This is a genomic window from Paenibacillus sp. J2L1-98, assembly GCF_056269405.1.
Genome location: NZ_JBWDNW010000005.1, coordinates 1 through 115343 on the forward strand (window position 1 = coordinate 1; position 115343 = coordinate 115343).

119 protein-coding genes and 1 tRNA gene are annotated in these 115343 nt (G+C 46.1%); 84 read left to right on the plus strand and 36 right to left on the minus strand.

Annotation, left to right across the window (positions count from 1 at the left end; translation table 11 throughout):
• Positions 1 to 226, plus strand: a 226-nt coding sequence (locus tag AC0YNZ_RS11860; protein ID WP_475826803.1) for a hypothetical protein, incomplete at its 5' end; no start/stop codon positions are given.
• A gap of 189 nt (positions 227 to 415) precedes the next feature.
• Here the strand turns inward: AC0YNZ_RS11860 and AC0YNZ_RS11865 are convergent.
• Both AC0YNZ_RS11865 and gyrA read right to left on the minus strand, forming a co-directional pair.
• The gene (locus AC0YNZ_RS11865; protein WP_475826804.1) at positions 416 to 1489 is read right to left on the minus strand and encodes an HD-GYP domain-containing protein; all 1074 of its coding nucleotides are present in this window, start codon (positions 1487 to 1489) and stop codon (positions 416 to 418) included.
• Between the two features lie 105 nt (positions 1490 to 1594).
• A complete protein-coding gene (gyrA, locus tag AC0YNZ_RS11870) occupies positions 1595 to 4078 on the minus strand; it encodes a DNA gyrase subunit A (RefSeq protein WP_475826805.1) in 2484 nt (827 codons plus the stop codon).
• 267 nt (positions 4079 to 4345) lie between these two features.
• Between gyrA and AC0YNZ_RS11875 the strand changes: the two genes are divergently transcribed.
• Positions 4346 to 5137: a YheC/YheD family protein gene (locus AC0YNZ_RS11875; protein WP_475826806.1), complete on the plus strand. Its 792-nt coding sequence runs from the start codon at positions 4346 to 4348 to the stop codon at positions 5135 to 5137.
• Between the two features lie 31 nt (positions 5138 to 5168).
• On the opposite strand, the gene gyrB is transcribed toward AC0YNZ_RS11875, so the two are convergent.
• The 6 genes from gyrB to dnaA all read right to left on the minus strand — a co-directional run bounded on the left by gyrB (position 5169) and on the right by dnaA (position 11525).
• Positions 5169 to 7079, minus strand: a complete 1911-nt coding sequence (gene gyrB / locus AC0YNZ_RS11880; protein ID WP_475826807.1) for a DNA topoisomerase (ATP-hydrolyzing) subunit B — start codon at positions 7077 to 7079, stop codon at positions 5169 to 5171.
• A 46-nt stretch (positions 7080 to 7125) separates the two neighbouring features.
• Positions 7126 to 7377, minus strand: coding sequence for an extracellular matrix regulator RemB (gene remB, locus AC0YNZ_RS11885; RefSeq protein WP_012772007.1), 252 nt, complete (start codon positions 7375 to 7377; stop codon positions 7126 to 7128).
• Positions 7378 to 7407: 30 nt separating this feature from the next.
• Positions 7408 to 8517, minus strand: coding sequence for a DNA replication/repair protein RecF (gene recF / locus AC0YNZ_RS11890; protein ID WP_475826808.1), 1110 nt, complete (start codon positions 8515 to 8517; stop codon positions 7408 to 7410).
• 27 nt (positions 8518 to 8544) lie between these two features.
• Positions 8545 to 8760: a S4 domain-containing protein YaaA gene (yaaA, locus tag AC0YNZ_RS11895; protein ID WP_056637852.1), complete on the minus strand. Its 216-nt coding sequence runs from the start codon at positions 8758 to 8760 to the stop codon at positions 8545 to 8547.
• A gap of 37 nt (positions 8761 to 8797) precedes the next feature.
• Positions 8798 to 9940 (minus strand): DNA polymerase III subunit beta, encoded by a 1143-nt coding sequence (gene dnaN / locus AC0YNZ_RS11900; RefSeq protein WP_475826809.1) that lies wholly within the window; start codon positions 9938 to 9940, stop codon positions 8798 to 8800.
• Between the two features lie 229 nt (positions 9941 to 10169).
• Entirely contained in the window at positions 10170 to 11525 is a 1356-nt protein-coding gene (gene dnaA, locus AC0YNZ_RS11905) for a chromosomal replication initiator protein DnaA (RefSeq protein ID WP_475826810.1), read from the minus strand.
• A 602-nt stretch (positions 11526 to 12127) separates the two neighbouring features.
• Here dnaA and rpmH point away from each other — a divergent pair.
• The 12 genes from rpmH to AC0YNZ_RS11965 all read left to right on the plus strand — a co-directional run bounded on the left by rpmH (position 12128) and on the right by AC0YNZ_RS11965 (position 23969).
• A complete protein-coding gene (rpmH, locus tag AC0YNZ_RS11910; protein WP_054025773.1) occupies positions 12128 to 12262 on the plus strand; it encodes a 50S ribosomal protein L34 in 135 nt (44 codons plus the stop codon).
• Between the two features lie 130 nt (positions 12263 to 12392).
• Complete coding sequence (gene rnpA / locus AC0YNZ_RS11915) at positions 12393 to 12764, plus strand: ribonuclease P protein component (protein ID WP_475826811.1); 372 nt, start codon at positions 12393 to 12395, stop codon at positions 12762 to 12764.
• A gap of 340 nt (positions 12765 to 13104) precedes the next feature.
• Positions 13105 to 13902: a YidC/Oxa1 family membrane protein insertase gene (locus AC0YNZ_RS11920; RefSeq protein ID WP_475826812.1), complete on the plus strand. Its 798-nt coding sequence runs from the start codon at positions 13105 to 13107 to the stop codon at positions 13900 to 13902.
• Entirely contained in the window at positions 13899 to 14522 is a 624-nt protein-coding gene (gene jag, locus AC0YNZ_RS11925) for an RNA-binding cell elongation regulator Jag/EloR (RefSeq protein ID WP_475826813.1), read from the plus strand. The genes AC0YNZ_RS11920 and jag overlap by 4 nt, the downstream gene beginning before the upstream one ends.
• 96 nt (positions 14523 to 14618) lie before the next feature.
• Positions 14619 to 15998, plus strand: a complete 1380-nt coding sequence (gene mnmE, locus AC0YNZ_RS11930) for a tRNA uridine-5-carboxymethylaminomethyl(34) synthesis GTPase MnmE (RefSeq protein ID WP_475826814.1) — start codon at positions 14619 to 14621, stop codon at positions 15996 to 15998.
• Positions 15999 to 16308: 310 nt separating this feature from the next.
• Positions 16309 to 18198 (plus strand): tRNA uridine-5-carboxymethylaminomethyl(34) synthesis enzyme MnmG, encoded by a 1890-nt coding sequence (gene mnmG, locus AC0YNZ_RS11935; RefSeq protein WP_475826815.1) that lies wholly within the window; start codon positions 16309 to 16311, stop codon positions 18196 to 18198.
• Between the two features lies 1 nt (position 18199).
• Positions 18200 to 18922 (plus strand): 16S rRNA (guanine(527)-N(7))-methyltransferase RsmG, encoded by a 723-nt coding sequence (rsmG, locus tag AC0YNZ_RS11940; protein WP_475826816.1) that lies wholly within the window; start codon positions 18200 to 18202, stop codon positions 18920 to 18922.
• Positions 18923 to 19511: 589 nt separating this feature from the next.
• Positions 19512 to 20330, plus strand: a complete 819-nt coding sequence (gene noc / locus AC0YNZ_RS11945) for a nucleoid occlusion protein (RefSeq protein ID WP_475826817.1) — start codon at positions 19512 to 19514, stop codon at positions 20328 to 20330.
• 247 nt (positions 20331 to 20577) lie between these two features.
• Complete coding sequence (locus AC0YNZ_RS11950; RefSeq protein WP_475826818.1) at positions 20578 to 21351, plus strand: ParA family protein; 774 nt, start codon at positions 20578 to 20580, stop codon at positions 21349 to 21351.
• Complete coding sequence (locus AC0YNZ_RS11955) at positions 21332 to 22183, plus strand: ParB/RepB/Spo0J family partition protein (protein ID WP_475826819.1); 852 nt, start codon at positions 21332 to 21334, stop codon at positions 22181 to 22183. The genes AC0YNZ_RS11950 and AC0YNZ_RS11955 overlap by 20 nt, the downstream gene beginning before the upstream one ends.
• A 94-nt stretch (positions 22184 to 22277) precedes the next feature.
• Entirely contained in the window at positions 22278 to 23459 is a 1182-nt protein-coding gene (locus AC0YNZ_RS11960; protein ID WP_475826820.1) for an aminotransferase class V-fold PLP-dependent enzyme, read from the plus strand.
• Between the two features lie 27 nt (positions 23460 to 23486).
• Positions 23487 to 23969, plus strand: a complete 483-nt coding sequence (locus AC0YNZ_RS11965) for a DUF4446 family protein (RefSeq protein WP_475826821.1) — start codon at positions 23487 to 23489, stop codon at positions 23967 to 23969.
• 18 nt (positions 23970 to 23987) lie between these two features.
• Here AC0YNZ_RS11965 and yyaC read toward each other — a convergent pair whose 3' ends face one another.
• Entirely contained in the window at positions 23988 to 24596 is a 609-nt protein-coding gene (gene yyaC, locus AC0YNZ_RS11970; protein WP_110769971.1) for a spore protease YyaC, read from the minus strand.
• 79 nt (positions 24597 to 24675) lie between these two features.
• Here yyaC and AC0YNZ_RS11975 point away from each other — a divergent pair, with 79 nt between their 5' ends.
• The 5 genes from AC0YNZ_RS11975 to AC0YNZ_RS11995 all read left to right on the plus strand — a co-directional run bounded on the left by AC0YNZ_RS11975 (position 24676) and on the right by AC0YNZ_RS11995 (position 26802).
• The gene (locus tag AC0YNZ_RS11975; protein WP_475826822.1) at positions 24676 to 24969 is read left to right on the plus strand and encodes a putative Se/S carrier protein; all 294 of its coding nucleotides are present in this window, start codon (positions 24676 to 24678) and stop codon (positions 24967 to 24969) included.
• Positions 24970 to 25001: 32 nt separating this feature from the next.
• Positions 25002 to 25868 carry a mechanosensitive ion channel family protein gene (locus AC0YNZ_RS11980; RefSeq protein WP_475826823.1) on the plus strand — a complete coding sequence of 289 codons (867 nt, stop codon included), beginning with the start codon at positions 25002 to 25004 and terminating at the stop codon, positions 25866 to 25868.
• On the plus strand, positions 25868 to 26086 hold the full coding sequence (locus AC0YNZ_RS11985) for a DUF951 domain-containing protein (protein WP_110769973.1): 219 nt from the start codon (positions 25868 to 25870) through the stop codon (positions 26084 to 26086). Before AC0YNZ_RS11980 ends, AC0YNZ_RS11985 begins: the two co-directional genes overlap by 1 nt.
• Before the next feature lie 84 nt (positions 26087 to 26170).
• A tRNA-Ser gene (locus tag AC0YNZ_RS11990) sits at positions 26171 to 26261 on the plus strand.
• 76 nt (positions 26262 to 26337) lie between these two features.
• Positions 26338 to 26802 (plus strand): helix-hairpin-helix domain-containing protein, encoded by a 465-nt coding sequence (locus AC0YNZ_RS11995; RefSeq protein WP_475826824.1) that lies wholly within the window; start codon positions 26338 to 26340, stop codon positions 26800 to 26802.
• A 411-nt stretch (positions 26803 to 27213) separates the two neighbouring features.
• On the opposite strand, the gene AC0YNZ_RS12000 is transcribed toward AC0YNZ_RS11995, so the two are convergent.
• On the minus strand, positions 27214 to 27396 hold the full coding sequence (locus tag AC0YNZ_RS12000) for a YjzC family protein (RefSeq protein WP_110769975.1): 183 nt from the start codon (positions 27394 to 27396) through the stop codon (positions 27214 to 27216).
• A gap of 271 nt (positions 27397 to 27667) precedes the next feature.
• Between AC0YNZ_RS12000 and rpsF the strand changes: the two genes are divergently transcribed.
• The 4 genes from rpsF to AC0YNZ_RS12020 all read left to right on the plus strand — a co-directional run bounded on the left by rpsF (position 27668) and on the right by AC0YNZ_RS12020 (position 30212).
• Positions 27668 to 27952 carry a 30S ribosomal protein S6 gene (gene rpsF, locus AC0YNZ_RS12005; RefSeq protein WP_056637901.1) on the plus strand — a complete coding sequence of 95 codons (285 nt, stop codon included), beginning with the start codon at positions 27668 to 27670 and terminating at the stop codon, positions 27950 to 27952.
• 36 nt (positions 27953 to 27988) lie between these two features.
• Positions 27989 to 28510: a single-stranded DNA-binding protein gene (gene ssb, locus AC0YNZ_RS12010; RefSeq protein WP_110769976.1), complete on the plus strand. Its 522-nt coding sequence runs from the start codon at positions 27989 to 27991 to the stop codon at positions 28508 to 28510.
• 111 nt (positions 28511 to 28621) lie between these two features.
• Positions 28622 to 28906, plus strand: a complete 285-nt coding sequence (rpsR, locus tag AC0YNZ_RS12015; protein ID WP_056637907.1) for a 30S ribosomal protein S18 — start codon at positions 28622 to 28624, stop codon at positions 28904 to 28906.
• A 136-nt stretch (positions 28907 to 29042) separates the two neighbouring features.
• Complete coding sequence (locus AC0YNZ_RS12020; protein ID WP_475826825.1) at positions 29043 to 30212, plus strand: cation:proton antiporter; 1170 nt, start codon at positions 29043 to 29045, stop codon at positions 30210 to 30212.
• Between the two features lie 144 nt (positions 30213 to 30356).
• Here AC0YNZ_RS12020 and AC0YNZ_RS12025 read toward each other — a convergent pair whose 3' ends face one another.
• The 6 genes from AC0YNZ_RS12025 to AC0YNZ_RS12050 form a co-directional block, all read right to left on the minus strand.
• On the minus strand, positions 30357 to 31094 hold the full coding sequence (locus AC0YNZ_RS12025) for a DUF4247 domain-containing protein (protein WP_475826826.1): 738 nt from the start codon (positions 31092 to 31094) through the stop codon (positions 30357 to 30359).
• A gap of 9 nt (positions 31095 to 31103) precedes the next feature.
• Entirely contained in the window at positions 31104 to 31610 is a 507-nt protein-coding gene (locus AC0YNZ_RS12030) for a DUF4178 domain-containing protein (protein ID WP_475826827.1), read from the minus strand.
• Between the two features lie 22 nt (positions 31611 to 31632).
• Positions 31633 to 32034, minus strand: coding sequence for a DUF350 domain-containing protein (locus AC0YNZ_RS12035; RefSeq protein WP_110769980.1), 402 nt, complete (start codon positions 32032 to 32034; stop codon positions 31633 to 31635).
• Between the two features lie 117 nt (positions 32035 to 32151).
• Positions 32152 to 32820, minus strand: a complete 669-nt coding sequence (locus AC0YNZ_RS12040) for a PspA/IM30 family protein (RefSeq protein ID WP_475826828.1) — start codon at positions 32818 to 32820, stop codon at positions 32152 to 32154.
• Positions 32821 to 32988: 168 nt separating this feature from the next.
• A complete protein-coding gene (locus tag AC0YNZ_RS12045; protein WP_475826829.1) occupies positions 32989 to 33450 on the minus strand; it encodes a CBO0543 family protein in 462 nt (153 codons plus the stop codon).
• Between the two features lie 200 nt (positions 33451 to 33650).
• Positions 33651 to 34007 carry a DUF4870 domain-containing protein gene (locus tag AC0YNZ_RS12050; RefSeq protein ID WP_475826830.1) on the minus strand — a complete coding sequence of 119 codons (357 nt, stop codon included), beginning with the start codon at positions 34005 to 34007 and terminating at the stop codon, positions 33651 to 33653.
• A gap of 204 nt (positions 34008 to 34211) precedes the next feature.
• On the opposite strand from AC0YNZ_RS12050, the gene AC0YNZ_RS12055 reads away from it, so the two are divergent.
• The 14 genes from AC0YNZ_RS12055 to AC0YNZ_RS12120 all read left to right on the plus strand — a co-directional run bounded on the left by AC0YNZ_RS12055 (position 34212) and on the right by AC0YNZ_RS12120 (position 50752).
• The gene (locus AC0YNZ_RS12055) at positions 34212 to 35264 is read left to right on the plus strand and encodes an LCP family protein (protein WP_475826831.1); all 1053 of its coding nucleotides are present in this window, start codon (positions 34212 to 34214) and stop codon (positions 35262 to 35264) included.
• A gap of 79 nt (positions 35265 to 35343) precedes the next feature.
• On the plus strand, positions 35344 to 35772 hold the full coding sequence (locus AC0YNZ_RS12060; RefSeq protein WP_056628352.1) for a CBS domain-containing protein: 429 nt from the start codon (positions 35344 to 35346) through the stop codon (positions 35770 to 35772).
• Positions 35773 to 36016: 244 nt separating this feature from the next.
• A complete protein-coding gene (locus AC0YNZ_RS12065) occupies positions 36017 to 36925 on the plus strand; it encodes a DUF2232 domain-containing protein (protein ID WP_475826832.1) in 909 nt (302 codons plus the stop codon).
• A gap of 18 nt (positions 36926 to 36943) precedes the next feature.
• Positions 36944 to 38905 carry a DHH family phosphoesterase gene (locus tag AC0YNZ_RS12070; protein ID WP_475826833.1) on the plus strand — a complete coding sequence of 654 codons (1962 nt, stop codon included), beginning with the start codon at positions 36944 to 36946 and terminating at the stop codon, positions 38903 to 38905.
• Positions 38902 to 39345: a 50S ribosomal protein L9 gene (rplI, locus tag AC0YNZ_RS12075; protein WP_110769987.1), complete on the plus strand. Its 444-nt coding sequence runs from the start codon at positions 38902 to 38904 to the stop codon at positions 39343 to 39345. The genes AC0YNZ_RS12070 and rplI overlap by 4 nt, the downstream gene beginning before the upstream one ends.
• 54 nt (positions 39346 to 39399) lie before the next feature.
• Positions 39400 to 40761, plus strand: coding sequence for a replicative DNA helicase (dnaB, locus tag AC0YNZ_RS12080; protein ID WP_110769988.1), 1362 nt, complete (start codon positions 39400 to 39402; stop codon positions 40759 to 40761).
• Between the two features lie 189 nt (positions 40762 to 40950).
• On the plus strand, positions 40951 to 42237 hold the full coding sequence (locus AC0YNZ_RS12085; RefSeq protein ID WP_475826834.1) for an adenylosuccinate synthase: 1287 nt from the start codon (positions 40951 to 40953) through the stop codon (positions 42235 to 42237).
• 257 nt (positions 42238 to 42494) lie between these two features.
• Positions 42495 to 43163 (plus strand): hypothetical protein, encoded by a 669-nt coding sequence (locus tag AC0YNZ_RS12090; RefSeq protein WP_475826835.1) that lies wholly within the window; start codon positions 42495 to 42497, stop codon positions 43161 to 43163.
• 142 nt (positions 43164 to 43305) lie between these two features.
• Positions 43306 to 44880, plus strand: a complete 1575-nt coding sequence (locus tag AC0YNZ_RS12095) for a peptidoglycan DD-metalloendopeptidase family protein (protein WP_475826836.1) — start codon at positions 43306 to 43308, stop codon at positions 44878 to 44880.
• A gap of 190 nt (positions 44881 to 45070) precedes the next feature.
• Positions 45071 to 45826 carry a response regulator YycF gene (yycF, locus tag AC0YNZ_RS12100; protein ID WP_110769992.1) on the plus strand — a complete coding sequence of 252 codons (756 nt, stop codon included), beginning with the start codon at positions 45071 to 45073 and terminating at the stop codon, positions 45824 to 45826.
• Positions 45823 to 47670: a cell wall metabolism sensor histidine kinase WalK gene (walK, locus tag AC0YNZ_RS12105; protein ID WP_475826837.1), complete on the plus strand. Its 1848-nt coding sequence runs from the start codon at positions 45823 to 45825 to the stop codon at positions 47668 to 47670. Before yycF ends, walK begins: the two co-directional genes overlap by 4 nt.
• On the plus strand, positions 47670 to 49121 hold the full coding sequence (locus tag AC0YNZ_RS12110; protein ID WP_475826838.1) for a YycH family regulatory protein: 1452 nt from the start codon (positions 47670 to 47672) through the stop codon (positions 49119 to 49121). Before walK ends, AC0YNZ_RS12110 begins: the two co-directional genes overlap by 1 nt.
• A 35-nt stretch (positions 49122 to 49156) precedes the next feature.
• Positions 49157 to 49912 (plus strand): two-component system regulatory protein YycI, encoded by a 756-nt coding sequence (gene yycI / locus AC0YNZ_RS12115; protein ID WP_475826839.1) that lies wholly within the window; start codon positions 49157 to 49159, stop codon positions 49910 to 49912.
• A gap of 33 nt (positions 49913 to 49945) precedes the next feature.
• Positions 49946 to 50752: an MBL fold metallo-hydrolase gene (locus tag AC0YNZ_RS12120; RefSeq protein WP_475826840.1), complete on the plus strand. Its 807-nt coding sequence runs from the start codon at positions 49946 to 49948 to the stop codon at positions 50750 to 50752.
• Here AC0YNZ_RS12120 and AC0YNZ_RS12125 read toward each other — a convergent pair.
• Entirely contained in the window at positions 50721 to 50942 is a 222-nt protein-coding gene (locus tag AC0YNZ_RS12125) for a hypothetical protein (RefSeq protein ID WP_475826841.1), read from the minus strand. The genes AC0YNZ_RS12120 and AC0YNZ_RS12125 overlap by 32 nt on opposite strands.
• 160 nt (positions 50943 to 51102) lie before the next feature.
• On the opposite strand from AC0YNZ_RS12125, the gene AC0YNZ_RS12130 reads away from it, so the two are divergent.
• The 6 genes from AC0YNZ_RS12130 (at position 51103) to AC0YNZ_RS12155 (ending at position 55372) form a co-directional block, all read left to right on the plus strand.
• The gene (locus AC0YNZ_RS12130; protein WP_475826842.1) at positions 51103 to 52479 is read left to right on the plus strand and encodes a S1C family serine protease; all 1377 of its coding nucleotides are present in this window, start codon (positions 51103 to 51105) and stop codon (positions 52477 to 52479) included.
• 285 nt (positions 52480 to 52764) lie between these two features.
• A complete protein-coding gene (locus tag AC0YNZ_RS12135; protein WP_063845975.1) occupies positions 52765 to 52932 on the plus strand; it encodes a CxxH/CxxC protein in 168 nt (55 codons plus the stop codon).
• Positions 52933 to 53191: 259 nt separating this feature from the next.
• The gene (gene rlmH, locus AC0YNZ_RS12140) at positions 53192 to 53671 is read left to right on the plus strand and encodes a 23S rRNA (pseudouridine(1915)-N(3))-methyltransferase RlmH (protein WP_056628395.1); all 480 of its coding nucleotides are present in this window, start codon (positions 53192 to 53194) and stop codon (positions 53669 to 53671) included.
• A 159-nt stretch (positions 53672 to 53830) separates the two neighbouring features.
• Positions 53831 to 54004 (plus strand): hypothetical protein, encoded by a 174-nt coding sequence (locus AC0YNZ_RS12145; RefSeq protein WP_475826843.1) that lies wholly within the window; start codon positions 53831 to 53833, stop codon positions 54002 to 54004.
• Positions 54005 to 54118: 114 nt separating this feature from the next.
• Positions 54119 to 54721 carry a class I SAM-dependent methyltransferase gene (locus tag AC0YNZ_RS12150; RefSeq protein ID WP_475826844.1) on the plus strand — a complete coding sequence of 201 codons (603 nt, stop codon included), beginning with the start codon at positions 54119 to 54121 and terminating at the stop codon, positions 54719 to 54721.
• A 186-nt stretch (positions 54722 to 54907) separates the two neighbouring features.
• Positions 54908 to 55372, plus strand: a complete 465-nt coding sequence (locus AC0YNZ_RS12155; protein ID WP_475826845.1) for a phage tail protein — start codon at positions 54908 to 54910, stop codon at positions 55370 to 55372.
• A gap of 202 nt (positions 55373 to 55574) precedes the next feature.
• On the opposite strand, the gene AC0YNZ_RS12160 is transcribed toward AC0YNZ_RS12155, so the two are convergent.
• A complete protein-coding gene (locus AC0YNZ_RS12160) occupies positions 55575 to 56126 on the minus strand; it encodes a helix-turn-helix domain-containing protein (RefSeq protein WP_475826846.1) in 552 nt (183 codons plus the stop codon).
• 149 nt (positions 56127 to 56275) lie between these two features.
• Here AC0YNZ_RS12160 and AC0YNZ_RS12165 point away from each other — a divergent pair, with 149 nt between their 5' ends.
• From AC0YNZ_RS12165 to AC0YNZ_RS12210, 10 genes are all read left to right on the plus strand, one after another.
• Complete coding sequence (locus AC0YNZ_RS12165) at positions 56276 to 56680, plus strand: DoxX family protein (protein WP_475826847.1); 405 nt, start codon at positions 56276 to 56278, stop codon at positions 56678 to 56680.
• A gap of 20 nt (positions 56681 to 56700) precedes the next feature.
• Entirely contained in the window at positions 56701 to 57360 is a 660-nt protein-coding gene (locus AC0YNZ_RS12170) for an alpha/beta hydrolase (protein WP_475826848.1), read from the plus strand.
• 8 nt (positions 57361 to 57368) lie between these two features.
• Entirely contained in the window at positions 57369 to 58139 is a 771-nt protein-coding gene (locus AC0YNZ_RS12175) for a DODA-type extradiol aromatic ring-opening family dioxygenase (protein WP_475826849.1), read from the plus strand.
• Positions 58136 to 59530, plus strand: coding sequence for a hypothetical protein (locus AC0YNZ_RS12180; protein ID WP_475826850.1), 1395 nt, complete (start codon positions 58136 to 58138; stop codon positions 59528 to 59530). Before AC0YNZ_RS12175 ends, AC0YNZ_RS12180 begins: the two co-directional genes overlap by 4 nt.
• A 151-nt stretch (positions 59531 to 59681) precedes the next feature.
• Positions 59682 to 59969, plus strand: coding sequence for an alpha/beta-type small acid-soluble spore protein (locus tag AC0YNZ_RS12185; protein ID WP_475826851.1), 288 nt, complete (start codon positions 59682 to 59684; stop codon positions 59967 to 59969).
• 206 nt (positions 59970 to 60175) lie between these two features.
• On the plus strand, positions 60176 to 60991 hold the full coding sequence (locus AC0YNZ_RS12190; protein ID WP_475826852.1) for a DUF6492 family protein: 816 nt from the start codon (positions 60176 to 60178) through the stop codon (positions 60989 to 60991).
• A gap of 2 nt (positions 60992 to 60993) precedes the next feature.
• A complete protein-coding gene (locus AC0YNZ_RS12195) occupies positions 60994 to 62112 on the plus strand; it encodes a glycosyltransferase (RefSeq protein ID WP_475826853.1) in 1119 nt (372 codons plus the stop codon).
• Positions 62113 to 62161: 49 nt separating this feature from the next.
• Entirely contained in the window at positions 62162 to 63532 is a 1371-nt protein-coding gene (locus AC0YNZ_RS12200; protein ID WP_475827096.1) for a sugar phosphate nucleotidyltransferase, read from the plus strand.
• Positions 63533 to 63738: 206 nt separating this feature from the next.
• Complete coding sequence (locus tag AC0YNZ_RS12205) at positions 63739 to 64641, plus strand: aldo/keto reductase (RefSeq protein ID WP_475826854.1); 903 nt, start codon at positions 63739 to 63741, stop codon at positions 64639 to 64641.
• 133 nt (positions 64642 to 64774) lie between these two features.
• Entirely contained in the window at positions 64775 to 65236 is a 462-nt protein-coding gene (locus AC0YNZ_RS12210) for an SRPBCC family protein (protein ID WP_475826855.1), read from the plus strand.
• A gap of 87 nt (positions 65237 to 65323) precedes the next feature.
• Here the strand turns inward: AC0YNZ_RS12210 and AC0YNZ_RS12215 are convergent, their stop codons facing one another.
• The 5 genes from AC0YNZ_RS12215 to AC0YNZ_RS12235 form a co-directional block, all read right to left on the minus strand.
• Positions 65324 to 65608 (minus strand): hypothetical protein, encoded by a 285-nt coding sequence (locus AC0YNZ_RS12215; RefSeq protein WP_475826856.1) that lies wholly within the window; start codon positions 65606 to 65608, stop codon positions 65324 to 65326.
• 54 nt (positions 65609 to 65662) lie between these two features.
• Positions 65663 to 65944: a hypothetical protein gene (locus tag AC0YNZ_RS12220; protein WP_475826857.1), complete on the minus strand. Its 282-nt coding sequence runs from the start codon at positions 65942 to 65944 to the stop codon at positions 65663 to 65665.
• A 425-nt stretch (positions 65945 to 66369) separates the two neighbouring features.
• Complete coding sequence (locus tag AC0YNZ_RS12225; RefSeq protein WP_475826858.1) at positions 66370 to 67287, minus strand: aldo/keto reductase; 918 nt, start codon at positions 67285 to 67287, stop codon at positions 66370 to 66372.
• Between the two features lie 183 nt (positions 67288 to 67470).
• Positions 67471 to 67626, minus strand: a complete 156-nt coding sequence (locus AC0YNZ_RS12230; RefSeq protein WP_475826859.1) for a GyrI-like domain-containing protein — start codon at positions 67624 to 67626, stop codon at positions 67471 to 67473.
• The gene (locus AC0YNZ_RS12235) at positions 67565 to 68143 is read right to left on the minus strand and encodes a helix-turn-helix domain-containing protein (RefSeq protein ID WP_475826860.1); all 579 of its coding nucleotides are present in this window, start codon (positions 68141 to 68143) and stop codon (positions 67565 to 67567) included. Before AC0YNZ_RS12235 ends, AC0YNZ_RS12230 begins: the two co-directional genes overlap by 62 nt.
• Positions 68144 to 68390: 247 nt before the next feature.
• Between AC0YNZ_RS12235 and AC0YNZ_RS12240 the strand changes: the two genes are divergently transcribed.
• Positions 68391 to 68831 (plus strand): DUF6526 family protein, encoded by a 441-nt coding sequence (locus AC0YNZ_RS12240; protein WP_475826861.1) that lies wholly within the window; start codon positions 68391 to 68393, stop codon positions 68829 to 68831.
• A 208-nt stretch (positions 68832 to 69039) separates the two neighbouring features.
• Positions 69040 to 69897: a class II fructose-bisphosphate aldolase gene (locus AC0YNZ_RS12245; protein WP_475826862.1), complete on the plus strand. Its 858-nt coding sequence runs from the start codon at positions 69040 to 69042 to the stop codon at positions 69895 to 69897.
• A gap of 80 nt (positions 69898 to 69977) precedes the next feature.
• On the opposite strand, the gene AC0YNZ_RS12250 is transcribed toward AC0YNZ_RS12245, so the two are convergent.
• Positions 69978 to 70787: an ABC transporter permease subunit gene (locus AC0YNZ_RS12250; protein WP_475826863.1), complete on the minus strand. Its 810-nt coding sequence runs from the start codon at positions 70785 to 70787 to the stop codon at positions 69978 to 69980.
• Positions 70784 to 71671 carry an ABC transporter ATP-binding protein gene (locus tag AC0YNZ_RS12255; protein ID WP_475826864.1) on the minus strand — a complete coding sequence of 296 codons (888 nt, stop codon included), beginning with the start codon at positions 71669 to 71671 and terminating at the stop codon, positions 70784 to 70786. Before AC0YNZ_RS12255 ends, AC0YNZ_RS12250 begins: the two co-directional genes overlap by 4 nt.
• 161 nt (positions 71672 to 71832) lie before the next feature.
• Between AC0YNZ_RS12255 and AC0YNZ_RS12260 the strand changes: the two genes are divergently transcribed.
• The 12 genes from AC0YNZ_RS12260 to AC0YNZ_RS12315 all read left to right on the plus strand — a co-directional run bounded on the left by AC0YNZ_RS12260 (position 71833) and on the right by AC0YNZ_RS12315 (position 86241).
• Positions 71833 to 72426 carry a TetR/AcrR family transcriptional regulator gene (locus AC0YNZ_RS12260; RefSeq protein WP_475826865.1) on the plus strand — a complete coding sequence of 198 codons (594 nt, stop codon included), beginning with the start codon at positions 71833 to 71835 and terminating at the stop codon, positions 72424 to 72426.
• Positions 72427 to 72569: 143 nt separating this feature from the next.
• Complete coding sequence (locus AC0YNZ_RS12265) at positions 72570 to 74231, plus strand: GMC oxidoreductase (RefSeq protein WP_475826866.1); 1662 nt, start codon at positions 72570 to 72572, stop codon at positions 74229 to 74231.
• Positions 74232 to 74310: 79 nt separating this feature from the next.
• Positions 74311 to 75303 carry a LacI family DNA-binding transcriptional regulator gene (locus AC0YNZ_RS12270; RefSeq protein ID WP_475826867.1) on the plus strand — a complete coding sequence of 331 codons (993 nt, stop codon included), beginning with the start codon at positions 74311 to 74313 and terminating at the stop codon, positions 75301 to 75303.
• Between the two features lie 510 nt (positions 75304 to 75813).
• Positions 75814 to 77121, plus strand: coding sequence for an ABC transporter substrate-binding protein (locus AC0YNZ_RS12275; RefSeq protein WP_475826868.1), 1308 nt, complete (start codon positions 75814 to 75816; stop codon positions 77119 to 77121).
• 93 nt (positions 77122 to 77214) lie between these two features.
• Positions 77215 to 78093, plus strand: a complete 879-nt coding sequence (locus AC0YNZ_RS12280) for a carbohydrate ABC transporter permease (RefSeq protein WP_475826869.1) — start codon at positions 77215 to 77217, stop codon at positions 78091 to 78093.
• On the plus strand, positions 78093 to 78929 hold the full coding sequence (locus AC0YNZ_RS12285) for a carbohydrate ABC transporter permease (RefSeq protein ID WP_475826870.1): 837 nt from the start codon (positions 78093 to 78095) through the stop codon (positions 78927 to 78929). Before AC0YNZ_RS12280 ends, AC0YNZ_RS12285 begins: the two co-directional genes overlap by 1 nt.
• Before the next feature lie 14 nt (positions 78930 to 78943).
• Positions 78944 to 79081 (plus strand): alpha-amylase family glycosyl hydrolase, encoded by a 138-nt coding sequence (locus AC0YNZ_RS12290; protein WP_475827097.1) that lies wholly within the window; start codon positions 78944 to 78946, stop codon positions 79079 to 79081.
• A 50-nt stretch (positions 79082 to 79131) separates the two neighbouring features.
• The gene (locus AC0YNZ_RS12295) at positions 79132 to 80643 is read left to right on the plus strand and encodes a glycoside hydrolase family 32 protein (protein WP_475826871.1); all 1512 of its coding nucleotides are present in this window, start codon (positions 79132 to 79134) and stop codon (positions 80641 to 80643) included.
• 21 nt (positions 80644 to 80664) lie between these two features.
• Positions 80665 to 82191, plus strand: coding sequence for a glycoside hydrolase family 32 protein (locus AC0YNZ_RS12300; protein ID WP_475826872.1), 1527 nt, complete (start codon positions 80665 to 80667; stop codon positions 82189 to 82191).
• Positions 82192 to 82289: 98 nt separating this feature from the next.
• The gene (locus AC0YNZ_RS12305) at positions 82290 to 83909 is read left to right on the plus strand and encodes a glycoside hydrolase family 13 protein (RefSeq protein ID WP_475827098.1); all 1620 of its coding nucleotides are present in this window, start codon (positions 82290 to 82292) and stop codon (positions 83907 to 83909) included.
• A gap of 118 nt (positions 83910 to 84027) precedes the next feature.
• A complete protein-coding gene (locus AC0YNZ_RS12310) occupies positions 84028 to 84828 on the plus strand; it encodes a lipase family protein (RefSeq protein WP_475826873.1) in 801 nt (266 codons plus the stop codon).
• A gap of 228 nt (positions 84829 to 85056) precedes the next feature.
• On the plus strand, positions 85057 to 86241 hold the full coding sequence (locus AC0YNZ_RS12315) for an MFS transporter (RefSeq protein WP_475826874.1): 1185 nt from the start codon (positions 85057 to 85059) through the stop codon (positions 86239 to 86241).
• Positions 86242 to 86356: 115 nt separating this feature from the next.
• On the opposite strand, the gene pepT is transcribed toward AC0YNZ_RS12315, so the two are convergent.
• The 4 genes from pepT to AC0YNZ_RS12335 all read right to left on the minus strand — a co-directional run bounded on the left by pepT (position 86357) and on the right by AC0YNZ_RS12335 (position 90102).
• A complete protein-coding gene (gene pepT, locus AC0YNZ_RS12320; RefSeq protein WP_475827099.1) occupies positions 86357 to 87589 on the minus strand; it encodes a peptidase T in 1233 nt (410 codons plus the stop codon).
• 125 nt (positions 87590 to 87714) lie between these two features.
• A complete protein-coding gene (locus AC0YNZ_RS12325; protein WP_475826875.1) occupies positions 87715 to 88431 on the minus strand; it encodes a ThuA domain-containing protein in 717 nt (238 codons plus the stop codon).
• Between the two features lie 177 nt (positions 88432 to 88608).
• On the minus strand, positions 88609 to 89673 hold the full coding sequence (locus AC0YNZ_RS12330; protein WP_475826876.1) for a phosphatidylglycerol lysyltransferase domain-containing protein: 1065 nt from the start codon (positions 89671 to 89673) through the stop codon (positions 88609 to 88611).
• Positions 89674 to 89772: 99 nt separating this feature from the next.
• Positions 89773 to 90102 (minus strand): hypothetical protein, encoded by a 330-nt coding sequence (locus AC0YNZ_RS12335; RefSeq protein WP_475826877.1) that lies wholly within the window; start codon positions 90100 to 90102, stop codon positions 89773 to 89775.
• Between the two features lie 105 nt (positions 90103 to 90207).
• On the opposite strand from AC0YNZ_RS12335, the gene AC0YNZ_RS12340 reads away from it, so the two are divergent.
• Both AC0YNZ_RS12340 and AC0YNZ_RS12345 read left to right on the plus strand, forming a co-directional pair.
• On the plus strand, positions 90208 to 90627 hold the full coding sequence (locus tag AC0YNZ_RS12340) for a gluconate 2-dehydrogenase subunit 3 family protein (protein ID WP_475826878.1): 420 nt from the start codon (positions 90208 to 90210) through the stop codon (positions 90625 to 90627).
• Entirely contained in the window at positions 90611 to 92293 is a 1683-nt protein-coding gene (locus tag AC0YNZ_RS12345) for a GMC family oxidoreductase (RefSeq protein WP_475826879.1), read from the plus strand. The genes AC0YNZ_RS12340 and AC0YNZ_RS12345 overlap by 17 nt, the downstream gene beginning before the upstream one ends.
• Before the next feature lie 103 nt (positions 92294 to 92396).
• Here AC0YNZ_RS12345 and AC0YNZ_RS12350 read toward each other — a convergent pair whose 3' ends face one another.
• On the minus strand, positions 92397 to 92912 hold the full coding sequence (locus AC0YNZ_RS12350) for a hypothetical protein (RefSeq protein WP_475826880.1): 516 nt from the start codon (positions 92910 to 92912) through the stop codon (positions 92397 to 92399).
• A gap of 300 nt (positions 92913 to 93212) precedes the next feature.
• Between AC0YNZ_RS12350 and AC0YNZ_RS12355 the strand changes: the two genes are divergently transcribed.
• Positions 93213 to 93794, plus strand: a complete 582-nt coding sequence (locus AC0YNZ_RS12355) for an NAD(P)H-dependent oxidoreductase (protein ID WP_475826881.1) — start codon at positions 93213 to 93215, stop codon at positions 93792 to 93794.
• A 103-nt stretch (positions 93795 to 93897) separates the two neighbouring features.
• Here AC0YNZ_RS12355 and AC0YNZ_RS12360 read toward each other — a convergent pair whose 3' ends face one another.
• Positions 93898 to 94530, minus strand: coding sequence for a nitroreductase family protein (locus AC0YNZ_RS12360; protein WP_475826882.1), 633 nt, complete (start codon positions 94528 to 94530; stop codon positions 93898 to 93900).
• A 296-nt stretch (positions 94531 to 94826) separates the two neighbouring features.
• Here AC0YNZ_RS12360 and AC0YNZ_RS12365 point away from each other — a divergent pair, with 296 nt between their 5' ends.
• The 8 genes from AC0YNZ_RS12365 to AC0YNZ_RS12400 all read left to right on the plus strand — a co-directional run bounded on the left by AC0YNZ_RS12365 (position 94827) and on the right by AC0YNZ_RS12400 (position 103515).
• Positions 94827 to 96335 (plus strand): alpha-N-arabinofuranosidase, encoded by a 1509-nt coding sequence (locus AC0YNZ_RS12365; RefSeq protein ID WP_475826883.1) that lies wholly within the window; start codon positions 94827 to 94829, stop codon positions 96333 to 96335.
• A 157-nt stretch (positions 96336 to 96492) separates the two neighbouring features.
• On the plus strand, positions 96493 to 97569 hold the full coding sequence (gene rlmN / locus AC0YNZ_RS12370; protein WP_475826884.1) for a dual-specificity RNA methyltransferase RlmN: 1077 nt from the start codon (positions 96493 to 96495) through the stop codon (positions 97567 to 97569).
• Between the two features lie 232 nt (positions 97570 to 97801).
• The gene (locus tag AC0YNZ_RS12375; RefSeq protein ID WP_475826885.1) at positions 97802 to 98587 is read left to right on the plus strand and encodes a ThuA domain-containing protein; all 786 of its coding nucleotides are present in this window, start codon (positions 97802 to 97804) and stop codon (positions 98585 to 98587) included.
• A gap of 39 nt (positions 98588 to 98626) precedes the next feature.
• Positions 98627 to 99106, plus strand: a complete 480-nt coding sequence (gene greA, locus AC0YNZ_RS12380) for a transcription elongation factor GreA (RefSeq protein WP_475826886.1) — start codon at positions 98627 to 98629, stop codon at positions 99104 to 99106.
• Between the two features lie 201 nt (positions 99107 to 99307).
• Complete coding sequence (locus AC0YNZ_RS12385; RefSeq protein ID WP_475826887.1) at positions 99308 to 100846, plus strand: GNAT family N-acetyltransferase; 1539 nt, start codon at positions 99308 to 99310, stop codon at positions 100844 to 100846.
• A gap of 90 nt (positions 100847 to 100936) precedes the next feature.
• A complete protein-coding gene (locus tag AC0YNZ_RS12390) occupies positions 100937 to 101593 on the plus strand; it encodes a glycosyltransferase (protein WP_475826888.1) in 657 nt (218 codons plus the stop codon).
• Positions 101594 to 101869: 276 nt separating this feature from the next.
• Positions 101870 to 103066 carry a ParM/StbA family protein gene (locus AC0YNZ_RS12395; protein WP_475826889.1) on the plus strand — a complete coding sequence of 399 codons (1197 nt, stop codon included), beginning with the start codon at positions 101870 to 101872 and terminating at the stop codon, positions 103064 to 103066.
• Between the two features lie 53 nt (positions 103067 to 103119).
• Positions 103120 to 103515 (plus strand): hypothetical protein, encoded by a 396-nt coding sequence (locus AC0YNZ_RS12400; protein WP_475826890.1) that lies wholly within the window; start codon positions 103120 to 103122, stop codon positions 103513 to 103515.
• A gap of 300 nt (positions 103516 to 103815) precedes the next feature.
• On the opposite strand, the gene AC0YNZ_RS12405 is transcribed toward AC0YNZ_RS12400, so the two are convergent.
• Entirely contained in the window at positions 103816 to 104997 is a 1182-nt protein-coding gene (locus AC0YNZ_RS12405) for an NAD(P)/FAD-dependent oxidoreductase (protein WP_475826891.1), read from the minus strand.
• 36 nt (positions 104998 to 105033) lie between these two features.
• Positions 105034 to 105474, minus strand: coding sequence for a DUF1641 domain-containing protein (locus AC0YNZ_RS12410; RefSeq protein WP_475826892.1), 441 nt, complete (start codon positions 105472 to 105474; stop codon positions 105034 to 105036).
• Between the two features lie 485 nt (positions 105475 to 105959).
• Here AC0YNZ_RS12410 and AC0YNZ_RS12415 point away from each other — a divergent pair, with 485 nt between their 5' ends.
• A complete protein-coding gene (locus AC0YNZ_RS12415) occupies positions 105960 to 106283 on the plus strand; it encodes an MGMT family protein (RefSeq protein WP_475826893.1) in 324 nt (107 codons plus the stop codon).
• Between the two features lie 87 nt (positions 106284 to 106370).
• On the opposite strand, the gene AC0YNZ_RS12420 is transcribed toward AC0YNZ_RS12415, so the two are convergent.
• Together AC0YNZ_RS12420 and AC0YNZ_RS12425 are read right to left on the minus strand one after the other, a co-directional pair.
• Positions 106371 to 107669 carry an ABC transporter permease gene (locus AC0YNZ_RS12420; RefSeq protein WP_475826894.1) on the minus strand — a complete coding sequence of 433 codons (1299 nt, stop codon included), beginning with the start codon at positions 107667 to 107669 and terminating at the stop codon, positions 106371 to 106373.
• A 15-nt stretch (positions 107670 to 107684) separates the two neighbouring features.
• Positions 107685 to 108362: an ABC transporter ATP-binding protein gene (locus tag AC0YNZ_RS12425; protein WP_475826895.1), complete on the minus strand. Its 678-nt coding sequence runs from the start codon at positions 108360 to 108362 to the stop codon at positions 107685 to 107687.
• A gap of 165 nt (positions 108363 to 108527) precedes the next feature.
• On the opposite strand from AC0YNZ_RS12425, the gene AC0YNZ_RS12430 reads away from it, so the two are divergent.
• Together AC0YNZ_RS12430 and AC0YNZ_RS12435 are read left to right on the plus strand one after the other, a co-directional pair.
• Complete coding sequence (locus tag AC0YNZ_RS12430) at positions 108528 to 109265, plus strand: MerR family transcriptional regulator (RefSeq protein ID WP_475826896.1); 738 nt, start codon at positions 108528 to 108530, stop codon at positions 109263 to 109265.
• 140 nt (positions 109266 to 109405) lie between these two features.
• Positions 109406 to 109864, plus strand: a complete 459-nt coding sequence (locus tag AC0YNZ_RS12435; protein WP_475826897.1) for a hypothetical protein — start codon at positions 109406 to 109408, stop codon at positions 109862 to 109864.
• Positions 109865 to 109944: 80 nt separating this feature from the next.
• On the opposite strand, the gene AC0YNZ_RS12440 is transcribed toward AC0YNZ_RS12435, so the two are convergent.
• Positions 109945 to 112179, minus strand: a complete 2235-nt coding sequence (locus AC0YNZ_RS12440) for a GDYXXLXY domain-containing protein (protein ID WP_475826898.1) — start codon at positions 112177 to 112179, stop codon at positions 109945 to 109947.
• A gap of 197 nt (positions 112180 to 112376) precedes the next feature.
• On the opposite strand from AC0YNZ_RS12440, the gene AC0YNZ_RS12445 reads away from it, so the two are divergent.
• From AC0YNZ_RS12445 to AC0YNZ_RS12455, 3 genes are all read left to right on the plus strand, one after another.
• On the plus strand, positions 112377 to 113825 hold the full coding sequence (locus AC0YNZ_RS12445; protein WP_475826899.1) for a DEAD/DEAH box helicase: 1449 nt from the start codon (positions 112377 to 112379) through the stop codon (positions 113823 to 113825).
• 267 nt (positions 113826 to 114092) lie between these two features.
• Positions 114093 to 114701, plus strand: coding sequence for a class I SAM-dependent methyltransferase (locus tag AC0YNZ_RS12450; protein WP_475826900.1), 609 nt, complete (start codon positions 114093 to 114095; stop codon positions 114699 to 114701).
• A 41-nt stretch (positions 114702 to 114742) separates the two neighbouring features.
• On the plus strand, positions 114743 to 115084 hold the full coding sequence (locus AC0YNZ_RS12455; protein ID WP_475826901.1) for a zinc ribbon domain-containing protein YjdM: 342 nt from the start codon (positions 114743 to 114745) through the stop codon (positions 115082 to 115084).
• Positions 115085 to 115343 lie beyond the last annotated feature (259 nt).

The window sequence follows — 115343 nt, forward strand, 5'->3', positions numbered from 1 at the left end:
CGCCGCCAGCGTTCGTCCTGAGCCAGGATCAAACTCTCCAAATTGGTGTTTGACTTGCTCATTACTTGTTATCGCTTTTTCGCTTATCCCGAAGGATTTGCGAGGCAGTTATTACTCGTTGTTCAGTTTTCAAAGAACAATCTTTTCTTTCGTGTCAGCCGTGTATCTCGTTGGCGACTTAGATAATATATCACAGACGCCCAAGTTAATGCAAGTGTTTTTTTAAAACTTTTTAAAATAAGTTTTTAGCATTTAATCCCGTTATCTTTGTTATCGTTTCTCACAATATTCCGTTCCTCTAAAGTTATTCTAATCCTACAATAAAAAACAGCAAGTACGATGATTCGCCAAGAAAGCTTAAACCAGCTTTACCGCGATACACACATACTTACTGTTTATTTTTGAAGAAGCTCCCTTATCTGAGCACTTCTTTTATATAAAGATTTCGATCAACGATTAGGTTTACGATTGTTCCTTCAATTGATACCCACGGTCTAGTCGGATAATTCCGATCCGAGAATACAATTTCCCCCATACGTTCATCACTAAGCTTTACGATAGTTCCATTATGGAACTGGGTAGCCTTCTCAATAAATGTACGAACATAAGCCGGATCCAGCTTGCCAAAAGCATCACTTTGAATTTGTTCCAGGACAAGATAAGGAGAAGCAGCCTTCCTATACGCCTTGTTCAAAGTCATTGCATGAAAAATATCAGCAATAGCTACGATTTTGGCATAAGGATGGATCTTCGTCGCATCTATACCGAGCGGATATCCCGTTCCGTCAACCTTCTCATGATGCTGCAGCGCAGCCATCTTCACGCCTTCATTTAGTGCGGGTACATTTTTGAGCAGTTGATAACCGAGAACCGTGTGGCGCATCATTTCTTCTTTCTCTTCTACCGATAACGTATTGGGCTTCGTCAAAATGGCTTTGTCGATTCGTACGTTGCCGATATCATGCAATAAGCCAGCAAATGCGATTTGCATCCAATCCTTTTGAGGAAAGCCGGTCCATTGCGCAATTTGGTAGGAAGTTAACGCGGATGTGATGCTGTTATGGAGCAGATAATCCTTCTCCATAAATTGACGCGGTATAAAGGTCAACAAGTTGTAGCTCTTAATATGCTCCAGCATCTTCTCAAGCTGCTTTCGAATATCCATAACCGGCATAGCTTGACCAGCTACAAAAGAGTTAAATACTTTGCGTAACACATTAACCATTTTGTCATACTCTTCATGAAGGGGAGACGCGGCTATTACTGGGTTCGCTTCCTGTCCCGTATCATCATCTGCATCCTCGCGTGTTTTGCTTGATGCTTGGTTTGATTCGACTTCAACATTCGTGATAAGGAATGCTTGTAATATTTCTATTTCTTTAGTTGTAATGACCCTTCCCTTTTGAAAAAGAATACTGCCAAGCGGGGTGAGGACATCTTCACTGATTTTTTCGCCTAGCTTAAGCTGTGATAACGTTACCGCTGCCACGAGACTCCGCTCCCCTTGTGCCTGATTAGTATATCTGGCATACATATATCTCTGCGATACACAAGCTGAGCCGCCGTATGACGGCATCAGCCGTGTCCGCTATCTTTATTCTATTGGTGTTTCGCCGTTGTCTTGTTCTTCATTCTCATCCAACACTTCATTATCTTCGTTACGGGCAACGCGGGTAACAGTCGCTACCGTATCATCCTCACGCGTGTTAATGAGTCTTACACCTTGCGTATTCCGGCCCATCGTAGATATGCCTTCCATACTTGTGCGGATCATCGTTCCGGACGCAGTCATTATCATAAGGTCCTCATCGTTCTCAACGACTTTGAGCGATACGATCGGCCCGTTCTTATCGGTTACGTTAAGCGTCTTAATCCCTTTACCGCCACGGTTTTGAATACGGTAATCGGCGACTGGAGTCCGTTTGCCGTAGCCTTTCGAGGTAACGATAAGAATATCTTTATCAGGTACGATTACGTCCATATCAATAACCGTATCATCATCATCGAGTTGGATACCTTTCACGCCGGTAGCCGAACGTCCCATCGAGCGAACATCCTGCTCTGAGTAACGAATAGACATCCCTTGCGCTGTCCCCATGATGATTTCCTGATTGCCGTCGGTCAGCTTCACGCCAATTAAATCATCGTCCTCACGGAGCGAGATCGCGATTAATCCGACTTTCCGGATGTTGACATAGTCATCAAGTGGAGTCTTCTTCACAACCCCTTGTCTTGTAGCAAAGAACAAGAAGTGCTCCGAATCGAATTCTTGCACCGGTATAACCGCGTTAATCGTCTCACCTTGTTCGATTTGAATCAGGTTAATGATCGGCGTTCCGCGAGCGGTACGGTTGAGATCGGGAATTTCATAGGCTTTGAGCTTGTATACCTTACCTTTGTTCGTAAAGAACAGCAGATAGTGATGCGTATTGGATACAAACAAATGCTCGACAAAGTCATCATCCTTAGTTCCCATGCCGACTACGCCTTTACCGCCGCGCTTCTGGCTGCGATACGTACCAACCGGCAAACGCTTGATATAGCCAGAGTGAGTAATCGAGATAATAACATCCTCACGAGGAATAAGATCCTCGTCCAGAATCTCTTCATCGCTCGCCATCAGCTCTGTCCGGCGCTCATCACCGAAACGGTCTTTCAATTCAGCAAGCTCCGTGCTAATGATATCAAGCACAAGCTGCTCATCGGCTAAAATCGCCTTATATTCAGCAATTTTACGCATAAGCTCTGCGTATTCTGCTTCAATTTTGTCTCTTTCCAAACCAGTCAGACGTTGCAAGCGCATATCCAAAATCGCCTGCGCCTGCTCATGGCTGAGCGAGAATCTTGTAATCAAGCCTTCGCGGGCTTGATCGGCTGTCTGGGAACCGCGAATTAATGCGATTACCTCGTCCAAATGGTCAAGCGCAATTCGCAAACCTTCCAGAATGTGCGCCCTAGCCTCTGCTTTCTTCAAATCGAATTCGGTACGACGACGAATAACCTCGATTTGATGCTGCAAGTAATGATAAAGCATATCGCGTATGTTAAGCGTCTTAGGCTCGCCATTTACGAGTGCGAGCATGTTAATGCCAAAGTTAGATTGCAGCTGTGTATGCTTGTACAAATTGTTCAGCACTATGCTTGGATTAACGTCTCGGCGAAGCTCTATAACAACACGCATACCGTTACGGTCGGATTCATCACGTAAATCGGTAATGCCTTCGATCTTCTTCTCACGAACGAGCTCGGCAATTTTCTCAACTAAACGCGCCTTAATAACTTGATAAGGCAACTCATGCACAATGATACGTGCTTTTCCGTTATTCTCCTCGATAGTCGCCCGTGCCCGCATCGTTACCGAACCGCGGCCTGTCAAATAAGCTTGCCTGATGCCTTGACGGCCCATTACAAAACCGGCTGTCGGGAAATCGGGACCTTTTATATATTCCATTAACTCAACTGGCGTTATATCCGGGTTAACAATTAGAGCCTGAACCCCATCAATAACCTCGTTCAAGTTATGAGGAGGAATATTCGTAGCCATACCGACGGCAATCCCTGTAACCCCGTTTACGAGCAGGTTAGGATAACGCGCTGGCAATACAACCGGCTCCGATTCTTCACCGTCGTAGTTGGGCGCAAAATCAATCGTTTCCTTGTTGATATCGCGTAACAATTCCATTGCTATCTTCGAAAGACGCGCTTCCGTATAACGCATTGCAGCTGCAAAGTCACCATCGATCGAACCAAAGTTCCCATGTCCATCAACGAGCATATAACGCATGGAGAAATCCTGCGCCATCCGTACCATCGACTCATATACAGCTGAATCACCATGCGGATGGTACTTACCGATTACTTCCCCTACTATTCTCGCCGACTTCTTATGGGGCTTGTCAGGTGACATGCCCAGCTCAGACATCGCATACAAAATGCGTCGATGTACCGGCTTAAGACCATCCCTTACATCGGGAAGAGCACGGCTTACAATGATACTCATAGCGTAATCCATAAAGGAATCCCGCATCTCCGTACCAATATCCCGATCTCTTATAGATATACGTTGTTCTTCCGCCATGATTTACCTCCCTAACGCCATCTATAGCTTCTTGAATCATCATAACTCTTATATTACTTTCTCAAAAAGCGAGCATATAAACCTTTTTCGCTCATGCTTTTGGAATTCCCGTGAATATGACATAATTCGTCATAAAAAATAGGTGAATTACCGCTCTCCATATACGTAAAACTGCCATAAAATAAACAAACCCAACTTTCATTATACCACTCAATTCTAAGTCTGTCTCCTGCATCGTTTGAAATCGTTTATACGCAAAGAGGCTTTGTGAGAGGAGAAAAATCGTTGAGCATTCAACGCGTTCAGAGTAAATGGGCTAAAACTAACATCATGCTTAAATCTGATTATTTACGACAGTATATGCCTCTAACAAAGCTATTTAGCCGCAGCAGCCTTCAATCAATGCTAAGTGATTATGGCATGGTTTATGTTAAGCCGATAAACGGTTCGTTTGGAAATGGCGTCATTCGTGTAGAAAGAACGACTGTTCCGGCTCTCGGCTACCGATTCCAGCTGGATACAAAGGCCACATTCTGCCCCACATTCGATCAGCTCTTTATGAAGCTCGTTAAGCAAAAGAGGAAGCGCAGCTACATTGTACAAAGAGGAATCCACTTGCTTCGCCATCAGAAGCGCCGCTTCGATATACGAGTCATGGTTCAAAAAAACTTGCGCAATGAATGGGAAGTGACCGGCATTATCGGACGGCTTGCCCATCCGGCAAAAATCGTCACAAACTACCATAGCGGAGGTACGCCTATGGCCATCGAGCGGCTTATGAGCGATCATGCTAACTCCTCCGAGCTCGCTGCATTTCAAAACCGGCTAAGAAGGCTGTGCATTTCCATTGCGAACGTGCTGCAAGCAGAGTATCCGAATCTCAAAGAACTAGGCGTCGATATTGCGATCGATGCAAATCTGCATCCTTGGATTCTGGAAGTGAATACATCTCCCGATCCTTTTATTTTCCGGAAGCTGCCCGATAAAAGTGTCTTTCAAAAAGTATACCGTTATGCTAAAGCATACGGACGTTTCAAAAAAAGAAGAAGCCGCCCGTGATGGTCGGCTTCTTCTTTGCAGATCTTTATGATTAAAAATCGAGATTCGTTACATATCTCGCATATTTTTGAATAAAATCACGGCGTGGTTCGACATTATCACCCATGAGTGTATCGAACACGACATCGGCTTCAATGGCATCCTCAATCGTTACCTGCAGCATCGTACGGCTTTCCGGATCCATCGTAGTCTCCCATAGCTGAGTAGCATTCATCTCGCCAAGTCCTTTATAGCGCTGAACGTTTACTTTGACGCCTTCACCGAATTCAGCAATGATTCTATCGCGTTCCTTTTCGGTTTGCGCGTAGCGAATAACCTTATTGCGTTCAATTTTGAATAGCGGAGGCTGCGCGATATAAATATAGCCCGCCTCTAAAATTTGACGCATGTAGCGATAGAAGAATGTCAGCATGAGCGTGCGAATATGAGCACCATCGACGTCAGCATCGGTCATAATAATGATTTTGTGATAACGCGCCTTAGACAGATCAAATTCATCGCTAATGCCGGTACCGAGCGCCGTAATGATCGCCCGAATTTCCGCATTGCCAAGAATTCGATCTAGGCGTGCCTTCTCCACATTCAAAATCTTACCGCGCAGCGGCAAAATCGCTTGGAAATGGCGATCGCGACCTTGCTTCGCTGATCCGCCTGCAGAGTCACCTTCTACGATATACAGCTCACTGATCGATGCGTCCTTAGAGGAGCAATCCGCAAGCTTACCAGGCAGAGAGCCCACTTCAAGCGCGCTTTTGCGACGAGTCAGCTCACGCGCTTTGCGCGCTGCTTCCCGTGCACGAGCGGCCTGCAAGCCCTTCTCTACGATTTTACGAGATACCGACGGGTTTTCCTCAAGAAATTCCTGCAGCTTCTCGGCAAAGAAAGATTCTACGATTCCGCGCACTTCACTGTTGCCCAGCTTCGTCTTTGTTTGCCCCTCGAATTGCGGCTCTGGAATTTTGACGGAGATAATCGCGGTCAATCCTTCCCGCACATCGTCGCCGGAGAAGTTCGAATCATTGTCCTTGATTAAATTCGTTTTACGGGCATAGTCGTTAATAATTCGCGTCAGGGCGCTCTTAAAGCCGGATTCATGCGTACCGCCCTCATGCGTATTGATATTGTTCGCAAACGAATAAATGTTTTCAGTGTAGCTGTCGTTATATTGCAAAGCGACCTCTACATGGATATGATCCTTCGCCCCTTCAACATAGATCGGCTGTTCATGAAGGGCCTCGCGATTACGGTTCAAGTATTTGACAAACTCGATAATACCGCCCTCGTACTTAAACGAATTCGATACACCCGTACGCTCATCGGAAAGAACAATCTCAATTCCTTTATTCAAAAACGCGAGCTCGCGAATACGCGACTGCAGCGTCTCATAGTCATATACAGTTGTTTCAGTGAAAATTTCGCTATCCGGCGTAAACGTAACCTGAGTGCCCGTCTCCGTCGTATCGCCAATTATTTTGATATCATACTGCGGAGCGCCCTTGCGGTACTCTTGCTGATAAATATGGCCTTCGCGTTTTACTTGAACAATGACGAGTTCGGACAGCGCGTTTACGACTGATACGCCGACCCCGTGCAAGCCGCCGGATACTTTATAGCCCTCTCCGCCAAACTTACCACCCGCATGCAAGACAGTCATAACGACTTCTAGCGTCGATTTTTTCAGTTTCGCATTCTCGCCTACGGGAATACCGCGTCCATTATCGATAACGGTTATGCTGTTATTCTCATGCACAATAACTTGAATTCTCGTGCAATAACCGGCCAAAGCCTCGTCAATACTGTTATCGACAACCTCCCATACGAGATGGTGGAGACCTTTGCCACTAGTGGAGCCAATATACATCCCCGGACGTTTGCGTACCGCTTCTAATCCTTCCAGGACCTGTATCTGACTCTCGTCATACGTATGCTGTTCCAAAGACATGCAACTTCACTGCTCCTCTCAACTGCTCTTCCTGTTCGCCTTAGCTCTAGCCGTTTGCTGCAAAATGATGGGCCCGTTTTTTCAACGTAGAGGATGAAATAGGCGAATAATATATTTTCTGCTTCGTAACAACGATCGATTTCGGCTCTTCCTCGCCTATCGTTTCAACGTCTTTACGCTTCCGTGCTCCCGCAACGAATTGTTTGGATAGTTTAGAGGATTGCTCGATCGAAATATCAAAAATGGCTACCAGCTCCGCAGCCCGGATTATTTTCTCGCCGCCCAAATGGATGTACATATCCTCTTCATCACCTCTCCTATCCGCAGCTTAACGTGTCACTCGGCCGTCGTGTACATGGTAGATGCCGGCATCCTGAAGCCTGCTCACATTCACGCTCTCAAGGCCGGTCGTTGTAATAAAGGTTTGTACTTTACTCTGAAATGTCTCAATAAGCTGCGTCTGACGATTCTGATCGAGCTCCGACAGCACATCATCAAGCAGCAAAAGCGGATATTCTCCGATTTCCTCGTTAATGAGCTCAATTTCTGCCAATTTCAAAGATAGGGCCGTCGTTCGCTGCTGCCCTTGGGAGCCGAATATTTGCGCCTCTTTGCCGTTAATAAAAAACGCCAGATCATCGCGATGTGGCCCGACGAGCGTAACGCCTCTGCGAATCTCCTGATCTTTCACCTGTGTTAACTTTATCATAAATTGATCAAATAAAACAGTTTCATCTTGCAGGGCATCCGTGTCAAAAGATGGACGGTACTGGATGGTGAGCTGCTCGGTGCCGTTCGTAATGCCCGCATGAATTTGTTCAGCAAACGTTTGTAATTTATGTATAAAGTGTTTCCTTTTTTTCATGATTTTAACACCATGCTCTGCCAGCTGCATATTCCACACGTCCAGCATAGTCTGATTAGCTCCTCCAGGGTAAGAAGCCTTCAAAAAGTTATTCCGCTGCTGAAGCACTTTCCCATACTGCTGCAGCGTATACAAATAGCCGGGCTGCACTTGTCCGATTTCCATATCGAGAAACCGTCTTCGTACACCCGGCGTTCCTTTCACGATTTCAAGATCCTCCGGCGCAAACATCACGACATTGAGAGAACCGATAAAATCACTCAGCTTACGCTGCTCGAGCCCGTTAATTTTCGCTTTCTTGCCTTGCGCGGAAAATAGGAGATCCAGCTTGATCGACCCGTATTTCTTGTCGACTTCTCCCGCAATACGGGCAGAATCGGCCTGCCAGCCAATAAGCTCCTTATCCTTCGATGTGCGATGCGACTTGGTTAGAGCAAGTACGAATATCGCTTCGAGCAAGTTGGTTTTGCCCTGTGCATTCGGCCCAAGAAATACGTTGACCTTATTAGGAGTCTGTAGGTCGAGTTCACTATAGTTCCGGTAATTTTGCAGCTGTATGCTCGTTAAAAACACGTTTCGACCTCCCGGTCCGTTGGTGCGTTACGCTTTACCTACCGTAAAGACGCCGCAGCCTTCAACCTCTACTTTATCTCCAGCATACAATTTTCTTCCTCTGCGGTTATCCGCTTCCCCGTTAATGATCACGGTGTTCTCTTGAAGAAAGAACTTAGCATGCCCGCCGGTTGAAATGCAATCGGATAGCTTTAAAAATTGGCCAAGCGTTATATATTCCGTTTTGATGCCGATTTCCTTCATCGAAATAAGTCATTCCTTTCTTCGCTTAAGTTCTCTGTTAGCCCGTTGTTCTATAAGGCAAGATGACGTACATGCTGTACGCATGATCCATTGGACGAATAATAATCGGGCTCATTGCGCCTGTAAAGCCGATAAACAATTGCTCACTGTCGATTACTTTAAGCACATCAAGCATATATTTCGAGTTAAATGCGATGCGAAGCGGTTCGCCGTTAAATTCCGTCGGTTCGAGCTGCTCCGTTACGCGGCCAAGCTCAGTCGAGCTGGACGATATTTCGATAGTTCCGTCTTCAAGCGTCATGAGGCGAACGATATTCGTTTTTTCCTCGCGAGACATGAGGTAAGCACGGTCTATGGCGTCCATTACTTTTTTTGTATCGAGAACGAGTTCTGTTTTAAAGGTTTGCGGAATAATCTTAGAAGTATCGGGATAAGTTCCATCGAGAATACGCGTATAGAACAATACGTTTCCAAGCTTAAATAGAACTTGATTGTCTGCTACCACGATATCTATGAGCGCGTTTTGCTCCGGAACGAGCTTCGACAGCTCAATTAGCGTTTTGGCTGAAATAACAACGTTACTGAACTTGAACTGTGAGTCGGTATCTACCTGAGCGCTGCGGCTGGCTAGACGATGGCGGTCGGTTGCTACAAATTTCAGCTCGCCTTCAAGCAAGTTCCATAGTACACCTGTCAAAATTGGCGTTTGTTCGCTTGCCGAAGCTGCTAGTACGGTCTGACGAATCATCGCTCTTAATAAATCGCCTGGCATTTGCAGCAATTCGTTCTGTTCGATGGAAGGGAGAACCGGAAATTCTTCAGGATCGAGTCCTACCATTTGGATTTCCGTTGATCCGGAACGAATGATTGTCTGGTAAGTATTGCTCACTTCGATAACGACTTGCTCGGATGGAAGCTTCTTTACGATTTCGACAAAAAATTTGGCAGGTAAAACGACGCTTCCGGGTTTATCCACATGTGCAATAACGAATTGATCTCTTTCCACAGGGATAAAGCTTTGAATGGATATATCGGTATCGCTGGCGGTAAGCGTTACGCCCAAGTGGGTAACCTCGATTTTAATACCGCCGAGTATTGGTATGGCAGGCCTTGATGATGCTGCTTTCGCTACTTGTTGTATCGCATCGTTTAATTCATTTTTTGAGATTGATAATTTCATGTTTTCACTCCTAGCGTTCTTATAGATTCATCCGAGTATGGGTTCGCACAAAACGAGCTTTTGCCGCCAAAGGAAGGCAATCGCCGTTTAGCGTTTTTGATGATGTTTTTTTAAAGATTTTTAGTAGTCGTAGTAGTAGGGGCACTGAATATGTGGATAACCCCGTGGAAGACCGATAAAGCAAGCCTATCCACATGTGCATAGCGTGTGTATAGGCTTGCTTAGTTGTTCACATATGATTTTTGATCTTTTCTGTCAGGTTTTGAATGATTTTGTACAGGTCCTGATCTATTTTAAGCTGCTGCGAAATTTTTTCGTGAGCATGGATGACTGTCGTGTGATCACGGCCTCCAAATGCTTCGCCGATCTTAGGAAGCGAGAAGTCGGTCAGCTCCCGCGATAAATACATGGCGATTTGCCTTGGATAGGCGACAGCCTTCGTTCTTTTCCGCGCTTTGAATTCCTCCAGACGCAGTCCGTAGAACTCCCCGACTTTTGTCTGAATATCATGCATTGTGATCATTCTTGGCCGACTGGAAGGAATGATGTCCTTTAGCGCTTCGGCTGCCAAATGCGATGAAATATCAGCGTTTATTAAGGATGAATAGGCGACTACCCTAATAAGGGCGCCCTCCAATTCACGAATGTTCGTATCGATCTGGTTAGCGATATAGATCATCGCTTCGTTAGGAATATCTAAATTTTCGGCCCGGGCCTTTTTGCGCAAAATGGCGATACGTGTCTCCAGGTCCGGCGGCTGAATGTCGGTAATGAGCCCCCACTCAAACCGGGAACGCAGCCGTTCTTCCAGCGTTGGAATTTCTTTTGGCGGCCGGTCACTTGAGATGACGATTTGCTTACGTTCCTCGTGCAGCGCGTTAAAGGTATGGAAAAACTCCTCCTGCGTCTGCTCTTTACCCGCTAGAAATTGAATATCGTCAATAAGAAGGACGTCGATATTTCGATATTTCGTGCGGAAGCTCTCGCCACGGTTATCACGAATGGCGTTAATGAATTCATTCGTAAATTTCTCGGACGAAATATAGAGCACTTTCGTATTCGGGTTGTGATCCATGATGTAATGGCCGATCGCGTGCATTAAATGGGTTTTGCCAAGCCCGACGCCACCGTACAAAAACAAAGGATTATAGGCTTTGGCCGGCGCTTCCGCGACTGCAAGCGAAGCAGCATGCGCAAAACGGTTGTTAGCCCCTATTACGAATGTATCAAACGTATATTTCGGGTTAAGCAAATGAGTAGGCGCTGCTTCTTCATTTAAGACTGGGGAATTCACTGTTTTCGGCGGAATCATATAAGCCGGTTCTGCGCTCTTCGGTTCTTCAATGGAGAAGCGAACATCGACCTGCCTGCCCAAAAACTCGAATAGCGTCGTTCTTATTAGTTTTGTATAACGGCCCTCCAGCCATTCGGCCGCAAATGTTGTCGGCGCTGTTACTTCAAGCATGGAATCATCGACAAAAGAAGCCTTCGTTGCTTTGAACCAGGTGTCAAAGCTAGGCTTGCTTAGTTTAGTCTGGATGATCGACAACACTTGCTGCCATAAATCATAGGTATGGCTGTCCACAGACTGTCACTCCTTATCCAAATCGCCTTGGTTGGCGCAGTTACAAGAAAAATTGTCGAAAATCAGGGTATTATAACGAATGCATCCACATTATAAAGAAGAATAAGTGAATGAGTTATAAATAGGGGATGAGTTTGTTCACAATGTTATCCACAGGCTGTTGATAAAACTGAGGCAATAACGATCTAATCCACAATGAAAACATATTTATCATAGCAAAAGATGCCTTATATTTCAACGGATTCGCATATTTTATCCACATTCTCAACTGCTTGTGCATAAAAGTTATCTACACCACTACATATTGTTTATATCTTGTTAAGATTTCGACAAAGTTCGTTCGGCGCTCCTGTGGATTGTGCACATGTTATTAGTTTTTGATAAACGGAGCCGTTTCATGCGTTTATCCACAGCCGTATATCAAAAACTTTTATCAACAAGATGAAGTATGAACAGGACATTGACTTTTGGCGGCCAACGTGGTTTAATAAAAAAAGCGTTTTTTTAAATATAAGGCTGCGAAACGATGCTGCTCCGTCAAATAAGGCGGCGAGAGCCGTTTACGCTTGATTGGAAACACGCAGTATAGGAGGTGCAGAACGATGAGACCTACATTTAGACCTAATGTAAGCAAACGCGCGAAAGTGCATGGATTCCGCAAACGGATGAGCACGAAGAACGGACGTAAAGTTTTGGCAGCGCGTCGTCAAAGAGGAAGAAAAGTACTGAGCGCATAAGCAGAAGACCACGTCCGGTGGTCTTTTTTTTTTGCTTATGAGGGTGAGGAGCAGGGAGCAGGCTGCTTAAGCTGCTCCATTGCTGGCGATACTTAGTAGAAGATCTACGAAAGAACGGTGGCCATCAGTCGTGCATAGAAAATTGCGTCTTCGCAACCGTGAAGACTTTAGCCGAATTTATCGAGGCGGTAAATCGTTTGCGAATGGACAGTTTGTCGTCTATTGGTCTAAGCAGCCATCGGCGGAGCCGTTTCGCCTCGGTGTGTCCGCGAGTAAGAAAATAGGAAATGCGGTTATACGCAACCGCATGCGCCGAATGATTAAGGAAATCGTTCGTCATCAAGCAGATCGGATCGTTCCAAAAACCGACTTCATACTAATAGTAAGAAAACCGGCTACGATGATGAAGATGAAGGAAATGGAGAAGAGCGTTCTTCATGTATTGAAGAAGGCCGGCTTGCTGAAGAGCTCGGGCCAAGTGAAGGAGAAGCAGGCAGATTAACGTTATTCTGCAGGCTTTCTTTGCGTACCTGAAAATCGATATGCATCAAGAGTGAAGAAAGCGGATGCAGGTACAGTCTCGTTGTTTCTTTGTCCCATAAAATATGGTATAGTCTAGAATGGAAATATAATAATGTATAAGATATACAAAACCTATATTTCAAGCCCGAAACATATGCTGCGCCGCAAGTGTATGGCCATAGCCGTTTACGTTTGGAATATAAGCAGGTATAAGCTTAACTTCTATACATAACTTATATTTCATCGCGGGACAAGCTTTCGCCGCAAGGACGGCACCGGCCGTTTACGCTTGATGTAATGGCTCTCAGAGAGGAGTTTTAATGTTGTTGTTCTGGACTAAAAACAAGAAATGGATTTTAGTGCTTGGTCTTGTTCTGTTGATGGGTGTGCTTGCAGGCTGTGGCGCTCCAACAACCAAGACGACGGAGACTGCTGATTTATTGCACGGAAACTTCTGGGAGAAAAACGTCGTCTATTATTTTGCAATTACGCTTGATACGTTCGCAGGCTGGTTTGGCGATTCCTACGGACTTGCTATATTGCTTCTGACGATCATTGTAAGAACCTTGATTTTACCGTTAACGCTTAAGCAATACCGCAGTTCTAAGGCCATGCAGGCTTTGCAGCCGCAAATGGCTGAGATCAAGAAGAAATACAAGGATAACCCGCAGAAGCAGCAAGAGGAAACGATGAAGCTGTTCCAGACGAATAAAGTAAATCCGATGGCGGGCTGCTTGCCGCTTGTTGTTCAAATGCCGGTATTTATCGCGCTTTACAACTCGATTTACATGAACCCGGATATTCGTGAGCATACGTTCCTTTGGTTTGAACTTGGTAAAAGTGCTAACGATGGGGGCTGGACCTATTATTTCCTCCCGCTCCTGGCTGCCGCAACGACTTTCATACAGTCTAAGATGATGCAGAAGCAGCAAACGCAAACAATGCCGGGCATGGGTATGATGTTGGCGATTTTCCCAGTGCTTATTTTTGTTATGGCGATCTCGTTCCCAGCAGCGCTTCCGCTTTACTGGGTTTACAGCAACATTTACACAATTGTCCAAAACTACTTCCTGTACGTTCGTTCATCTGACAAGGGTAAGGAGGCCCCTGCGAAATGAAGAAAATCGTTGCATCGGGGAAGACGGTAGAAGATGCTGTACGTAACGGACTAACACAATTGCAAGTAACTGAAGACCGCGTTAAACAAATTGTGCTGGAGCAGCCCACTAAAGGTTTTTTTGGACTGTTTGGCGCAAAGGAAGCGAAAGTCGAGCTTGAGCTTATTCCCGATCCTATGCTGGAAGCGGAGAAATTTCTCCGTGAAGTAGCTGGTACGATGGGCCTGCAAGTGAATATCGATCGAAAGCAAACAAGAGAAGGAACTCACCTGGCCGTTTCTGGCAGCGGGGACCTTGGTATGCTGATTGGACGTCGCGGACAAACGTTGGATGCATTGCAGTACTTGGTTAATATTGTGGCTAATCGTTACTCAGACAGTCATTTGCGTATCGTACTTGATGCAGAGGATTTTCGGGAGCGCCGCCGCAAGACGTTAGCGGATTTATCCGATCGTTTGGCGGGACGTGTCATTCGCACGAGGAAAGAAGTTGTACTCGAGCCAATGTCACCGCATGAGCGCAAAGTGATTCATTCGCAGCTGCAGAACCATCCTAAGGTGAAGACGTTCAGTAAGGGCGACGAGCCGAACCGGCGAGTTGTCATTGCGCTGAGACAATAAGGTGTGCCACATAAAAGTATACGAATCTATACGCTATCCACAGCAATGGCTCATAATGGTCATTGCTGTTTTTCCATTTGAGAGGTGCTGACAGCAATGGTACATGATACGATAGCAGCCATTTCGACAGCGGTCGGAGAAGGCGGCATCGCCATTATTAGAGTAAGCGGACCGGAGGCTATTTCCGGAATCGCAACGATTTTTCGTTCGAAAATAAATCTGAAGGATGCAGAAACACATACGCTGCATTATGGACATATCGTTGACCCTTCGTCAGGCGAAGAGGTAGAGGAAGTGCTGGTAACGCTAATGCGCGGGCCTCGCTCCTTTACAGCAGAGGATGTCGTTGAGATCAATGCGCATGGCGGCGTCATCGCCGTCAAGAAGGTGCTTGATGTCGTCTTGCAGTTGAATGGCTACCGTACGGCGGAGCCTGGAGAGTTCACGAAGCGGGCTTTCCTGAACGGCCGGATAGACCTGATGCAGGCGGAGGCCGTCATCGATTTGATCCGGTCCAAATCGGATCGTGCTTTTTCCGTAGCACGAAAGCAAGCGGAGGGTGTTCTGTCGAAAAGAATTAAGGCGTTAAGGCAGACAGTTATTGAGCTGCTTGCACATATTGAAGTAAATATCGATTATCCGGAGCATGACGTTGAGGAAATGACGAGTTCGTTCATTCGTGACCAATGCGATTCTGCTATTGATGAAATAGATCGTCTGCTAAAAACGGCGAATGAAGGCAAAATATTACGAGAAGGCATCGTGACGGCAATTGTCGGACGCCCCAATGTCGGCAAATCATCTCTTATGAATGTGCTGACACAGGAGAATAAAGCGATCGTCACGGATATCCCGGGAACGACCAGGGATGTCATTGAGCAGTTTGTTGCATTGAACGGAATTCCGCTTCGGCTGCTCGATACTGCCGGCATTCGCGAAACATCGGATGTGGTTGAGCGAATTGGCGTCGAACGTTCGCGAAATGCGCTGGAAGAAGCGGATCTGATTTTGTTCGTGCTTAACAATAATGAGCCATTGCAAGCAGAGGATCGTGAGCTGCTGCAGCAATTGAAGGATCGACCCGTGATTGCGATCGTAAATAAGACTGACTTGCCGCGTCAATTAGAAATTGAGGTGGTGGAGGAGTCGATTTCTGCTGATTCGATCGTTAGAATGTCGGTTCTTGAGGAAAATGGCCTCGATCGATTAGAGAAGACAATAAGTGAGATGTTTTTTGAGGGTCAGCTCGAATCAGGCGATTTGACTTATGTCAGCAACGTTCGACATATTGCATTGTTGAAACGTGCGCGGCAATCGCTGGTTGATGCAATAGAGGCGTCGGATGCGGGTATTCCGATTGATCTTATTCAAATCGATGCGCGTTCGGCATGGGAGTCGCTTGGTGAAATTCTCGGTGATGAAGCCGGCGATTCATTGATCGACCAAATTTTCTCGCAGTTTTGCTTAGGGAAATAGATGGAAGTAGGCTTTCTGGCCAAACTTGGATTATGCTTATAAGAGTATGTTGTATGAGATAGGCCATGTTGAATGATTGAATATCGGTTTGCAATGAAGCCAAGCTAAGTTTTTATTACTTTGACGGTTTTCTATGAAAACCTTAGATAATGGTTACGAAGTAAATTTTCTGCAAAAACCGAGCAATTGCTCAACTTGCAGCATTTCTACAAAATTCGAGCATTTGCTCAAGATGCCGGATTTCTACAAAAACCGAGTTTTTGTTAGGTTGTAGGTTTTCTGAGAAAACCTTTAAGGAGGGTATAGAACAATGGGATATGTAGCTGGAGAATATGACGTTATCGTCATTGGAGCGGGACATGCGGGCTGTGAGGCTGCACTTGCTGCCGCGCGTATGGGCTGTGAGACGCTGCTGCTTACGATAAACTTAGACATGGTTGCTTTTATGCCATGTAATCCATCGATCGGAGGTCCGGCCAAAGGTCATGTCGTGCGTGAGATTGATGCACTGGGCGGCGAGATGGGACATAATATCGATAAAACGTTTATTCAAATGAGGATGCTCAATACGGGTAAAGGGCCAGCAGTGCATGCGCTGCGCGCACAGGCCGACAAATTTGATTATCAGCATCTAATGAAGAAGACGATTGAGGAAACCCCTCATTTGACGCTGCGCCAAGGTATGGCGGAGGAGCTCATCGTTGAGGATGGCAAATGCTTAGGAATTGTAACAAAAACAGGTGCAGAATATCGTGCACGCACGACCGTTGTTACGACAGGCACCTATTTGCGCGGCAAAATCATTATGGGCGAGCTGATGTACGAGAGCGGTCCGAACAACCAACAGCCTTCAGTCAGACTATCCGCAAGCTTGAAGGAAAATGGTTTGGAGCTTGTACGTTTCAAGACAGGTACGCCGCCGCGCGTGCACAAGGATACGATTGACTTCTCCAAAACAGAAATTCAACCTGGAGACGACATACCTAAATTTTTCTCGCATGAAACGGAGTCGTCCTCCAATGAGCAGCTTCCTTGCTGGTTAACGTATACGTCAGAAGCGACGCATAAGATTATCAATGATAACCTGCATCGCGCTCCGATGTTCTCGGGTGCCATTGAGGGAACGGGACCGCGTTATTGCCCATCCATTGAAGATAAAATTGTTCGTTTCGCAGATAAGCCAAAGCACCAAATCTTTTTAGAGCCTGAAGGTAAAAATACATCCGAATACTACGTGCAAGGACTCTCGACAAGCATGCCTGAGGATGTACAGCTAGGCATTTTACGTTCCATCCCAGGTTTGGAAAAAGTTGAGATGATGCGCAACGGTTATGCCATTGAGTATGACGCTGTAGTGCCAACACAGCTGTGGCCATCCTTGGAGACAAAGGTGATCGATAGTTTGTTCACTGCTGGACAAATTAATGGAACATCCGGCTATGAAGAAGCTGCAGGGCAAGGCGTAATGGCTGGCATTAACGCTGCACGCAAGGTACAAGGAAAAGAACCGATTATTATTGGACGCTCAGAAGGCTATATCGGGGTCATGATCGATGATCTCGTTACAAAAGGCACAAACGATCCTTACCGCTTACTCACTTCAAGAGCGGAATATCGGTTGCTTCTCCGTCACGACAACGCGGATTTGCGTTTAACGCCAACCGGCTATGAGATTGGTCTTATTTCGGAAGAACGTTACAATAAATTTTTGCGTAAAAAAGAGCTTGTTGAAATTGACATCGAGCGTTTGCGCGCAACAAAAGTAAAGCCGGATCAAGTTAATGAAATGCTGACTGCTGCCGGTACGGCCGCTATGGAGCATGGAACAGATGCCTTATCCTTGCTTCGCCGTCCTGAAGTGACTTATGCAATGCTCGAAACCGTCGTTCCTTCCGTTCCGGAAATGACTGAAGAGATGAAGGAACAGGTTGAAATTCAAATCAAGTATGCGGGTTACATTGAGAAGCAGCTGGTTCAGGTTGAGCGGTTGAAAAAAATGGAGAAAAAGCGGATTCCGGATGACATCGATTATAACGATGTACGCAGTCTAGCTTCAGAAGCGAAGCAAAAGCTTTCTCTTATCCGTCCGCTTTCTATCGGTCAGGCATCCCGTATTGCCGGAGTAACGCCTGCCGACATTTCAATTCTTCTTGTTTACCTTGAGCACTATAACCGTGTCACGGCAGCGAGGGGTTCGTAATATGGACGATACATTGCAATGGTTTACGAAACGAATGGAGGAGAGCGGAATTCCGCTCTCAACCGTTCAGCTTGATCAGTTCGAACTCTATTACCGGTTGCTTGTCGAGTGGAATGAAAAAATGAATTTAACCGGCATTACGGAAAGAGATGCCGTGTATGAAAAGCATTTTTATGATTCTGTATCTCTTTCCTTCTACGCTAATATGAGCAGTGTGCGAAAACTTGCTGACATTGGATCGGGAGCAGGGTTCCCCAGCATTCCATTGAAAATTTGTTTCCCTCACTTGCAGGTGATGATTGTCGATTCTTTAAACAAAAGAATTCAGTTTCTAACGCATTTGAAGGAGCAGCTTGGTTTAGATCAGGTTTTATGTCTTCATGGCCGAGCTGAAGATATTGCGCAAATGCCAGAACACCGCGATAGCTATGATTTAGTAACAGCAAGGGCGGTTGCACGTTTGAATGTGTTGAATGAATTTTGTTTGCCGTTCGTGAGGAAAGGCGGATTGTTTGCCGCGATGAAAGGCTCGCAATCTGATGAAGAAGTGCGGGAAGCATCTTTTAGCCTAAGAGAGCTAAAGGGGAAAATCAAATCGCAGCATCAGTTATCCCTTCCAAACGAGCAATCCGAACGCCATATTATTTTAATAGAGAAGAAAGAAGCTACTCCTCGCAAATACCCTAGAAAAGCAGGAACTCCACTTAAGCAGCCGCTAATCTAGTTGTTAAGGAATGTTCCACGTGAAACATTTAAACGGATATGATTATTACAATCGAATAATCGCCATAATCATAGAACAATTATTCATTATAAAGAAGTGTCAAGCAGGAGAACGTTTAGCCATAGTCGAATTATATAGTTAGATGAAGAGACTGGACGATACCGGTAGGCGAGCGAATACAATTACTGCTGCCATGTGACAGCTGTTAAATTGTAAGGTGCATAATATATGCACTGAATAGTGGTCTTTCACTATACATGGCTATATTTTAGAAGAAGCCTCTCCTATCATTACCGAATCAATTTGGTTATGGATGTTAGCCGTGCAGTTGACGATTATTACCTGAGAGAGGTTCTTGTGACCTAAAATAATCCAATTGGCAATGAACCAACCTTACTGCTGAAGCGTATTTATTGCAAAAACCTTGTAATTGCTTTTTAATAGAATGATTGCATGTTAGGTATTGATCTATTAAGCATGCTAGCATTTTATATGAAACGCATGGTTTCTGTTGTGAGATGGAAATAATGGTTTCATTTGAAGCGGTTAAAAGCAAGGTTTATCTCATGACCGGGTGGTAATTATCGATATGAAAGAACAATTTTCTCGATTGTTCGGCCTGTCCGAGCAGCGCATACCGCAAGATGAAGTTCGGCAAATACCGATTCATGAAATCGATGCGAGCCCTTTTCAGCCGCGCACGATTTTTGATGACGACCGAATTGAAGAGTTATGTCAGACGATCAAAACGCATGGTGTCATTCAGCCTATCGTTGTTCGTATGCGTAACGGAAGATATGAGATTATTGCAGGGGAACGCCGTTGGCGTGCCGTTACTAAACTGGGGTATGATACGATTCCCGGCATTGTTCGTGAGTTTAACGACTCGCAAACGGCATCGATTGCTTTAATCGAAAATCTTCAGAGGGAAAACCTGTCGGCTATTGAAGAAGCGATTGCTTATCAAAAATTGATAGAGCTTCATCAGTTAACACAAGAAAGCTTGGCTCAGCGTCTCGGCAAAAGTCAATCGACTATTGCCAACAAATTACGGTTGTTAATGCTAAATGATACGATTAAAGCGGCTTTGATGGAGCGTAAAATTACGGAGCGGCATGCAAGAGCGCTATTGTCGTTAGATAATGAAGAATTACAGCTTAAAGTTTTAGAAGAAATTATAACTAAAGATTTAAACGTTAAGCAAACAGAAGTTAGAATAGCCTTCTTAAAAGAATCGTCCAAATTGAAAAAGGCAAAGCGCATTTCTTTTACAAAGGACGTACGATTGGCGCTAAACACAATTAGACAATCAATTGAAATGGTATCTGGTTCTGGTTTGCAAATTAAAACGAACGAAAAGGATCATGATGATCATTATGAAATCGTCATTCAGATCCCTAAACGATAGAAGTAGAATAACCAAATTGCAATAATTCCATACTTATTTAGTGCCGTCCTCACTGAGGGCGGCGATGCCATTTGTAGCTTAATTTTTATATTCGTACAAGCATCAAGCGTAAACGCCCAACGCCTTTTTTGGGCTGCAAATCTCGTTTCGCGATGAATTGTAAGCGCCGTATACTGTTCATGTGTATACATGCTTATATTTCAAGAAAATAGCACATAAAAGTTGTACACATAGAGGTGAGCCGGTTTTGTCGAAAATTATTGCAATAGCTAATCAGAAGGGCGGTGTCGGAAAAACGACAACGTCTGTCAATCTAGCAGCCTGCCTAGCATCACTTGGTAAAAAAGTGTTGTTAGTTGATATTGATCCACAAGGGAATACAACCAGCGGACTTGGTATCAACAAGGGTGATGTAACCAATTGTATTTATGATGTTCTTATTAATGATGTCCATCCGAAAGATGCGATGTTTGACACAGGCGTTCAGGGTTTGAAAATCATTCCGGCTACGATTCAACTGGCTGGTGCGGAAATTGAGTTGGTACCTACGATATCACGTGAGCTCCGTTTGAAAAAATCTTTGCAAATGGTTAAGGATGAATTTGATTATGTTCTAATTGATTGCCCTCCTTCGCTCGGTATATTGACTATCAACTCGTTAACCGCAGCTGATTCGGTTCTAATTCCTATACAATGTGAATATTATGCGCTTGAAGGATTGAGTCAACTTTTAAATACGGTTCGACTCGTTCAGAAGCATTTGAATACATCTCTTCAAATCGAAGGCGTTCTTTTGACGATGCTTGATGCAAGAACAAATCTTGGCATTCAAGTTATTGAAGAGGTCAAAAAATATTTTCAACAGAAAGTTTATCAAACCATTATTCCGCGCAATGTTCGTTTGAGTGAGGCGCCGTCACACGGCCAAGCTATTATCACATACGATCCGCGATCTAAAGGTGCGGAAGTTTATCTTGAACTCGCAAAGGAAGTGATTATGTATGAGCAAGCGGCTAGGTAGAGGGCTGGATGCGCTTATCCCATCGCTTTCTGTGAATGATGATGATAAAGTGATTGAAATTTCATTATCTCAATTGAGACCCAATCCGTATCAGCCAAGAAAAACGTTCGACGAGGATTCCATTAAAGAGCTAGCTGAATCCATTAAACAGCATGGCATCATTCAACCGATTATCGTTCGTACAGTTCTGAAAGGTTACGAAATTATTGCGGGTGAAAGACGGTTCCGTGCTTCTCAATTTTGCGGGAATGCTACAATACCTGCAGTAGTAAGATCATTTACTGATCAACAGGTCATGGAAATTGCATTAATTGAAAATCTTCAGCGTGAGGATTTGAATGCTATAGAGGTTGCAGTTGCTTACCAAGCTTTAATCGACAAGTTCAAGCTTACGCAAGAGGAGTTGTCAATGAAGGTTGGCAAGTCTCGCTCGCACATCGCTAACTTTGTTCGTTTGCTTTCACTGCCTGCCGAAATTAAGGATAATGTTTCACGTGGAACAATTTCCATGGGACATGCAAGAGCTTTGGTTGGTATTAAGGATGAAAAGTCTCAGAAGGAATTAGCCGATCTAACCGTTTCCTTGGAGTGGAGTGTGCGTGATCTCGAAGAGGCCATTCAGAAGCTGGATACGAAGCAGTCTGAAGATAAAACAAAGCCGAATCAGAAAAAACGCGATCCATATATTGATCATCTTGAAGAGTCGTTGCGCGAACGGTTTAAGACGACAGTTAAAATTAAACAGCAAAAAGATAAAGGTAAAATTGAGCTTCAATACTACAGCAAACAAGATTTGGAACGATTGCTAGAGTTGCTCCAGTACATGGCGTAAGCTATACCAAACAATGGCATACCTAAGTTGTAATCTTGCTTTTGAAAGATTAAACTAAGGTATGCCATTGTTGTGAATATGGAGTAGGAAAGGTGTGGAATTCGTGATTAATAATGAGCAGTCGGTTATTTATTTGGATCATGCGGCAACCTCTTGGCCTAAGCCGCCGGCAGTAACGGAGGCCGTTGTAAATGCAATGTTAAATGATGCAGCTAATCCGGGAAGAGGCAGCCATGCTATGGCTGTGCGGGCAAGTCGTATAATGTTTGATACGCGTAAGCAGCTGGCCAAGTTGTTTAACATAAAAAATCCAAATGATATTGCATTTACCTCCAATACGACAATGTCACTCAATATGGCAATCAAAGGATGGCTTAAACCGGGAGACCATGTCATTGCGACTTCCGTTGAGCATAATTCGGTAAGACGGCCGCTTTATTTTTTGGAGCAAACAATTGGCATCGAAGTAACCTACGTAGAATCCGATGAACGTGGAAATCTAAATATAGATGACGTTGCTGAAGCGATTCAGCCTAATACAACATTGGTTATTGTCAATCATAGCTCAAACCTATTAGGAACAATTATGCCGGTGGCAGATATTGCGGAGCTCACAAGAAAGCATGGCATTAAGCTTCTTGTTGATGCTGCTCAAAGTGCAGGGATTATTCCTGTAGATGTGAGATCGATGGGGATTCATATGCTCGCTTTCCCTGGACATAAGGGCTTGCTTGGCCCACAGGGGACAGGAGGGCTGTACATCGATCCTGAAATGGATTTGCTGCCATTGTTGCATGGAGGGACTGGGAGTCAATCAGAGGCGCGTGAGCAACCTCTAGTTAGGCCGGATAGATACGAGGCAGGTACGCAAAATACACCTGGCTTGGCAGGCCTTAAAACTGGCGTTCAGCATGTATTGAATGAGACGGTACAGAACATCCATACTAAGGAATGGGCTTTGACGCAAAGGCTTATTGAGGGACTGATGCCTGTGAATGGCGTAAAGCTAATCGGACCGGAACTCGGGGAACAACGAACAGGAATTGTGGCTTTTAATCTTGAAGGTGTTGATCCGTCTGAGCTGTCTTTTATTTTGGACCAGCATTACCGGATCGCCGTGCGAGCAGGCTTTCATTGTACACCGCTCGCACATGCATGCGCAGGAACATCGGCAACAGGAGCTATTCGTGCTAGTGTTGGCATTTATACGACGGATGCGGAAATCGATGCTTTGACGAATGCCATAAAGGAAATAGCACAGCAATATGGGGTTTAGCAATGAACTGGGGGCGGAACAACAACAATGGAAGATTGGACATCAAATCCGATGAATGCTGTTACAGTAGTCTTAGCTTTATTTGTCATCATTTTATTCATTTGGATAGCGATCATTGGCGGGCGGCTGAAAAAGCTGCGAAAGCAATATACAGCGGTCATGGGGAACACAGGTGTGACGAATTTGGAAGACATCATCATTGAATTGAAGGAAGAGCTAGCTGAGCAGCAGCATGCGAATAAACAACTGAAGGCACAGGTGAAAGAGGTTCAAATGTCGTTGCCTCAGCAAAAAGGGAAAATTGGCATCATTCGATATAATGCTTTTGCCGAACATGGCAGCGATCTCAGCTTCTCCATAGCTATTGTAAATGAAGAGAAGGATGGTGCAGTCTTTACTGGTATTCATAACCGGGAAAATACGTACGTGTACGCAAAGCCGCTTGAAAAAGGAGATTCACCGTATCAGTTAACGCCAGAAGAGCGTAAAGCCATTGTAGAAGCCAAATAAGAATGAGTAGCTAGAAGCTTAGTTGTTGTCAGCGGCAGCTGTTTGCTCGCGAACGCTTGAGTTGAGAAGCGCATTGTTCGCTATTGCTGTAAATAAGCTGAGTGAAATAATGTCGGACATTTTCATTACAAGGTGAAGCCGAGTGTTTTGGAGCACAAAATACTCCATAAAGCCGCCGACGTTTACAATTCCGGTAATATGAATGTCGCCAACAGGGGGGAGATCCTTGTTGACGCCGGCGCCAGGACGTACGGGGCCAACTCCAACTTGAATGCTGCCAACGCTGGATACTTGACCTAGGCAAGCATCAATTCCGATAACAAAAGGTTTATGGAACCGGCGGTTGATTTCAATCAGAGTATCATCCAGGTTCATAGCGTGAACGGGGTTCTCTAAAGTACCGAATAAAGAAAAGTGTGAGCTGCGGTACTTGGATAAAGAGGTTCCAATTAGCGGCCCTAATGCATCGCCTGTGGAACGGTCCGTTCCAACACAGACGACTACGATGGGGCGGTTATCGGCCATTTCTTCCAGCATGGCGGTAAGGCGGTTAACCAGCATGCCGATTACGTTAACGGTAGTATAGGGTACCTTCAAAGGCGTCTCTTTAATAAATGGAAGCTTCATAGAATCCCTCCGATAATGCCGATATGTTACTAGTATATGGATGGGACAACCATTTTATACGTCAGATAGTTTGATATTTATGAATAAGCTTACGAAGGCGATTTGTCATACAAACAAGTGGGGGGTCTTGCCCGTGTTAATTGCATTTGATTCAACTCAGCAGGCATTACGCGCCGAGATGCTGCTCGAGTACGCAGAGATTGAAATTGACATCTGTCCCACGCCGAAGGAAATAACAGCCGGCTGCGCGTTGTCGATTCATTTTCCGGAAGACGATTTAAGGGTAGTGAAGGAAGTCATTGAGCAAGAAAACGTGGAAATTAGGGGTATATTTAAAGCGGTGCAGGCTGGCTACGAGCAAATAGAAGTGTAGACAGAAACCAGGATAGTAAGGGAGGAATAGCGGTGTCAATCAATGAACGATATAATAAAGTTATTGAGTGGTTGACAGATAACGAACTATGGCTAGCCTTTGGAAGTTCAGTATTACGCGTAGCTTTATTTTTAATTATTGGTCGTTTAGTCGTATGGATCATACATAAAACCATTGATCGGGTCATCTTAGAGCGCGAGAGCAAACGATTGCCAACTCATACCCGGAGAATGACAACATTAGGGAAGCTGATGAAAAATGTAGCTTCGTATGTTGTTTACTTTATTACGGTGATGCTCATCTTGTCTGAATTCGGCATTAATCTTGGCCCGTTGCTTGCAGGAGCAGGAGTGCTGGGGTTAGCAATCGGATTTGGCGCTCAAAGCTTAGTGAAGGATATTATTACAGGTTTTTTTATTGTGCTGGAGGATCAATTCGCTGTTGGGGATGTCATTCAGACAGGGCAATTTAAAGGGACGGTAGATATGATCGGTCTTCGTACGACTCGCGTACAAAGCTGGACAGGAGAGGTTCATATTATCCCAAATGGGATGATCAACGAGGTCACGAATTTCTCAGTTAATAATACCATAGCCGTAGTGGATATTTCGATTGCGTTTGAGGAAGAAGTCGATCGGGCTCTTGATGTTATCCGCCATACGATGATCACGCTGCGGGATGAGAATTTAATTAATGCGCCGGAGGTGCTTGGCATACAAGCGATTGCACCGACAGGGGTGACTATTCGTGTCATTGCGGAATGTAGGCCGAATACGCATTCGATCGTTTCTCGTACGCTGAATATGGAGATTAAGAAGGCATTAGATGCTAGCGGAATTGAAATTCCATATCCTCGAATGGTAACTTACCATCGCAATGAAAAGGGAGGCGGAATTTGATGGAGCGAAAGCAGTTTGAGCTGGGCGATGTCGTTCAAATGAAAAAACAGCATCCATGCGGTTCTAATGAGATGGAGATCATTCGAATGGGGATGGATATCCGCATCAAGTGTGTCGGTTGCAAGCATAGTGTTCTTATTCCAAGAGCGAAATTTGAAAAAAACATGAAGAAGGTGCTCCGGTCAAAAGCATCTGAAGACGGCATAGCTGAAGCCTAACCGCAGCGTTTGAAAATAATTTCGGACAAGTACTTGCGTGATTACAGGCTCTGTGATATTATATTTTTTGTGTCAACAACACGCGGAGAGGTACCCAAGAGGCCCAAGGGGGCTGACTCGAAATCAGCTAGGCGGGTCAAACCGTGCGTGGGTTCGAATCCCACCTTCTCCGCCATAAACATTAACAGACAAACGATTCGATCACCGAATCGTTTTTTTTATTTATATAGTTCAATAAGGAGGCGATCTAATTGAGCACACCCAAGCTTCCATTAACGGATGATGAACGTAAACGGTTAAGACAAGCAAGGATTAAGCTTGCAGATGTGGCGGGATACACACCGGAGGAATTAAGCATTAGCATAAATGTGCCGTCAGGAAGAGCGAACCTGTTAGCTGCACTTGCGAAGTTTCAAGCGGTGCCTTCGATTGGCCCAAGACTTGCTGAAAATTTAGTCGAGCTGGGCTTTTATTCATTAGAGCAGATTAAAACCGGGGGAGAGAGTGGAGCACAGCTTGTAGAGCGCCTGGAGAGGCTGCACGGGGTTTGGATGGATCCTTGCGTCGAAGACGTTATGCGGCTTGCTGTCCATCATGCGAATGTACCCGGAAGCGACAAGCAATGGTGGGACTTTACAGCGGAACGGAAAGCATACCGAAAGAAGCACGGTTATCCGGCTGATCGTCCAAGCAAGGCATGGCATGAACAGCAATGAGAAAAAGAGGGCTCTTGCGAGCCCTCTTTTTTGACGGTGGTTGATGGTAAAGTCTGATTATTTCTCACTACAAGCATTTGAAACCTTGGAGCTTTCATTCGTCAATCGGAGCAATTCGGCAAAAGCTTCCTTGATTCCTTTTGAGCACAATGATACGTATCCGCTTATACGGTTTCCGTATGGATGCTCGAATGCGCGTGTGTTACAGACGAGTGTCTTTGGCACAACCCTCCGCTTCTATACTGCGTGAACGAAATCCTCTTTATGCGAAATGAAAGCTGATCCGTCTGATGACGGGTACAGCTGATTTCGCCTGACTAGAATGGTTCAAGGGAACCACACCTCTCTTACACCGTCGATAATATGATGACCAAAGCAGCGCCCTGATATTCATGATGCCGACAAAAAAAATTAATGACCCATTCGTTTCCACTTACGCTCATGGTTGGTCGTTTCCGGAAAGCGCTCACCTTTGCTGAGCTGCACCTTTTTCGGGTTTTGAATACCCATATGAAACGAGTTTACCCCATCTTCGATGTATGTTCCATTATTCGGTGCTTTATCTCCCGGCGAAAACAACGTACCTTCACCCATCATGATCATCCTCCAGCTTATAATTTAAGCGGACAGATAAGAATGTCTTATCCATCCATTGCCGTAGTATTTGCAGCGAATGGGAATTGCATAAGTAGCAGATAACGGCTATAAATCTTGGTATCGTATTCATTTTTTTATGCTCCATCATTAAGCATCTGTCAATTTCTCTTGTCATAGGCGATTAGATTTGATATAGTATAGAGATGCGAGCAGAGCTCGTTCCTTGCTCCATTTATGGGGCCGTTAGTCCAAGAGGAGGTGAAACAATATGCGCAAATATGAAGTAATGTACATCGTTCGTCCAGACGTTGAGCAAGAAGCCTTGCAAGCGATCGTTGACAAATTCCATGGCATTATCTCCAACGGCGGAGAGGTCACAAAGCAAGATGTGAGCGGAAAACGTCGTCTTGCGTATGAGATCAATAAGCTTCGTGATGGTTACTTTGTTCTGGTACATTTCAACGCAACAACTGAAATTGTGAATGAACTTGACCGTATCATGAAGATTACGGATGAAGTTATCCGTTCGTTGATCGTCAGAGACGTCGCTTAATCCACGCTGGATTGTTCGATTGGGAGGTCAGAAACGATGTTGAATCGTGTTATACTAATTGGTAGATTGACGAGAGACCCAGAGCTTCGCTATACGCCTGCAGGCGTTGCAGTTACACAGTTTACGTTAGCGGTAGATCGTCCGTTTACGAGCGGCGGTCAAGGTGAACGTGAAGCGGATTTCATTCCGGTTGTAACGTGGCGTCAACTGGCCGAGACTTGCGCCAACTACTTGCGCAAAGGCCGCTTAACAGCGGTTGAAGGACGCATTCAGGTGCGGAATTACGAGAATAACGAAGGCAAACGCGTCTACGTGACGGAAGTTATTGCAGATAACGTTCGGTTCTTGGAATCCAATCGTGAGGGCGGAGGCTCGCGTGAAGAAGGCGGAAGCAGCTACAGCGGCGGTACAAGCAGCGGCGGAGGATCTTTCGGCGGCAACGCTTCCCAAAGCGGCGGTAACCGGCCAGCTGGTAATAACTCACGTAACGACAGCCGTGATCCGTTCCAGGATGACGGACGCCCGATTGATATATCAGAGGATGATTTGCCATTTTGATATCGGAGTAGCTTCTACTTTGTGTATCAATGGAGCGGTTATGCAGCCTTTATTGCGAGATAAAGCCGCCTGCGTAATTGTATAATTTTCAACGATAAGGAGGATACTATCATGGCTTTCAAGCAAAGAGATAACGGCGGCGACGAGCGTCCAGAGCGTAAGTTCAGCGGACGTAAAGGCGGACGCAACAAACGTCGTAAAGTTTGTTTCTTCACTGTAAACAAAATTTCTAAAATTGACTATAAAGATGTAGATTTGCTGAAAAAGTTTATCAGCGAGCGCGGCAAAATTTTGCCACGTCGTGTGACTGGAACAAGTGCGAAATACCAACGCTTGCTTACAATCGCAGTTAAACGTTCACGTCAAATCGCATTGCTTCCTTACACGACTGAATAGGTCGTTAAGTGAATATGCAAGAAACGGAGGAGCCTGTCACCAAGGGCTCTTTTTGTTTTTTACTAAGAGCCCGTATGCATACGGGCTCTTTTTTGTTGCATGCTAACTCAATCGGTGAAGAAAGGGGTGCGTACGGATGCAGTTTATTTTTTATTTAGCACTCATTATCGTATCGACGAAAGCAGCCGGACATGTATCTGTACGGCTGGGGCAGCCTGCGGTATTAGGAAAGCTGCTTGCGGGTATTATCCTTGGCCCTGCATTATTAGGCTGGGTTCAGCCTGACGATTTCATTGGTCATTTTGCAGAAATAGGCGTACTTTTACTTATGTTTATAGCAGGCTTGGAAACGGACTTGGATCAGCTCCGCCAAAACTGGAAGGCTTCTTTCGCTGTTGCGATAGGCGGAATTATCCTGCCATTTGCAGGCGGTTATGCGATAGCTGCTGGTCTGGGCTTATCGAATACGGAGGCGCTGTTCTTAGGCTTACTGCTGTGCGCAACTTCAGTCAGCATTTCCGTCCAAACGCTCAAGGAGATGAATCAACTTAATTCTAAAGAAGGTACTACGGTACTTGGGGCTGCGGTAGTGGATGACGTTGTCGTAGTAGTGCTGCTAGCGGTTATGATGAGCTTGCTCGGAGTAGCGGACAATGTTTCAATTCCAGTATTAATTGGGAAAAAGGTATTGTTCTTTATTATAGTTATCGCGGTCAGCATAGGGGTTATACCGCATGTGATGAAACTGTTCGCTCGCTTTAAAATTACGGAAGCTGCTATGAGCGCGGCCTTAGTCATTTGCTTTGCATTTTCTTACTTTGCCGAGTTTATGGGAGTAGCCGGCATTATTGGAGCCTTCGCAGCCGGAATTGCGATTTCACAAACGAAGTTTAAGCATGATGTGGAGTCGAAAGTCGAGCCGATTGCCTATACGCTATTTGTACCGGTCTTCTTCGTAAGTATCGGACTAAACATTACATTTGAGGGTTTGAGCAGCCAGCTTGTCTTTATGATATGGCTATCTCTAGTTGCCATCGTTACGAAGCTGCTTGGCGGGGGATTAGGCGCTAGGCTGACCGGATTCAATAACCGTTCATCACTTGCGATAGGTGCAGGAATGGTATCCAGAGGAGAGGTAGCGCTCATTATTGCGGCATCCGGCTTAGAGTCAGGGCTTTTGCTGCCTCAATATTTCACCTCGGTCGTAATGGTCGTTATCGTGACAACGCTTGTCACTCCGCCTATGCTGAAGCTAATATTCCCAAATTTAACTAACTCTAAGCAACAATCAAATTCACATGGTTGACCATCTGGAAGCTGACAATAAAACCTTTGGTTATAAAATTGGGTTTAAGTGACAAACGGAAGGAAACATAGCTGCGAGCCTGCAGTACAAAGAAAAGAGCAGCATCCTTCATTAGGATGCTGCTCTGGTTTTGAAAGGTGAGGCTTAACGCCGCCTGGTTATTCTGCTTTTGCCGACCTTGACGGAAGGCCTTGAGGTTCGCGGCTTTGTGTATACGCTGCTTGATTTGCTATTTTGGCCGTTATTTTTTATGATTTTTCCTTTAGATGAAGGCTTAGTCGTTATCGAGTTTTTATTCGAATCAGCCGTTGCATTGGCATCCTTTGAGCGTTTGAACACGGTGCCGCTGCGGTTAACCGTTACGGGCGGAGCCAGCTTCTTATCTTCCACTGTAGGTACTCGGTACGTTGTGTTAGGCTTGTATTTATCCTTCGATGAGTAGCCTCGGTATTTGCCGCTGCCGTACTTGCCCATATCGAATAGATCGTCAAGCACACTAGCTAATAAGTAACCTTCCAGAAACCCCGAGCTGTAATTTTGTCGTACATATTCGGTTGAGTCGATTTCGATAAGGGTATCTGCCGGCTTGTCGGGAGCCTGCTGCAAATGGATGATTTCATCAGAATAAACGAGAAACATCCGCTCTGTACTCACGTCGCTCTGCTGCTTAGGATCACGCTGCTTGATTAAATCGGCAGCGACATCCGGAACGGAACGGCTCTCAGCACGATACACATATGAAGTTTGGTTGCCTGAGCCATTTACCGATTCTAGCGGATATTGATCCTTAACCGTATCCGAAACCGCGCAAGCTGTGAGAAGAGGGACGATAAAACTCAGCAGAAGCAGGTATTTTATAAATTGATGCCACCATTTATTCATCTCTTCCTCCTATCCGCCACGCAGCACGCGAACATCGGCAGGCAGAACGCTTTCTCCTTCATAAAGCATGAAGCGTCCGTTTTGCCATTCAATACGAAGAAGCTTCATATCGTCAGATTGATACTGCCAGACATGCTGTTCGCCTCCCTGCATGTAAGGCGTTTTGCCGATCGCTGTAATTAATCCCGAAAATTGCTCCTCCATATGATAAGTCCGGTCATCCAGCTCCAAAATAGTCGGTACCTCTTCAACGGAGTCCAGCCGGCCGTCAATCGGGTCATAGAGTGCATACACGGTTCTTTCTCGTTCCTCTATAGTCAAATAGCGAATGGATATGCCGTCTTGCAGTGTGAGTACGATCGCATTGCGAGCACGGTTATGCGTTCTGCCGGTCACGTTATACGTAACTAAGGAGACCTCGCATATGTCGCCAGGCGAGAGCGTCATTACGCTTTTCTCTACAATAGGCGGCTCCACGGGAGTAATCAGATTTTTAATCCTTTTGAACAAGCTCATCTTATATGCTCCTTCTATAAAGTTAAATAGAACCGATAATTAATGCCCCTGCTACATGGAGTGAGCCTGCAAACAATGCGTATCCGATCTTGCCTTCATGTATACCTTGCTCCAGCTTCATTCCGCTAACGGCAACGACGATTTTCTCAACAATCCACTCCAGTAAGAGCAAGAGGACGAAGGAGATGAGAGAAACGACAAGAGCCTCCAGCATTTCGCTCGATTTGCTAATCGATTGCGCCAAAATATACGCTTGGGCAAACAGCTTCAGCACGAAGCGTGTAGTGACTGCCGTATTTCCGTTTTTAATTTCCTGCAAATCGTTGTACTTCGTGAAGCGAGAATCCAGAAACATGATGATGACTAATAAAATAGCTCCTGCACCTGTCCATACCGGAATTCGAATAAGATCAATCCAAGACATCGTGAGTTCCTCCAAAGTTTCCAATTTATAAAAATGACCGCCTTTAGTTAAAACCGGAAGTCCGATTCATAACGCTAGCGGTCATACTATACAATATTTGCTGGTTAAATGGAACAATTATTGTTTCTCGTATTGTTTCATAAGGGCGGCAAGCTCATCTTCAACCGCTTTGTCCTTGCCGAGCTTCTCAAATTCATCATCGAGCGATTTACCTTTAGAGCTCATCTCGTTGCTCGCTTCAGCTTGAGCCTCCATTTGCAGCATTTTCTCTTCCATGCGCTTCATGCCTGCTGCAGCCGAATCCGTGCCGAACCCCGACATTGCTTTATTGATTTCCGTTTGCGCTTTGGCAGCGTTGTATCTAGCTACAAGCGTTTCGCGCTTATTTTTTAGGCCGGTAAGCTGCTTGCGCATCTCATCTAGCTTGCCGCGAAGGTTGTCAGCCAGCAATTTATTTTGGTCAAAGCCGGCCTTGTACTCGGCAACCTTCTGTTCGGCCGATTTCTTCTCTTCCAGGGCGCGGCGCGCCAGTTCGATGTTCTGAGCCTGTGCCGCAAGATGGGCTTGCTCGCTGCGCTTCTCCACGAGCTCCGCTTGTTCTTCATAAAGCTGCTTGAACTTTTTCTCGATAGCAATTTGTGCCGCAACAGCCTTCTCTGCATCTGCTAAGTCTTCTTGCATGTCACGTATATATTGATCGGTTAACTTAACAGGATCTTCCGCTTTCTCAATAAGAGAGTAAACATTCGATAAAGTAAGGTCACGCAGCCGTTTAAAAATAGACAATTAAATCCCTCCCAGGAATGTAGATCGCATAAACAATGATACGTGAGTCTGATCGAAAAAGTTGCAAGCAAATAGTAGGAGAATTTCTATGGCGGCTTTGGACCGGATTGCTGCTATTCAAGAAGCCGCTCATCCCATAAACAAAAGATGGAGAGCGGCTAACCGTCTTTATAAGATGCGTAATCGCTCAAGGAACCGAAAGTATATATACACGCAGCTGAAAGCAAGTAAGTAGGATAGGGAGGTATAGCCGATATTCCAGCCGCTCCCGTACGTTACTTTGCCGACCAGAGTTCCAATATACTCAAGTATCGTCGTACAAAGAACGAATAAGAATATTATGAGCGCTGTTTTTTTTCGATGCAAAAGAATCGTCCAAATCATGTAGCTTCCAAGCACAGGGTAAAGGCCGATATTAAGAGGCAATGCCGATACGTTTTGATCATCCGGTATAAGCGGCGTAAAGTCCCAAAACTTTAATTGAAAGCCGAATGCGTTTATGACAAACGATAGGACAGCGACGATAGGAGAGATCAGCAGCAATACTTTAGGGCTTTTCCGGGCAAGGTACAACGCGATGATCCAAGGAATTATGAAACCGAAAATGACATTAATTAGCATCTCAGACATCTCAGATCCCTTTCTTATTCATTTTTTTATTAGGGTTCCCGTTGTTGTAAGCAGCATACGCTTTTTCAAAATAAAGCCAGGACGTTGTGCGCATACGCCGTCCTGGCTCTTTTTTAAGAAAAAAAGAACGGCAACAGGCCGTCCATTTTTTGGGATATAAGAATGTGAATAACTGAACCGTTACACTGGAGTATAGAACTTTAAAACTTGTTTGCTTGGTGCTCCGACCAATCGCCGATAATAGGCAGCTTGGTCAGCTTGCCTTGCAGCGTAAGCAGCATAAGTCCAATCCACAAAATGAAGCTGACTGGAGCAAGCAGCAAACCGAGCAGCCAGCCGATGAGAGGGATAAAGCCAAACAAAATATTAAGTACGATGAGCGTTACACATACGACGATCGATTGAACGGCGTGCAGTTTAACGAAGCGGCTTTTTTTCTCTAAAATAAGGAATATAATGCCAGTTACAAAGCCTCCCAAGTAACAAAGCAAGCCAGCTACTTTGGGATCTAGGCCGGTCGACGAGCCGTCCGGCTGCAAGGATGGAGGTTGTATCACAAGTTTCACCCTTTCTAATTAACATATGCTTGGAATGATTGTATTCGTCATCTGTACGAGGTAGACCTTTTTCATTTATAAAATAATATCAAAAATTGGTATGAATACTTTGTAAAAGATTTGTAACCTGTTTCGACAAATTATCGTCTAGTATATATAGGTGTCATGATATAAGAATCGAAAGATAGGAGAAGTTATCATATTATGAATAAACGTAAATGGTTATATGCGGCATCGGCCTTAGCGGTTGTTCTTATCGTTACCGTTTTTTTTAACCGCGGGGCATTGGCCATGTTAGGATTTGATTGGTTCCTCGAAGGTCATGTAGAGAAGCGATTGGAGCAAACTTATAAGCCTATCGATGGACGGGAGCCCGTTCCGATTAGTACAATAGATAAGAAGCAGGATCCGTTCTCCGTGCTGCTTCTTGGCGTTGACCAGAGAGGTAAAGAAATTGGACGCTCGGACACGATGATTTATACGGTCGTTCGTCCAAAAGACGGCGATCTTCTGATGGTCTCGATTCCGCGTGATACGTACGTTGAGATCGTCGGGAAGGACAAAGAGGATAAGATTACGCATGCTTACGCATTCGGCGGAGCGGGTATGGCCATGGATACCGTCGAGAAGTTATTGGACGCGCCAATTCATTACTACGCTTCTATTAACTTCGAAGGCTTCCGCAAAGTAATTGATACGCTCGGCGGGATCTCGCTGCCTATTGATGAGGATATGGTTAATGACGACCCCGATCACGAGAAGTTCGTCATCAAGGCCGGTCAGGACAATTATAACGGTCAGGATACTCTTAACTATGTTCGTTACCGAGAGGATGCAGGCGGAGACATGAACCGCACGGAGCGTCATCAAATTTTCTTGAATCTGCTGATGGAGAAAGCAAAGCAAATGAATCAATGGTCCAAGGTACCAGAGCTTATGGATATTATGGGCGATAATTTTAGCACGGATATGCGTCCGCAGCAGCTTGTCGACTTAGCTCAAAGCATGCTGCAGGCGAAGGAGCGGAATATTTACAGCCACTCGCTGCTTGGCAATGGACACCGCTTGAAGAGCGGCGGCGCGTGGTACTATTTTGCCGATGAAGAGGATTTGGCTAAGGTGCAGACGATGATAAAAAGCTGGTTGAATGCGGACACGCCTGCATCCAGCCTTATATTGCCGGAAAAGTACACAGTAAACAAGGCGAAAGAAGTAGGGACGCTTTCGAGCAGCGAGAGAGTGTCCAAGCAGCCGTAAGCTGCGCGCTCCGGTCCGTCTGCTGCCTTCGGCCAATAGGGAATGGAAAGAGCAAATGGAACGGAGTTGTTGGGGAAAAATGAATGTCGCGTTTTTTTTATTGCCGAAGCAGGATGTCATCTGTTTAACCCAGGATGCAACATTAAGACAGACGCTTGAACGAATGGAATATCATCGTTATACGGCAGTGCCTATCATAAATGATGATGGCGGATATGCAGGTACCGTTACGGAAGGTGATTTGCTATGGTACATCAAAAATCATACCGACCTTACGCTTGAGCAGACCAATAAAGTGAAGCTCGCCGATGTGCCGCTTCGAATGAATAATAAGACGGTGCAAATCGATGCCAATATGGATGATCTGATCTCGCTGGCGAAGGTACAAAATTTCGTGCCCGTTGTCGACGATATGAACCGGTTTATCGGGATCGTGCGCAGAAGCGAAATTATCGATTACTGCCAGAAAATCATAACAGAGCAATATAATGTGCTGCAGGATAAATAACGAACGGCGGCGATACCGCTCGGGTTGTGGTATTATTTTCAAAGTGAGTGGGGCAACATAATTAGAAACGAAGGCGGAATGAGCTTGCTGTTCCGTCTTTTTGTTTGTTGTATAAGCGGTGAAGCGGGTGTTGCATCCTTATAGGAAGCCAATGGGAATGTGCGTGATATATGCAGCTTTTATGCTATAATGAGTTGTAAAAGTTTCGTAAGAAACGAGATTAAATAATCAAGAGGTGAACGGTTTGAAAACCGGCTTGAAACCAGTGCTGTGGAGCTGTACGGCACTTCTTTTATTATTGTCCCTTCTAGTGCCGCTATTCAACGTCATTACCATGCTGCTGATTATGGTGCCGTATGTCGTACTGTATGCGACCTTGCCGCCAAAATCGTTTGTGCTGCATCTGCTTCCTGTATGGGTGCTGGCGTTCATTATCGGCGGGCCGGCCACGCTCATTATTGGGTTGTTTTTCCTAATACCTTCTATTGTGATGGGCCACTTGTACATGAAGCAAGCAACCGCCTCGAGGGTTATTCGGACGGTCGGCGTTGTGGTTCTCGCTCAATTGATGCTTGAGCTGCTTATATTCGAGGTGTTCTTGGATATTTCGCTCATTAGAGAATTGAGTACATTTGTACGGTCAACGGTCGAGGAATTGATGGCACAGAGCTATCTTCCTGCGGAATGGGACTCGGGGTTAACGGATATCGTCATTCACACCATGGTTAACTCAATCCCCGTTACCTTTATTTTGATTGCGTTTGGGCTTACGGTTATTACGCAATTCATAGCCCGCAGAGCCGTTATGTGGAGCGGGGGGCCGGATGTGCCTAGGTTTACCCGTGCAAGGGAATGGCGTCTGCCTCGTTTGCTCGTTATTTTGTACTTGATTTCTTATGTCATTGAGCTGTTTTCGTCGACAGCAACGAGCGATTCTTATTTTGCAGTGGCGTTAATGAACTTGGTTCCTCTGCTTAGCTTTGTTTTTGCGTTTCAGGCTGTCGGATTTTTCTACTTCCTTGCCCATCAGCGAGGGTGGAACAAAGCGGTGCCGGTTCTGATTGCGATTCCGGTGCTTTTGATCCCGCCGCTAAGCTTAATTGGCGTGCTGGATACCGCTTTCCCAATCCGCAAGTCGTTTACGAAACCATAGCACAGGAGCGGATCTGAAATGCCGAAGTTTTTGGTTACACGTTGGCACGGAATGCATCAGATATGGTCATTCGTATTGATGGTGCTCATGTCGGTGGCGCTTGCCTGGTTCGAGTGGCTGCTCGGGCTGCTCGGGCTGCTGCTGACCGGTGGCGTATTGTTTTACATGGTAATAGCGGAAAGAGCGTTCCGCAAAGACCTCAAATCGTATTTGGGCACGTTGTCCTATCGGGTCAAAAAGGTTGGCAACGATGTCATCAGCGAGCTTCCATTTGGAATTATTCTATATAATGAAGATCGAATAGTGGAATGGCATAATCCTTATATTGCAGGCGTGGTGGAGCGGGAAACGGCCATCGGAGTGCCGCTTGCGGAGCTTTTTCCGTCTTTGCAGCAGGTAAAGGAACGGGAGGGTACCATCGAAGCGACGGTTGGTTCCCAAGTGTACCAGCTGATCTTCAAGCCGAAGGAACGGATTCTGTACGTCAAAAATATTACCGATCTCTGGCAGCTTGGCCGCAAATACGATGATGAGAAACTCGTCCTTGGCGTCGTCATGATCGATAACCTTGAGGAAGTGACGCAAGGCTTGGACGATCACCAGCGCAGCTCGATGCTGGCGAAGGTCACGACGGAGATTACCGAATGGGCGCAAAAATTTCATCTTTATTTGAAGAGACTCACGTCTGACCGCTTTCTGCTGGTGACCGACCAGCGAACGCTGAAGCAGCTTGAGCAGTCCCGCTTTGTTGTGCTCGACGAAGTAAGGGAGATTACCGGCGATCACAAAATTCCGGTCACGCTCAGCATCGGCTTCGCAGCAGGGGCCGAGAACATTATCGAGCTTGGCCAGTGGGCGCATACGAGCCTTGATATTGCGCTCGGACGGGGCGGTGATCAGGCATCCGTTAAAGTTGGCAGCCGGCAGTCGTTCTACGGAGGCAAGTCGAATGCGGTGGAGAAGCGGACCCGCGTCCGTGCACGAGTGGTCGCTCATGCGCTGAGAGATCTGATACGCGAGAGCCACAATGTTGTTATTATGGGACACAAAATGCCCGACATGGATGCAATCGGGGCAGCTATCGGCGTGATGAAGGCAGCGCAGCTGTTTGGCAAAGAGGCCTATATCGTGCTCGAGGGCGTCAACCCGGCGATCCAGAAAATGATGGAGCTCATCAGGGAAGACGAGAGGCTGTCTAAGCGTTTTGTATCGCCGGAGCAAGCTTTTGCGCTAATAACGCCTCAGACGCTTGCCGTGGTCGTCGACACGCATAAGGTATCCATGGTGAAGGAGCCGAAGCTGCTTTCACTAACGGATCGTATCGTCGTTGTCGATCATCATCGCCGCAGCGAGGAATTTATCGCAAATGCAATATTGGTGTATATGGAGCCTTACGCCTCATCGACATGCGAGCTGGTAACCGAGCTGCTTCAATACATTCATGACCGCGTCGTTCTTGATGTAAGGGAATCAACAGCATTGCTTGCCGGCATCACAGTAGATACGAAGAGCTTCTCGCTTCGTACTGGAGCGCGGACGTTTGAGGCCGCTTCATTCCTCCGCCGCAACGGCGCAGATTCGATGATGATTCAGCGGATGCTGAAGGAGGATCTGGAGGAGTACGTGCGCAAGGCGGAAATTATTAAGCATGCCGAGGTGCTCTATGAGCATGTGGCTATTGCAGTAACCGAGAGCGGTCGTAAATATTCGCAGCTGCTCATCGCGCAGTCGGCGGATACGCTGCTGAATATGACGGATATACTCGCTTCCTTCGTTATCGGGGAGCGGCCTGACGGACTTATCGGCATAAGCGCTCGTTCGCTGGGCCATATGAATGTACAGGTAGTGATGGAACGTATGGGCGGAGGCGGACATTTGACGAATGCTGCCGCTCAGCTTGAAGGATCAGTAGTGGAAGTGGCTGAACGTCTGAAGCGGGTTTTGGACGAAATTGAAACGGAAGAGGGGTTATTTGAATGAAAGTAATCTTTTTGAAGGATGTTAAAGGACAAGGAAAGAAAGGTCAAGTGAAGGATCTTTCTGAAGGATATGTACGTAATTTTCTACTGCCGCAAGGGCTGGCGAAGCTGGCATCGGACGGCAACCTGAAGACGCTTGAGGTTCAGAATGCGTCCGAGCAGAAGCGCAAGGAGCAGGAAAAGGTAGATGCGCAGGAGCTTGGCAAGAAGCTGGAAGAGTTGACTGTCGTTATCAAGACAAAAGCGGGCGAAGGCGGAAGGCTGTTCGGCGCAATTACGAGCAAGCAAATCGGCGAGGCGCTGGCAGCGCAAGGCATTAAGATCGACAAACGCAAAATCGAGCTTGAAGATCCCATTCGCACGCTAGGTGTTACGCAGGTTGTCGTGAAGCTTCACCCTGAAGTAAAAGCGAAGCTGAGTGTACAAGCGGCTGAAGAATAGAAGATAGTTTTATGCTTACGAAGCAGATTTTTGAAAACCTTTAAGGAGGGACCCATGAGTACAGAGCTGATGTTTGACCGTGTTCCACCGCAAAACTTAGAAGCTGAACAGGCTGTCATCGGAGCGATATTGCTGCAAGCGGAAGCGCTTATTACAGCGATGGAGCGGGTGCGCAGCGAAGACTTCTATAGCGGCCCTCACAGATTAATTTACGAGGCGATGGTCGAGATCGCCGAGAACAACCAGCCGGTTGACCTCGTAACCTTGACAGCTCATTTGCAGGATCAGCAATTGCTTGAAGAAATAGGCGGCGTCAGTTATTTGGCGAAGCTGGCCAATTCGGTGCCGACTGCGGCAAACGTTGATTATTACGCGCAAATCGTTGAAGAGAAATCGATGCTGCGGCGCCTTATCCGAACCGCAACCAACATCGTATCCGATGGCTATGCGAATTCGGAGGATGTGGGCGTCCTGCTCGGCGATGCGGAGAAAAAAATTCTCGAAATATCGAATCGCCGCTCAGGCAGCGGATTTATATCCATTCGGGACGTATTGATGGAGGTATTCGAGAAGGTCGAGCAGCTGTATGCGGACAAGGGAGGCACGACGGGTATTCCGTCCGGCTTTACGGATCTGGACCGGATGACAGCCGGCTTCCAGCGGAGTGACCTTATCATCGTCGCGGCTCGTCCATCGGTAGGTAAAACGGCGTTCGCGCTCAATATCGCACAAAATGTCGGCGTTCGCGCCCGCGAGACCGTCGCCATCTTCAGTCTGGAGATGTCAGCGGCGCAGCTGGTACAGCGTATGATCTGCGCAGAAGCTAACGTAGATGCGCAGCGCATGCGGACAGGCCATCTGGAGGGCGACGACTGGGAGAAGCTGACGATGGCGATTGGTTCGTTGTCGGAAGCGCAAATTTTCATAGATGATACGCCGGGTATTACAGTGGCTGAGATTCGTGCCAAATGCCGTCGATTGAAAAAGGAAAAAGGCCTCGGCATGATTCTGATTGACTATTTGCAGCTGATTTCCGGCCGCGGCAAAGCAGGCGAGAACCGGCAGCAAGAGGTATCCGAAATTTCGCGGACTTTGAAGCAAATTGCGCGTGAGCTTGAGGTTCCGGTAATCGCTCTCTCGCAGCTCAGCCGGGGTGTTGAGCAGCGGCAGGACAAGCGGCCGATGATGTCTGACCTTAGGGAATCAGGCTCGATCGAGCAAGATGCCGATATCGTCTCGTTCTTGTACCGGGACGATTACTATGATAAAGAATCAGAGAAGAAAGACATTATCGAGATCATAATCGCCAAGCAGCGGAACGGACCGGTAGGTACGGTAGAGCTGGTCTTTCTGAAAAAATATAATAAATTCGTAAGTATTGACCGCACTCATCAGGATCCGATGCAGGCGTCATGAATTCCCGAACAATTGCATGGGGAGCTATGCAATTGTTCGTTTTTAGTTTGACTTCTCGGGGATGGACTGATACACTATTAATGCTGTCTTTTGACTTGCATCACGAGGCCTCTAAATGAAGGTAATGTCGTGCCGCAGCATTCAGACGGTAATTTTCGGTGCTTATAAACACCGGACGGGGGTATAATTATGTCTACGGTTGTTGTTGTTGGTACACAGTGGGGAGACGAAGGTAAAGGCAAAATCACTGATTACTTGGCAGAGGGAGCCGACGTCGTCGCTCGTTACCAAGGGGGAAACAATGCCGGACACACGATCCTTATTGATAACAAAAAATACAAATTAACGATGATTCCATCGGGTATTTTCAATCATAATAAAACATGCGTCATCGGCAACGGAATGGTTATTAATCCGGAAGCGCTGATCGAGGAAATTAACTATATTCATGATAACGGCTTCTCGACTGCTAATTTGAAAATTAGCGATCGCGCGCACGTTATTATGCCGTATCACCTTGTGCTTGACGGTCTTGAGGAAGATCGTAAAGGCGATAACAAAATCGGTACAACACGCAAAGGGATCGGCCCTTGCTACATGGACAAAGCGGCACGCAACGGTATCCGCATCGCCGACCTGATGGATGCAGAGGGATTTGAAGCAAGAGTCCGCAGCATTATCGTCGAGAAAAACCAACTGATCGAGCAAGTATACGGCGGAGAGCAGCTTGATGCTGACAAAATCGTCCGTGATTATCTTGGCTATGCAGAAACGCTTCGTCCGTACGTAACCGATACGTCGGTTGTACTGAACGATGCAATCGATGCTGGTCAGAAAGTATTGTTCGAAGGCGCTCAAGGCGTTATGCTGGATATCGACCAAGGCACTTACCCGTATGTTACGTCCTCCAACCCGTCGGCTGGCGGCGTATGTATCGGCTCGGGCGTTGGCCCTTCAAAAATCAAACAGGTTATCGGTGTTGCTAAAGCGTACACGACTCGCGTAGGCGATGGTCCGTTCCCAACAGAGCAAGATAACGAAATTGGCCAATTGATCCGTGATAAAGGCCATGAGTACGGTACGGTAACAGGCCGTCCGCGCCGCGTCGGCTGGTTCGATACGGTTGTTGTCCGTCATGCGCGCCGCGTCAGCGGTATTACAGGTCTATCCCTTAACTCGCTCGACGTACTGACAGGCATTGAAACGGTGAAGATTTGTACGGGCTACAAATTGCGCGGCGAGATTATCGAAACTTACCCGGCAAGCTTGAAATTGGTATCCGAGTGCGAAGCGGTATACGAGGAGCTTCCAGGCTGGTCGGAGGATATCTCCGGTGCAAAAACGCTTGAGGATCTTCCAGTAAACACGCTTAACTACTTGAACCGCGTATCCGAGCTTACAGGCATTCCAATTGCGATTTTCTCGGTAGGCCGCAACCGCGAGCAAACGAATCCGGTTCGTCCTATCTACGAATAAAATATTTCTTTAAGAAGGGTGGCCCCAGGCCATCCTTTTTTTGCGTTATATCCGGTTCAGCTAACTGGTCTCGCCCTTAATCCCTAACGGGCAGCTAGCGCAGAGTAGGCCCAAAACATGCGGATATTGGGAATTTAATGCAAATAAGAGAATGTCCGCCCTTAATGTTGACCATAATGATATGTAATAGAAGATGGAAACAGCAGCTAATAGATAGAGTAGTCTTTCAGCTGCTGTACGAAGGGATTGGTGCGATCATGTTTAAAAAGATCGGGTGGCTGGCAAAGCTGGTTGCGGCAGGGCTGATTTTAAGCTTTTTATCGATATGGACGACGGGGTATATTGTGACCAGTTATGTCGAGACTCTATTAAAACAGTTCAATTTGCCGCTTGAAGTACCGCCGATGGCGATGTCTGGCGTGTGGGGGAAGCTCTGGGGAGCTGATCCGCTGGTAACGACGGATACGGCAGGGAAAGAAGGGACGGGGGTCACAAGCGAGGAAGCGCCGGAGAACCATTCGGGCGAGAGCAGCCAGGGCGAGCCTCCAGTATCGGTAGATGCCTTTAGTCAGGTAACCGACCCTCCGCTTACGGATATTGGAATCGGCGGCGGCACGCAGGCGAGCGGCGGCGCTGCTCAGCAAGGCGGAGAGGTGCAGGAGGGAACGGCTGGCGCGGATAAAACCGAAACGGCGATGACGACAGAGGATTTGACCGAAGTAAAGGAGCAAATGAGTGACAAGGACAAGGATGCGCTGTTCGGTCTCTTAATGACCAAATTGCCCCAGGAATCATGGCAAACCATCTCTCAATATGTAGAAAACGGTCTGACGGAGCAAGAGCTGACAGCGATTCAACAAATCATGGCACAGCATCTCGACAAGACCGAATACGGGCAAATGATGGATATTCTGAAAAAATATTAATATAGTGAATCTATTGTAAAGGTTGCTCCTATTGTTGGGCATATGTTAAAGTATTAGGCGAGTGATCCGACAGGATCATTCGCCTTTTTTCTGTATCGGAAGTAGGAAAAAATAGTTGCATAAGCGCGAAAAGGAGACAATCATGACCGTTTTCAGGGAAAAAGGTCGGATTAAGAAGGTATGGAATCAAGCGATTCAGTACTTTCGACAAAGCCGATCGCAACACTTGAATGGCAAGACACAGCAACAATCCGCAAGCGGCAAGGCAAACACGCCATTTTGGCGGAAGAAGCCGGTTCAGCTAGCGGGCGGGGCGCTCGTACTCCTCACAGTAGCCGGATTTAGCGGAATCCAATATGTCCAAGCAAACACAGTCGAATTTTATAACGTATATATGAATGGAACAGCAGTTGGTACCGTAAGTAATCCAGAAGAAGTAGAGCAGCTTGTTCTGTTAAAGACAGAAGAAGTTCAACAAGCAAACCCGGGAATTAATATGGTGCTAGATACGGGAACGATTACATACGAAGCCGATGCGGCTTTCAATGGTACGCCTGAAACGGATGTTACATTGGACAAGCTTGAAGGGATGTTTACCTCCCATGCGGTTGGCGTAGAAGTAAAAGTTGATGGAAAAGTAATCGGCATCGTGAAAGACCAGAAGACGGCAGACGCTGTATTATTGCGCGTACAAAGCAAGTTTGCTCCTAAGCTTGCCGCTGCAAAGAAGGATTCAAAAGAAGTAAAGTCGCTTTCATTCGATGCAAGCGAGGCGGCTGCGCCGGAGCAAAAGCCTAAGGCGGCATCCAAGACGCCTGGGCGTGAGGTGACGGAGGTTGAGTTCATCGAGGCCGTCATGACGGAAAATATTGATACCGATCCGCAGCAGATCATGGAAGCGGAAGCTATTTACAAAATGCTCGTTCAAGGCAGCATTCAACCGACGAAATATACGGTAAAAGAAGGCGATTGCGTCGGCTGTATCGCACAGAAATTTGATATTTCTCCTCAAGTTATCTATGAGAACAACAGGTGGATTGAAGACGATAAGCTCACAATAGGTGATGTGCTTGATTTAACGGTGCGCCAGCCGGAGCTGACGGTGAAGACGGTTGAGAACTTAGTTGAGGTCGAATCGATTGAGCCTCCGGTTGAAGTGAAGAAAAATGCGGACATGCGTGTCGGCGAGTCGAAGACGATCTCGGAAGGAGCGGCAGGCTCTAAGCGTTTGACTTACCGCATCGTGAAGCAGAACGGCTACGTTGTTTCCGAAGAGCTCGTGATGAAAGAAGTCATCAAGGAAGCTTCTCCAAAAATCGTTGTGCGGGGCACAAAGGTCGTTTTGGGCGAAGGATCAGGCAACTTTGCCATGCCGGTTGCGGGTGCCAGATTAACCAGTAAGTTCGGACAGCGCTGGGGACGTATGCACAACGGCGTCGATTTAGTCGGGAACAAGAACATTCATGCAGCCGATACTGGCGTAGTTGAGTTCGTCGGCACGAAGCCGGGTCTTGGCAACGCGATTGTTATTAACCATAAGAACGGTTATACCACAGTCTATGGTCACCTCAGTTCTTTCGAAACAAGAGTAGGCGACATTGTAGAGAAGGGCGACACAATCGGCATTATGGGCAGCACAGGCAACTCTACCGGCGTTCATCTGCATTTTGAAGTGCACAAAAACGGCGTACTGCAAAATCCGTTAAAGTACTTATAACTTATACCCAAATTAGTTCAAGGAGAACCACTCTCGCTTCGGCGGATCGGTCCTCCTTTTTTATTTGCCGTATAGCTGAACGATACAGGAAAAACCTTGCTAACATGAAGGAAGTTTCATTGTGAAGTAGGGGATAACGTGTGTTAAAATAGAAGTTATTACAAAGGACAAGCGACGGGCGGGTGTAACGATGCACGGAAAAATATTAGTGGTCGATGACGAACAGCCGATAGCGGATATTATAAAGTTTAACTTGGAGAAGGAAGGGCATCAGGTTATTTGCGCCTTCGACGGCGGCGAAGCGGTACGGCTGGCTTTCGAGGAGCAGCCGGATCTCATTTTGCTGGACTTGATGCTGCCCGTAAAAGATGGTATGGACGTTTGCCGCGAGGTGCGAACAAGGCTGCAGATGCCGATCATCATGCTTACGGCCAAGGATACCGAAATCGATAAAGTGCTTGGGCTGGAGCTTGGCGCCGATGATTATGTGACGAAGCCGTTCAGCACGCGGGAGCTGCTGGCACGGGTGAAGGCGCATTTGCGGAGGCAGCAGAAGCCCGCAGAAGCTAGCGGCGGCGACAATGCCGGTGCTATAGACGGACCGGCCGAGCAGGAGCAGCAGGGCTTAAAGCTGTTCAACCTATTTATTGATACGGATATGTACGTGGTATACAAGGATGGCGAGCCGCTTGATCTGACGCACCGCGAATATGAGCTCGTCTATTATATGGCACGCAATAGCGGCAAGGTAATGACGCGCGAGCATTTGCTGCAGGCGGTTTGGGGATTCGAATATTTCGGCGATGTGCGGACGGTCGATGTGACGATTCGCAGGCTGCGTGAGAAGATCGAGGATGATCCAAGCCGTCCCGAGTACATTATGACCCGGCGGGGACTCGGCTACATGATGCGCAACTCTAAATCCGGGGGCTTAGGCCTAGGATGAAGGGCAAAAGCTTCTTTCGTACGATCCAGGTCAAGCTGGTCATTATTTATTTGCTGCTCATATTGGTGGCGATGCAGTTAATCGGCGTTTATTTTATAAGCACCGTCAAGAACTCGTTAATCGATAGCTTCACGAACAATTTGAAGGAGCAAGCCGATATTTTGTCCAAGTTTGCCGCTCCCAGCTTGGCAGCTAAACCCGATCCCGAAGGGGATTCCGCGGAGAGCACGACGGAGGATCTTAGTCTGGTCGTTCGCAACCTGTTCAGTATTAGCGGCGCCGAGGTACAGGTGCTGGATTCGAACGGCAAGGTGGTAGCGACCTCCGTTCAGGGCAATCAGTCATATATCGGGAAGAAGAACAAATCGCTTGCGGTAAGCAGGGCGCTTCAGAACATTACCGATAATGAACAAGAAATTATAGATGAAGACAATACGCGCAAAAAAATGATTGCACAGCCGGTGACGATTAACGACAACAAGGTTGTCGGGGTTGTGTATGTCGTAGCGTCTATGAACGAGCTGTACGAGACGGTGAACCGGGTCAATCAGATCTTTTTCTCCGGTACGTTAATTGCGCTGGGTCTTACCGGTGTGCTAGGCATATTGCTCGCTCATACGATCACAAACCCGATACAGGGACTGACGAAGCAGGCAGAGGCGGTTGCGCAAGGAAAGTTTGATCTTCAGGTGCCGGTGCTTGGCGATGATGAGATTGGCAGCTTGAGCATGGCTTTCAACGATATGACGATCCGGCTCAAGGAAGCGTTATCGGTTAATGAGGAAGAGAATGAGAAGCTCGCTTCGATTCTCTCTAATATGAGCGACGGCGTAGTTGCGGCAGACGAGAACGGAAAGGTAATCGTATGGAACAGAAGGGCGCTTGAGCTGCTTGACGTACGCACTTGCGAAGGCTTTGTCTTGTCCGAGCTATTCGATTTATCGGAGCAGCGTTTGGACGAGCTGCAGCAAGGACGCGGGCAGACGCTGCTTATTGAGCGCAATTTCGACGAGAATGAGATCAGCGATAGCAACGAAGGCCTCTTGCGGGCAACCTTTACGCCGATTCATCGCCGCGATAAGGGGATTACCGGCACGATTGCGGTGCTGCAGGATGTAACGGAGCAGGAGAAGCTGGAGCAATCGCGGCGTCAGTTCGTCGCGAATGTTTCGCATGAGCTGCGGACGCCGCTTACGACAATTAAGAGCTATGCCGAAGCGCTCAATGACGGCGCGCTCGAGGAACGGGAGCTGTCGGAGCGGTTCGTTGGCGTCATACGCAATGAAACCGAGCGGATGATTAGGCTCGTCACCGATCTGCTGCATTTGTCGCGTCTGGATTCGAATCAAGCGCCGCTGCGGCGGCGGCAGACCAACGTGCACGATATGCTGGACGAAGTGGCCGACCGGTTTTCGTTCCAGCTTAGACAGAAGTCGATCAAGGCTTCGGTACGGGTTGAGCACGGGCTTCAATCGGCTTGGCTCGACCGCGATCAAATAGATCAAGTGCTTGATAATTTATTTTCTAATGCAATCAAATATACGCTCGACGGCGGTAAGATTGAATTAACGGCGAGGAAGCCGGCGGATTCGGCATTGCTGGCGATCAGCGTAAAGGATACCGGTATCGGTATTCCGAAGAAGGATCTTAATCGTATTTTTGACCGCTTCTATCGGGTGGATAAGGCCCGCTCGCGCAATATGGGGGGCACGGGACTTGGACTTTCGATTGCCCGGGAAATTGTTAAGGCGCATGGCGGCACGATTTCGCTGCATTCGGAGCTCAATGAGGGAACGACTGTTACATTCACTCTCCCGTTGCTGGAAGAGGGGGTTGAGCTGTGATGAAGGAAAAAATAAAAACGACAGCGCTTATCGTGCTTGTGGTGCTCAGCCTTCTGCAAAGCTATTTGCTTGCCTACAGCATGCCTGGCCTTGGCGCAACGGTAAGAAGCGATCAGGACTATGTCAATGCAGAGCCGATGGGGCCGGCGACAAGCGTGGAGAGCGTTATTTTTCCGGAGGAGCTCATCATTCATATGGGCGGCAACAAGCATACCGTTATTTATCCGGGTACGCAGTTCTATGAAATGATACTGAATCAGCGCATTCAGGGCAGAGAGTTTAAAGGTTTCCAGCGGAGCCCGGCAGGTGTGCTGAATTGGAAGGAGATCCGGGAGAACGACATCGGGATCGAGCTTCGGTTCGAGAACGGCATTCCGGTGGAGCTGCTGCAAAAGCTGCTTAAGCTGGAAGGCGATCTGCTGTTTCTGAATGAGACGATTGACCGGATTTGGATATTTAAAACGTCGGGAACGGAGGAAATCCGAACCTTCTTCTTTAGTGCGGACGGTCAAATGGTGTATGAGTCGGTTCGCGCGGATTTAACGGTTCGCGACGTGCAGGATTATGTAGATTTCGGCCAATTCCAGCCTGTATATACGATGACGGATGACGGTCTGTATGTTCCGGCTGCACCGCTTCAATCGACGGAAATGTTGTACTCTTATGAGACCTATTCGCCTGATTTGATGCAGCGTAGCTTGTTCTTCGATCCGAGCACGACAAGGGCATTTGAGGATCGGAGCGGCTCGCAAATTTTTACCGATGGCAAGCGGGGACTGCAGGTGGAGCAAAACGGCAAGTGGATCAGCTATACCGATCCGAGCGCGCCGCAGATTACGGAAAACCTGCTTAGCGATAACGTGTACGCCTCGGTGGACTTTGTGAATCAGCATGGCGGCTGGGACGGTGTGCATCGGTTTGTGAACGACTTGCCGGGAGGCGAGGGCAAGTATTTAAGGTTTAAACAATACCTGGGGCAGTATCCCGTTATTGAGACACCGCCGTTCAGGTACGGGTATATGAAGCTGACGCTGCAGCAAGGTGTCGTAACCGAATATTCAAGATCGCTTATTACGCTTGGTCAAAAGTCGGAATCACGTCGCGTAAGGTGGTTGACCGGCGGCGAGGCGCTGCAGAAAAGCCTCGAAAATTATGTAAGACGCAGCGAGGTGAAGGCTTTGTTCCCAGCGCTGCAAGCAGCGCCGGTGGATGATAAGCAGCTGCGCTTCACTCCGGTATGGGCTGTCCGTCTGAAGGACGGCACGGAAGAAATGCTGGCAGGGGCTTATCCTAGCGGATACGAGCCGCCCGAGCAGCAGACGAATGCTGCGGAGCAAGGAGCGGTTGACGGCAATGAGAAGAAGCCGGATGCAACAGCGGCAGTCGGAGCGGGGGAAGCCAGCTTGTCTGCTGGCGGCACGAATCAGCTGCGTACAGGCAATGGCCGGTAATATGCGATAGTATAGACGGTTGGAGGTGAAGGCGAGTGGATTGGGGAAGGGCGAAAAACGTACTTATTGTTTCGTTTTTGCTGCTTAATATTTTGCTGGGGTATCAGCTATGGCTGGATATTAGGGAGCAGTTGAACATTAACGTGAATACGGCAGAGCTGCCGCAGGATAAGCTGCAGCTTATGCAGCAGAAGCGTATTTCGTTAGAAGCCAATCTGCCGCTTGAAACGCCGGAGTTAGGGGACTTAACGTATTTGCTTCACTCCGACAGCCGTAAAAATGCGGAGCCGGTGACGCTCGATAAACCGGTGGACAGTACAATCATTTATTCAAAAGCGCAATTAGTAAAGACACTCGGGAGCCGAATTCCCGAGCTTGATCAATATGAATTCGATCTGCTGAACAGCAGCGTGGACAAGTTCGTCCTGCACCGTGTGGTAGAAGGTCGTCCCATGTTCGATGTGAAGCTGACGCTGTATATTAGCAATCAAAAAATAACTTCCTTTCTGCAGGACCGGGTAGAGCTGCTCGGTTCGGGCGAAGCGAAGCAGGTGCTGCCGGCTGCGAAAGTAGTGGCGAGCTTGATTGAGACCTATTTGCCGGATGGAGCCGTCATCTCCGATATTCAGCTTGGCTACAAAGGTCAGATTTTCGATTCGGAGAAGCAGGTGTCGGCGCCGTCATGGCGGGTCATGCTGGAAAATGGCCAACTGTTTTATGTGCATGCGATAAGCGGCGAGGTTGCAACGGATGAAGAGCAAGGGGAAGCGGCAGCGAACGGTTTACGTTAACGGGAGCGGGAGAAGGGACAGGAAAGAACTATTATGGGACTGCGATTTACAGTATTGGGAAGCGGCTCGACCGGCAATGCGACGATTGTGCAGGGAAACGAGAAAACGGTAATTGTCGACGCTGGAATGAGTGCAAAGAAGCTGGACGAGCTCATGCGCGAGCGGGGAGTGTCGGGACATGAATTGGACGCGCTGTTCGTCACGCATGAGCATTCCGATCATATTAAAGGTTTGGGCGCTTTCGCCCGCAAATATGATTTGCCTATTTATGCGAATGAGGCAACATGGGCCGCAATGGAAAGACATGTCGGCACGATTGCAGCAGAGAAGCGAGTGTTTATGGAAACAGGTGAAGAGGTCGCTTTCGGGTCAATGGTCGTACAATCGTACCCGATCTCGCACGATGCGGCGGAGCCGGTAGGCTACTGCTTCGTAGAGAATGGCGAGAAGCTGAGTCTGGCTACAGATCTTGGGTATGTAAGCGAGAAGGTCAAGCGTCAGATCATCGATTCGGATGTGCTCGTGCTGGAAGCCAATCACGATACCGAGATGCTGCGCATGGGTCGATATCCGTGGAATACGAAGCGACGTATTCTGAGCGATGTCGGCCATTTATCGAATGTGGCAGCGGGCGAAGCGTTGATTGAGCTTATGACAGACCGAACGAAACGTGTCTATTTGGCTCATTTGAGCCTTGATCATAATCTTATGGATCTAGCGATGCTGACCGTAAACAATATATTAGAGGATCACGGGATATTTTATAAGAAAGAGGAACATCCGCTGCGTGCAACGTACCACGATAAGCCTACGCCATGGGATGAAGTGAAGCGGAAATAAGCGATTCCATCTGGGCATCGAGTTCATCGGCTTTGGCGCTTAGCTCTTCTCTCGTTATTATGCCTTTGTCTATTAATATTTCTAGCATGGCGCTTAAGGTAAGAACGGTACGGTAGTGGTCATCCTTCAAATCTGCCAGCTTAGCGGCAAGCTGTACATGCTCCCAAGCGGCGGGCGTTTTGGCTTTCATAGCAGCATCTCTCCTTTGGCGGGACGGCACATGAAATTAAATGTTCATATTTCGTGTGCGCATCATCCGAATCTATTATTATTTTAGTCATTTCTTCCGAAAACATTCCTAGATTGAAAAAATAGTCTTGATGTCCATGGCATCGAGAGGAGCGACCGTAATGAGCCTATTCGACGACGATTTTTATTCGACCAAAGTATCCAAGCGCGCTGCTCGCGAGAGTAGAAAAGAAAAATATGCTTTTCCAAATCGAAGCGGCGGACGAAAGTGGTCCAGCGTCCGCATCGCATTCGTATCCTCTATTACGAGCGCGGTTGCCGCAACGCTGTTGTTTGGCGTTGTTTTTGGCGTAGGCAGCGGCGTAGGGGGCGGAGGAGGAGGAGCCATTGCGACGGCAGGCGGAGTTCAGGCGGTTGACCCGCTCGAGCGTCCTATACAAGCTTCCGCGAAAGTGAGGCCGGCTGTCGTAAGCGTCATTAATCAGCAGATGTTTTCACCAGGCATCGGCGGCGGCAGCGAAGAAGCGCTGCCGGAGGATGCGGAAGAAAAGGGGACGCTGCGTGAAGCCGGCGTCGGATCAGGCGTCATTATTAGCAAGAAGGACGGCAAAGCCATTATTGTCACGAATTTTCATGTGATCGATCAGGCGCAAGCGGTGAAGGTCGTTCTGATGAACGGCGAGACGCGCGACGCCAGCATAGTCGGTAAGGATCAAATTACAGATCTTGCCGTGCTGGAGATCGATGCCAAGGGTATTGATGTCGTCGCGGAAATTGGCGATTCGTCAATGCTTCGCCCTGCTGAATATATTATTGCGATCGGCAATCCGTTAGGGCTTGGGGAATCCGTTACAACGGGAAGCGTGAGCAAAACAAAACAAATCGTGCCGGTATCGCTGAATCAGGATGGCGTATACGATTGGGAGCAAGAGGTTATTCAGATCGATGCATCGATTAACCAAGGCAACAGCGGCGGGCCGTTAATTGATTTGAACGGACGCGTCGTTGGCATTAACAGCATGAAAATAGCCGATCTCGGCGTTGAAGGGATTGGCTTTGCGATTCCGATCAACCTGGCCATGCCGATCGTGGAGAGCCTGATCAAGCTTGGTCATGTGCCGCGTCCTTATCTCGGCGTATATACAATGGACTTGGAGCAGTATTGGGAGCAGCAGGGCTCTGAGGACGCGAATGGCAGTGCTGGCGAAGGCGGAGCACTGCCGGATGCAGAAGGCAATGCTTCCGGTGATGACGCTGAGGCCGGCGTTCTTGAAGGCGGTGAGCCGCTTAAGCTGCCGGACGAGATTTATGACGGCGTAATCGTGCTTGAAGCGGCCGGTCCCGCTAAGGATGCGGGTCTGCTGTTCAACGATGTGATCGTCAAGCTGGATCGCCAGTCAATCGGCAGCACAATGGAGCTGCGTAAATACTTATACAGCCAGAAGAAGATCGGCGACGAGATTGAAATTAGCTATTACCGGGACGGGAAATTGAAGGTTACGCATTTCAAGCTTGGCGAGAAGGAAGACGAGGAATAGTTGGCAGGAGACGCGATGTCGAAGTGGGGAACCATTTTGGCGCCGCGTCTTTTTTGTTGGATTTTAGGGATGAGAGAAGTACGCAGAGTAAAGTGCGAATAGATGAGTGCGGAGTCATGCGGAATTTGTCGGCTTCACATAGAGAGGCGTTTTCTGATATGCTGTGTATAGATAAATTGGACAGACTGGTAAGACGAATATAGGACGTAAGACAAGAGAGTAACGCAGCGAAGCAGAAAAGACGAATTAGAATACAATCAACTAGGGATAGGAAGCGTGCAGGCGATGTATTGTGTGTGTAAAGAGCATATGGAGACGGCATTGGACCGATTTGTGGATGAGTATGAAGATGCACCGGATGTAGTGGATTTGAAGGAGACGCAATTTGCCGATTGGGATCCACCGCGCAAATGCGATTTTTGTGATGAGCCTGCTACTTTTTTGGTGGTTTAGAGCTGATTGAAAGACCGGATATTTTGTTGGTCATGTACTGTGAAACGAAAGAACGAAGGTATTACCCGGTCATGTACTGTGAAACGAAAGAACGAAGGTATTACCCGGTCATGTACAGTGAGACAAAAGAATGAAGAAATTATCCGGTCATGTACAATGAGACGAAAGAATGAAGATTTAGAGGGATGTCGGGCGTTCATGTCCGAAGCGCGGATCGGACTGAAGGAAATATCCGAGACTATAAAGGGACGTGTAAGGCATGCATATACAGATAGCGGCCGTTGGCAAGCTGAAGGAAAAGTATTTGGTGATGGGCATAGCGGAATATGCCAAGCGGTTAGGGCCTTACGTGAAGCTTACGCTCACGGAAGTGCCCGATGAGAAGGCGCCGGAGACGATGAGTCCGGCGGAGGAAGCGATTGTGCGCGAGCGAGAGGGCGAGAGGCTTCTGGCGCAGCTGAAGCCTGATGCGCACGTTGTCGCGCTCGCGCTGGAAGGCGAGCTCTGGTCAAGCGAGGATCTCGCGGGCCAGCTCGATAAATTAGCCACGTATGGGCGCAGCCACGTGGCTTTTGTTATTGGCGGGAGCACGGGTCTTGCTCCCGCGGTGCTTAAGCGCGCCCAGCAGAAGCTGAGCTTTGGGCGCATGACCTTGCCGCACCAGCTGATGCGTCTGGTGCTGGTCGAGCAGATTTATCGGGCTGTGAAGATAAATCGCGGTGAACCGTATCATAAGTAACGGCAAGTTTTTTCGGAAAAACGCACAGCGGGCTTGGAAAGGGGCTTTGCCGCGCATGGGTCGGGGCAGGCCACATTGGGAGGCGAAGCCTTCTCAAACGGGCTCCTGCGAGCTATTTGGGGTCACAGAAAGATGCGGTATCTGGAGGGGGACTTTTGCTTGCGGAAAGCAAAAGTCCCCCTCCGCCGTTTTGGCGGAAGGGGTCAGTTCAAAAAAATGCTTTTGAATGGTTGGGTCGAACTTAAGCTCGATGTCAGCGCCATTGCACTGATTATGACCTTTGCAGACAGCCGGCTTGGGGTAAAGAACAAAGATGCGAGCGCGACTTCATGAAGCATACGGGCCTATGCGGCATTAAGCAGTGGCCCCGTATTCAGTTAAAGAAGACGTTAGTTGAATAAAGCGAGATCAAAGACTTTTTATTTAAGTCAGATTGGAGAGGTGATAATGGGAAATACGGATAAGTTTGAAATGATAGCCAATATATATGACACTTCTGAAAGAATTCAAATTGCAAAGGTGTCATCTGATGCCATTCGTGAATATTTAGTTGACGCTAATCGTAAGGATGCTATTGATTTTGGGTGTGGAACTGGTCTTGTCGGAATGAACTTGTTAAACGATTTTAATTCTATGCTTTTTCTGGATACTTCTCAAAACATGATTAATCAAATAAAGCAAAAAATTTCTGATTTTAATATTCAAAATGCAGATACATTATGCTTTGATTTTGAAAAGGAAGATCTATCGGATTTACATGCTGACTATATTTTTATGGCTCAGGTTCTACTCCATATTCATGATGTTGAATTAGTTTTATCAAGATTATTTGATGTTCTAAATGAAGGAGGGCATTTACTAATCGTAGATTTTGATAAAAATGAAAAAGTAGTTTCAGATATAGTTCATAACGGATTTAATCAAGTAAAGCTAACTGACATTATGACTAAAATAGGGTACAGGAATATTCAATCCAAAACTTTTTATAATGGAAGTAAAATATTCATGGGACATGATGCGTCTATGTTTATTCTTGATTCTCAAAAATAAACTTTTAGGTGTAAATTATCCCATTAGTCGATTTGAGACTATTGAGATAGCGAGATCATTGCGGTTCGTACGGTTTCAATTCCTCGAAACGAAGGGTTTTGATGCAGCAACGTCGAATAGTTGTCGAGTATTTAAAGCGTTTATGTTAATACCGGTTAGGGAAAATGAGAGAAAAGAGGGATGGAAATGTCCTATATCGTTGATTTTAATCATGTGTCTACGGTTGGTTTAGAGTCTTCACCTGTTGTAGAAGCGCTTGCCGGTTTGCGTGCGAATGAAGCCCGTTACTTTATGAACAAATACAAGCATGAATTTACGGTTATACCAGCTAACGAAAGTCAGGAAACCCTTGATTATGTGAACCGAATTTTGAAAGAAGAACGTAATATTGAGTTTGCGGCCAAACCTTTAGAAACGTCGCGTTTTCAAGTGGAAAATATCAAATTTGCCTACGTCTTTTATGAGGATGGTCTTGAGGTTAATGTCATGTATACGGTTGATGACCCTAAGAAGCGGGCCGTTGGATTTAAGCTTTCTGAGGGGATGGAGGTACCAAAGGAGCTAGAAGAGAAGTTTAAGTTTGCTAGGCAGAAGTCTAAGCTAGCTGGAACAATTCGAGGCTCGTTTTTTGTGATTAAAAAAGAATATTAAAGTAAGCAAAAGCGCAAGTAGAGGAATTTTGGTTGATCTATTATGCGGTTGTGGGACGACTGTGAGAAAGGCTGTTCGAATGAAGCGAATTGGCACACGGATATAAGGGGGCTCCTTAATATGTGTGCTTTACGTTATATATAGCAAAATTTTCAGCAGGATCCACAACCGCATCAGGTTGTGGATTTTTGCTTTTTCACATTTATAGGAAATCCTTTGCATGATCGCTTTCTGTGTAGATGGATATGAGAACAATTGCAGTTTCCTCGCTTATATTTCTCACTAAATGGGGCGTGCAGGCATTCCAACTGAAAGAGTCGCCTTCTCCAAACTCAGCCTTATCTTCCCCCTGCTCAGCGGAAATTCTCCCTTTCATAACAAAATGAACTTCTTCGCCCTCATGCGCATGCGGAACTTCGCCTGTCGCAGCACCGGGAGGAAACTCGACGATCATCATCCTTACGTTCTTTGTAGAGCTTAGGTGCTCTACTTTTAAATTTTCAACCCCGCTTTTCGTGACCCTTCGTTCTTCTTTGCGGACAATGTTCATGCGTTCCTCTTGTTGCAGCAGCAAATAAGCCAAAGGTACTTTCAAAGTCTTAGCGATACTTTCTAACGTAGCGATAGACGGCGAGGTTTTATTGGTTTCGACCTGGCTCATGAAGCCTTGGGATAAGCCGGTTTCTTCGCATATTTGAGCGATAGTAATATTTCTACGTTTGCGGATTGTCCGTATGGTGGAGCCGATATTCATCCGATTTTCACCCCACAAGAATATTTGTAATACAAAATATAAATTAATAATAACAATATTTTTGTTGACACGCTACATCGATTCGTCTTATATTAGTCATACAAAATAAACATTATTATTACTTATAATAAAAAAGGAGAGGAAAGAGAATGACGAAAGTATCAGTGGTATCGGCTATAATGCGAGTGGTGTTGGGAATATTATTTTTAGCCCACGGAATCAGTAAATGGCAGATGGGACTAGGAAATGTTGAGGCTTGGTTCAACTCCATAGGTGTTCCCGGGGTATTGGCTTATGTTGTGGCGGTTCTCGAGCTTGTTGGAGGCATTTTGCTAATTGTGGGCCTCTTTACCCGTTATGTATCGGTTTTATTTGCTATCATGCTTATTGGCGCGATTTTTTCGGTGAAGCTTCCCGCCGGATTGCTTGGAACCAGCCAAATGGCTGGTTATGAGTTGGATCTGAGCCTTATTGTAGTAGCGATTTATTTGATTGTTTCTGACCATTCGCCAATATCAGTCGATTACGCATTATTTAGAAAACGCAGCGCATAACGAAGTGGAGGAGTGTTCCTATGAACCCGACTTATCATTATGACATTCAACTACCATCCCAAATGGACCCGGACAAGAAATACCCGACAATCTTCACGCTTCATGGAAAAGGGTCCAACGAGAAAAATATGTTTGGTCTGGTGGCGCCTGTGTCCGATGATTTTATTATTGTCGGTATTCGCGGTAATCTTATACTAGGTGCCGGGTTTCAATATTATGAGTTGAAAAGCCTGGGCAATCCCATACGGGGAATGTTCGACCAAGCGGTTCAGCAACTGGAAGCTTTTATTCATTATGCGACGGAAAAGTACCCGATTGATACGACCAAACGCTATTTGCTCGGTTTCAGCCAGGGTGCGATCTTATCCATGACACTGGCGCTTACGATGGGGGATCAGTTGAAGGGAATCGTTGCTTTAAACGGGTATGTGCCTGATTTCGTAAAAACAGAGTATGCTCTGAAGAGCATACAAGATGTATCGGTATTTGTTTCCCATGGGGAATTCGACTCTGTTTTCCCGATTCGGATTGGTCACGAAACAGCGGCTTATTTTGAAAACCAAACGTCCCGCTTGACTTTCAAGACTTATCCCACCGACCATGGCGTCTCCGAGGAGAATCAACGGGATTTCGTAAATTGGCTTAAAAAAGATGCCGGTGTGCATTCATATAAGGAGTGAACGCGTATATGATACCTTCTTATTTTTTCGCACACGGCGCACCCTCGATTGTCTTAGAACATAATGAATACACAACTTTTATGAAAAATTTCGCGGCGCGTACACCCAAGCCTAAAGCGATCGTGCTTTTTTCGGCACATTGGGAACAATCGATGCAGACTATCAGCGCGGCCGATACGTACAGCACGATTTACGATTTCTCAGGCTTCCAGGATGAGCTTTACCGGATGACCTATCCGGCTAAAGGTGAGCGTTCGCTTAGCGAACAAATTCATTCGTTGTTTGCGAAGCATGGCATACAGAGCGTGTTAGACGAAGAAAGAGGGCTGGACCACGGCGCTTGGGCTGTTCTCAAACTGATCTACCCCGATGCAGATGTTCCGGTGATTGCTCTATCCGTAAACCGTTATCTAGCCAATGAGCAGCAATATCAAATAGGCAAAGCTTTGACCGAGCTCAGGGAACAGGATGTCCTTATTATTGGCAGCGGCGGGACCGTTCATAATTTACGGAGGTTAAAGTGGCAGGGGGAAGGGATCGACGAATGGGCAGAATCGTTCGATAACTGGCTGCAAAATAAGTTAGAAAATTGGGATGTCAATGCGCTCTTTAACTACAGGGAATTAGCTCCTTATGCTGAGGAGGCTGTACCGACTAACGAACACTTTATTCCTTTGATGCTTGCGATGGGGGCTGGAGACAAGAACCGTCAAGCGAAACTGCTTCACCGGAGTTATCAATTCGGCAACTTAAGCTTGAGCTGCTGGCAATTTAGTTGATGATAAAAATGGCGCCCGCAGTAAAATCAACTGTAGAACGGACGATCATATTCTCGTTAGCTGCCGTATATATCGCGCAGCAACTTACGCATTGGGAACCGCTTTCTCTTATGTTGGGCAGCTTGGTTTTTATTGCGATAGCCCTATTGCTGCCCCGGCTAAAAGGGATGACGTTATGGCTTACCGTTTCCTTTATGGCCGTGGGAGTACTGCTCCTGCTTCTTCAGAGGGCGGAAGCAAGATTCTGGTTTGAAGCAGCCGGTATCAATGTGACCCTGGTCACCCTGTTTGTTTTCGCTCCTTTGTTCGGGATCCCGGTTCGAATTCCGGAATATATCGAAGCTTTGAATCGGTTTTATGAAACGAAAGTACGCAGCAGGTCCGTTCTATTTGCCGGAACACAGCTTTTGACCCAAATCATGGGTGTATTCCTCAATGTAGGATCCATACCGGTTGTTTATCATGTTGTTTTTGTTAAACCGCATCCGGGCATGTCCCGGCTGCTTGCCAATGCGCTGAACCGCGGATTTGCGGGGGCGATTTTTTGGTCTCCCTATTTTGCCGCCATGGCGGTCGTGGTCTCATCGCTTTCGGTAAACTGGTCGACACTTCTTCCCTACTTGCTCGGTTTGTCGCTGATCAGTCTCCTTGTCAGTCTAGCCGTCGATTATAAAGGGCTGCGATATGCAGGAATCGCTCTCTTAAAAACGGAAGAGGAGGGTGTCGACCAAGCGGAGCCAGCCGCAAACAAGGGTAAATCTGTGTTCCCGGCAGGGCTCGGCGTTTATTTAACAGCTGCCATTGTCGTCATTTTGGTATTGGAGCAATTAGTCGAGCTGCCGATGGTCCTGATCACCTGTTTGGCAGCAGTCCTATTCCCGTTGATCTGGTGTTTGGCGAAAGGGGCATTTGCGACATACCGCCAAGGGCTCGCGAATCATGTCACGGTTACATTGCCAGCCCTGAAAAAGGAGATTACGCTATTTCTGGCAGCGGGTTTTTTCAGCGGCTCAATCGGCACAACAGGGTTCGGGGCGTCCGTCCCCGTTTTACTAGAGCTGATCCCAATTCCGATCTCCTTATCCTTTTCCATTTTTACGGTGGCGCTTATAATGGTTACGTCTATGGTGGGGCTTCACCCAATTGTCCTTGTTACCATTCTTGCAACCGGCATCGATCCGGCAGTTGTTCACATCAGTCCGAACTATTTCGCTGTGCTGCTGCTTGGAAGCTGGAGTTTATCCAATACCGTATCGCCGGCCTCTGCTGTCAATAATTTGCTGGCGGGATTATTTAAGAAGCCGGTATATGAGTTTGCATTACCGAATTATAAATTCGCCGCCTGTATGGGAGTCATGCTTCTCCTCTATTTAGTGGCCGTACGGATTTAGATTCAAGACCGCAGGTTTTTGCAATGAAACAAAGGCATCCTTTGATAAGGGTGCCTTTGTTTCGTCTTTAGTGTGATTCGCGTCGAGACGGAAGAGGATGAAAATTTGAACTTCCGGGCATGTTAGGGAAAAGACATCGAGGGAGTGCATTATGATGGCAAGAAGAAGGCGGAGATATGCGGTGCCGGGAGTGGAACAGGGGATGCAGGCTTTCAAAGCAGATGTAATGAAGCGCGAAGGATATGCCGTTGATCCGAATCGGCCGGATGACGTAAAATACGAAGTGGCTAAGGAGCTTGGTGTACCTCTGCAGCCAGGTGACAATGGCAATCTGACTACGGAAGCGGCGGGCCATATCGGCGGAAAAATTGGCGGCTCCATGGTTAGGGAAATGATCCGTCTCGCCCAAGAGCAAATAGCGAACAGGGAGCAGCCATAAAGACTTCTATAATAGTATTAAGGAAGGATCCCTTGGCAAAGCATAAGATAATTGAATGAAAGACCGGAATGAAGGGCGCACTTATACAAGGGCGTCCTTTTTTGTCGCACTTTATAATTGCTCTAAGTTCCTTACACTATTGTCCATTGCTTTTGCTCAACGTCAGCATATCATGATCAGGTAACTTGTTGAATGGAGATGAAGATATGTCAGTTCCCATCGAGAGTAGAATAAGCAGCATGGAAAAAATAGATGTTTTGATCCCTGCAATCACAAAGGATTTAAAGACACTGCCCTATGTGATTGATGCCGTTAGAAAACAGGTGAAGCATCCCATTGGCAGCATCCTGATTGTGGCTCCGAAGGATAATAAGATACAGAAACTGTGCAGACAAAAAGGATGCAGATTTGTCAATGAAAACACGGTTCTTCCCATTACGAAGAAGAACATTCACTATCGTTCAAAGAAATGGGAACGGTCAGGGTGGCTATTCCAGCAATTGTTGAAAATGAGCGGTGATACCTTATGTACCTCGAAATATTTTTTAGTTATTGACGCCGACACGGTGTTAATTCAACCGCATGTTTTTAGAACAGGTAATAAGACATTATTTTATTGCAGAAAATGGAGCCAGCCTGAATATTTTAAAACTTATAGGAAGCTATTAGGAGAAAAAGCTGCCGCGCCCTCGTCCTTTGTTACTCACTATATGCTGTTTGAGAGGTCGAAGCTGCAGCAATTGAAAAAGACAATTGCATCCAAACATCACACGAGCTGGTATTCGGCGATAATAAGGAAGATGGACAAATCGAAGCAATTTGCTTTCTCCGAATTTGAAACCTATGGAAACTTCCTCTATTCTAACAATCCAAGCGGATTAGTTCTCAAGAGAGCGCTAAACAAGAGCACAAATCAGAACATTGCGCAAATGACACAAACACAATTCAAGACGCAATCACGACAATACCGATCGTTATCTTTTCATATGCGTAAAGATTATGCAAGAAAGGCCAAGGTGTAACAATGACACCAAATCAAATCGTATGGAGAGGGCCTGTGGGCAGAGCTTCCGGTCTTGGAATCGCGAGCAGAGAATATGCTCGAGCGTTAAAATCGCAAGGGGTTCATGTCAAAGTTGAAGCTGCGAGGACACGGGCATCCCTAAATTCAAAAAGACCAAGGGTCTTAATTTATCATTACTCCCCTGATACGATTAACATAAAGAAGGAAAGAAAGCATTTTAACATTATTATCATGAATACCGTCTGGGAGACGACACGAATCCCTAATCGATGGCGTGCTCCTCTCAATCGAGCCGATGCTGTATGCGTCCCGTCGTATCAAAACAAGCAGGCCATGAGAGACAGTGGAGTGAAGGTTCCTATTTTTATTGTTCCTCATGGAGTCCATGCCCGAACCTTTACTCCAAACAATAAGAAACTGCCCATAAAAAATGCAGATGGCAAGTTTATTTTTATTTCTGTATTCGGCTTTCAGCATCGCAAAAACCCCGAAGCTTTATTAAAGGCTTATTGGGAAGAGTTCTCTTCCTCAGACAAAGTGCTTCTGATCATCAAAACGAACGGATATGCAAAATTTGAAAACGAAAAATGGATAAACAGCCAAATCCAAAACTACAAGAAAAGACTCGGAATTCGTAAGAAAACGGCACCGGTCATCATTATGGCAAAGCATCTGAGTCCCACGAAGTTGAGAGGAATTTATACCCGCGGTCATGCATTCGTTCTTCCTACCAGGGGGGAAGGAGTCGGCTTTCCGTTCTTAGAAGCAATGGCCAGCGGCATTCCCGTAATCGCAACCGGTTGGGGCGGACACATGGATTTCTTAACAAGAGAAAATTCATTCTTAATTAACTATAAATTACGAGCCCCTGTCACCAGTATGAATCGAAACTCCTCGATATCACGTCAATTTCGCTATTTGTTTGCGGAAAAAGGACAGCTTTGGGCAGAAGCGGATATTGGAAATTTAAAGAGACAGATGAGAACAGCGTATGAAAACCCTCTTCTATGCAAGAAGAAAGGGGAGCGGGGAAGACGCAATGCGCTTAACCTGTCCTGGAACCGTGCGGGCCGTACACTAAAAAACGTGATAGAAAAGGTAATTCGGACTAAAAGATAATCTGTTCGGTTGCTCCATTCTTTAGAAGGGGGAAATGTAATTGCGAATTGTGCTATTGAGCGGCGGTTCCGGAAAAAGACTGTGGCCGTTATCGAACGAGATCCGGTCGAAAATATTTTTAAAGCTCCTGCCGTCGGAAGATGGCGGCAAGGAATCCATGATTCAGAGGGTATGCAGACAATTGGATGAAGCAGGATTGCTTCCATTCACCTCGATTGTTGCACATAAAAGCCAAGCGGAAATTGTACGAAATCATGTGGGGGATAAAATTCCATTTATTGCTGAACCTCATAGAAGAGGAACCTATACAGCAGTTGCTTTAGCTTCAAGTTATTTGCATACCAAGCTGCTGGCGGCTCCGGATGAAACGGTATGCGTGATTCCAGCCGATCTCTTCGTTGAGCCCGAGTTTTTCAATTTGCTTCGTAAATTTCCCGGCGTCCTTGCTCAATCGGGTTCGGAGCTGGCCCTTCTTGGAACGGCTCCCAAGCATGCCTCCAGCCAATTTGGCTATATTGTGACGCAGTTTTCAAGTGAAACTTTATCGAAGGACTATTTTTCGGTTACTCAATTCGTTGAAAAGCCTGATGTAGAGAAAGCACTCCACCTGATGGGGGAAAATGCGATGTGGAACTGCGGTGTGTTCGCTTTCCCGTTATCTTTCATGCTTTCTAGTTTGAAAAGTAAAGGTCTGCCCGCAGCATACGATGATTTAATTGGCTGCTACGAGCATCTTCCAGAAGCTAGCTTTGATGTAGAGGTTGTGGAGAAAACGAGGCCTTCGGTTGTCATTCCATACGACAAAGGTTGGAAGGATCTAGGCGACTGGAGTGTGCTTCCGGACTTTTTTGAAACTAGCGTCATCGGTCTAGGAGAGATTTCAAGCGATTCCATTCATACGCATTTAGTCAACGAGCTTGTAATTCCAATTCACGTTATTGGTGTTTCAAATCTTATCGTAGCTGCTAGCGCAGATGGTATTCTTGTTGCTAATAAAGACAAATCCAATCAAATTAAAAAGATACGAAACCACCGTCAAGATCCCATGCATGGGGAAAAAAGATGGGGAACTTATCGGATATTCGATTATTCGAAGGCGGAAATACAACCGGAAACCTTAACGAAGAAAGTAGAATTGTTGCAGGGGAAAAATACAAGCTATCATTTTCATCAGAAGAGAAAAGAAATCTGGATCATCATTTCCGGGACCGGAGAGTTCATTATGGAAGCAGTGAATGTTCAGATTCAAACCGGTGACGTTCTGCAAATTCCTGCTGGAGCCAAGCATGCCGTCAAGGCGATTACGCCGATCGAATATATTGAAGTCCAGATAGGGACCGACCTGCTTGAAGAAGACATCGTACGTCTAGCCATGTCCTGGGAGGAAATAAGCAAGCTCTGCAACGGGGATCAGAGTTAAAGATTCCATTAATTAGCATATAATCATAAAAATATTGAAGCATCGAGAACACCCCGCCGTCCTCGATGCTTTCTTTTGTGAATGAACCTCGACAACCTGAAAATTTTTAAATAATAGTCTAAAAAACATTGAAAGTAATCGTTTTTGCGAGGATGTACAATGAAAAGGGTGTAGTTGTTGCATACTCAATAAGGCGGGTGACAGTGATGAAAATTCAGTTAAACGAGCAGCTTTCTATTTCCAAATTGGCCATCGGATGCATGAGGATGAATGATTGGAATTTGAGCGTTAAGCAATCGGTAGAGTTTATCGAATGGTGCATTGAGCGGGGAATTACAACCTTTGACCATGCGGATATTTACGGAGGCGATCATCGAAACGAAGCGCTTTTTGGTGAAGCTTTGAAAATGGAACCGTCCCTGCGGGAGAGAATACAAATCGTCACGAAATGCGCAATTAGTGTCCCTAACGCCAAAAATCCCCATATTAAAACCCGGTTTTTCAACACGGATAAACCATATATTTTGGAACAGGTTAACGACTCCTTGGACAAGCTTCATTGCGGTTACGTTGATATCCTGTTGATTCATATGTTTGACCTTCTTATCGATCCGGGTGAGCTTCATGCAGCTCTCCAGCAGCTTAAAAATGAGGGAAAAGTCAACTATTTTGGCCTATCCAACCATAGTCCTCTTGAATATGACACCCTGCAAAAATATACGGACATCAAATTTGTTACGCATCAATTTATGCTGAATCCGCTGGGCATCCAAAATTATCAAAATGGCACAATGACCCATTGCCTGAAAGAAGACATCTCGCCGATGATTTGGTCGCCTCTAGCGGGAGGAAGGCTTTTCAAAGCTGCCAATCCGGTTGACGAAAAAATGAAAAACGTACTGGAAAACATTCGGAAGGAGCTTCAACTGGAATATCTCGATGAAGTCGTATACAAATGGATCTTCAAGCATTCATCAAACCCGGCGATCGTACTTGGCACCGGAAACAAGGAGCGGATTGAGCGGGCAATAAAATCGGTAGACGGCCCGCAGTTGACCAGAGAACAATGGTATAAAATCCTTATCGAAGCAGGTTATACGTTGTGGTAATAAAATGCACGATTGCATCTATAAAATTAGAGCATCAACCTTTCGGGTTGGTGCTTTTTTACTAGTTTAGCTTACAATTTTTCATCCATACTGTAGAATAAACTAACGGGAATTTAAAAAGGGGGTAAAAATATTGAAGCAATGGTCAAGCGAAATTGAGATAAACGTACCAATCGAACAAGTATGGTCTTATCTGGATGGTTCGTTAGAACAACTGCAGAAGATTATGCCTCAAGTGGTGGAGAATAAGCCTGTCACCATTACAAAAGAAATTGTCGGCAGTATACACCGTCAAAAGTATAAAGAAGGCAAGCGCATCGAGGAATATGATGTTCATACGCTGGAATACACAAATAACGTGAACGATAAGAAATTGAAGATCGGCTTCACGCTGGCAAACTGCTTTGAGATCACAGCTTTATATGAATTGCATCGGGTAAATGATCAAAAAACAAAGCTAAAATACACCGCAACCAATAAAGCGTTGAAGTGGTTTGTGAAGCTGTTTATGATATTCGCAAATGAAAAGATCGTTGTTAAGTTTTTACAAAATGTAAAGAAAGTCGCTGAATCAGAGGCTAAAACCGGCTTGTGAAAGCAGGAAGCTCATACTATGGAAGGGCCGCCCGAATGAGGGCACCCTTCCATATCGCCCTGAAGATGCTATGCTGAATATGGCTTCTCAAGCGGAGCTCTCGAATAACCTTCTATTGTTCTCGCACCAAATCTGCCATTCGATATGCTTGTTATTTTGCGGATCTTTGTGTATAGGGACGGATGCCTGCAGCTTAGTGTAAGGCTGCTTCTGTCTGTCCGGCAAGCCGACAGCCGCTCGTTTCCCGATTATATGCGCTGATCCAAACGAGTAGATTAATACGAGAAATGCTGTAAACACATCAGACAGTTTCATATTGGCCCGTTTGCTTCCCCTCAAAACACTCCAGAAAAAGAAGAAAATCGTTTTCATTTCTTTCATTCCTCCCAATTTCAAATTAAAGCTGTTTAACCCGATAGGACAATGTTAAGCGGATTTCTGGAATAGCATTCTATTATTCTCGCACCAAATCTGCCATTCGGTACGCGGGTTGTGGTGCGGGCTTTTCTGTATGGGGATGGACGGCTGCGGCGTCTCGCTATTCTTTTGCTTATCCGGTAAGACGGATATCGATTGCTTCTGAATCAAGTAAGCTTCAAACGAATAAACGATGCCGAGACATGCAGGTTTACTATTAACGGTCTGTTTTGCAGTATCCACTTTGACTGTGATCATAAGATTCCAGATGAAGAGTAAAATAGTTTTCATTCTTCTATTCCCCCCACTTAGAATTAAGAGTTAACTAGATTATAGCAAGCTTGCCATACAACTTCTGTCGAGTTATAAACCAAGTGCAAAAAAATATTTAGACAAAAAATGTTGTCCGAATGTCGGCTCTGGAGCAGGTCCGATTCCTTTCAAAAGAAGACAGATTTTATGAGGAAAAAGCTTGATAGTATTGACTTTCCAATGTTTCACGAATGATAAATAATGACGCGCTGGACGCCAATAGCTTGGAATGGTTTGAAGCATTTAGAACAAAAATCGAGATCTTGATGTAGTAACGTGTTGTAGCATTATGTTGGAAAAAGAGTGTTAGAATTCCCGATGGCCGTTCAACGCAAAAAAGCAACCTCAGTCCATACAGACTTGAGGTCGCTTTGTTTCTCGTTATTTCTTATGATCTCCCAGGCTTACGGAAGGACATTGCCTGCCGCACGATAGATCGCATACCATTCTTCGCGCGTCAGATGAACATGAGTTGCCTTACAGCAATCTTTTAAGCGGTCGATATTCATCGTACCGATGACCGGCTGCATGTGTGCGGGATGGCGCAGAAGCCATGCGATGGCGATCGTCGTGTTGCTGACTTCATATTTGCTTGCGATTTCATCGATTTGTTGATTCAATTCCGGGAACTTGTCGTTTCCGAGGAATACGCCCTCAAAGAATCCGTATTGGAAAGGCGACCAAGGCTGAATAGTGATATCGTTCAGTCTGCAATAATCAAGCACGCTGCCGTCGCGGTTTACAGCGGCCTCATTTTCCATATTCACATTAAATCCATTCGAGATCATGTTAGCGTTAGTGATGCTTAATTGCAGTTGGTTTGCAACGATCGGCTGCTTCACCGATTTCTTCAGCAGCTGGATCTGCATTGGAGTCTGATTGGAGACGCCGAAATGCCGTACTTTTCCTGAGCTTTCAAGATAATCGAATGCTTCCGCTACCTCTTCCGGTTCTACCAATGTATCCGGACGGTGCAGCAGCAGGATGTCCAAATAGTCGGTTCTCAGCCGCTTCAGGATGCCGTCTACCGACTCTAAAATATGTTCTTTGGAAAAGTCGAACATTCCCTTCCGAATGCCGCACTTGGATTGCAGGATGATCTTTTCACGAATATTGTCATTCATATGGATGGCATCTGCGAAAATTTCCTCACAGGCTCCAGCGCCGTATATATCCGCATGGTCGAAGAAATTTGCGCCTTCATCTAGTGCGGATTGAACAAATTTCTCAGCTTCGGCTTTGTCCAGCGAATTAATGCGCATACAGCCGACGGAAATGACTGGCACCTCTAAGGTGCTGCTTCCTAGTTTCATTGTCTTCATGATAAAAGTCCTCCTTAGGGAATGATTATTCTGGCTTGACGGTTTTGTCGAATATAGGGGATGACTCGAGTTTAACGGACAATCAGCTCAAAAAAAGTATAGCTGAATATACAGCCGAGCGTAAGTGCTGAAATTTTATATAGTAAGTAAAAGCAGTGTTACTAAGAATTACGATGGCCTATCTTATTCGTTAATCGGAATATATATTTTCATTGCGATCCCGCTTGGCGATGAGTTCATGACGTCGGTTACTTCAAAATCCGGGCCTTCTCTTCGCTCATAGTTTGAATGGGGCAGCCAAGTACCGTAGATGTACTGCCTTGTATCCTGCCCATGCACATGCTTGAAGAGAATTCTTGATAATAGCCCGGAATTGCCTGTAGCATTCGTCATCATTAAGGGTCGTTTTATATTCATAGCCGGCAATTTGAATGGAGTCCAAATAAACGATATCAGGTTTATTCATTCGCATATCCCCTTCACTACTTGTTCGGTAATCCAGAAAGTTTATCTTATTTTGGAGAGTAAGATCACAGCTTGTTTTCCGATAGGTTGTTGGCGCTATTCGAAAACAGTCGACAAATGCCCGGGTAAACGCCTCATGAGAACTGTACTGGGATGCGATTGCGATTTGCAAAATGGAGAGATCTGAATTCCGGATGAGAACGGCTGCTTCAGAAAGTCTTCTTCTTCTCACGTAATCTTGAACGGTAAATCCTGAAATCAGTCGAAATAGCCTTTGAAAATGAAAGGGAGAAAAATAAGCTTTTCTTGCGATATCTGTGATGGATAGTTGGTCGTTGAGATGATCTTCAATAAAATCAATGGCGGATTGAATCCGGGAATAATAGTCCATAATCATATCCTTTGCGCAAGGGATTGTTGCTATTAATTGTATCTGATTTGAACCTGATTCATTTGATTTATTGTGCTTTTTTGATAGGTAACCGGTATAAATTTTTCATGTCGGGATCGGTGCCTTCGGGAGGAGGGAATGAAGCATGATCCGGCTTATATTCACATTTCTTTTTTGCACTACCAACTTTTGAGGAGAGTTGCTAAACTAAGAGAGGTATCGATTAACCATAAAATGGAGGGAAGAAATGAGCCATCCCGAACAAAGCTATAACAATCATCGAAGGTTGCATCCTCTTTTTCACTTTTTGCTTACCCTTTTGACAGCAGGTTTATTTATTTCTGCAATAGTAGAGCTGGTAAGATCGTTGATAGCGGGCAATCAGGTTTTTCCTGCCGTCCTTTTTCTGCTTATTTCTATTATGTTTATCGTTATTTTTCTATTAGTGCGTTCTTATCCTTTAAAAGCGCAGGATCGGGCGATACGAGCCGAAGAAAATCTCCGGCACTATGTTTTGACGCAAAAGCTGCTGGACCCGAGGCTCAGCACTAAGCAAATTGTAGCTTTGCGGTTTGCCTCCGATAACGAATTTCCTTCCCTCTGCAAAAAAGCAGCAGAAGAGCAGCTGTCACCCGATGCGATTAAAAAGTCAATCCAGAATTGGAGAGTCGACAACTACAGAATCTAGGGAACATCAGCCCCTCTATAGGTAGTCTTATAACGAAATTTGTGATAACATGTAGACTGACGAGTAGAACGTGAACGAGGAAAAAAACCTATTCCGTTCGTGCCAGTACAACTGCAGCTTATGAATGCTATTTTTAAACTGCAGCTGAATTGGGTATGATTGAAAGGTCGAGTCATTAAATTGTAATTATTTTGAAGGAGGATTTAACATGGCATTGGTTTCAATGAAAGAAATGTTGAACAAAGCACTACAAGAAGGTTACGCTGTCGGTCAATACAACATTAACAACCTGGAGTGGACACAAGCAATCCTGGCTGCTGCTCAAGAAGAGCAATCACCAGTTATTCTTGGCGTTTCCGAAGGCGCTGCACGTTACATCGGAGGCTTTACGGTTGTAACTTCCATCGTAAAATCCCTTATTGAAGAAATGAAAATCACGGTTCCGGTTGCTATTCACCTAGACCACGGTTCCAGCTTTGAAAAATGTAAAGCAGCGATCGATGCTGGATTTACTTCCGTTATGATCGATGCATCCCACTCTCCTTTCGAAGAAAACGTAAAAACGACTCAAGAAGTTGTTGCATACGCGCATGAGCGCGGCGTTTCCGTTGAAGCTGAGCTCGGAACAGTTGGCGGACAAGAGGATGACGTTGTTGCTGACGGCGTTATCTATGCAGATCCTAAAGAGTGTAAAGAGCTTGTTGAACGTACAGGAATCGACTGCCTTGCTCCTGCGCTAGGCTCTGTACACGGTCCTTACAAAGGCGAACCAAACCTTGGTTTCAAAGAAATGGAAGAAATTTGCCAAACAATCAAGCTTCCATTGGTATTGCACGGTGGTACAGGCATCCCAACTGCCGATATCAAGAAATCGATCTCGCTGGGAACTGCAAAAATCAACGTAAACACAGAAAACCAAATTGCTTTCACAAAAGTTGCTCGTGAAATCTTGACTTCTGATTCCGAAGTTTACGATCCGCGTAAATTTTTGGCGCCAGGCCGTGAAGCGATTAAACAAACGGTTCAAGGCAAAATGCGTGAGTTCGGTTCTTCGAACAAAGCTTAATAAATATAACGCGAAAATGGTTGGACAGGCTGCAAATTGCAGCTGGTCCAACCATTTTTTTTGATTACCTATTGTTGATGCTATAAAGGCAGGTCGCGTTTTCGAAATAGAAGGATGGCCAGGCCGAATGAAAGCAAGCCGATAACGGAGAGAATGATGGAGGCTGCTCCTAAATTCGCCGTTCCGTTTACAATTTCAGCGGGTGTGTACAGTGAGAATAGGGAGAGGTTCCGCAGCCAATCGATCTTTTCGCTAAGCTTACCCAATAAATCCATGCTGAAAAATCCAAATGTAATCAATCCGGAAAGGCTGAGCGCCTTCTTCTCGTCGTTGGATAGAGAGGATACGAGAAAGGAAATGCCGCCGACAGCAAAGAAGAGCAGGAACGCAGCCGTATTCATCTGAATGAATGTGGATGTGTCGAATTCATATTTATCGCCCAGAAACCATGCGTTTCCGGCAAATCCGGCGATAGTCGTCACCGCCATAATCAGGAAAAGCCCGGTCGTCAAAACGGCTGCCTGCGTAAAAGCGACTTTCCCGCGTGTCGTCGGGGTGGATAATAAATAAGCCATGGACCCTTGGTCCACCAATTTGGCCATCAACTGAGTCGATAGCTGGACGCATACGATAGCAAGGATGAGAACCAGAATTAATCCGTAATATTCCCCTGAAATAAACGCCTCTGCGCTGCTAAAGCCGTTAAGGCCGAAAGCTTTTCCCACGCCCTCCGGCATGGATTTCACCAGCTCATCGATAGCTTTCGAGTTTTGAGCGATTCCGGGATATAACCAAAACATGAGAATGATATAGAACGCAGAGCCGAGTGCATAGTTCATGAAGCTCTTCATGTACACTTTCATCATCTGTTTATATAAGGTGACATTCATACTACCGTCCCCTTCCGGTCGTAGTAGTTCATGAATATGTCCTCGAGATTTTGGGTAAAAATATCGATATTGCGCACGCTGTATTTTGCCGTTTCTTCCACGAACCTATCGTAATTGCCTTGAATGGCCACTCTCACCCGATTGCCTTCATACGATTCAATGAGCAAACCGGAATTTAAGAATGACTTCGCATCGATATGATTCTCGAAGGTGACTTCGAACAGCTTCCGCTGCATGGACTGCAGCTCGTGAATATCCTTAACTGCGATAATGACGCCGTCCTTAATAATCGCAGCCCGGTCACAGGTTCTCTCGATTTCCGGGAAGCTGTGCGATGACATTAGAAATGTTTTGCCGCGTGCCTTCTCCTCCAGCACCAGTTCAATAAACACCTTCTGCATAAGAGGATCGAGACCTGATGTCGGTTCATCCAAAATAATGACAGTAGGGTCATGCATAAATGCGGCTACGATTCCAACCTTTTGCTTCATGCCTTTGGACATCTTGCGAATGGGCGTATGAACGTCGAACTGCAGCCGGTCGATTAAGCTTGCACGCTTGGAAAGGTCTTTTACCCTTTGCATGTTTGCCATAAAATCCAGAAACGTCCTGCCTGTCATTCCTTCAAAAAAAGCAATTTCTCCAGGCAAATACCCTACGAAGCGCTGTACTTTCCCTTGCTCTCTCCAGGTATCCAGCCCATTTATGTTCACATATCCTTTGTCCGGCTTCATGAAGCCCATTATATGCCGGATCGTCGTAGACTTGCCTGCTCCGTTTGGCCCCAAAAAGCCGAATACCTCACCTTCCTTAACCGAGAAGGATACATCAAAAATCCCTTTTCCGTTCGAAAATTTTTTTGTTAAATGGTCAACGGTTAACATGTCGGCACCTCCAAGAGTGAGGAAATGAAATATTATCATCGTTATATTTCATATGTTATAATAAACCCGTCAGAACACGTCGTCAATGGTTTGGTGAAATATATTTATGATAATAGTTCATTAATTACATGAAACAAACTTTGGAGTTAGGGTGAACGAGGATGAACGGTTTTGAGAAAAGGGCCAATCTGATCAAAGAGAAGATCATGAAAACCACCTTGGATATGCTGCGCACATCGGACCCCAAGAGGATTCGAATCGCCGATATTTCCAAGCTGGCTAACGTTTCGCAGGTTACGATCTATAATTATTTCGGTAGCAAGGAAGCTTTGCTCCGCGAAGTATTCATGAACTACTTCGACAAGGCGATCCGCGATTTCGAGCAATATATGAATGAAGGACACTCGTTAAAGGAAAAGATCGAGCATATTATTTTTCTGGAGAAAGCAACGTATAAGGATTTTCCTCCCGGTCTAATTAAAGAACTATTGATCGGGGATAATGAGCTGTCCCGTTACATTGAAGAGCAATACAGGGAGAGAACGATTCCTTTGACCGTCCGGATTATAAAGGAGGGTAAAGAAAGCGGCGAAATAGCGGAAGATGTATCCATCCCTAACGTCTTGGCCTTTATACAATTGTATATGAATCAATATGAAACCATACTGGAAATGGCCCAGAAAAGCGGGGATATGGATAAATTCCTCGAAGGTATGGTTGATATGTTTTTTTACGGCGTTTGCGGGAAAAGGTAGCTTGACCGGCGGGGTTTCAGTGGTATGAAACCCCGAATCTTATTAGGAGAGCAGCCTTTTGAACCTGCATAATAGTGACTCATGTACATATATATAGTGATTGCATCTGAACTGAAGAATTCAAAAAGTAAGGATGTGTAATCATGAGGATCTACGTCGCTAAAGAGGAAGATACTTTAAATGGGATTTCAAAAAAATACGATATTGAATTAAATGATCTTCTCACTTTAAATCCCCATATTCCAAGTCCCGAAATACACATCCCCGGTATTCATGTAAATTTTCCTCCTATAGACAAGCCCGGCAGCGTACAGATATCTGTTCCTATGTGTCCGTTTGATCCCTCATCTGAAGAAATTCTCAAGCATTGGATTCCGCTTACGTCTTTGGAGCAAATGACTGAAAATGATTATGATGTGATTATTGTCGGAACTGGAGCAGGGGGAGGAGCGGTCCTCCGAAGATTGTGCGAGCGGTGGAGGCATAACGGGAAACGAATCGGCATTATCGAACGAGGAAATCTCCTGCTGCCGACGCATGTACGGAATATTCCAACGATGACAAATGCGCGGTTTGGCCCGTATTTTCGAGGGGTATCCAAATGGATTGGTAAATCGCTTCCTGAATTTCCAGGTGCCAGAGAGCTTTTTGCATTAGGGGGAAGAACTTTATTTTGGGGAATGTCTGCTCCCCGGATGGATGCTTCTGAAATGACGGAATGGCCGTTAACGGAGAATGAAATGGATTTTTACTACAAGATCGCCGAACAGGTTATGGACGTTTCCAATGGGTATACGAAGGGATCATCCTTTCAAGAGAACATATTAGACAGACTTCGATATAATGGATTTCCCGAAGCTGCAGATGTTCCTACGCCTGCTGATCTTGTACCAACCAATTATGGACAAATTCATTCGGACGTATTTTGGAGCTCCATCTCCGCGCTCGCTTACGGCTTGAATCGAAAGCCCTTTGATTTAGCTGTAAATGCCCGTGCTGTCGAAGTGCTTGTCGAAAATGGAAAAACGGCCGGTATTAAAGTGATGTCGCTCGATAAAAAACCATACTTTCTCAAAGCAAAAACCGTTGTTTTGTCGGGAAACACGTTTGAAACCCCTCGTATTCTGCTAAATTCAGGCATTCAAGGAAGAGCGATCGGCCATTATTTAACCAATCATTCTTTCCTCTTATCTACAGTACAAGTGAGCCGTAAGCAATTTCCGGAGGTGTTAGGTCCATTAAGCGTGATGATTCCGCAAACAAAGAGCCGTCCTTATCAAATTCAAATGGGCGGCCCGGAGGGATACCTTTGGTATCAACGTTATGAACAAGAACCTTTGCAGGATGAGTTATATATCGGCATCAGCGCATTCGGAAGGGTTGAATCGCGATTTGAAAACCAGGTTTACCTGGATCCCTATAAGCGCGATGAGTACGGAGTTCCGGAGATACAAGTTCAATTTTCTTATAGTGAAAAAGACAAAGCGATTATTAATGAAATGGCATCCGCTTTAACACACGTTGTTTCAGCCATGGGAGCTTCTTTTATTTCTGCCCAAGGTCGGCCGCCCATATGCCTTATGCCTCCCGGGAGCGACTACCATGAGTCAGTTACCTGTCGGATGGGTGACGACCCCTCTAATTCAGCAACGAACCGGTATGGACAAATCCATGGTGTATCCGGCCTTTATGCAGCTGATAACAGCATCTTACCTTCAATTGGAGCTGCTAATCCAACACTTACAACTGTCGCCTTATCTACAAGGGTGGCAGATTACATCGCAGCTTTCGAAAATCCTAATTAATGGGCAGTGGTTTTTTTTACTGAATTGAGATACAATGAAACTGGTTTCATAAATAGTGATTTATTGGAGTGGCTGACAAGTGGCGAATATTTCGGATGTAGTACGATTGTCGGGCGTGTCGAAATCGACCGTTTCCCGTGTCATAAATAATTATCCCCATATTTCAAATGAAAAAAAAGAGCTCGTGCTGAAGGCGATGAAGGAGCTTAACTATACGCCGAACCTGTCAGCTAGAAAGCTGAGAGGGCAAGTGACGACAACCGTCGGCATTATAGTGCCGAGAATTGTTAATCCGTTTTTCTCATATTTGGTCGATGCGATCGAGAAGGCTGGCTATCAGCAAGGTTACCAAACCTTATTTTGCCAAAGTAATGAAGATAAAGAGAAAGAATTAACATTTTTAAACCTGCTGAAGACAAAGCAAGCGGACGGCATTATTATGACTTCCATCGAGAATGACTGGGAGGTTATTAAGCCGTTTACAGAGCACGGCCCCATTGTACTTTGCAATGAATATGTCAGTGAAGCCCATGTCTCCATGATTCGTTTGGATCAATATCAAGGGGCATATATGGGGGTAAAGCATTTAATTGAAAGAGGCCACCGGAAAATAGCCTACTGCACCGGGGGATTGTTTACCGAATTCGGGAAAGATAAAGACCGCAACCGGGGTTATCAAAAAGCATTGGAAGAAGCGGGAATAAAGGTAAATCCAAGCTGGGTTTTGGTCAATAAGCATACGATAGAGGACGGAAAGCTAGTGATGAAGCAGATTCTTGAAATGAATGATCGCCCGACAGCCGTCTTTACAGGAAGCGACGAGATTGCCGGGGGATTAATGATAGCTGCGAAAGAGCATGGTATCTCGATCCCTGGCGATCTGGCTATTATCGGCTTTGATGATCAGCCCGTTGCAGAAATGTTAGATCCCGGGCTGACGACGATTCGCCAGCCTGTTGATCAAATGGGGAAAAAGGCAATGGAAGTGCTGATTGAGCATTTAAATGATCCCGATATGGCTCCAGACACATATGAACTTCCGGTTGAACTGATTATTCGAAAATCCACATAGACTGTCATATAAATGATTGGGAGCGGGTTGTGCTATTTGCGCAGATCCGCTCTTTTTTTGTTTTTTTTTAATTTTCCTTGTTCTCTTCGTAGAATTTATGAAACCAGTACCAATCGTTGTTTTTTTTAATTTCCATTTTGAAAAGATACATAATACAAAATATCATAAATAATCGGCATGAAATTGTCGCGTTTAGTTGATTTTGAAGAGATAATCAGTGAGATTTGTAGTCATCACGTAAAAAAGGAAAACACAGGATGTTGAAACCGGTCTCAATAGATGCTACAATACAGATAAATCTTGATGAGTAAGTCTTTAGAGATCAATAAATTGGAACTAGCTTTCTGAATTTCATGTTTCCCTATTTTCCGTGAAACCGTTGCCAATTGGATTGTAATGGATCCGAGTGGGATCTATAGCAAAAGTTGCAGAATTTCATTAATCTCCACTCATGGTGTTACAGACTGGTAACAGTCTTAGCATATATAACAAATATTGGAGGGGTCAGTTTTGAAAAAAGCATTATTTTTAATTGTTGCTCTAGCGTTTGCTGTTAGCCTGACTGCTTGTGGAGAAAATGACACAAGTGGTACAGCAGCGAAAGATTCAGGCACTTCAAAGAAAACAACACTCATCGTCGCGACTTGTAAAAATGAAATCGCTACTCAGTGGAAGGAAGCAGGCGTGCAATTCGCTAAGGAAAATCCAGATCTAGACGTACAAATTTATAACGCAGATGCTGGTGGTAGTGTAAATGCCTTTGATAAACTAACTAATTCCGGTAAAGTAGCTGCTGTTGCGTGTGTCCAGCCAGGAGAAATTGCAGGAAAATACAAAGGTATTGGTATCGATCTAAGCCACGAGAAATGGGTTGCTCAAACAGAACAGAGCTTTTATGCGGATGGTAAATTAGTTGGTTTTCCATTTGCTATTGAAGGGTTTGGTTTCATTTACAATAAGGCTTTAGTTGAAAAAGCAGTTGGAAGTAAGTTCGATCCATACTCAATCAACACGCGTGACAAACTTAAGGCTTTGTTGGAAGAAGTTAAAAAATCCGGAATTAAATCACCAGTAGCTTACCAAACTGAACCTTGGTCTCTAGGTAATCACTATATCTCGAATATTTTAAACCAAGGTAAACCAGAGGAAATCGAAGCTCAATTAGCAGGCGGAAAACTAGATCTGTTAAATAATTCCACTTTTAATGGACTTTTAGATACACTTGATATGATGACTTCCACTGACTACAACTACTATGGTTCCAAACCGCTTGCTGCTACTTATGATCAAGCACATCTGTTGGTGGCTGCCGGTGAATCTGCATTTATATTTAATGGTAACTGGGCTTGGCAAAACATCGAAGCTGAACTGAAAAAAACAGGTAAAACAGGCGAATATGGATTCCTTCCAATACCGGTTGACAACAACCCTGAAAACCGAATGAACAATGCTCTTGTTGTTGGTCCTACTCAAGTCATTATTGTAAACAGTAAGGCGACTACGGCTGAACAAGAGGCAGGTAAGAGGTTCCTTAATTGGATCGCGTTAGAGAAATCTGGTCAAGAGTTTTTAGTGACAAAGTCGCAAATCGTATCTGCATTTAAAAACACCGAGCTTCAAGTAAGTAACCCGCTAGGCCAATCAATCGCTGCAGCCGTTAAAGCCGGGAAAACAATTCCATTCTCAACGAACTATGTAAATCCTGGCGACTATGCCAACAAGGTAGGTCCAATGATGCAAAAATATGTTGCTAAAAAAGCTTCAAGAGCTGAACTTGCTGAAGCTATCATTGACACACATGTTGCAGGTGCAAAATAACAATTGAATCAAAGGCACTATAATTCAAATGGGTAGGACAACTTCCACCCATTTGAATTATGAGAATCAGATTTGGAGAAGAGAGGTAAAGAGATGATGACTGAGAAATTGATAAAGTCTGTACGAGATCGATTGTTTTTCACCGGGCCTACGATGATCGCATTCACGCTTGCCGTGCTCATGCCTTTTGCTTATGGTTTTTATTTAACATTAATGCGAATGGACAATATATCAGATATGTCTTTTGCGGGCATTGATAATTACATGGAGGCATTTAAAGACTCTGATTTTTGGGTATCAATGGGGCTAACTTTTAAATATGTAGGTGCAACAGTTATTTTTATGAACATCCTAGGTTTTGGTTTGGCATACATCGTAACATCTGGTATTAAAGGGCAAAATTTTTTTAGAGCGTCTTTATTCACCCCGAACCTTATAGGAGGTTTGCTTTTAGGCTATATTTGGAAATTTGTATTTACGCAATCTTTGCCTGCTCTTGGAAAAGCGTTAGATATTGAGCTTTTTCAATGGAGTTGGCTAGGTGATGCACAGCTTGCTTTTTGGGCGGTCGTAATTGTTTCAATCTGGCAAAATGCAGGTTTTTTGATGATTGTATTTATCGCTGGTTTAATGAGTGTTCCAAAAGATATCATAGAAGCTTCGACTATTGATGGCGCTAATGCGTGGCAGCGTCTAATCAGAATGGTTATGCCGATGATGGTGCCTTCGTTTGTTGTAACCACATTTTTGACATTAAAGAATGCTTTCATGATTTATGATATGAATTTTTCTTTAACCGCTGGTGGTCCATATAATAGTACGAAAATGGTGTCCATGCATGTCGTTTCTAAAGCATTTGACTCCAACGATTATGGTGTTGGTCAAGCTGAAGCCATTATTTTATTTATCGTCGTAGCTACCGCAACAAGCCTTCAAGTTTATTTTAGTAAAAAATTGGAGGTTGAAGCATAATGCATGCTAAAAAAATGATATCGAACGTTACGCTCTATTTCGTACTAAGTTTATCCTTTCTTATATTCGTATTCCCGTTTTTTTTGTTGATTGTAAATTCGTTCAAAATGAATGGAGAAATTATCAGCAATCCTTTCGCATTGCCGAAAACAATTGATTTCGGGCAGTTCGTGAGTGTTATCGAAACCATGAATTTCGCGGTCACGTTTAAAAATACTTTCGTTATAACATTTACAAGTGTGGTATTTACCTTGTTATTTTCATCGATGTGTGCGCACTACCTCGTCAGAAATGCAACGAAATTCGATATTACGTTCTTTATGATAATGGTTGCGTCGATGATTATTCCTTTCCAATCCATTATGATTCCATTGATGTATATTTACGGTGCTAAATTGCACTTAATTGATACAGCCCCAGTACCGCTATTGATTGCATTGTACATCGGGTTTGGTAGTTCGTTAGCCGTATTTATGTACCACGGATTTATAAAAAATATTCCTTTGGAGTTAGAAGAAGCAGCTTTTATGGACGGTTGTACAAAAATTCAGACCTTCTTCAAAATTGTTGTTCCTATGCTGCAGCCTATTTCGATGACAATTGCGATTTTGAATGTGTTGGCAATTTGGAACGATTTTCTATTACCTTCTCTTATCCTGTATAAAGAAGAAGATCTTACAATGCCGCTTAAGATGATAGCCTTTAACGGCGAATACTTGAATAATTACGAATTATTGATACCAGCAATGTTAATAACTATCCTCCCGATTTTTGTAGCATATTTGTTTGGTCAACGCTTTATCATCAAAGGAGTTATGCAAGGTGCGATAAAGTAATTATTGTCCGTTCTATTCCGAAATTTGGAAACGATGAGAATTACCGCGTGGAATCGGTCAAAATGATAACGGCCTATTATTTTTTAATGCGTGGAACTCCTATTATATATCAAGGGCAGGAACTCGAAATGCTTAGACAAGCCGGGGCTTAACACACATAAGGACACGCAACGGCCTTTTTCAACGAGAGGATAGGGAAGAGATGTCAACTGTAACCTATAAAGAGAAGTATCGGCCGCAATTTCATTTTAGTCCACCAGCGATGTGGATGAACGATCCGAATGGAATGGTCTATTTTGATGGAGAATACCATTTGTTTTATCAGCATTATCCTAATGGGACTACGTGGGGACCAATGCATTGGGGTCATGCGATCAGTACGGACCTGGTTCATTGGGAAAATTTTCCTATTGCTTTGGCACCGGACCATAACGGTTTTATTTTCTCTGGCAGTGCGGCAGTCGATTGGGAAGATACGAGCGGATTCTTCTCGGGAAAGCCAGGGTTGGTGGCTATTTTCACTCAAGGTGATTATTATCCGGATTCGGATCGCCCTAGACAGCGGCAAAGTCTCGCTTACAGTTCGGATAAAGGCAGAACATGGATGATCTATGAAGGTAATCCTGTTCTGTGCAATGAGAATAATACGGACTTCCGGGATCCGAAGGTGTTTTGGCATACTTCGAGGAAGCAGTGGGTCATGGCGATCGCAGCAGGGGACTGTATCGAGTTTTATACGTCTCCCGATTTAAAGGAATGGTCTTTTGCAAGTGAGTTTGGCGCGGCTGAAGGCTCTCACGATGGAGTATGGGAATGCCCGGATCTCATCGAATTGCCCGTAGACGGTCAAGAGGAACAAACCAAATGGGTGCTCATTGTCAGCATAGGAGAAAAACCTGAAATACTGGAAGGCTCAAGGACACAATACTTTATCGGAAGTTTTGATGGGCATACATTCAAAAACGATGCTAGCCCTGAAAACATATTGTGGTTAGATCATGGGAGAGATAACTATGCCGGTGTAACTTGGTCAGACGCTCAAAGTCTGGATAAAGGGAAGCTGTTTATCGGTTGGATGAGTAACTGGAAATATGCAAATGTGACTCCAACGATTGAATGGAGAAGTGCGATGACACTGCCGCGGATCCTGTCGCTAAGAACGGATACGACTGGGGTTCGGCTGGTACAAAAGCCGGTGTCAGCATTGCAGGAGCTTCGGAAGCAAGATCAGGTTTGGAAAAAAGTTGCTGCGCGTCCCGGTCAAAACATTCTTGCAAATGTATATGGTGATATCTACGAACTCGAATGTGAAATTGATCTGGGGGATGCCTCGGAGATCGGATTTAAGCTTCGGAAATCTCAGCACGAGGAAACGATTGTCGGCTACAATGCCACAACGCAGACGTTGTTTATCGACCGACGCCAATCAGGCGAATCCGCATTCCATGACACATTTGCATGCAAACACGATGCGCCGCTGGAGCTTAAAAACGGCAAAATCAAGCTGCATATGTTAGTCGATCATTCCTCTATTGAAGTGTTTGCGAATGATGGGGATATCGTAATGACAGATCAAATCTTTCCGGATCCATCTAGTACAGGATTAGAGTTGTATGTGAGAGACGGAATCGCGAAGGTCATTTCTTTAAAGCTGCATGACCTGAACTCTATTTATAAGGTCTATCATCAAAGGCGTCAGCCAGGGAGCAATTAAATGATAAATGGAGGAGTAGAAGTGAATCAACATCAGGCACTTGCCGGCAAAGCTACCCGTTCGGTAATGGAGGCGGGCAAGCAAATATCCGATGATTATTGGCGTCTGCGTTACCACGTTGCGCCGCCTGCACAATGGATGAACGATCCTAACGGATTTTGTTACTTTAAAGGAGAATATCATCTTTTTTATCAGCATCATCCTTATTCGTCCATCTGGGATGATATGCACTGGGGTCATGCCAAAAGCGCAGATTTAGTTCACTGGATCGATTTGCCGGTTGCTTTGGCTCCATCGGAAGCCTATGACCGGGACGGTTGTTTCTCAGGCAGCGCGATTGAAAAAGACGGGATGCTGTATCTGATGTATACCGGAAACATATGGACGGGCAGCAACCGGGATACCGACTTGGAGCAGGCGCAGTGCTTGGCCTCCAGCGCCGATGGCATCCATTTTGACAAATGTCCAGAAAACCCGGTCATCCAGAAGGCCCCGGAGGGGAATATTCATCCGCATCATTTCCGCGATCCGAAAGTGTGGAAGAAAGACGATCAGTATTACTGCGTTCTTGGCTCCCGTACTCAGGAGCATGTCGGTCAAATTCTTCTTTACCGGTCGAAAAGCTTGCTGGACTGGGAATTTATCGGCATAGCTGCACAGGGCGACGGTAAAGAAACGGATGGCTTTATGTGGGAATGTCCGGATCTGTTCCTGCTGGAGGGGCAGGATGTGCTTGTCATGTCGCCCCAGGGCATGAAGCCGGATGGAGATAAATATCACAATTTGCACCAAGCCGGATATATGCTCGGCAAGCTCGACTATGATACTGGAAAGTTCGAGCACGGGCCTTTTGAAATGCTCGATTACGGGTTTGATTTCTATGCTCCGCAGACGATGGAAGACGGGCTGGGCAGACGCATTCTGATCGGCTGGATGGCGATGTGGGAGAGCAAGATGCCGGAGCAGGCAAAGCAGTGGGCCGGAGCGATGACGCTGCCGCGTCAGGTGCTGCTGGAAAACGGGCGTATCCGCTGCAGGCCAATTCCAGAGCTGGCGAAGCTTCGCGGCGGTATCACGGCATACGATAATGTAGATGTTACGGGCGAATTGCATTTGGTCGGTCTATCCGGTGATTGCTACGAAATGGAGATGCTGATCGATCTGTCGGAGGCTGTCCATGCGGTGATCAAATTAAGAGTTAATGAAGCGATGAACGAAGAGACGGTTTTGCTCATTAACCGGGAAGAAAATACGGTGTCGCTCGATCGCAACCGCTCAGGGATGGGACCGGGCGGCATTCGGAAAGCTGCTGTTGATCTGTCAGACGGTACGTTGCATCTGCGTCTGTTTATGGACCGGTCTTCCGTAGAAGTGTTTATACAAGATGGAGAAAAAGTTATGACGGCGAGAATTTATCCGGATGAGAAATCGACGGGTATTTCTTTTTTTGCCGAAGGCTCTATGAAGCTAGTTCATCTAAACAAATGGGAGCTGCACAAAAGCGTAGGAACGGCAGAGCTGGACGGGATGATTGGCAGCAGCAAATAGACAACGAGAAACATACAGAGGATACAGAGGAGACGAGTGAAGTGGGAAGCAACTGGTGGAAAGAAGCGGTAGCGTATCAAATTTATCCGCGCAGTTTTATGGACAGCAACGGGGATGGCATCGGCGATTTGCAAGGAGTTATTTCCAAGCTCGATTATTTAAAGGAGCTCGGAATTGACGTCATCTGGATCTGTCCGATGTACAAATCTCCAAATGACGATAACGGGTATGACATATCGGACTTTCAGGACATTATGGACGAGTTCGGTACGATGTACGATTTCGACCAGCTTCTTCATGAGGTTCATCAGCGGGGAATGAAGCTGATTTTAGATTTAGTCATTAACCATACTTCAGACGAGCATCCTTGGTTCGTCGAATCCCGTTCCAGCAAACATAATCCCAAAAGGGACTATTACATTTGGAGCGACGCAAAGGACGAAGCCGAGCCAAACAACTGGGAAAGCATATTCGGCGGTTCGGCTTGGGAATACGACTCGCATACCGAGCAGTATTTTATGCACATTTTCTCCAAGAAGCAGCCTGATTTAAACTGGGAAAATCCAAAGGTCCGCGAAGAGCTGTATGCGATGGTCAACTGGTGGCTTGATAAAGGCATAGACGGCTTCCGTATCGATGCGATTACTCATATCAAGAAAGTGCCGGGCTTTCCCGACCTGCCTAACCCGGACAAGCTAAGTTATGTGCCTTCTTTCGAAGGACATAGAAACCGTGATGGTATTCATGAATTTCTCGAAGAGCTAAAGCGGGAGACCTTTGATAACTATGATTGTATGACCGTTGGAGAAGCGGGCGGGGTAAGTATTGAGGATGCCGAGCAATGGGTCGGAGAACAAAACGGAAAATTCAATATGATTTTTCAATTTGAAACGAATGGACTTTGGGAGAAGAGCGTAGACGGCGGTTTGGATCTCTATGCGCTTAAGAAAACTCTTTCCAGGTGGCAAAAAGGGCTCGAGGGAAGCGGTTGGAATGCGTTATTTATGGAAAACCATGACCTGCCCCGTTCCGTTTCCACTTGGGGAGATGACCGGGCTTACTGGGATAAGTCTGCCAAAGCGCTGGCCACTATGTATTTCCTTATGCAGGGAACTCCTTTTATTTACCAAGGCCAAGAAATCGGGATGACCAATGTACAATTTGAATCGATTGAACAATATAACGATGTCTCGGCGAAAAATATGTATCGGATCGAGATCGAAAACGGAAAAAGCCACGATGACATTATGCAGATCATTTGGAAAAATGGCCGGGATAATTCTAGAACACCGATGCAGTGGAATGATCAGCTTTATGCCGGATTCACAACAGGGGCACCTTGGCTTGCGGTTAATCCGAATTATAAAGAAATCAATGTTCAACAGGCTTTGCAAGATACCGATTCCATCTATCATTATTACAAAAAACTAATCCAATTGCGGAAAACGGAGCCGGTTGCCGTATACGGAACTTATGATCTCATTCTGCCAAATCATAAGGAGATTTACGCTTATACGAAGACGCTCGGCGAAGAAAAGCTGCTAATTATAATAAATTTATTCCCTCAAGGAACAACGTGCAATTTGCCCAAAACGGTAAAATTCACTTCTTCAGAGCTGTTAATTTCAAACTACCCGGTTGTTCCTGAAGACAATATCCGGAAAGTTTCGTTACGGCCATACGAAGCCAAAGTTTACAGGTTAAGCAGCGTGAGCTAGGAAATATATTCCCTTACGTATCGTTTAAGTGAAGGATTTTTCCTTTTTTTGTAGAAAGTCGTAGTGTAAACCATGATCTGCTCACTATGGGCACTACACACAAAAGGGGATCTATTCGATGAACGATCAAGCAAACAGCATGGAATCATACATTTTTTATGGCAAGCTCGTGGAAGCTGCCTATGAAATGTATGCGCAAAATTCGCTCGCACCTTCGCTGCCTTCCGATTTTCCATCCGGCTGGGAGCGGGTTGCGAACTTAACGATGATGCCTTATTTAGAGTCTATCAAGAAAAGAGAGTTTGCCGGTTATATTGCCAGCCCGGTGGAGAACCCGTTACAGCAGATTGTCGTCATCCGCGGTACGGAAAGCGGACTTGACTGGTTGGCTGACTTCGAGTTTGAATTAAAAGATTTCCCTGAAGTTCCGAATGGAGGCAAAACCGAAATCGGGTTCTCCAATCTTTACAGGAGCATGACGGTTGAATACGAAGACCCGAGCATACCGAACGAATCGCTGACCGCTCAGCTGGACCGGCTGCCGGCTGGAACAAAGCTCGTTGTAACGGGTCATAGCCTGGGCAGCTCGTTAGCAACCTTACACGCTTTTGTAGCAGGCAGCAAGCAGCTTGATGTCGAATTGATTACTTTTGCGTCGCCTCGGGTGGGGAATCGTGAATTTGTCGAGGCTTTTCAGCAGATGGATATTAAAAATACCCGTATTTTTAACCATCCCGATATTGTTCCTAATGTGCCTGTGGAAATAGCCGGTTACCGTCATATCGAGCCCGGCATTGAAATTAACTCCGCATTATTCCAGGTTAAGCACTCGATTCCATGCTATCATGCCATGAGCACTTATTTGTATGTTATGGGAGATGACAAAGCAAATATATGCAAATGTAAATCGAAATCATAAGCAAGCAGCCCCAGCTTCTAAGGCGAAGCCGGGGCTGTTTGTATCATAATAGGTAGAGGCAGCGAATTATTATATAATATTGTTAATACTGAACGGTCAAAGGAGAGGGTGCTATGACACAGGCCAATGCACGAGCTCCCAGCTAATCTTTAACACCCAATCGCTCACGGGCTCCTCCGCATTATGGTTGAGAATCATTCAATCATAAAGGAGAGGGGCAGCTATACCATGAGTTACAGGTCAAATGTTTGGAAACTGTACGCGATCCGTTTCTTCTACAATCTGATCCCTGCTTATGTCATCGAGAGATTGTTCTGGGAAGAGAGAGGCATGACCATCCAAATGGTCGTCTACGCGGAAATTATTTTTGCGATAACGGTCGTATTGCTTGAAGTTCCCACAGGAATCATTGCCGATAAGTGGGGCCGGAAGCATATGATCGTATTATCCGCCTTGTTAGGCTGCTGTGAATTTCTAATTCTGGTGTATGCAGCGGAGTTTTGGCACTTTGCGCTCGTTGTATTTCTGGCGGCTATTGGCAGTTCCGCAAGCAGCGGTGCGGAAGATGCTCTGCTCTACGATTCGTTATTGTCCGCTCAAGAGGAGCCGTTTTTCGAGAAATACGTTGGCCGCTTGAATGCGCTCGACATTTCTTCCATTATGCTTGCTGCTTTGTGCGGAAGTGTACTGGCGGGCCGTTTTGGATATGCATTCAATTATTGGGTTTCCTTCGTAAGCATGCTGGTTTCCCTGTGCTTAACTCTGATGCTGGTTGAGCCTGCCGGGAGCAGAAATGAGGAGAATGACCGGCAGATTCCGGTTCGAGTGTATATTACAGCTTCTCTGCGCCTTTTCAGAGAAAATAAAGGTGTGCTTCTCGTGGTACTCTCAGGAATGGTGACGGGCGCAGCTATAAACTTCATTGACGAGTTTTGGCAAACTTACTTGGACCGATTAGGAGTCCCGGTCATTTATTTCGGCTTGTTCTCGGCATCGCTATTCCTGATTAGACTACCGGGCAATATGATGGCTTATAAATTGAAGAGCCGGTTCAGCTACCGTTTATTGTTATCTGGCGTAACCGCGGTATTAGCTCTGTGCTTCATTTATATCTCGATCATAAAAGACTACAGCGGATTGGCAGTTATATTCATCATCTGCTTGTTCGCCGGGATGATCGAGCCGCTTGCAGCCGGTTATTTGCATCACCGGATTGATTCCTCCATGAGAGCGACAATGGGTTCGTTTCAGTCTTTAGGCGAGAATGCGATACTCATTGTTACAGGATTAGGCTTCGGATTTTTTTCGTCCAAATATGATGTGTTTGGCGGGTACGGTTTTATTGGAATGGTGTGCAGTGTATTTTTCGTATATTTTACATTCGCATCCAATAAGATTCACATCGAAGGTTGATTGAGACGGTCTGAGCAGATGCTGCTATAAGCGCAAACTAATTACAAACAGGCTGCCGGCAAAACTAATGCCGGCAGCCTGTACGTTAACGGCACGAAAGGTGCCGCATATGCTTCTAAGCTCTTTGTTCGTACAGCTTAACGATTTCGATTATCGTATGTACAGCCTGCTCCATCGTGTCAGCCGACACATACTCAAATCGGCCATGATAATTTTCTCCGCCTGTAAATATATTCGGTGTCGGCAATCCCATGTAGGATAGCTGAGAGCCGTCCGTACCGCCACGAATCGGTTGAATGATCGGCTGAATGCCGAGATTGTTCATGGCTTGTTCCGCGATATCCACGACTTCTTTGACAGGCTCGATTTTCTCCTTCATGTTGAAGTATTGGTCTCTGATTTCAGTCGTTATGCGCTCTTCCCCGTATTTTGCTTTCAGCTCTTCGACAATGCGAGCAAGCTCCAATTTTCTCTCGTTAAACCGATTACGGTCGTGATCGCGTATCAAATAACGCAGCTGCGTTTGCTCGACGTCACCCTGTATGGAGGTTAGATGGTAGAAGCCTTCATGCCCCTCAGTCCGCTCAGGCGTTTCATCCTCAGGCAGCTTTGCATGAAGCTCCATCGCGATTTTGGCGGCGTTAACCATTTTACCTTTAGCTGTTCCGGGGTGAACGTTCTTGCCCTTGCATGTAATAAGCGCAGCCGCCGCATTAAAGCTCTCGTACTGAAGCTCGCCGAGCGGACCGCCGTCCATCGTATAGGCATAGACAGCGTCAAAGGCGGCCACATCAAACTTATGCGGACCTCTGCCGATTTCTTCATCCGGGGTGAAGGCGACTCTTACTCTGCCGTGCTTCAGCTCGGGATGTTGAATCAGATAGGCCATTGCTGTCATAATCTCGGCAATGCCGGCTTTATCGTCGGCGCCAAGCAGGGTGGTACCGTCTGTTATAATCAGCGTTTGGCCTTTATAGCCGGTAAGTTCCGGAAAGTCGCGCGGCGACAGAACGATATTCAGTGCTTCATTCAAGACGATGTCCTGTCCGTCATATTTCTCTATAATTTGGGGCTTTACGCCGGCGCCTGTGAAATCGGTGGCCGTATCCATATGGGCAAGGAAACCGATTGTCGGGATCTCTTTGTCGGAATTGGCCGGAAGAGTCGCCATGACATAGCCGTTCGAATCCATCGTAATCTCCTGCATGCCGATGGTTTTCAATTCCTCCACGAGCATACGGGCTAGCGTCAGTTGTCCCGGTGTGGAGGGGCAAGTGCTGCTTGACTCATCGGACTGTGTTTCAACTTGTGCATAAGAGATAAATCTGGACATTATATCGGTTTTCATTGTCATTTCACCACTCCAGTTCAATTTGTCATATAGCAAAGTATAATACAAATGAGGGTGGCATCCAAAATGTTAAGGCATAGAGGTCCAGTCGGTTTAGCTCCATTCTTAATGGATAGGATTATTCACCGGGCAGCCCAAACCATTCCCCGCTGCATCATAGTCAGGACTTCAGGTTTTGTTACAACATCCAAGGAGTGTCCTAAAGAATTATAAAAAACGCGGCCCTTTCCGTATTTTTTTGTCCATACGACCGGCATGACTACTTCTCTCCAAACCTCCGGGGGACGCGCCTGATTGAAGCAGGAGGTTGCAAGCACCTCGTTGGCCGGGTCAACAAGCATGTAATATTGCTCGCTGGTAACGGAAAAATCCTGAATTCCGGCCATTATAGGGTGATTCCGATTGCAAACGCGGACCTCATAGGTGATTCCCGCCCCTCCGGGATGAGCGACAAATTGTCCGCCTACCATGAGCTGGTATTCGATTTCACAACGAAACGCATCCCCCATACCGCCGTGCATCCCGGCTAAGCCGGTTCCTCCATTGCTGACAGCGTCAAGCAAGGAAGCCAGCTGCTCTTTCGTTATCGTTCCAGCCGTCCAATCGGGAACGATCAAATCCGTCTGCCGTAATTTTTCCTGGTCAAGCAAAATGTCCAATGTATCTGAAATTTCGACCTCAAAGTTTGCCTGGCGCAGCAATCCTGCAAGAATTTCCGCAATTTCTTTAGGTTTATGCGGCGGATAGCCGCCTTGTATGATTAACGCCTTTTTTTGCTTGCCAAAATCATTTCGGGATGGCCGCGATCTTATATTAATAACTATTGAATGATTATTCATCAGCATTCTTCCTCTGGGTATAGTGTCTTGAAGTGAAATACCCTATAAAATATGCCCAAATAAAATTTCGGTGATAGTTCCTGTTTTATTGAAGAAGCATGTGGATGAAATTCGGCTGCATTAAAAAAAACCTCCCGGCCTTCTTTTTGAGGCTGAGAGGTTTTTTTAATTCGGCGGTTAGGCCCGTTTCCTTGCAATAGAGCTACTGTTCATTAAAGGCTTGGAGGCGAGTTTGTCTTGCGAAAGCTGCTTGGTGCAAGGTCTATGAATGATAAAGGCAAGCAGCAAAGCCGTAATAGATATGGCAGCAGGTTGATAGACTAAGTAGACATCCTCCCACTTGGGCGCGAATTTATTTTTATAATCATACAAACCTTTAAAGTTATACAGCTTGTTCCCATACTTGTAGAGCAGTTTAACGATAAGCAAATCGCCCGCGTTTGCCAAAGGGGCCATGCCTAAGCTGCAGAAGTCATACTTATTTTCTTGGGCCCACTTGAATAATGAAATAAACAGAACATCCATTGTTCCATGCGGGCATGCTTTCGTATAGCGCATCAAGTCTACCGTTAATTTCCGGCATACCGGCGCCTCTTCCTGAGCGGCTTGGAGCGGGTAATGGTCGCCTGCGATCGAAACGAACGCCTCGTAATTTCCATCAGGGCCAACGAGTACGGCAACGGGAAAACGGCTCACATAATCCGGTGAAAAAGATCCGACAGAGAAGCTTTTCTCCTTTCGGTCACTGAGCCACTCATCCGATATAGCTTGAAGACGATTCAGGAATGGATCTGAATAAGGCGGGAGCATGACTTGAAAGGAATAACCATTGCGCAGAAATTTATTTATGCGGTTTCGCAGCTTAAGCCAGTGCTTGCCGTTCAAATGAAAGCTGGACAAGTCTACTTGAGCTTCTTCTCCAATTTTGACGAATTGCAGCCCCAGTTTCTCATACAGCGGAAGAAATGCAGCTTTTGCCTGGTAGAAGACAGGTATCCGCTTATTTTCATGGCAATCTGCGATAAACTGCTCGACGACTCGTCTAGTAGACTCGGGGGATTTTCCAATGGGGTCGCCAAGCACGATTCTTCTCTTACCGACCGAGCGATATACGATTAACGCTTCGTGTTCAGTATCCCAGAACCATTCCTTATCGCCAAGATAGTATAAATGCGTGTGTGAAGTATGACCGCAGCTTTTAAGCAGATGATGAAGACGTTTTTCTTGCGTAATATCGATCAAAAGAAAATCCTCCAAGTTTGCAATATCTATGCTGACGCCAGTGTCGAATTATGTCTATGACTATATTATATCGGCTTTTTCTTTATCTTTGAAGTGTTTCTACCGATTTTCATTCGTTAGGGGGCATTCTAATATTCGATATACTCTCCCTTTCGTTAAAGTGGATAATGCGTATGCCACCCATTCCGAAATGCTTTCTTCACCGCCGAGCAAAAATAAATTCGCTGTACAGCGCCTCATTATCTCCGATTTTGTATCAAAAGGGATATATCCGGTTCGGGTAACATACAAAACGGGATATTTCGATAATGCCGCTATGTCCATACCGATTTCCGGCAATCGCTCGATTGGGGCAATGAGTATATTCAATTCGAAAGGAGCATAGATTCTCGCGTAAGCGGCAGCTTCCGTAAAAGGATTTTTGTACATTATTATCACCTCGATACATGATATGACGAAACCTAAAATATAATTTAAATAATTGAGGCTGTGGATAAGGGGGAAAGCACACTGATTTCCAATGAAGAAATACAAATGATCCAGATGTTGACGGAAACTATTTTTCCCGGTGCTTGTGAGGCAAGGGTGTATGAGTTTATTTTGAGGGATATGAAGAGCAATCCTTTTTTTGTTGAAATTTATCATAAAGGGCTGTACCAGTTGAACGAAGGAGCCGAACACATATATCGAACGAATTTGATTCAGCTTAACGGGGATCAACTGACCGACCTGCTGTCCATGTATGAAGACAGTGAATTTTTTCAAATATTAAGGGATCATACGCTGGAGGGAATGTTCAGCGATCCGATTTACGGCGGAAATTACGAGGCGTTAGGATGGCGCATGCTGGGTTATGCGGGACCGAAATTTCATCCTCCGGAAACCCTTAATGAAGTCAAGCTTCCGACGGTGTACTATTCGCTAGAAGGGATCGCGTATGAAGAAGAAGCCTGATTATGACGTGATCATTGTCGGAGCGGGCGCGGCTGGCGGCATTCTCGGCAGGGAGCTGAGCGATTCGGGATTATCCGTTTGCGTGCTGGAACGGGGCCCGATGCTGGAAACAAAAGACGCATCGATGGATGAGCTTCGTTTTCCGGTTCGCCAGAATCTTCTGTGGGCGACGCCGAAGACCGGGGGCATGACGTGGCGCCCGCATGCGCGCGCGGAAACGCAAAAAATTTTCCCCCGTATTACTTCACTGCTTGACGGATGGGGCCCCGGCGGCAGTACGAATCACTGGGGAGGAGTAAGCTTTCGCTTCGAGCCGTCCGTCTTCAAAGCGCTGGATGTATGGGGCCAAGTCCCGGACGGGGCCATTGCCAATTGGCCGCTTTCTTATGAAGATTTGGAGCCTTATTACACCAAGTTTGAATATAGGCTGGGCGTCTCCGGAGATGCCTCCCGCATGTTGTACGGGCCCCCAAGATCGAAGCCGTATCCAATGCCCCCGCTGGAGCAAGGATTTGCAACCAATCACTTTGCGCAGGCGGGCAGGGAGCTGGGCTACCAGCCGTTCCCCATGCCGGCGGCCATTAACTCCCGCGATTATCAGGGGAGGAAGCGAACGGGATACTGCGGCTTCTGTATGGGTTATGAATGTACGGTGGATGCAAAATCAAGCACAAGAGTGACGGAACTCAAGGAAGCGCTGAAAAATCCGAATTTCACGATGCTTACGGACCGTTATGTATACCAAATTACGATGAGCTCTTCGCAGCAAGCTGACGGAGTGATCTGTATGGATTCGGGCGGAACGGTCTATGAGCTCACAGCAAGCATTGTCATTATTGCGGCCAATACACTGTATAATGTCTGGCTGCTGCTTCTGTCAAGAAATCAATACGCCCCGGACGGCATTGGTAATCAGTTCGGTCAAGTAGGCAAATATTTTCATCATCATCCGTTTACTGGAGTGGCCGGTTTGTTTGATGAACGGATGAATGTCCATATCGGGCCTTCCGAGCCGCTTATGGCCATTACGAATTATACGGAAGACCATTTTGACCATTCGGGGCTTGGGTTCATTATGGGCGGTTTTATATTCGGAGCTAAAGTATTTGGAGCAGCGGGTCAGCCAATTGAATTCGTGAAGAATGTTCCTCTGCCCGAAGGCGTACCAGCCTGGGGGCCATCATTTAAAGAGTTTGTCACAAAAACCTTCAGTCGTTATTATACTATTTTTTCGCTGATGACCGATCCCCCCTTGCTTACGAACTTCATCGATCTTGATCCCAAAGCGAAAAACGGGCTCGGACTCCCTCTCCCGAGACTTACCTTTAGTTGGAGCGAGCAGAAGAATGAGATGCATCGTTTTTTTTATTCGAAGATCGTCGAAATTCTGCAAGCAGCCAGAGCGCAAAAGATATGGGGAGGTCACGACTATCAGCAGCCATGGGAACTGTCGCATCCGAGCGGCGGAACGAGAATGGGTGAAGACGAAAGGGTATCGGTGACCGACAGGTACGGCAAAGTTCATGGCGTCCGTAACTTGTTCGTTGCCGGAAATTCCTTATTTCCGACGATGTCTGCCTTTAATCCGACGGAGACGATTGGTGCGCTTGCTTACTGGCAGGCTGATTATATTAAGCAGGAGGTGTTAAAGGGGAATTTGATCTAGCGGCAATATCTGTAACAAGAATAAAGAGCCGCTTGCCCGCGATCATCCGGGCAGGCGGCTATTGTGCCAAGGCTATTCATTTAAAGAGGGAGTGTCCCGATAGTCAATCTGCCTGAATAGGGCTCACCGCTTTAGCGCGATTAAGGTTAAACAACTTTTCCGTCCCCCAATATCGGTCCAAGCTTAGGTGGTAAATATACTTTCGTCCAAGCAGCAAAGTAAAGGCACTCGTATATAAAACGAGACTAATTAAATTTATATTTCCGGATAGAATAAAATTAATATGCATATAAAGGCAAATAAGTATAGAGGGAATTGTCATTAATCCTACTAGTATCACAACTCCTACTGCTATTTGTGCAATAGGGATAACATAATTAAAAAACATAACATGCTCTAAAGCTATATTTTCAATAAAATGCTTATGAAACATAGGAACATTTTCTTTGTTCAGCGCATGGAGCAAATAATCCGTTAAAAAGTCCCCCGGCTTACTAAACCAAGCTTTATCTGTAATTTTCGTAACGCCCGCTAACAGCCAGCCAAACCCGAAAAGTACCCGCATTGCGATAAAAATGACGGGTAAAATAATCTCTACTAATTTTTTGTTTTGCAGCATTCTCTACGCCCCCATATTTGAATGAGAATCTCTTCCTTTGTAAAAGTTCAATATAGCTGAAAGAACTTAATTAAAAAAAGTTTCCCTGATGCAAAATATTTTACCATACACAAATAAATTTTGGATATCATTTTTTTATCGAGTGCACAGAGAGAACAGCTTGAATGGTTATTGGATCACGTTCATAACAGGTTCTAATTTTGCTGGAAGAACCTATTTTTTTGGAGAATGAATAGATATCTATGCAGTTGGGAAGAATGATGGCAGCATTTTTATGAAAATAAACGGAGGTTATTTGAAATGAAACATCTTATTGTCTATGCCCATCCACACCCTGAAAGCTTTAACCATGCCATATTGGAAACTACCATTCATGCATTAAAGAAAAAAGGCCACGAGGTTACCGTGCGTGATTTGTATGACATCGACTTTCAGCCTGTTCTGAAACCGCAAGATACCGCAGCTATGAAAGCCGGACAAACGCCAGCAGATATTAAAACAGAGCAGCAATTTATCGAACAGGCGGAAGCGATTACCTTTATTTATCCGATCTGGTGGACGGGGTTGCCCGCTATTCTTAAAGGTTACGTAGATCGAGTATTCTCATATGGTTTTGCTTATGCTTACGGTGCAGATGGAATCGACAAGCTGCTGGCAGGCAAGAAAGGTCTTATCATTAACACGCACGGCACGCCTAAAGAAATTTACGATCAAATCGGAATGACGGCCGGGCTCAAAATCACGTCCGATACTGGAATCTTTGAGTTCACGGGAATCGAACCTGTAGCGCATTTGCTCTTTGGAAGTGTTCCTAGTGCAGGCGAAGCAGCGCTTAAAGATATCCTGAAGCAGGTTGAAGACACAGTCACTTCCGTATTCTAAAACCATTCCCTCATCATCTGAAAAAGCCGGAAAAATATAAAAGGCATGAGACACCTTTGAACAGGAGTCTCATGCCTTTTTAATGTTTAGATTTGAGAAATTGTTAGAAAGTGTTGGACACTGTGATCTGATCCAATGAGAGTCTTGCGGACGGTCTAGCTGGTGTGGCTGCCAAGCCTACGCTGATCAGCATAACAGGCACGTAACGCTCAGGTACGTTAAATTCTTTAACGAAACGAGCGGCGTCGTATCCGCCCATCGGGCAAGTATCATAACCAAGCGCCTTCGCAGCGATCATCAGCTGCATGGATGCTAGAGAAGCATTGCGGATAGCCTCATCGCGGGCAACTTGGGGATGCTGATATGCGCCTTCGATTTGACCGGCAAGGGTATCTTTAAGCTCTTTAGGCATATGGCCTGCATCAACAAGAGGGCCAAACACAGGCTCCACATTTTTGTTCGCTTCCAGATCGCCTAAAACCGCGATAACGACGGAACTATCAATAATTTGTTTTTGACCGTATGCGATCGGGTGCAGCTTTTCTTTATAAGCCTGATCCTCGATAACGATGAATTTCCAATGCTGCAAATTCCAAGAGGATGGCGCTTGTGCAGTTGATTGGAGCAATTGTTCCAGATGCTCCTTAGGCATTTTATGCCCGGCTTGATATTCTTTGACCGAGTGGCGTTCTGCAAGAACTTTCAAAACTTCCGATTGTACAGTTTGTTGACTCATTCTGGTTTCCTCCAATTATCGTTTTTGTTTAGTATGAAGCTGCAGTAATATTGCAATTCAGCCCAATCCGATGCAAGTTAAGCGGCTGTGATGTATGTAGTAACTGTGGGAAAAATAATAACAGTTTATTTGATCATAAATGCTGTAGATTTGGATGTCAAGTAGCGCGGGGATTTGATCTGCGATTTTAAAAAAGCATGATAATGTACGCTGTTCAGCCATATCATTGTATAGATATATCCTAACGAAGAACGGGTGAGATATATGATAAGAATCTATATGGCTGGTGAAGACAAGTGAACATTCCTCAGAGGAGACTAGCGGACAATACACTGATCATATACACCGATATTGTAACAAGCACCATTAATAAAAATATTTACGGCCATTTTGCGGAGCATCTCGGCAGATGCATTTACGAAGGCATTTGGGTGGGAGAGCATTCGCCGATTCCTAATACTTACGGCATTCGAAACGATGTGCTGAATGCGCTGAGAAGGATCCAGGTTCCTGTGCTGCGCTGGCCGGGCGGATGCTTTGCGGAGTATTACCACTGGATGGACGGCGTCGGTCCGCGGCAATACCGCAAACGAACGGTGAACTCTTCATGGGGGGAGGTCGTGGAGACCAACCATTTTGGCACACATGAATTTATGCTCCTATGCGACATGCTTCAATGCGAGCCGTATGTTTGCGGCAATGTAGGAAGCGGCACAGTGAAGGAAATGTCGGAATGGATCGAGTATATGACGTATCCGGGGGAATCCTCGATGGCGCTTTGGCGGCAGGCAAATGGCAGGAAGCTGCCGTGGCGCCTGAAATATTTTGGAATCGGCAATGAAAACTGGGGCTGCGGCGGCAATATGAGGCCCGAATATTACGCGGATCTTTATCGGAAATATCAGACCTTCGTCTATAATTACGGGGACAATACAATATTTAAAATTGCCAGCGGAGCCTCGGATACAAATTACAACTGGACCGAGGTCATGATGCGTGAAGCGGCGCGCTTCTTAGATGGATTGAGCCTGCATTATTATACAGTTCCCGGTACATGGGAGGACAAAGGCTCGGCAACGGTGTTCACAGAGGATGAATGGTTTATCACGATGAAAAAGGCTCTGTTTATGGATGAAATCATTACAGGGCATGCGGCGGTTATGGATAAATACGATCCGGAAAAACGGGTGGCGCTCATCGTAGATGAGTGGGGAACCTGGCATAATGTGGAGCCCGGAACGAATCCCTCGTTTTTATATCAGCAAAACACGCTTCGCGATGCATTGGTGGCCGGGATTACCTTGAATATTTTTAACGATCATAGCGATCGGGTACAGATGGCGAATATTGCCCAAACGGTCAATGTTCTGCAGGCGATGATCTTAACCCAAGGGGAGAAGATGATTGTCACCCCGAGTTATTATGTGTTTGAAATGTATAAAGTACATCAGAATGCGGAGAGGTTAGCTATTCAGTTTCAAAGCGGTATGTACGATTACAATGGGGAACAATTGCCTCAGGTGAGTGTATCGGCGTCAAAAGATGCTACTGGAAACGTTCATGTCAGTTTGTGCAACATTAGCCCTACGGCAGAAGCCAAATTGGAAGTGCAATTGAGCGGGAAAGAAAGAAGGAAAGGTATCGTCTATGGAACCATTTTAACGAGCAGCGATATGCATGCGCATAATACCTTTGGGCAACCGGATGCGATAAAACCGGCTCCTTTCTTCGGTGTAACCTTGACTGGCCAAAGTTTCACAGCTGTTCTGCCCCCAATGTCAGTCGTAGTACTTACGATTAGATAGAAAGATATCGGACGGAGAGCTTCGGAATACTGAAATAAACAGTCTATCTCCACTTGTTTTAATGAAGCAATTTTGGGACAATAATAAGCAGATTGTTTGTTTCGGCGGGTTAGGTAGAATAGGTTTGTATTTTGAAGTTTTGAAAAGAGGATAACACATGAATAAAGAGTCCATTTATGGATTGACGTTTGATCAATTGACGGAATGGCTGATAGAACGCGGCTATACAAAGTTTCGGGCTTCGCAGGTGTGGGATTGGCTTTACCGGAAGCGGGTGACGGATTTCGCTGAAATGACCGATGTGAAAGAAGAGTGCATCCGATTATTGTCCGAGCATTTTGTTATTCAAACACTTAGCGAGCACACGCGGCAGCAATCAGCGGACGGAACGAATAAGTTTTTGTTCAAGCTGAAGGATGGCAATTTAATTGAGACGGTATTAATGAGACATAAATTCGGGTTATCGGTTTGCGTCACTACCCAAGTCGGCTGTAACATTGGCTGCAGCTTTTGCGCGAGCGGTTTGCTGGCCAAAAGCCGCGATCTATCCAGCGGAGAAATTGTCGAGCAAATTATGAAGGTTCAGCTTCATCTGGATCAGGCGCAGCAGGATGAGCGGGTGAGCCATGTTGTAGTCATGGGCATTGGCGAGCCGTTCGACAACTTTAAGAACCTTTCGGATTTTATCGGGGTTATCAAAAGCCAAAAGGGGCTGGCGATCGCAGCCAGACATATTACGGTATCGACCAGCGGTCTTGCGGATAAAATCGTGGAATTTGCCGATTCGGATTTGCAGGTTAACCTTGCGGTCTCTTTGCATGCGCCAAATAATGAGCTGCGAACACGGATTATGAAAATTAACCGTGCCATTCCTATCGAAAAATTAATGAAGTCCATCGATTACTATTTGGAGAAAACAAACCGGAGAATTACGATTGAGTATATTTTGCTGAGGGATGTAAACGACCAGAGAGAGCATGCGCTTGAGCTTGCAAAGCTGCTTGGCGACCGGCGGAATCTGGCTAACGTTAATCTCATTCCGTACAACCCTGTCGATGAGCATAGCCAGTACCAAAGAACCGATCGGGAAACGGTACGGGCGTTCTATGATACGCTGAAGAAACAAGGCATCAGCTGCAGCGTTCGCCTCGAGCACGGTACGGATATTGACGCCGCCTGCGGGCAGCTGCGAAGCAAACAAATCAAAAAATCCAAAGAGCTCATACAGGGATAGAAAAGCTCTGGAGCTCAGCGGCTAGCTTATGTTTAAGGCTTTATTTACGAGAAAAGCGTACCCTTTCTTTCGGGTACGCTTTTCTTTGCTGCGGCAGCTCAATCCATGCTTTGGACGATGTGTTCGACCGTTCGAATGGCTATCGGAGCAGAGGCCTTCATATAGGCAATCACCCTTTAAGGCCGGGCACATAGTATGGAAGAAACACGGATTGCAGCAAGGAGAATAGCGAATGATCAAAGCGGTGATCGGCGGTAGGACGTATTGCGAGAAAAGTTCCACTCGAGTGACGATCTGGAATGAATATGTAGCCGAGAAGGATAATCCGGAGGTAGCAGCTGTGTACCCAAACGGCATTCATCAAGCTCTTGCAGCAGGCTTAGCGCCCTTTGGCTTTCAGATTCAAACGGCTACATTAGAGCAGCCGGAGCATGGCTTAACTTCAGATATTTTAGACCATACCGATGTGTTGATTTGGTGGGGGCATTTGGCTCATGATCAAGTTAGCGATGAGGTTGTGGAGCGCGTTTATGAGAGGGTGCTGGACGGGATGGGGCTAATTGTGCTGCATTCCGGGCATTTCTCCAAGCTGTTTAAGAAGCTGATGGGAACAACCTGCAACCTTAAGTGGCGGGAGGCAGAGGAAAGGGAGCGCCTCTGGGTAGTCGATCCCGCGCATCCGATCACATCAGGAATAGGCCAGTATATAGAGCTGCAGAATGAAGAAACGTATGGCGAATTTTTCGATATTCCGGCACCGGATGAGCTGATCTTTGTCGGCTGGTTTCAAGGCGGAGAGGTATTCCGAAGCGGATGTGCGTTTTACCGCAGACAAGGAAAAATATTTTATTTCCAGCCTGGCCATGAAACGCATCCTACTTATTATAATAAGGACATCTTACGTGTCATCGCTAATGCGGTTTGCTGGGCGGCATCTCCTCATGGCGCGACTCCCGTATTTGGAAATGCGGCGCCGCTGGAGCAAGTACATCGTTCTTCGCATATTTCCGGGATATAGGGTAGAATTAAAGCAAGAAAGCAAATGGGAGTTGTTTAAATGTCGAGCGACGAAGTAATTTTGACCAAAGAGGGCTTAGCCCAATTGCAGGACGAACTGGATGATCTTAAATACGTAAAGCGGAAGGAATTAGCCGCCCGGATTAAATTAGCCATTAGTTACGGTGATTTGAAGGAAAACAGCGAGTATCATTCCGCCAAAAACGATCAATCGTTTATGGAAACAAGAATTCTTATTTTGGAGAAGATGCTGAAGAAGGCTCGCGTGATCGAAGCGGATAACTTAGATCTATCCAAGGCTAACATTGGTTTGACCGTCATTCTAAATGACATTGAGTTTTCCGAGAAGATTGAGTATAAAATCGTAGGTACGGAAGAGGCGGACGTCGCCGAAAATAAAATTTCTTATGAGAGTCCGCTTGGCAAGGAGCTTCTAGGCAAAGGAGTAGGCAGCATCATTAACGTTAACGCGCCGATGGGCGTTATAAAATATGAGCTGCTTGAAATAAAGGCAAATTAATCATTCGTACCGCATACGGACCGATGAGACTGAGTAGAATAAGACTCAGCTTCATCGGTTATTTTTTTACCGAGCAGGCAGCCGAAATCCGAAAGCTTCGCATACCGCCTGTGTAAATTTTACAAACCATTTACTTTGCTCTAATACTCGTGAAAAGTTCGAAGTGTATAGTGGAGAAAAACATGTAAAAGAGGAGCCTATATGACATCAGATCAAATTTCGCAATTCGAGAAAAAGATGATCATCCGCAATATTGAGGCCACGGATATTGAGAAGATTATTGAATTGCAGCTGGTGTGCTTTCCTAACATGACTCCTTGGAAGAAGAGCCAAATGGAGAGCCACATTCGTATTTTCCCGGAAGGGCAAATATGCGTGGAGCTGGATGGTGCGATTATAGGCTCCTGTTCAAGCCTGATCGTCAACTTTGACGATTATTTGGAGCAGCACACGTATTCCGAAATTACGGATAAGGGCTTTATTCGCAATCATAACCCGCGTGGCGAGAGCCTGTACGGGATGGAGGTTATGGTGCATCCCGATTATCGCCGGATGAAAATCGGCAGACGGCTGTACGAAGCGCGCAAGCAGCTCGCGGAGAAGATGAATCTGAAGAGCATCATTGTCGGCGGACGTATTCCCGGCTACCACAAGTATAGCGATAAGATGTCTCCAAGAGAGTACGCGGAGGAAGTATTGCAGCAAAACATTTACGACCCCGTGCTTACTTTCCAGATGATGAACGGGTTCACGCTGAAGCGAATTATTACGAATTATTTGCCGGATGACAACGATTCTATGCATTATGCGGCTTTGCTGGAATGGAACAATATCGAGTATAAGCTGAGCAACAGCAAAACACATTATAAGCGTTCCTTCCCCGTTCGCATCTGCGTGGTTCAATATATGATGAAAAAGATCGGTTCCTTCGAGGAGTTCGCTATGCAATGCGAGCATTATGTCGACGTCGCGGCCGATTATAAGTCGGACTTTGTTATATTTCCGGAAAATTTTACGATGCAGCTGCTGTCTTATCTGGAGGAGCGCTCGCCAAGCTTGGCGGTAAGAAAGCTGAGCACATTTACGGAGCAATATGTTGAGCTGTTTACGGAATTGGCGGTTAAATATAATGTCAACATTGTTGGCGGCTCTCATTTTATTGAACAAAATAACCGGATTTATAACGTAGGCCATTTATTCCGCCGCGATGGCACGATTGAACAGCAATATAAGCTGCATATTTCGCCAAATGAGCGCAAGTGGTGGGGAATTAACGGCGGCTCGAAGCTCGAGGTATTCGATACCGATTGCGGGAAAATATCAATACAGCTAAGCAGCGATATTGAATATCCGGAAATCTCGCGTATCGTCGCGGAGGAGGGGGCGCAGATTATTTTCGTTCCGTTCTGTGCGGAGGACCGGCAAACTTTTCTCCGCGTGAAATATTGCGCGCAGGCGCGCGCTATAGAGAATCAGGTATTTACAGTCACATCGGGCACAGTCGGCAATCTGACGCATGTCGACAATGTCGATATTCAATACGCGCAGTCCGGCGTCTACACGCCGACAGATTTCTCTTTCCCGCGTGACGGTATAGCAGGCGAGTGCAGCGAGAATACGGAAGCGGTCATTATGGCTGAGGTCGATTTGGAAATTTTGCAGCGTCACCGCAAGTCGAAAGAGGTATTAACGTTCCGGGACCGCCGGACGGATATTTATTCCCTGCAAATTCGTTCATAGACCCTAGGCTCTCTCCATGAATGAAATGAATGGAATAGTCAACACTATAAGCGGCTATTCCATTCACGACAAAAAAGGAGAAGGGTACCTATGAAGAGCAAACTGCTTATCGTCACGGTCATGTGTGTATTTATGGCTTTTAGCGCTGCACCGCTCAGAGCAGAAGCTAGCGCCATGGATCACCGGCAAGGACATCAGGGTTACGTAAGTCCAGCCGCTGTAAAGCTAAAGGAAGATATGAGAAGGCTGTGGATTGACCATGTGGTATGGACGAGAAGCTACATAGTGAGTGCATTAGCTGGACTTGAGGATCAGGCCATCGTGCTGGAGAGGCTGCTTAGAAACCAGCAGGATATCGGAAATGCGATTAAGCCTTATTACGGCGAAGCGGCAGGCGATAAGCTGGCTGCGCTCCTGCGGGATCATATCGCGATTGCAGGCAAATTAGTCGGTGCGTTAAAGAGCGGGAATCAGGCGGATGCAGAAAAATTCAATAAAGAATGGTACAAAAATGCGGATGATATTGCAGCATTTCTTAGCAGCGCCAATCCAAATTGGACGAATAATCAGCTCAAAGAGCTGCTATATACGCATTTGCAGCTGCTCGCAAGCGATATATCGGCTAGACTGCAAAAGGATTGGAAAGCCGATGTGGCCGCCTTCGATAAGGGTGTAGATCATATCATTATGCTCGCAGACGTTCTCTCGGAGGGTATAATCAAGCAATTCCCGCAGCGGTTCAACTAGTTTAAAGCGAAAATCAAGAAGCTAATCCGTTTGATGACGGGTTAGCTTTTTTTGACGAAAATAGGCGGTGCCGACAGCATCGCTGCATAACTGATTCATAAAATCATATTCCGACAAAAATAGATGAGAAAAGATTAATGAGCTCTGGGACTCAAGATTGATGCAAACTAACACTTTGTATGGCAAAGTAATACTAAGGAATATATTTTGCATAAGCACTTATTTTGGAAACCTTTTATTTTGTTTCCCAAAACCTTTTCTAGGAGGAAAGCGATCATGAATTTTCATTTCTTTGTAGGTAACGATAACGGAAACAGCGAGCATGATCTGATTATCGACGGCAAATTGATTCAGCAGCCTAATGTGAATTGCACGGTGGACGAGCTTCCATGGAGCGAAGAGCAGTCGCCCGAAAGCTTTATAAAAAATCTGCAGGATCAGCTGGTCGTAACGATCGATTCGCCTGCGGCAAGGCCGGGAATGTACTATGTCGGGAAGTTTGCTCTAGAAAGCGGCGAAATTTTGGACAATCTCCAGATCGGAATCGATTTGAAAAGCGATATGGATTTGCCGATCATCAATACGCTGGCTCAAATTGCGGCGACGGCAGTTCAGAAGGCATTTGAAGAAGAGAAACGGATTCCTGAGCATATTGACGTGGAAGTCGACATGGCTACGGCTCTGCCTGTCACGCAGCATACGGATGAGACCTCGGCCAAGTTCGAGAAACGTTTTACTACGGGCTCGCATCATGTGACCGTACATCTGGGCATCGAACGCGTAGCTGTAAAAATCGTATTCCCGTTTACTAAGGTCGTTCCGGAAGCGACGCCGGTTATTTTCACACTGCAAAAGGATGCTGCCGGGGGCTGGAGAGAAGGCGAAATTTTTGACGACTTCATCCAATCGTATGAAATCGAGAAAAAATTCAACGGCAGCTATTTTAAAGATAAACGGATTCTTCATGTCGATATCGGAGACGGCTCCACGGAATATCCGATTACCGAAGGCAATAAATTTTTGCGTCAATTCGTTCATGGCAGCCACCACGGCGCTGGATATGCCATTGAGGAAGCGCTGCAAGAGTTCAACCGGCTAATTCATTTGCCGGATAGCCCAAGGCAATTTTTCAGTGATGTCATCAAAAATCCGAATCATAAATATCACGCGCGAGCGCTCAAAACGTTGAGAAGGCCGCTCGAAAGCCAAGTCAGACAAATCGTGCAGCATGTCAAAAAGCAGCTCACGAAGGCGCGGAATGAAATTGACCTCATTTGCGTATACGGGGGCGGAAGCATCCTCATGCGTTCGGTCTTATATCCGCATCTTAAAGAATTGTGCGCTGAACGGGAAATGCAGCTGCTGTATATTCCGGCCGACTATGCCGTCCTGCTAAATGCGATGGGACTCGACGCTTTTGTGCGGGGCAAAATTTATGAAGCGCTCAAAAACAAAGCGGTTCAGCCTGCATAAGCTGCCTAACGCAAGCTTGGGCATAATCTAACGGATTCTGGTAGGTGACTCGAATGAAAAAAACTAAGCTGCCCGGTGACAATATTAGCTTAAAAACGAAAAAAACAGAGGATCCTTTGGTGATGCAATGGCTGAATATGCAAACCAATCTGATGGATTCTCTTCGTTACTTGGTGGAGAATGAAATTATGTTAAACGGCGTGCGAAATTTGCAGGCTTTTGTCCCGATGGAGAGGAATATGCTTCAGGGCTCCCCGGCCTTGCAGCAGCCAAGCGAAATTCGTCCCCACGCAACGGGAATGGAGCAGATGGCTGCAGCGGTGGAGGACGCGAAGGTCGTGAAGGTGACAGATGTGGCCAAGGTCGCGGAAGAAGCGCCTGCGGCTCCAGCTTTCGAGCCGGTTATTGAGGAAGATATTGATGATGATGACATTGAAGCTTGGAGCTAATGCGGATTTATTTGCGCATGATGCCATTGCCGTCACGCTAGGTAATACCTAGTAATCCCTGATGATACTCGGTGGTATAAAACAATACACGGAATTACGAAGTAACTCTTTGTGGTTCTTTGTATTACCACGAACGGTTTATTCATTAAAAAGTTGTTTCAGTGGGGATAGTATTCAGGATCGAGGCGCCGGCGCGATCGTACGCACAAGTAGATGCGGCATTACATTCGAAGTGTTGACTAATAAAAAAAGGAGGGCAGCCTGCCCTCCTTTTTTTTATTGATATTTAATTGATACTTATTAGTACGCAAGTGCGAATAGACCGTGGATATGCGACAGGTAACGAACGTTACTTGCTTCCTTCATCAACGACGCAGGCAAGCCTTTCAGCTGTGTCGAGTTGCCGCCGATTGTGCCTACGCCGTCTTTGCGGCCAAGGCTTCCAAGCGTTCCGGAGAACACCGGTACAAACTTCTCCATAGCACCGCCCTTAATTTGAGCTGCCAGGTTGTAGCCTACCGTTTCACCCATTTGCCATGCAAGCTGAGCTGTTGGCGGGTAAGGACGCTCGCCGCCCTCCGGGAATACTACCGCACAGTCGCCAGCAAGGAACACGTCGGAATGCGAAGTCGACTGAAGCGTTGGCGTAACGGTAGAACGGCCGCGATCCTCTGCAAGGCCGCTGCTGCCAACAACCGGATTGCCTTTCACGCCGCCGGTCCAGATGATTGTGCTGGATTCGATCGTGCGTCCGTCTTTAAGCGATACGGAGCTTTTTGTTGCTTCGGTAATCGCAACGTTCGTAATGAAGTTGACGCCGCGTTTCTCAAGGCTTGTTACGGCACGTTCGATCAATACTTTCGGGAAGATTGGCAGAACGGCAGGGCCGGCTTCTACACAATATAGCGAAATGTCCTTGAAGTCGATTCCTTTGCTGCGGCAAATCTCAGGCAGTCTGTCAGCGAATTCGCCGACTAGCTCAACGCCAGTCAAGCCGCCGCCGCCCACAACGATTGTTGCGTCAGCTTTTTTGCCTGATTTTTTGTAAGCATCGAGGCGAGCCTCAACATGCTGGCGGATGCGGTTAGCATCAGCAACGGATTTAAGCACAAGGCTGTTCTCTTCCAGGCCTGGAATGCCGAAGTAGTTCGTTTCGCTGCCAAGAGCAACGACAAGCGTGTCGTACTTCTGTACTTGCCCGCTTTCAAGAACGACTTTCTTTTCATTTGGTTTAATTTCTTTTACCGAATCAACGATAATATTTACTTGCTTGTCACCTAGAAGCTTGCTAAGCGGAAGAGCAACGGCTTGCTCAGCGATCGTGTCCCCTGCAAGTCTGTGTAGCTCGGTAATGATTTGATGAGTTGGGAAACGGTTAACGATTGTGATGCTTGCTTCTGCTGCTGACAAGTGCTTGCGTGCTGTTAGAGCAGTAAGAAGACCGCCATAACCGCCACCAAGGATTAAAATTTGCTTCGACATGTTCATCCTCCATTCGTTCTATGCGTAATCAGTGTTTTATGCTTTTTCGTTTTTCCGTTCAGACAGTACGCTTAGGAAAGCTTGCGCAAAGCGCAACGTTTTTTGAACTTCCGGATCCTTCAGCATTTTTAACATCGCGAATAGGCCAACAGTGGAACCTGCAGCTTCTTGCGAGCGCTCGCCAGCTTCAATAGCCGCTGCTGCGATACCTTTTGCTTTCTCTTGAACCGGTTTGACGAATTCACCGATACCTTGAGCGAAATCGTTGATCAACACTTTGTCTGTAGCGATGTTCTGTGCGAAATCATAAGCTTGGGTCATTAGCGTAACCATTTCGGCTAACTTCGGAAGGTTATCCACGAGCACAGTCAGCGACTGTTGAACCTCCGGCTTCATTAACTGATCGAGTACATCCAACGATTGTTTTTCTTCAACGAGTGTTGCTGCGACCTCTTGTCCAGCAGATAGTTGTGACATAATAGAATGTCCTCCTTTACGTAAAGTTGAAAGTGAGTTGTAGTCTCAATTGAGTCAGCCGCTAACGGTACCGATGTACCCCTGAAAGATTGTTACACTTTTCACATAGTTCTTCAAAAAATGTTTGTGCACAATTTCACAGCCTGATCCTTGCCTCGGCAAGGATAAATGTTATAGCGAGTATGACGTAATCGGATTTAAACCCTTTGCTTCTATTCTACAACGTTTTGGTCAAAAGATAAAAAGAAATTTATAACTTTTCTTAAAAAATGTTGCGTTTTGTCGTTATAGACGAGAAAATGGATGCATTTTGTAGATATTAAGGGGGTCTTACTGGGAAATAGGGACATGACTTTGATGACGGACAGCTTTTAAAACTCTAATAAGACTATATAATGATTTGAAAAAGGGTTCACAACGTCTATGAACTGCCAAATAGAAATTCCGTGTAAAACAAACGTTATAACCGAGAGCGAGCGATCCGCATGCAGCCTTTTACGCAAAGAGTCATTGAAATTATAAAATCGATCCCCGCAGGCTTCGTCATGACATACGGTCAAATCGCGGAGCAGGCGGGAAGCCGCAGAGGAGCCCGGCAGGTCGTACGGATCCTTCACTCGCTAAGCGGTATTCATAATCTTCCCTGGCACAGGGTAGTTAATGCGCAAGGTGAAATTGCGATTCGGGACGAGGAAGCCCGCTATATGCAGATTCTTTACTTAAACGGGGAGGGCGTGGCAACGAGCAGGGACGGAAGGGTCGATTTGGATAAATATCGCTATAACGCCGTAAGGGCTGAAGAAGGATAAGCTCCATAAAATAAGTATTAGACTAACCAGAGCAAAAAACAGAGGCAGCTTAGAACATGAGGATCATGTTTTAGACTGCCGCTGTTGTTAAATATCTCTGCGCAGCGCTTGAAGAACGTCAATTTCGGTCGCGCGGCGGGCGGGCCGCATGCCCGACAGAATGGCGATGCCGATACTGATGGCTGCCGATACCCAGATTAGCGTAAATGGAATATAGCTGAATAAGAAGTCCGCCGGGCCGCTATCCTTATTTTGACTGTTGAGGATGAGGGGAATGATCTTGTTGGCTGCAAGGCTGACGAGAAAGGCGGCTAATGTGCCGATGAGCGTGCCGACGACTCCGATAAAGCTGCTTTCCATGAGAAAAATGCTTCGAATCGAGGCAGGAGACGCGCCGATCGCTTTCATAATGCCGATATCCTGCGTTCGCTCGGTCACGGCCATCGTCATCGTGTTGTAGATCCCGATGGCCGCAATTAAGACGGCGATCGCCCCCACGAATAAAAGTCCAAGCTTGACGAACAAGAAGATGGAGTCCACTTTATTAAGCTCATTTACGACCGAATAGACATTGTAGCCGCCGTCTTTAATGATTTTGGCGATACCGCTCACATCCTGCATATCCTCTGCGTATACGCTGACGTTTTTGAAGCGGTCTAGCAGCAGCCGGTCATCAGCGGACAATATGGCGGCAGCAGCTTTGAGCGCTTGTTCGTCCATAAATACACTGCTGTCCTGCAGCCATTCTTTGGGCGGCTGCTTTAGCACGCCTACAATGGTTGCATGGAGCTCCAGCGATTGCTGCTTTGTCTTTCTATTAGCGTCAATGGGCTGCAGCAGAGTAATGGTTATTTGCTCGTTCAACAAACTTCCCTTGTAAGTCTGCTCTGGCTTTGAAGGATGACGAAGCGTCTCCGCAAAGTTATAGCCAACGATAATTTCATGCTCGTTTACCGGGAGTCTTCCCTCTGCCAATTCTAATTTTCCATTCTTCTCCGCCTCCATATAGGTAAATACCGGCGAGTGGCCGGTTTCGGCGGAATAATCGCCAATGGCGTACTTGGAGGTGAGGCTAACCATATTTTGACGTACAACGGATGCGACATGAGGGATGCTTTCAAAAAATTCCACCTGCTCCATCGTATATAGCGAAGAGGCGTAATCTGTCCCGTCTGCCGGCTTTGTTTTCCCGTAAATCGAGATTTCGGTTATTTTGCCATAGGACGTAATCTGCTCGGTGATACTCTTCTGAAAGCCGAAACCGATTGAAGCGAGCACCACGAGGAAGCAGCAGCCCATCGCCGTCGCCAAAATCGTCATGAACAGCCGCGATTTATTTTTTTTCATATTTTGCTTCACAAAACGAAACTTATCTTTCCATCTCATTCGAATCCCCCGCTCCTATATAACCAATTGTCCGTTATGAATGGTAACCGACCGGTGCGCGATGGAAGCGACCTCGGCGTCATGCGTAATCATGAGAAACGTTGTGCCTAAGTCCCTGTTCAAACGGCGGATAAAATCAAGCACCGTCTGCTCGGTCTCACTGTCCAGGCTGCCTGTAGGCTCATCGGCCAAAATAATGGACGGCCGCAGCACCATTGCCCGGGCAATGCCGATCCGCTGCTGCTGTCCGCCGGACAGCTCGCTTGGATAGTAGTGCTCATATTCGCTCATGCCGACCATTTCCATCGTTTCCTTCACCAGCTTCCCGCGCTCCTTCTCGTCAATTCCCTTCAAAGTAAGCGGCAGCTCGATGTTATGGAAGGCAGTCAAGCCGGGCATGAGCTGAAAGCTTTGAAAAATAAAGCCCATATGGGCTAAACGGAATTTCGACCACTGCGACTCGTTATAGCCGGTTACGTTGATCCCGCCTATACGAATGCTCCCGCTTGCCGGTTTCATGTAGCCGGCTGCGAGATTAAGCAGCGTCGATTTGCCCGAGCCGCTTCGTCCGAGCACGGACACGATCTCGCCTTTTGCAACCTCGAGGCTCACGCTGCTTAATACGGGAACGATCCTTTCGCTGCCTTTTTTCCCGATACGGAATTGATGTGATAAATTTTGTATAGAGATCAATCTGGACAACATCCTTTCTTTGCTGTTTACGCTAGTATTCGAAAGAAAGACGGAGGGCGGGCCGGAAATGTAGCATTTCGGGAAAGACTGTAAGAAATGTATTTTGCATATTGACTCTCACGTTGCGTGATCCTTTATAGTTTTATTAAGGGAGGTTTGACAGCGATGAAGGTAAAAGAGGTTGCCGGTTTGGTCGGGATCAGTGTGCGCACGCTGCATCATTACGATGAGATCGGACTGCTTAAACCGGAGAAAATAACAGAATCCGGCTATCGTCTCTACTCTGATCGCAATTTAGAGATGCTGCAGCAAATTTTGTTTTTTCGCGAGCTGGGCTTTCCCTTGAAAAAAATTAAAGAAATCGTCAGCAGTCCTTCCTTTAACCGGGTGGAGGCGCTGGAGCTGCACCGCAGGATGCTGCAGGATAAACGGCGCCAGCTGGAGCAAATGATTATTACGATTGATCGGACGATTCAGCACGCGAGAGGAGAAATCGAAATGACAAATGAACAGAAGTTCGAAGGCTTTGACTTCAGCAGCAACCCCTATGAGCAGGAGGCGCGTGAACGCTGGGGAGATGAGGCAGTAGACAAATCGAATGCCAGACTGGGCAAAATGACGAAGCAGGAGCAGGAGGAACTGGCAGGCAGCATGAACGCGATCTACACTAAGCTTGCAGCGCTTAGGAATGATTCGCCGGAGTCAGAGCAATCGCAAGCAGCCATTAAGGAATGGTTTATCCTTCTGAACCAAATGGGCAGCTACTCGCTTGAAGCGTTCAAGGGGCTGGGCCAAATGTATGTCGATGACGTGCGCTTTACGAAAAATATCGATAAATTTGGTGAAGGCTTAGCCTTGTTCATGCGTGACGCGATGGCTGTTTATGCCGATAATAACAAATAGTTCGGCATATATTTTGCTTTGCGGGCAGCGTAGTCCGGCTTCATTAACTTTTTCTAATAAAGCCTAAATTGAAACCCTTTATCCGAACCTTTATTATGATAGTGACATGGTAGAGACCAGTCGGAAGGGAGTGCAACAATATGACAACTGAACTTACGCCTAGCAGCGTACGCAACTTTACGGTTTCCACAGAGATTTTCTTTAACCCAAACTTGGATATTTATTCACAAATGATTTATATCGTGCTTAGCTCAAGCACTGCAGATTCCGCATCACTCACGATAGACGAGGTTGCCAAGAAAGGCCGCATGTCAACCAAGCATGCGATTAAAGCGATGCAAGCATTAGTTTACGAACAGCTAATCCCACATAAATTGTTCCGCAAAATGATCGGAGAGTTCCAGGATGACCGCTTATCATGGGCGGCGAAGGGGCTGCTCACCTATTGCAAGGAGCATCGGGAGATTACGCTGTCCGAGCTGCTGATGCTCTCTGATCAGTCCGGTGAAGACGAGCAAAGCATTCGCAAGGCATTGAGGGAGCTGGAGCGAAACGGTTACTTGGAGGAATTTCCTGAGCTTATCAAGCTGGCGAATTAATAAATAGCAGGACGTATGCAGCATGGTTTGCGGCATACGTCCTGCTATTTTTTTTCTCAAACCGGCCATGGGGCTCAGCGCTACTCCTTGCTTAATTTCTCAAGCAGCGCATCGCCTGTCGCACCCACCTTCACATAGGCAAAGCGGGCATTTTGTTCGGTTTCGGTACCGGTACCCTCGGGAACAAAATACGTTTCAATGCCGTAGTAGATGCTTTGCCAACCGCTTAATGAACCATTAATGATGATCTCCTTCTCCTTTAGCGCTTCCCCGCTTTTATACAAGCGGTCAAATACATAAACTCCGTCATCTCCCTGGCGAAGCACGATCTTGATCCGGCTGAGGCTGCGGCGCGACTCTAATTCCTTGGCCACGCTAGCTGGAGGCGTCGAGATGCTGTAATTGATTCTCACATAATCGCCCTGCAGAAGAGATCTGGGATCAAGCGGCTCGATCGCAAGCTTAACCTGAGTGCCTTTCGAGAGCAAGGATTCGCTGGCTGCGGCATGGTAGCCGACATAGCCAAGCTGCAGAATAATGACGATGATGATCAAGACCGGGCTTTTGTGCAGCAACCGGCTGTACGCATCCGTGTCTTCGGGCACGCTGGCACGCGTCCGGTAGGCGAAAATATAAGTAAACGCTATCGCGATAACGCCGAGCAGAGCGAGCGTAATCGACTTGTGCAGCAGCGTCCAGAACAAATCGTAATATTTGTACGCCAGAAACAGGAACCAGAACACAAAGCTCACAGAGGTCTCCAGCACTTGGTTGCGTCGAACAAACAGGAAGGTTAAGACAGTCACGACAATGAAATTCACAACATTGAACAGCTCGTACGAATACGGGAAAATATCATCCATGAATGTGAGCCAGAACAGAAAGAGCAGTGTATAGAACAGACCGCATTCCCGCACATGCTGCCTGATTGCACCTTCGCGCAGCAGATGGTGGCTTGCATAAATGAGCGCATTCAGCATCGTTAGAATAAACACGATGAAGGAAGGGGCATGCTGGACTGATTCGAACAGCTGGAACAGAATAATCGCGATATTGATATTGATCAGCGAATAAATGAAGAGATGCTGTATCCGTCCATGGAAGCTGAACCAGCCGGCAATCGTCACGGCCAAGAAAAGCAAGGATAAGCTGGCCATGTCTATCCATCCGATAGCGATCATTCCAGCCGCGTATCCGATCGTAAGCACCGTATAACGAATAACGGCATTGATGCGGCGCAGCCATAGAACGGGAAGAATGAACAGCAGGGAGACGACAAACAGCGTGTACTGCGGCTCTATCGCATCGGATGCCATGGACACCAAGCCTACCAACGAGATGCTGCCAATCAGGACACCGATGACGGTTACGATAGTGGAGACGATTTTGCCTGCAAGGGCGCTCTTATGGGCTTCTGCTTGCGCCTCGGCAGCCTGCTCCCCGGCATCTGCGGCCGGATGGCCGAGCTTGTTCAGGTAACGGAAGAAAAAGACGTTTCCGGTCAACAATAAAGCGACAAAGACGAGTCCGAAAATAAAAAATGTGGTGGAAGCATGCTCGGACATCAGCTCCAAAAATTTGAATACGGCGAAGGCGGACGCGGCAAGCGCGTTAAGCGTAAGCATCGTTTTATCCAGACGCACTCGGCTGAAGTAGTAGAAGCCAAACGCAATAGCAGCTGCGCAGGGAATGTTCATCCACGCGCCATACAGTTCGTACTGGGTGGAATTCGTTAAGACGAGCAGGGAAATATGAAAAATTATAAAGCTAACGAGCTTCAGCGGAGTCGATGTGAGCCGCTTTGTCTCGATCAGCACGAACAGGATGAGATTGATTAGGGCAAACAAGCAGCCGATCAACAAAATTTCGCTGTCGCTGTGAACGATATAAAGGGAAGAAGGGAAAAAATACTGCCATAAGGTCAAATGAACGAGCGCATAAGTAAGTAAGTAGAACGGATTAAAGCGGGTAATAAAAGCCAGCAGCAGCGCCGGAATCGACCATACGAGGAATAGCTCATAAGTGTCGGCATGCGAGTTATAGATCTGGTTCAGCAGCGCAACGGCCGCACCGAACGAAATGCAGCCCCCGACCAGAAAGATTGCAGACAGAAAGGAGTGATGGCCGAGCATGATTTTCGCTTTGGAGAAAATAAAAGCTGCGCCATAGAACAGAACCATGATGCCTGCAGAGGCGAGAATTTTGTCGGCGCGGCCGAGGCCGCCCCAATTGGCAGCGAAGAAGTAGATGATGGAAGCAAGCAGCAGGGATACGCCCATTAGGAAGCCGACACGCGTTACGTTTAACCTAAGCATTGCACTCACATGCCTTTCTTGTTGGTATATCTTTATTATAATGACCTATTCCAATGCCAACTAGTACTCACTTTTTGTAGTACCGCAACGAGCTCAACAAGCTAAGCATTCAAGGTTTATGCATGCAAAGATAAGTTAATATGCTATTCTTAAGGATACGAATGAAAGAACGAATAACATGCAGAAGAGGTAAATAGATGAGTGAAATAAAGTTTGCGGATTTTTCTTTAAGTACTGAAATCGTTCGGGCATTGGAAAGCTTGTCGTACGAAACACCAACCGAGGTTCAGCGCGAGGTTATCCCAGTGGCGCTTCAGCAGAAGGATCTTGTCGTTAAATCACAAACCGGCAGCGGCAAGACGGCAGCCTACGGCATTCCGTTATGCGAACTGGTCGATTGGAATGAAAATAAGCCGCAGGTGCTCGTTTTAACGCCGACAAGGGAGCTCGCGCTTCAAGTAAACGAGGACATCACCAATATTGGACGGTTCAAGCGGATCAAAGCGATGGCTGTATATGGGAAAGCCCCATTCCATATCCAGAAGGCTGAGCTGAAGCAAAGAACGCATATCGTTGTCGGGACTCCCGGACGCGTTCACGACCATATTGAACGGGGAACGCTCGCTTTGGAGCGAATGAAATATTTGGTGATCGATGAAGCCGATGAAATGCTGAATATGGGTTTTATCGAACAAGTGACGGCGATCATTCAGCAGCTTCCGAAAGGCAGAGTGACGATGCTGTTCTCGGCTACGTTCCCTGAGGATGTGGCAAAGCTGTCGCGTCAGTATATGAACGAACCCGTTCATGTTGAGATTAAGGCTGCGGGGTTAACGACGGCTACGATCGAGCACTCGGTTATAGAAGTGAAGGAAGCGGATAAGTTTGCTCTGCTTCAAGACGTGATGATCGTCGAAAGCCCCGATAGCTGCATTATATTTTGCCGGACGCAGGAGAACGTGGATGAGGTGTTCCGCCAGATGGCAGAACTCGAATATCCATGCGACCGCATTCACGGCGGGATGGAGCAGGCTGAGCGGTTTGAAGTGATGAACGCGTTCCGCCGTGGGCAGTTCCGCTACTTGATTGCGACGGATGTAGCGGCGAGAGGTATCGATATTACGAATATTACGCATGTCATCAACTTCGATATTCCGCTCGATAAGGAAAGCTACGTCCATCGCACGGGCAGAACGGGACGAGCAGGCCATACAGGAAAAGCGATCACGTTTGCAGCTCCGAAGGACAACAGACGGTTAGCCGAAATTGAGGAATACATCGGCTTCGGCATTCCTAAAGCGGCAGCTCCCTCGGAAGAAGCGGTTGATCTTCGCCGGGAGGATTTTGAGCAGAAAATTAATGTCGGGCCCGTACTCAAAAAAGATAAGCGCGAGCAGTTAAATAAGCAGATCATGAAGCTTAATTTCAACGGCGGCAAGAAGAAGAAGCTGAGAGCGGTCGATTTTGTAGGAACGATCGCCAAAATAGAAGGTGTATCCGCGGATGATATCGGCATCATTACCATACTGGATCACGTTACAGATGTGGAAATTTTGAACGGTAAAGGGCCGCTCGTGCTGGAGATTATGAAAAATACGACGGTTAAGGGCAAGCAGCTTAAAGTCCGCAGAGGGAAGAAGTCTTAAGCAGGCAGCCGATCCGATGAAACAGCTGCCGGGCTGAAGCGTCAAGGCGGAACCGGACTCCGGCTGACGGCTATTCGGCAAAGAAAATTAGTTATCCCCATGTGGATATCTTTTTTCGCCGCAAAGCTCAAAAATGATGCCAAAGTATCGGGTATTAGGGGTGGTTTATACACATATTCCAACTGGGGTGTGGATATGGTTGTGTGTTATCTCTGTCCGGGGCGATGCGGCAATAAAGTATGATTTTGCGGAAAGGAGAGCGGCTTGTTGATAAATGAACTGAGGGAGCAATTTGGCGACATCGATATTTATTTATTTGACCAGCTGCTGAAAGGACGGGTCACAAAGGAGATGCGCATCCTTGACGCAGGCTGCGGCTCAGGGCGGAATATAACCTATTTGCTTCGCAGCGGCTATGAGGTATATGCGGTCGACCGCTCAGACGCAGCCATTCAGGAGGTGCAGAAGCTTGCTTCAACCATTGCGCCTGTCTGGTCTGCCACCCGGGCGCGCGTAGAGGCTGTCGAGCAATTGAGCTTTGCGGATAAAAGCTTTGACTTTATCATCAGCAGCGCGGTGCTGCATTTCGCGGAACACGAGGAGCATTTTGACCAAATGGTTGATGAGCTTTGGCGCGTGCTGAAGCCCGGCGGGCGGCTATTCGCACGATTGGCGTCTTCCACTGGAATGGAGTCCAGTATCCAGCCGCTTGGCAATGAGCGATATCTGCTTCCTGATGGAAGCAGACGTTTTCTCGTGAATGATGAGCGTCTTTTGAGTATGACTGCGCGGCTGAAGGGCCAATTATTCGAGCCGCTCAAAACCGTCATCGTAGCGGGCAAGCGCTGCATGACAACCTGGTGTGTTCAAAAGTAAAAACATCATAAAGCCAAAATAACGAATGGAGGGCATGAAACATGTCTAATTTACCAAATTGCCCATCGTGCAATTCCGAATACACTTACGAAGATGGAAGCCTTTTTGTCTGCCCGGAGTGCGCTCATGAATGGAATTTAGAATCAGATTCCGGAAATAGCGAAGACAAAAAGATTATTAAAGATGCAAACGGAAATGTTTTAAATGATGGTGATTCTGTAACAGTAATCAAAGACTTGAAAGTAAAGGGAAGCTCATCGGTCATCAAAATTGGAACAAAAGTAAAAAATATACGTTTGGTTGACGGAGACCATGATATTGATTGCAAAATTGACAGCTTTGGAGCTATGAAATTAAAATCTGAATTTGTTAAAAAGATATAGGATCGGTTATATGCAACAAAACGAGTATAGAGAGGAGGCCCTTCGACATGGAGGGCTTTTTTCAATTTTCCAAGCAAAAGGAGCTGTGCCGCCCGAGGGTGGAAACAGCTCCTTTCTTTCTTGAGCCGCGCTTCATTTATCTGCGTATAGCAAGAAGAGACTAATCTTCTCCATTACGGCATCATCGTTTAAATTCCGTTTAAACAGGCAATGTAAAGTAGGAAGCGCGGTGGAGAGAATAGAGAGGCAGGAGTGAAGA

Excerpts from the sequence above, each read along its gene's own strand:
- AC0YNZ_RS12120 (WP_475826840.1), top strand. The coding sequence starts at position 49,946 with ATGGGACTGCGATTTACAGTATTGGGAAGCGGCTCGACCGGCAATGCG.
- AC0YNZ_RS12390 (WP_475826888.1), top strand. The coding sequence starts at position 100,937 with ATGAAGAGCAAACTGCTTATCGTCACGGTCATGTGTGTATTTATGGCT.
- AC0YNZ_RS12395 (WP_475826889.1), top strand. The coding sequence starts at position 101,870 with ATGAATTTTCATTTCTTTGTAGGTAACGATAACGGAAACAGCGAGCAT.
- AC0YNZ_RS12410 (WP_475826892.1), bottom strand. The coding sequence starts at position 105,474 with ATGTCACAACTATCTGCTGGACAAGAGGTCGCAGCAACACTCGTTGAA.
- jag (WP_475826813.1), top strand. The coding sequence starts at position 13,899 with ATGAAGAAAATCGTTGCATCGGGGAAGACGGTAGAAGATGCTGTACGT.
- AC0YNZ_RS12435 (WP_475826897.1), top strand. The coding sequence starts at position 109,406 with ATGACAACTGAACTTACGCCTAGCAGCGTACGCAACTTTACGGTTTCC.
- AC0YNZ_RS12455 (WP_475826901.1), top strand. The coding sequence starts at position 114,743 with ATGTCTAATTTACCAAATTGCCCATCGTGCAATTCCGAATACACTTAC.
- AC0YNZ_RS12150 (WP_475826844.1), top strand. The coding sequence starts at position 54,119 with ATGGGAAATACGGATAAGTTTGAAATGATAGCCAATATATATGACACT.
- rlmH (WP_056628395.1), top strand. The coding sequence starts at position 53,192 with ATGCATATACAGATAGCGGCCGTTGGCAAGCTGAAGGAAAAGTATTTG.
- AC0YNZ_RS12315 (WP_475826874.1), top strand. The coding sequence starts at position 85,057 with ATGAGTTACAGGTCAAATGTTTGGAAACTGTACGCGATCCGTTTCTTC.
- rplI (WP_110769987.1), top strand. The coding sequence starts at position 38,902 with ATGAAAGTAATCTTTTTGAAGGATGTTAAAGGACAAGGAAAGAAAGGT.
- AC0YNZ_RS12335 (WP_475826877.1), bottom strand. The coding sequence starts at position 90,102 with ATGTACAAAAATCCTTTTACGGAAGCTGCCGCTTACGCGAGAATCTAT.
- AC0YNZ_RS12265 (WP_475826866.1), top strand. The coding sequence starts at position 72,570 with ATGAGGATCTACGTCGCTAAAGAGGAAGATACTTTAAATGGGATTTCA.
- AC0YNZ_RS12305 (WP_475827098.1), top strand. The coding sequence starts at position 82,290 with ATGGACAGCAACGGGGATGGCATCGGCGATTTGCAAGGAGTTATTTCC.
- AC0YNZ_RS12110 (WP_475826838.1), top strand. The coding sequence starts at position 47,670 with ATGAAGGAAAAAATAAAAACGACAGCGCTTATCGTGCTTGTGGTGCTC.
- AC0YNZ_RS12195 (WP_475826853.1), top strand. The coding sequence starts at position 60,994 with ATGACACCAAATCAAATCGTATGGAGAGGGCCTGTGGGCAGAGCTTCC.
- AC0YNZ_RS12025 (WP_475826826.1), bottom strand. The coding sequence starts at position 31,094 with ATGAATAAATGGTGGCATCAATTTATAAAATACCTGCTTCTGCTGAGT.
- rsmG (WP_475826816.1), top strand. The coding sequence starts at position 18,200 with ATGGACGATACATTGCAATGGTTTACGAAACGAATGGAGGAGAGCGGA.
- AC0YNZ_RS12165 (WP_475826847.1), top strand. The coding sequence starts at position 56,276 with ATGACGAAAGTATCAGTGGTATCGGCTATAATGCGAGTGGTGTTGGGA.
- remB (WP_012772007.1), bottom strand. The coding sequence starts at position 7,377 with ATGTACATCCATTTGGGCGGCGAGAAAATAATCCGGGCTGCGGAGCTG.
- AC0YNZ_RS12445 (WP_475826899.1), top strand. The coding sequence starts at position 112,377 with ATGAGTGAAATAAAGTTTGCGGATTTTTCTTTAAGTACTGAAATCGTT.
- AC0YNZ_RS12000 (WP_110769975.1), bottom strand. The coding sequence starts at position 27,396 with ATGGGTGAAGGTACGTTGTTTTCGCCGGGAGATAAAGCACCGAATAAT.
- AC0YNZ_RS12355 (WP_475826881.1), top strand. The coding sequence starts at position 93,213 with ATGAAACATCTTATTGTCTATGCCCATCCACACCCTGAAAGCTTTAAC.
- AC0YNZ_RS12325 (WP_475826875.1), bottom strand. The coding sequence starts at position 88,431 with ATGAATAATCATTCAATAGTTATTAATATAAGATCGCGGCCATCCCGA.
- AC0YNZ_RS12160 (WP_475826846.1), bottom strand. The coding sequence starts at position 56,126 with ATGAATATCGGCTCCACCATACGGACAATCCGCAAACGTAGAAATATT.
- AC0YNZ_RS11955 (WP_475826819.1), top strand. The coding sequence starts at position 21,332 with ATGAGCAAGCGGCTAGGTAGAGGGCTGGATGCGCTTATCCCATCGCTT.
- AC0YNZ_RS12260 (WP_475826865.1), top strand. The coding sequence starts at position 71,833 with ATGAACGGTTTTGAGAAAAGGGCCAATCTGATCAAAGAGAAGATCATG.
- AC0YNZ_RS12250 (WP_475826863.1), bottom strand. The coding sequence starts at position 70,787 with ATGAATGTCACCTTATATAAACAGATGATGAAAGTGTACATGAAGAGC.
- dnaB (WP_110769988.1), top strand. The coding sequence starts at position 39,400 with ATGAGTACAGAGCTGATGTTTGACCGTGTTCCACCGCAAAACTTAGAA.
- AC0YNZ_RS12405 (WP_475826891.1), bottom strand. The coding sequence starts at position 104,997 with ATGTCGAAGCAAATTTTAATCCTTGGTGGCGGTTATGGCGGTCTTCTT.
- AC0YNZ_RS12090 (WP_475826835.1), top strand. The coding sequence starts at position 42,495 with ATGTTTAAAAAGATCGGGTGGCTGGCAAAGCTGGTTGCGGCAGGGCTG.
- AC0YNZ_RS12205 (WP_475826854.1), top strand. The coding sequence starts at position 63,739 with ATGAAAATTCAGTTAAACGAGCAGCTTTCTATTTCCAAATTGGCCATC.
- AC0YNZ_RS12420 (WP_475826894.1), bottom strand. The coding sequence starts at position 107,669 with ATGAGATGGAAAGATAAGTTTCGTTTTGTGAAGCAAAATATGAAAAAA.
- rlmN (WP_475826884.1), top strand. The coding sequence starts at position 96,493 with ATGAATAAAGAGTCCATTTATGGATTGACGTTTGATCAATTGACGGAA.
- AC0YNZ_RS11985 (WP_110769973.1), top strand. The coding sequence starts at position 25,868 with ATGGAGCGAAAGCAGTTTGAGCTGGGCGATGTCGTTCAAATGAAAAAA.
- AC0YNZ_RS12055 (WP_475826831.1), top strand. The coding sequence starts at position 34,212 with ATGAATAAACGTAAATGGTTATATGCGGCATCGGCCTTAGCGGTTGTT.
- yycF (WP_110769992.1), top strand. The coding sequence starts at position 45,071 with ATGCACGGAAAAATATTAGTGGTCGATGACGAACAGCCGATAGCGGAT.
- AC0YNZ_RS12185 (WP_475826851.1), top strand. The coding sequence starts at position 59,682 with ATGATGGCAAGAAGAAGGCGGAGATATGCGGTGCCGGGAGTGGAACAG.
- pepT (WP_475827099.1), bottom strand. The coding sequence starts at position 87,589 with ATGAAAACCGATATAATGTCCAGATTTATCTCTTATGCACAAGTTGAA.
- AC0YNZ_RS12345 (WP_475826879.1), top strand. The coding sequence starts at position 90,611 with ATGAAGAAGAAGCCTGATTATGACGTGATCATTGTCGGAGCGGGCGCG.
- walK (WP_475826837.1), top strand. The coding sequence starts at position 45,823 with ATGAAGGGCAAAAGCTTCTTTCGTACGATCCAGGTCAAGCTGGTCATT.
- AC0YNZ_RS12060 (WP_056628352.1), top strand. The coding sequence starts at position 35,344 with ATGAATGTCGCGTTTTTTTTATTGCCGAAGCAGGATGTCATCTGTTTA.
- greA (WP_475826886.1), top strand. The coding sequence starts at position 98,627 with ATGTCGAGCGACGAAGTAATTTTGACCAAAGAGGGCTTAGCCCAATTG.
- AC0YNZ_RS12225 (WP_475826858.1), bottom strand. The coding sequence starts at position 67,287 with ATGAAGACAATGAAACTAGGAAGCAGCACCTTAGAGGTGCCAGTCATT.
- AC0YNZ_RS12240 (WP_475826861.1), top strand. The coding sequence starts at position 68,391 with ATGAGCCATCCCGAACAAAGCTATAACAATCATCGAAGGTTGCATCCT.
- AC0YNZ_RS12245 (WP_475826862.1), top strand. The coding sequence starts at position 69,040 with ATGGCATTGGTTTCAATGAAAGAAATGTTGAACAAAGCACTACAAGAA.
- AC0YNZ_RS12415 (WP_475826893.1), top strand. The coding sequence starts at position 105,960 with ATGCAGCCTTTTACGCAAAGAGTCATTGAAATTATAAAATCGATCCCC.
- AC0YNZ_RS11975 (WP_475826822.1), top strand. The coding sequence starts at position 24,676 with ATGAATAAGCTTACGAAGGCGATTTGTCATACAAACAAGTGGGGGGTC.
- AC0YNZ_RS12125 (WP_475826841.1), bottom strand. The coding sequence starts at position 50,942 with ATGAAAGCCAAAACGCCCGCCGCTTGGGAGCATGTACAGCTTGCCGCT.
- AC0YNZ_RS12095 (WP_475826836.1), top strand. The coding sequence starts at position 43,306 with ATGACCGTTTTCAGGGAAAAAGGTCGGATTAAGAAGGTATGGAATCAA.
- AC0YNZ_RS12170 (WP_475826848.1), top strand. The coding sequence starts at position 56,701 with ATGAACCCGACTTATCATTATGACATTCAACTACCATCCCAAATGGAC.
- AC0YNZ_RS12235 (WP_475826860.1), bottom strand. The coding sequence starts at position 68,143 with ATGGACTATTATTCCCGGATTCAATCCGCCATTGATTTTATTGAAGAT.
- yyaC (WP_110769971.1), bottom strand. The coding sequence starts at position 24,596 with ATGAAGCTTCCATTTATTAAAGAGACGCCTTTGAAGGTACCCTATACT.
- AC0YNZ_RS12375 (WP_475826885.1), top strand. The coding sequence starts at position 97,802 with ATGATCAAAGCGGTGATCGGCGGTAGGACGTATTGCGAGAAAAGTTCC.
- mnmE (WP_475826814.1), top strand. The coding sequence starts at position 14,619 with ATGGTACATGATACGATAGCAGCCATTTCGACAGCGGTCGGAGAAGGC.
- AC0YNZ_RS12310 (WP_475826873.1), top strand. The coding sequence starts at position 84,028 with ATGAACGATCAAGCAAACAGCATGGAATCATACATTTTTTATGGCAAG.
- AC0YNZ_RS12030 (WP_475826827.1), bottom strand. The coding sequence starts at position 31,610 with ATGAGCTTGTTCAAAAGGATTAAAAATCTGATTACTCCCGTGGAGCCG.
- AC0YNZ_RS12190 (WP_475826852.1), top strand. The coding sequence starts at position 60,176 with ATGTCAGTTCCCATCGAGAGTAGAATAAGCAGCATGGAAAAAATAGAT.
- yaaA (WP_056637852.1), bottom strand. The coding sequence starts at position 8,760 with ATGAAGGAAATCGGCATCAAAACGGAATATATAACGCTTGGCCAATTT.
- rpmH (WP_054025773.1), top strand. The coding sequence starts at position 12,128 with ATGAGACCTACATTTAGACCTAATGTAAGCAAACGCGCGAAAGTGCAT.
- AC0YNZ_RS12220 (WP_475826857.1), bottom strand. The coding sequence starts at position 65,944 with ATGAAAACTATTTTACTCTTCATCTGGAATCTTATGATCACAGTCAAA.
- AC0YNZ_RS12340 (WP_475826878.1), top strand. The coding sequence starts at position 90,208 with ATGATCCAGATGTTGACGGAAACTATTTTTCCCGGTGCTTGTGAGGCA.
- AC0YNZ_RS12385 (WP_475826887.1), top strand. The coding sequence starts at position 99,308 with ATGACATCAGATCAAATTTCGCAATTCGAGAAAAAGATGATCATCCGC.
- AC0YNZ_RS12135 (WP_063845975.1), top strand. The coding sequence starts at position 52,765 with ATGTATTGTGTGTGTAAAGAGCATATGGAGACGGCATTGGACCGATTT.
- AC0YNZ_RS12400 (WP_475826890.1), top strand. The coding sequence starts at position 103,120 with ATGAAAAAAACTAAGCTGCCCGGTGACAATATTAGCTTAAAAACGAAA.
- AC0YNZ_RS12045 (WP_475826829.1), bottom strand. The coding sequence starts at position 33,450 with ATGTCTGAGATGCTAATTAATGTCATTTTCGGTTTCATAATTCCTTGG.
- AC0YNZ_RS12020 (WP_475826825.1), top strand. The coding sequence starts at position 29,043 with ATGCAGTTTATTTTTTATTTAGCACTCATTATCGTATCGACGAAAGCA.
- AC0YNZ_RS12085 (WP_475826834.1), top strand. The coding sequence starts at position 40,951 with ATGTCTACGGTTGTTGTTGTTGGTACACAGTGGGGAGACGAAGGTAAA.
- AC0YNZ_RS11920 (WP_475826812.1), top strand. The coding sequence starts at position 13,105 with ATGTTGTTGTTCTGGACTAAAAACAAGAAATGGATTTTAGTGCTTGGT.
- gyrB (WP_475826807.1), bottom strand. The coding sequence starts at position 7,079 with ATGTCTTTGGAACAGCATACGTATGACGAGAGTCAGATACAGGTCCTG.
- AC0YNZ_RS12360 (WP_475826882.1), bottom strand. The coding sequence starts at position 94,530 with ATGAGTCAACAAACTGTACAATCGGAAGTTTTGAAAGTTCTTGCAGAA.
- AC0YNZ_RS12175 (WP_475826849.1), top strand. The coding sequence starts at position 57,369 with ATGATACCTTCTTATTTTTTCGCACACGGCGCACCCTCGATTGTCTTA.
- AC0YNZ_RS12430 (WP_475826896.1), top strand. The coding sequence starts at position 108,528 with ATGAAGGTAAAAGAGGTTGCCGGTTTGGTCGGGATCAGTGTGCGCACG.
- noc (WP_475826817.1), top strand. The coding sequence starts at position 19,512 with ATGAAAGAACAATTTTCTCGATTGTTCGGCCTGTCCGAGCAGCGCATA.
- AC0YNZ_RS12255 (WP_475826864.1), bottom strand. The coding sequence starts at position 71,671 with ATGTTAACCGTTGACCATTTAACAAAAAAATTTTCGAACGGAAAAGGG.
- AC0YNZ_RS12280 (WP_475826869.1), top strand. The coding sequence starts at position 77,215 with ATGATGACTGAGAAATTGATAAAGTCTGTACGAGATCGATTGTTTTTC.
- AC0YNZ_RS12350 (WP_475826880.1), bottom strand. The coding sequence starts at position 92,912 with ATGCTGCAAAACAAAAAATTAGTAGAGATTATTTTACCCGTCATTTTT.
- AC0YNZ_RS12155 (WP_475826845.1), top strand. The coding sequence starts at position 54,908 with ATGTCCTATATCGTTGATTTTAATCATGTGTCTACGGTTGGTTTAGAG.
- AC0YNZ_RS12035 (WP_110769980.1), bottom strand. The coding sequence starts at position 32,034 with ATGTCTTGGATTGATCTTATTCGAATTCCGGTATGGACAGGTGCAGGA.
- rpsR (WP_056637907.1), top strand. The coding sequence starts at position 28,622 with ATGGCTTTCAAGCAAAGAGATAACGGCGGCGACGAGCGTCCAGAGCGT.
- AC0YNZ_RS11965 (WP_475826821.1), top strand. The coding sequence starts at position 23,487 with ATGGAAGATTGGACATCAAATCCGATGAATGCTGTTACAGTAGTCTTA.
- mnmG (WP_475826815.1), top strand. The coding sequence starts at position 16,309 with ATGGGATATGTAGCTGGAGAATATGACGTTATCGTCATTGGAGCGGGA.
- rpsF (WP_056637901.1), top strand. The coding sequence starts at position 27,668 with ATGCGCAAATATGAAGTAATGTACATCGTTCGTCCAGACGTTGAGCAA.
- AC0YNZ_RS12285 (WP_475826870.1), top strand. The coding sequence starts at position 78,093 with ATGCATGCTAAAAAAATGATATCGAACGTTACGCTCTATTTCGTACTA.
- AC0YNZ_RS12440 (WP_475826898.1), bottom strand. The coding sequence starts at position 112,179 with ATGCTTAGGTTAAACGTAACGCGTGTCGGCTTCCTAATGGGCGTATCC.
- AC0YNZ_RS12295 (WP_475826871.1), top strand. The coding sequence starts at position 79,132 with ATGTCAACTGTAACCTATAAAGAGAAGTATCGGCCGCAATTTCATTTT.
- AC0YNZ_RS12215 (WP_475826856.1), bottom strand. The coding sequence starts at position 65,608 with ATGAAAACGATTTTCTTCTTTTTCTGGAGTGTTTTGAGGGGAAGCAAA.
- AC0YNZ_RS12130 (WP_475826842.1), top strand. The coding sequence starts at position 51,103 with ATGAGCCTATTCGACGACGATTTTTATTCGACCAAAGTATCCAAGCGC.
- ssb (WP_110769976.1), top strand. The coding sequence starts at position 27,989 with ATGTTGAATCGTGTTATACTAATTGGTAGATTGACGAGAGACCCAGAG.
- AC0YNZ_RS12070 (WP_475826833.1), top strand. The coding sequence starts at position 36,944 with ATGCCGAAGTTTTTGGTTACACGTTGGCACGGAATGCATCAGATATGG.
- gyrA (WP_475826805.1), bottom strand. The coding sequence starts at position 4,078 with ATGGCGGAAGAACAACGTATATCTATAAGAGATCGGGATATTGGTACG.
- dnaN (WP_475826809.1), bottom strand. The coding sequence starts at position 9,940 with ATGAAATTATCAATCTCAAAAAATGAATTAAACGATGCGATACAACAA.